This window comes from Vibrio sp. CyArs1, from assembly GCF_022432925.1.
Lineage (GTDB): Bacteria > Pseudomonadota > Gammaproteobacteria > Enterobacterales > Vibrionaceae > Vibrio > Vibrio mediterranei.
Map to the genome: position 1 here is coordinate 1381913 of NZ_JAKRBO010000001.1, position 81934 is coordinate 1463846.

Annotated in this window: 59 protein-coding genes and 1 pseudogene (1 of these 60 only partly in view); 29 read left to right on the plus strand and 31 right to left on the minus strand. The window is 45.3% G+C overall.

Going from position 1 to position 81934, the window contains the following annotated elements; all coding sequences use genetic code 11:
• The 6 genes from MMA19_RS06455 to MMA19_RS06480 all read right to left on the minus strand — a co-directional run.
• Positions 1-5462, minus strand: partial view of a VCBS domain-containing protein gene (locus MMA19_RS06455; protein WP_240205801.1) — the beginning only. 11176 nt of this gene lie to the left of the window's left edge; the window shows 5462 of its 16638 coding nt (coding positions 1-5462); it begins with the start codon at positions 5460-5462; its stop codon lies beyond the left edge, outside the window.
• A gap of 297 nt (positions 5463-5759) precedes the next feature.
• Entirely contained in the window at positions 5760-6251 is a 492-nt protein-coding gene (locus MMA19_RS06460; RefSeq protein WP_006070243.1) for an Lrp/AsnC ligand binding domain-containing protein, read from the minus strand.
• Between the two features lie 122 nt (positions 6252-6373).
• Positions 6374-6613 (minus strand): hypothetical protein, encoded by a 240-nt coding sequence (locus tag MMA19_RS06465; RefSeq protein ID WP_231892911.1) that lies wholly within the window; start codon positions 6611-6613, stop codon positions 6374-6376.
• 312 nt (positions 6614-6925) lie between these two features.
• Positions 6926-9982: an efflux RND transporter permease subunit gene (locus MMA19_RS06470; RefSeq protein ID WP_062462905.1), complete on the minus strand. Its 3057-nt coding sequence runs from the start codon at positions 9980-9982 to the stop codon at positions 6926-6928.
• Between the two features lie 2 nt (positions 9983-9984).
• Entirely contained in the window at positions 9985-11040 is a 1056-nt protein-coding gene (locus tag MMA19_RS06475) for an efflux RND transporter periplasmic adaptor subunit (RefSeq protein WP_038230868.1), read from the minus strand.
• On the minus strand, positions 11040-12113 hold the full coding sequence (locus MMA19_RS06480) for an efflux RND transporter periplasmic adaptor subunit (protein WP_240205802.1): 1074 nt from the start codon (positions 12111-12113) through the stop codon (positions 11040-11042). The genes MMA19_RS06475 and MMA19_RS06480 overlap by 1 nt, the downstream gene beginning before the upstream one ends.
• 270 nt (positions 12114-12383) lie before the next feature.
• Between MMA19_RS06480 and MMA19_RS06485 the strand changes: the two genes are divergently transcribed.
• Positions 12384-13103, plus strand: a complete 720-nt coding sequence (locus MMA19_RS06485; RefSeq protein ID WP_006070248.1) for a TetR/AcrR family transcriptional regulator — start codon at positions 12384-12386, stop codon at positions 13101-13103.
• Between the two features lie 42 nt (positions 13104-13145).
• Here MMA19_RS06485 and MMA19_RS06490 read toward each other — a convergent pair whose 3' ends face one another.
• Complete coding sequence (locus tag MMA19_RS06490; RefSeq protein ID WP_240205803.1) at positions 13146-14087, minus strand: hypothetical protein; 942 nt, start codon at positions 14085-14087, stop codon at positions 13146-13148.
• Between the two features lie 385 nt (positions 14088-14472).
• Between MMA19_RS06490 and gatZ the strand changes: the two genes are divergently transcribed.
• Positions 14473-15735, plus strand: coding sequence for a tagatose-bisphosphate aldolase subunit GatZ (gatZ, locus tag MMA19_RS06495; RefSeq protein WP_240205804.1), 1263 nt, complete (start codon positions 14473-14475; stop codon positions 15733-15735).
• 44 nt (positions 15736-15779) lie between these two features.
• On the opposite strand, the gene MMA19_RS06500 is transcribed toward gatZ, so the two are convergent.
• From MMA19_RS06500 to MMA19_RS06520, 5 genes are all read right to left on the minus strand, one after another.
• On the minus strand, positions 15780-16562 hold the full coding sequence (locus tag MMA19_RS06500; protein ID WP_240205805.1) for a DeoR/GlpR family DNA-binding transcription regulator: 783 nt from the start codon (positions 16560-16562) through the stop codon (positions 15780-15782).
• Positions 16563-16666: 104 nt separating this feature from the next.
• Positions 16667-17692, minus strand: coding sequence for an aldo/keto reductase (locus MMA19_RS06505; RefSeq protein ID WP_006070252.1), 1026 nt, complete (start codon positions 17690-17692; stop codon positions 16667-16669).
• A 99-nt stretch (positions 17693-17791) separates the two neighbouring features.
• Entirely contained in the window at positions 17792-18214 is a 423-nt protein-coding gene (fucU, locus tag MMA19_RS06510; protein WP_006070253.1) for an L-fucose mutarotase, read from the minus strand.
• Between the two features lie 16 nt (positions 18215-18230).
• Positions 18231-19085 (minus strand): tagatose-bisphosphate aldolase subunit GatY, encoded by an 855-nt coding sequence (gatY, locus tag MMA19_RS06515; RefSeq protein ID WP_240205806.1) that lies wholly within the window; start codon positions 19083-19085, stop codon positions 18231-18233.
• Positions 19086-19089: 4 nt separating this feature from the next.
• Positions 19090-20130 carry an alcohol dehydrogenase catalytic domain-containing protein gene (locus MMA19_RS06520; protein ID WP_171389312.1) on the minus strand — a complete coding sequence of 347 codons (1041 nt, stop codon included), beginning with the start codon at positions 20128-20130 and terminating at the stop codon, positions 19090-19092.
• A gap of 171 nt (positions 20131-20301) precedes the next feature.
• Here MMA19_RS06520 and xylB point away from each other — a divergent pair, with 171 nt between their 5' ends.
• The 11 genes from xylB to cydX all read left to right on the plus strand — a co-directional run bounded on the left by xylB (position 20302) and on the right by cydX (position 32240).
• Positions 20302-21780 (plus strand): xylulokinase, encoded by a 1479-nt coding sequence (gene xylB, locus MMA19_RS06525; protein ID WP_240205807.1) that lies wholly within the window; start codon positions 20302-20304, stop codon positions 21778-21780.
• Between the two features lie 360 nt (positions 21781-22140).
• Positions 22141-23664, plus strand: coding sequence for a sugar ABC transporter ATP-binding protein (locus MMA19_RS06530; protein WP_038227666.1), 1524 nt, complete (start codon positions 22141-22143; stop codon positions 23662-23664).
• Complete coding sequence (locus MMA19_RS06535; protein WP_216613793.1) at positions 23664-25652, plus strand: substrate-binding domain-containing protein; 1989 nt, start codon at positions 23664-23666, stop codon at positions 25650-25652. Before MMA19_RS06530 ends, MMA19_RS06535 begins: the two co-directional genes overlap by 1 nt.
• Before the next feature lie 261 nt (positions 25653-25913).
• Positions 25914-26870: an MBL fold metallo-hydrolase gene (locus tag MMA19_RS06540; RefSeq protein ID WP_240205808.1), complete on the plus strand. Its 957-nt coding sequence runs from the start codon at positions 25914-25916 to the stop codon at positions 26868-26870.
• The gene (locus tag MMA19_RS06545; protein WP_240205809.1) at positions 26860-27174 is read left to right on the plus strand and encodes a hypothetical protein; all 315 of its coding nucleotides are present in this window, start codon (positions 26860-26862) and stop codon (positions 27172-27174) included. Before MMA19_RS06540 ends, MMA19_RS06545 begins: the two co-directional genes overlap by 11 nt.
• Complete coding sequence (locus tag MMA19_RS06550; protein ID WP_240205810.1) at positions 27162-28028, plus strand: DUF692 domain-containing protein; 867 nt, start codon at positions 27162-27164, stop codon at positions 28026-28028. The genes MMA19_RS06545 and MMA19_RS06550 overlap by 13 nt, the downstream gene beginning before the upstream one ends.
• Complete coding sequence (locus tag MMA19_RS06555; RefSeq protein ID WP_240205811.1) at positions 28021-28728, plus strand: putative DNA-binding domain-containing protein; 708 nt, start codon at positions 28021-28023, stop codon at positions 28726-28728. The genes MMA19_RS06550 and MMA19_RS06555 overlap by 8 nt, the downstream gene beginning before the upstream one ends.
• A gap of 1 nt (position 28729) precedes the next feature.
• Positions 28730-29329 (plus strand): DoxX family protein, encoded by a 600-nt coding sequence (locus MMA19_RS06560; protein ID WP_088877767.1) that lies wholly within the window; start codon positions 28730-28732, stop codon positions 29327-29329.
• Between the two features lie 66 nt (positions 29330-29395).
• Positions 29396-30976, plus strand: coding sequence for a cytochrome ubiquinol oxidase subunit I (locus tag MMA19_RS06565; protein ID WP_240205812.1), 1581 nt, complete (start codon positions 29396-29398; stop codon positions 30974-30976).
• A 9-nt stretch (positions 30977-30985) separates the two neighbouring features.
• Entirely contained in the window at positions 30986-32122 is a 1137-nt protein-coding gene (gene cydB / locus MMA19_RS06570; protein ID WP_240205813.1) for a cytochrome d ubiquinol oxidase subunit II, read from the plus strand.
• A gap of 13 nt (positions 32123-32135) precedes the next feature.
• Positions 32136-32240, plus strand: a complete 105-nt coding sequence (gene cydX / locus MMA19_RS06575) for a cytochrome bd-I oxidase subunit CydX (RefSeq protein WP_006069674.1) — start codon at positions 32136-32138, stop codon at positions 32238-32240.
• 69 nt (positions 32241-32309) lie between these two features.
• Here the strand turns inward: cydX and MMA19_RS06580 are convergent, their stop codons facing one another.
• From MMA19_RS06580 to MMA19_RS06600, 5 genes are all read right to left on the minus strand, one after another.
• On the minus strand, positions 32310-34319 hold the full coding sequence (locus tag MMA19_RS06580; protein WP_240205814.1) for an alkyl sulfatase dimerization domain-containing protein: 2010 nt from the start codon (positions 34317-34319) through the stop codon (positions 32310-32312).
• A 240-nt stretch (positions 34320-34559) separates the two neighbouring features.
• On the minus strand, positions 34560-36053 hold the full coding sequence (putP, locus tag MMA19_RS06585) for a sodium/proline symporter PutP (RefSeq protein WP_062462949.1): 1494 nt from the start codon (positions 36051-36053) through the stop codon (positions 34560-34562).
• Positions 36054-36133: 80 nt separating this feature from the next.
• On the minus strand, positions 36134-36823 hold the full coding sequence (locus MMA19_RS06590; RefSeq protein ID WP_038227657.1) for a 1-pyrroline-5-carboxylate dehydrogenase: 690 nt from the start codon (positions 36821-36823) through the stop codon (positions 36134-36136).
• A gap of 11 nt (positions 36824-36834) precedes the next feature.
• Positions 36835-39975 (minus strand): bifunctional proline dehydrogenase/L-glutamate gamma-semialdehyde dehydrogenase PutA, encoded by a 3141-nt coding sequence (putA, locus tag MMA19_RS06595; RefSeq protein ID WP_240205815.1) that lies wholly within the window; start codon positions 39973-39975, stop codon positions 36835-36837.
• A 294-nt stretch (positions 39976-40269) separates the two neighbouring features.
• On the minus strand, positions 40270-41694 hold the full coding sequence (locus tag MMA19_RS06600) for a 6-phospho-beta-glucosidase (protein WP_240205816.1): 1425 nt from the start codon (positions 41692-41694) through the stop codon (positions 40270-40272).
• Between the two features lie 247 nt (positions 41695-41941).
• Here MMA19_RS06600 and MMA19_RS06605 point away from each other — a divergent pair, with 247 nt between their 5' ends.
• Both MMA19_RS06605 and edd read left to right on the plus strand, forming a co-directional pair.
• Positions 41942-42454, plus strand: a complete 513-nt coding sequence (locus MMA19_RS06605) for a gluconokinase (RefSeq protein ID WP_240205851.1) — start codon at positions 41942-41944, stop codon at positions 42452-42454.
• On the plus strand, positions 42451-44265 hold the full coding sequence (edd, locus tag MMA19_RS06610; protein ID WP_240205817.1) for a phosphogluconate dehydratase: 1815 nt from the start codon (positions 42451-42453) through the stop codon (positions 44263-44265). The genes MMA19_RS06605 and edd overlap by 4 nt, the downstream gene beginning before the upstream one ends.
• Positions 44266-44320: 55 nt before the next feature.
• On the opposite strand, the gene MMA19_RS06615 is transcribed toward edd, so the two are convergent.
• The 3 genes from MMA19_RS06615 to MMA19_RS06625 all read right to left on the minus strand — a co-directional run bounded on the left by MMA19_RS06615 (position 44321) and on the right by MMA19_RS06625 (position 48318).
• Positions 44321-45328: a substrate-binding domain-containing protein gene (locus tag MMA19_RS06615; RefSeq protein ID WP_006069682.1), complete on the minus strand. Its 1008-nt coding sequence runs from the start codon at positions 45326-45328 to the stop codon at positions 44321-44323.
• Between the two features lie 203 nt (positions 45329-45531).
• Positions 45532-46959: a glycoside hydrolase family 1 protein gene (locus MMA19_RS06620; RefSeq protein ID WP_006069683.1), complete on the minus strand. Its 1428-nt coding sequence runs from the start codon at positions 46957-46959 to the stop codon at positions 45532-45534.
• Between the two features lie 9 nt (positions 46960-46968).
• Complete coding sequence (locus tag MMA19_RS06625) at positions 46969-48318, minus strand: PTS transporter subunit EIIC (RefSeq protein WP_038227650.1); 1350 nt, start codon at positions 48316-48318, stop codon at positions 46969-46971.
• Between the two features lie 242 nt (positions 48319-48560).
• Here MMA19_RS06625 and MMA19_RS06630 point away from each other — a divergent pair, with 242 nt between their 5' ends.
• Together MMA19_RS06630 and MMA19_RS06635 are read left to right on the plus strand one after the other, a co-directional pair.
• Positions 48561-48872, plus strand: coding sequence for a PTS sugar transporter subunit IIB (locus tag MMA19_RS06630; protein WP_006069685.1), 312 nt, complete (start codon positions 48561-48563; stop codon positions 48870-48872).
• Positions 48873-48887: 15 nt separating this feature from the next.
• Entirely contained in the window at positions 48888-49232 is a 345-nt protein-coding gene (locus MMA19_RS06635; protein ID WP_006069686.1) for a PTS lactose/cellobiose transporter subunit IIA, read from the plus strand.
• Positions 49233-49282: 50 nt separating this feature from the next.
• On the opposite strand, the gene MMA19_RS06640 is transcribed toward MMA19_RS06635, so the two are convergent.
• A complete protein-coding gene (locus tag MMA19_RS06640; protein ID WP_171389326.1) occupies positions 49283-50149 on the minus strand; it encodes a LysR family transcriptional regulator in 867 nt (288 codons plus the stop codon).
• Between the two features lie 100 nt (positions 50150-50249).
• Between MMA19_RS06640 and MMA19_RS06645 the strand changes: the two genes are divergently transcribed.
• From MMA19_RS06645 to MMA19_RS06655, 3 genes are all read left to right on the plus strand, one after another.
• Complete coding sequence (locus tag MMA19_RS06645; protein ID WP_240205818.1) at positions 50250-51155, plus strand: haloalkane dehalogenase; 906 nt, start codon at positions 50250-50252, stop codon at positions 51153-51155.
• 80 nt (positions 51156-51235) lie between these two features.
• Positions 51236-51838: a short chain dehydrogenase gene (locus MMA19_RS06650; RefSeq protein ID WP_240205819.1), complete on the plus strand. Its 603-nt coding sequence runs from the start codon at positions 51236-51238 to the stop codon at positions 51836-51838.
• 229 nt (positions 51839-52067) lie between these two features.
• The gene (locus MMA19_RS06655) at positions 52068-52517 is read left to right on the plus strand and encodes a hypothetical protein (protein WP_050798577.1); all 450 of its coding nucleotides are present in this window, start codon (positions 52068-52070) and stop codon (positions 52515-52517) included.
• Here the strand turns inward: MMA19_RS06655 and MMA19_RS06660 are convergent.
• On the minus strand, positions 52514-52687 hold the full coding sequence (locus MMA19_RS06660; protein ID WP_006069688.1) for a hypothetical protein: 174 nt from the start codon (positions 52685-52687) through the stop codon (positions 52514-52516). The two genes, MMA19_RS06655 and MMA19_RS06660, sit on opposite strands and share 4 nt — an antisense overlap.
• On the opposite strand from MMA19_RS06660, the gene secD reads away from it, so the two are divergent.
• The 4 genes from secD to MMA19_RS06680 are packed head-to-tail and all read left to right on the plus strand — an operon-like array spanning position 52686 to position 57154.
• Entirely contained in the window at positions 52686-54476 is a 1791-nt protein-coding gene (secD, locus tag MMA19_RS06665) for a protein translocase subunit SecD (protein ID WP_240205852.1), read from the plus strand. The genes MMA19_RS06660 and secD overlap by 2 nt on opposite strands.
• A 2-nt stretch (positions 54477-54478) precedes the next feature.
• On the plus strand, positions 54479-55381 hold the full coding sequence (gene secF / locus MMA19_RS06670) for a protein translocase subunit SecF (RefSeq protein ID WP_240205820.1): 903 nt from the start codon (positions 54479-54481) through the stop codon (positions 55379-55381).
• On the plus strand, positions 55378-56469 hold the full coding sequence (locus MMA19_RS06675) for a calcium:proton antiporter (RefSeq protein ID WP_240205821.1): 1092 nt from the start codon (positions 55378-55380) through the stop codon (positions 56467-56469). Before secF ends, MMA19_RS06675 begins: the two co-directional genes overlap by 4 nt.
• A gap of 31 nt (positions 56470-56500) precedes the next feature.
• Positions 56501-57154 (plus strand): DedA family protein, encoded by a 654-nt coding sequence (locus MMA19_RS06680; protein ID WP_006069692.1) that lies wholly within the window; start codon positions 56501-56503, stop codon positions 57152-57154.
• 71 nt (positions 57155-57225) lie between these two features.
• Here the strand turns inward: MMA19_RS06680 and MMA19_RS06685 are convergent, their stop codons facing one another.
• From MMA19_RS06685 to MMA19_RS06710, 6 genes are read right to left on the minus strand one after another with little or no spacing between them, the layout of a single operon-like run.
• A complete protein-coding gene (locus MMA19_RS06685) occupies positions 57226-57888 on the minus strand; it encodes an HAD family hydrolase (protein WP_031494703.1) in 663 nt (220 codons plus the stop codon).
• The gene (locus tag MMA19_RS06690) at positions 57881-58909 is read right to left on the minus strand and encodes an ABC transporter ATP-binding protein (protein WP_239914370.1); all 1029 of its coding nucleotides are present in this window, start codon (positions 58907-58909) and stop codon (positions 57881-57883) included. The genes MMA19_RS06685 and MMA19_RS06690 overlap by 8 nt, the downstream gene beginning before the upstream one ends.
• Positions 58906-59712, minus strand: coding sequence for an ABC transporter permease (locus MMA19_RS06695; RefSeq protein ID WP_006069695.1), 807 nt, complete (start codon positions 59710-59712; stop codon positions 58906-58908). Before MMA19_RS06695 ends, MMA19_RS06690 begins: the two co-directional genes overlap by 4 nt.
• Complete coding sequence (locus MMA19_RS06700) at positions 59699-60592, minus strand: ABC transporter permease subunit (RefSeq protein WP_240205822.1); 894 nt, start codon at positions 60590-60592, stop codon at positions 59699-59701. The genes MMA19_RS06695 and MMA19_RS06700 overlap by 14 nt, the downstream gene beginning before the upstream one ends.
• A complete protein-coding gene (locus MMA19_RS06705) occupies positions 60589-61395 on the minus strand; it encodes an alkaline phosphatase family protein (RefSeq protein ID WP_096443740.1) in 807 nt (268 codons plus the stop codon). The genes MMA19_RS06700 and MMA19_RS06705 overlap by 4 nt, the downstream gene beginning before the upstream one ends.
• 26 nt (positions 61396-61421) lie before the next feature.
• Positions 61422-62498 (minus strand): ABC transporter substrate-binding protein, encoded by a 1077-nt coding sequence (locus tag MMA19_RS06710; protein ID WP_006069698.1) that lies wholly within the window; start codon positions 62496-62498, stop codon positions 61422-61424.
• Between the two features lie 223 nt (positions 62499-62721).
• On the opposite strand from MMA19_RS06710, the gene MMA19_RS06715 reads away from it, so the two are divergent.
• The gene (locus tag MMA19_RS06715; RefSeq protein ID WP_038221820.1) at positions 62722-63438 is read left to right on the plus strand and encodes a UTRA domain-containing protein; all 717 of its coding nucleotides are present in this window, start codon (positions 62722-62724) and stop codon (positions 63436-63438) included.
• Here MMA19_RS06715 and MMA19_RS06720 read toward each other — a convergent pair whose 3' ends face one another.
• On the minus strand, positions 63439-64239 hold the full coding sequence (locus MMA19_RS06720) for an AraC family transcriptional regulator (protein ID WP_006069700.1): 801 nt from the start codon (positions 64237-64239) through the stop codon (positions 63439-63441).
• Between the two features lie 280 nt (positions 64240-64519).
• Positions 64520-65158, minus strand: coding sequence for a pyridoxamine 5'-phosphate oxidase (gene pdxH, locus MMA19_RS06725; protein ID WP_006069701.1), 639 nt, complete (start codon positions 65156-65158; stop codon positions 64520-64522).
• A gap of 357 nt (positions 65159-65515) precedes the next feature.
• Between pdxH and MMA19_RS06730 the strand changes: the two genes are divergently transcribed.
• From MMA19_RS06730 to MMA19_RS06745, 4 genes and pseudogenes are all read left to right on the plus strand, one after another.
• Positions 65516-66907, plus strand: coding sequence for an HlyD family type I secretion periplasmic adaptor subunit (locus tag MMA19_RS06730; RefSeq protein WP_006069702.1), 1392 nt, complete (start codon positions 65516-65518; stop codon positions 66905-66907).
• Between the two features lie 120 nt (positions 66908-67027).
• A pseudogene (locus MMA19_RS06735) lies at positions 67028-67627 on the plus strand (transglutaminase-like cysteine peptidase); the annotation flags it as partial.
• A gap of 6 nt (positions 67628-67633) precedes the next feature.
• Entirely contained in the window at positions 67634-69544 is a 1911-nt protein-coding gene (locus MMA19_RS06740) for an EAL domain-containing protein (RefSeq protein WP_240205823.1), read from the plus strand.
• Between the two features lie 14 nt (positions 69545-69558).
• Entirely contained in the window at positions 69559-71673 is a 2115-nt protein-coding gene (locus tag MMA19_RS06745; protein ID WP_006069705.1) for a type I secretion system permease/ATPase, read from the plus strand.
• Between the two features lie 112 nt (positions 71674-71785).
• Here the strand turns inward: MMA19_RS06745 and MMA19_RS06750 are convergent.
• The coding region (locus tag MMA19_RS06750) for a VCBS domain-containing protein (protein WP_261359876.1) at positions 71786-81934 on the minus strand (10149 nt) is incomplete at its 5' end.

Genomic DNA, 81934 nt, shown 5'->3' on the forward strand with positions numbered 1-81934 from the left:
CCGTCATCTTCATGGCCCGCTTCTTTCACCGCTCCCGCCGTTACGCTGTTGCCATCAATAGTCGCGGCGTCATTAGTGCCGGTAATAGTGATGGTCACCGTTTCAGTGTTCACCGCACCAAACTCATCGGTCACTTTGACTGTAAAGCTGACGTCTTTGGTTTCGCCTTCTTTAAGTGCTTGCGTCTCAGTCGTGGTGTTGTCTAGCGTAAAGGTCCATTGGCCACCTTCTTGCACCACAAGTTTGCCGTAAGGACTGTCGCCATTGTCCACAGCAAACTTCAACTGTGCATCAGCATCTACATCGTCCGCAGTCAAGGTACCGGTAGCCGTTGGCGTACCTGATATAACATTGCCATCGTCATCATGGCCCGCTTCAGTCACAGCACCTACAAGCTTACTGCTGGCATTAAATGTTGGCTGGTCGTTAGTACCCGTAATGGTGATGGTCACGGCTTGCTCAGTCACCGCCCCTTTATCGTCGGTCACTTTCACCGTGAAAATGACGTCTTCCGATTGACCTTCTTTGAGAGATTGAGTCTCAGTTGACGTGTTATCCAACGTAAACGTCCATTGACCCGTCACTGGATCGATAGCGAAGCTACCGTAGTTGCTGCTGCCTTCAGCACTGAACGCCAGAACGGAGTCGGCATCCACGTCAGTGGCTTCAATAGTACCCGTTGCGCTTGGCGTGCCAGATACTACGGTACCATCATCTTCATGGCCCGCTTCTTTCACCGCTCCCGCCGTTACGCTGTTGCCATCAATGGTCGCAGCATCGTTGGTACCAGTAATAGTGATGGTCACCGTTTCAGTGTTCACCGCACCAAACTCATCGGTCACTTTGACTGTAAAGCTGACGTCTTTAGTTTCGCCTTCTTTAAGTGCTTGCGTCTCAGTCGTGGTGTTATCTAGCGTAAAGGTCCATTGACCGCCTTCTTGCACCACTAGTTTGCCGTAAGGGCTGTCGCCATTATCCACTGAGAATTTATGCGTTGCACCGGCATCTACATCATCCGCAACTAATGTACCGGTAGCGGTAGATATGCCCGCTTGAGGGTTACCCGCATCATCGTGACCCGCTTCGGTCACGGCGCCCACTAGCTTACTGCTGGCATTAAATGTTGGCTGGTCGTTAGTACCCGTAATGGTGATGGTCACGACTTGCTCAGTCACCGCCCCTTTATCGTCGGTCACTTTCACCGTGAAAATGACGTCTTCCGATTGGCCTTCTTTCAGCCCTTGGGTAGCGTCTGAGTTGTTATCTAAAGTGAACGTCCATTTGCCCGTCACCGGATCGATAGCGAAGCTACCGTAGTTGCTGCTGCCTTCAGCACTGAACGCCAGAACGGAGTCGGCATCCACGTCAGTGGCTTCAATAGTACCCGTTGCGCTTGGCGTGCCAGATACTACGGTGCCATCATCTTCATGACCCGCTTCTTTCACCGCACCCGCCGTTACGCTATTACCATCAATAGTCGCAGCATCGTTGGTACCAGTAATAGTGATGGTCACGATTTCAGTGTTCACCGCACCAAACTCATCGGTCACTTTGACCGTAAAGTTAACGTCTTTAGTTTCGCCTTCTTTGAGTGCTTGCGTCTCAGTCGTGGTGTTATCAAGCGTAAAGGTCCATTGACCACCTTCTTGCACCACAAGTTTGCCGTAAGGACTGTCGCCATTGTCCACTGAGAATTTATGCGTTGCACCGGCATCGACATCATCCGCAACTAATGTACCGGTAGCGGTAGATGTGCCTGCTTGAGGGTTACCCGCATCATCGTGACCCGCTTCGGTCACGACGCCCACTAGCTTACTGCTGGCATTAAATGTTGGCTGGTCGTTGGTACCCGTAATGGTGATGGTCACGGCTTGCTCTGTCACCGCCCCTTTATCGTCGGTCACTTTCACCGTGAAAATGACGTCTTCCGATTGGCCTTCTTTGAGAGATTGAGTCTCAGTTGACGTGTTATCCAACGTAAACGTCCATTGACCCGTCACTGGATCGATAGCGAAGCTACCGTAGTTGCTGCTGCCTTCGGCGTTAAACGCCAGAACGGAGTCGGCATCCACGTCAGTGGCTTCAATAGTACCCGTTGCGCTTGGCGTGCCAGATACCACGGTGCCGTCATCTTCATGGCCCGCTTCTTTCACCGCTCCCGCCGTTACGCTATTACCATCAATAGTCGCAGCATCATTAGTGCCGGTAATAGTGATGGTCACCGTTTCAGTGTTTACCGCACCAAACTCATCGGTCACTTTGACCGTAAAGCTAACGTCTTTGGTTTCGCCTTCTTTGAGTGCTTGTGCCTCGGTTGTAGTGTTGTCTAGCGTAAAGGTCCATTGACCGCCTTCTTGCACCACAAGTTTGCCGTAAGGGCTGTCGCCATTGTCCACTGAGAATTTATGCGTTGCACTGGCATCTACATCATCCGCAACTAATGTACCGGTAGCGGTAGATGTGCCTGCTTGAGGGTTACCCGCATCATCGTGACCCGCTTCGGTCACGACGCCCACTAGCTTACTGCTGGCATTAAATGTTGGCTGGTCGTTGGTACCCGTAATGGTGATGGTCACGGCTTGCTCTGTCACCGTCCCTTTATCGTCGGTCACTTTCACCGTGAAAATGACGTCTTCCGATTGGCCTTCTTTGAGAGATTGAGTCTCAGTTGACGTGTTATCCAACGTAAACGTCCATTGACCCGTCACCGGATCGATAGCGAAGCTACCGTAGTTGCTGCTGCCTTCGGCGCTAAACGCCAGAACGGAGTCGGCATCCACGTCAGTGGCTTCAATAGTACCCGTTGCGCTTGGCGTGCCAGATACCACGGTGCCGTCATCTTCATGGCCCGCTTCTTTCACCGCTCCCGCCGTTACGCTATTACCATCAATAATCGCAGCATCGTTGGTACCGGTAATAGTGATGGTCACCGTTTCAGTGTTCACCGCACCAAACTCATCGATCACTTTGACCGTAAAGCTAACGTCTTTAGTTTCGCCTTCTTTAAGTGCTTGCGTCTCAGTCGTGGTGTTATCTAACGTAAAGGTCCATTGACCACCTTCTTGCACCAGAAGTTTGCCGTAAGGACTGTCGCCATTGTCCACAGCAAACTTCAACTGTGCATCAGCGTCTACATCATCCGCAGTCAACGTACCGGTAGCCGTTGGTGTACCTGATATAACATTGCCATCGTCATCATGGCCAGCTTCAGTCACAGCACCAACAAACTTACTGCTGGCATTAAATGTTGGCTGGTCGTTAGTACCCGTAATGGTGATGGTCACCGCTTGCTCAGTCACCGCCCCTTTGTCGTCGGTCACTTTCACCGTGAAAATGACGTCTTCCGATTGACCTTCTTTGAGAGATTGAGTCTCAGTTGACGTGTTATCCAACGTAAACGTCCATTGACCCGTCACTGGATCGATAGCGAAGCTACCGTAGTTGCTGCTGCCTTCGGCACTGAACGCCAGAACGGAGTCGACATCCACGTCAGTGACTTCAATAGTACCCGTTGCGCTTGGCGTGCCAGATACCACGGTGCCGTCATCTTCATGACCCGCTTCTTTCACCGCTCCCGCCGTTACGCTATTACCATCAATAGTCGCAGCATCGTTGGTACCGGTAATAGTGATGGTCACCGTTTCAGTGTTTACCGCACCAAACTCATCGGTCACTTTGACCGTAAAGCTAACGTCTTTGGTTTCGCCTTCTTTGAGTGCTTGCGTCTCAGTCGTGGTGTTATCTAGCGTAAAGGTCCATTGACCGCCTTCTTGCACCACAAGTTTGCCGTAAGGGCTGTCGCCATTGTCCACTGAGAATTTGTGGGTTGCACCGGCATCGACATCATCCGCAGTCAACGTACCGGTAGCCTTTGGTGTACCTGAAATCACATTACCATCGTCATCATGACCCGCTTCAGTCACAGCGCCAACAAGCTGACTGTTGGCATTAAACGTTGGCTGATCATTCGTACCAGTAATTGTGATCGTAACAACTTCCGAGGTCACTGCGCCTTTGTCGTCAGTAACGTTGACGGTAAATTGAATCTCTTGCGTTTGACCTTCTTTAAGTGCCTGTGTTTGTGGGGAATTATTATCGAGATTAAAGACCCACAAACCACTAGGTTGTACTTGTAAGCTGCCGAAGTCGCTACTTCCATCTTCCACAGCAAAAGTTAAGTTTGAGCCTTGGTCCACATCACTCGCAACAAGCGTACCTGACACTATTGATTGACCAGCCACCTCTGTTCCATCGTCAAGACTCCCAGCCTCAATAACTTGTCCAGAAAAACTACTAGAAGTCGAGAACTCTGGCTTGTCATTCGTCCCAGTAATAGTGATTACAATTGTGTCTGTCACCACCGCACCTTTATCATCGGTAACCAAAACCGTGAATTCAGATGTAGCTGTTTGACCTTCTGCTAGAGCTTGTGTGGCGGTAGAAGTGTTGTTTAGGGTATAGGTCCATTCACCAGTCTTGCTATCAATAGAGATAGAGCCGTATTGGTCAGATTGGTTAGCGACCGAATAAGCAAGAACCGAGTCGGTATCGTTATCTGTGGCAACAACTTGGCCAGTTGCAGTGTCATTTCCTGCGTCAATATCGCCGTTATCGAAGTAACCAGATTCGGTTACGCTCCCTTCCCCAGGTTCGACTATCACAGGAATATCATTGATAGGATTGATGGTGATGGCTACACCACCCGACTGGACAGAGTTTATTTCCCCACGACCATCGTCAACTGTGTAGGTAAATTGGCCAGCATCTTCACCTGCGGTATATTCCATTGGTGCATCAAATTGTAAACCTTCAAACTCAGCTTGCGTTAACTGCTGACCTAACGTAACCGGAGTGCCATCAGCGAGTGTTAGGGTACCTAATTTAGGAAGCTCTGTGACAGTGAGCGTCAGCACATCACCATTCGGATCGATGGGAAAGTCGAGGTTTAACTCACCATCTTGCGACTCTTCATCATAATTGCGTAAATCAAATACAGTAACAGGGGCAGCATTAGAGAAAATATCTAGGAGTGCATTAGTCTGGGTATCGTTAAGACTGCGAGGGTCAAGTCCTGTAGTTTCGAAGAAAGTCGCTGCTTGAACTTGCGGGTTTATCGCTTCAACGGTTGCCGCATCGGATATACTGGAGCTTAGGCCATCACCGGCCGCCGTCGCTTGATCTTCATTTTGGGTCGGGTCTTCACCGGATTCAATTTGAGCAATGATGTCTAGTGCATCTTGATCACCTTGCAGCAGGCTTGAGCCAAAATCATCACTTGGAACGTCGACTTGAGCTAGCTTAATGCCCTCTAATTCATTACTAGGCTGCTCGGCAACCTGTTCAAGCACCACGTCTCCAGGTCGGGGGGCAACCCCTTCTGGTAATACGACCAATTTTCCTTGTGAATCAAGAACTAGGGTTCCTGTGACATTCACAAGCCCCATTAATGCAGCGATACTCATGGCGAGCTCCTTTTAAAACCGACTTCACTCTGGTTAAAAGTTCAAAAAACAGTTACTTCGATACCCAAACACTACTTACTTGATATGCACTCTCGCACATTTAAGCATTATAGGTTTGTTAATCTTCATTTCTAATTTATATGCGTAATGTAAATATCAGATATTTATCGTTATATAAAATGAAATTAGAATTAAATAAGGAGTAGTCTCAAAAACGAAATACCAAAAGGAAGCTGTATAGAAAACAAACAGTCATTTCGTTTAAAACAAGAGGATAAATGTAATGATTTGTATGGTTTAGGTGGTGAGAGTGTCTAAAAGTTCAGGGTTAACCCCGAAGCCAGTTTTATGCTCCTCAATGACCACTTCACTGCGAGTTTGAATCACCCCCGGCAAAGTACCCAACTTGGTGGACATAAATGCCTGATAGGACTTCATATCTTTGGTGCGAACTTTGATCATTGTGTCGAAGTCACCCGACAGAGAATAACACTCTTCAATTTCAGGCATCAGTTCTACCGCTTTGGCAAACTTTTCGAAGATGGAAAAACTGGTTTGATCGAGTCGAATATGAATGAAGACTTGGACATCCAAATTCAGTTTTTCTGGATTGAGCTCCGCATGATACCCAAGAATGAAGCCTTCTTTTTCTAGTCGCTTAACCCGATCAGAACAGGGAGACGTTGTTAGATTGACCTGTTTAGCCAACTCAACAATCGGCATGCGACCTTTAAGACTGAGTATTCTTAGGATTTCTAAATCGATTTTATCTAATGCGAGCGAAGCCATTGATTTATCTCGAGCGAATGGACATTCTCTCGATTGTAAATCAATCGTTATGCATGTAAATAGACGTCAGATCACAAACTCACAACAAAACCAAAAGGTTAAACGTAGGGAGCCTGAAAAAGTTACGCTAAATTTGCTTGCTGACTCATGACAGGTTTTGCCGCTTCTTGGTTTTGCTTATTACAAACTCGGCAATACAGCTGACGCTCTAGTTTGTAATAACCACTACCTGTGACAAGTTGAGACATTAATTGCTGGAAGCTCTGGAGCATGGAAGTACTATCATTTGGACTGCGTCGCATCACGGCTTTGTGGGCTGTATCTTTCTTGCATGCTGCGCAGTAGTTAGTTGGCATTGTCATTGTCTCCAGCTGGTCTGATCATTTCGTGACCATATTGTGTAAAAGGTCGATAGAATTACAAAACGATCATTGCAAAAAATGTGGCGGCTATTCCAAATTCTTGGTCATTATTTTGCGAATTTTTGATCAAGATTTCGAAATTAACTTACAAACCCCTCTAAAAAACCGAAAGTGTAACAAGATGCGAGCAAATTATGTCATCTTGCTGCGAAAATCACGTATCACTACTAATAATCAACAAAGTGCGCATTTAACTGGTACAAAAAAGCCCACTCCTAAGAGTGGGCTCGACGCTTTAATTTCGTTAGATAGTTACTTAGCTGGTTTGATATTGAAGAAAATAGCAAACAATACTGGCACCACGATCAAAGTCAGTACCGTCGCAAATCCAAGTCCAGCCATGATCGTCACCGCCATAGAGCCAAAGAACGCATCAAACACTAGCGGGATCATCCCCAAAATAGTTGTCAAAGCAGCCATACTCACTGGACGCACACGACTCACAGCACTATCAACAATCGCTAAATACGGATCTTTGCCACTTTCCAACTCAAGATTGATCTGATCCATCAGCACAATGCCGTTTTTCAGAATCATACCGCTCAGGCTTAACAGACCAAGTAACGCCGTAAAGCTGAATGGCATATTGGATAGTAAGAGACCAAATGCGACACCAATGATCGACAGTGGAACAGTAAGCCATATCACCAAAGGCTTTTTCAATGAGTTGAATAGCAACATGGTAATAATGAACATCAACAAATACCCCATAGGCAAGGATTTGAACATCGCTTCTTGCGCATCCTTCGATGACTCATATTCGCCACCCCATTCGATCGTGTAGCCATCAGGCAGAGGCAGTGATTCTACCTGTGGCTTAACACGAGCGAATAAACTTGCTGCGGTCTCATCTCCAAGCACATCGTGGTCTGCAAGTACGGTTAATGTGCGTTTTCTATCACGACGTTGAATAATAGGTTCTTGCCAATCCAATGTAACATTGTCAATGACTTGCTCGACCGGAACATAGGTCTGAAGCATTGGGCTCCATATGGAAATATTCTGCAAAGATGCATAGTCCACACGCTCATCTTCAATTAAGCGAGTCACGATGGGTAGCATCTGAGTTCCGTCACGGAATACGCCAATGGTATTGCCACCAAATGCCAGCTGAAGTGTGTTCGATAAGTCCTCTTTAGAGATACCCAAACGACGCGCTTTCGACTCGTTGAATTGAGGGACGAGCTCTTTGGTTCTTTCACGCCAATCATGTCGAATGTTTCGCGCCCCAGGATCAGCAATCAGTACATCTTCAACTTGTACCGCAATATCACGTAGTACCTGAGGATCTGGACCTATAATACGAGCCTCGATCTTTGAAGCAGGAGACGGACCGAACTCCATTAAACGTAGCTGGAACGTTGGTGCGGCAAATTCGCTCGCTAAGTTATCATCTAACTTATGTAATAGCTCAAACATATTGTCGCGACTAGTTGCTCGAACTTGTAGCTGAGCATAGCCTTCGTAGCTCTTCTCTGGTTGATAGGTCAACATGAAGCGTTGCAGTCCTTGGCCAACCGACGTAGAGACGAACTCAACGTTATCCTGCGCTTGAATGTATTGCTCCACTTTTTCTGTTTGCTTAAGTGTCTGACGAATATCCGTTCCTTCAGGCATCCACATATCGACAAAGAACATTGGCGTATTAGATGGTGGGAAAAATGACTGTTTCACCAAACCAAACGCCATCACCGCGGCAATGAGCATTGCTACCATGCCTGCGACGGTTAACCAACGTAGCTTTAGAGCAAGTTTTAATGACCAACGGAAGACCGTGAACAAAACACCTTTATATGGGTCAGAGTCATCTGCGCTCTCGTTTTTGTCTGATTCCTTCAGCAGTAAGTCAGCCAAGAACGGAGTCAACGTTAATGCGGTAATCCAACTTAGGAACAGTGAATAACACAGAACCCAAAATAGAGACCCCATGAATTCACCCGTTGCATCCTGAGACAAACCAATAGGCGCAAATGCTGTGATCGCAATTACGGTTGCACCGAGCAGTGGCCATTGGGTTTGCTTAGCGATACCCATTGCGGCTTGCTTCTTGGTTTGGCCTTGTTTTAGCCCCACTAAAATGCCTTCTACAATCACGATGGCATTATCCACCAGCATACCCAGAGCAATAATCAACGCGCCCAGAGAAATACGATGTAGCTCGATATTATTGATACTCATCATAATGAAAGTACCAAACACCGTTAGCAGCAAAACCGCACCAATGATGATGCCGCTACGCATTCCCATGGTAAACAGCAGCACTAAAATGACGATTCCAACCGCTTGAGCAAGGCTGACTACAAAGTCTTGAACTGACTTATCTACTTCCGCCGATTGATTGTAGAAGTAATCAAGATGAATACCCGCAGGTTTGATGCTTTCTAGTGATTTCAGCTGTACATCTAACGCCTTACCAACTTCCACTACGTTAACCCCAGACGAAAATGAAATCGCCAGGTTAATAGCCGGTTTACCGTTAAACGTAATCACATTCGACGGTTTCTCTTGAATACCTTTTGAAATATCCGCGACATCTTTAAGACGAATCAAGTTTCCGGTATCACGACCATGGATAATCAGATTTTCCAATGACTCAACGGAATCTAAGCTACCATTTGGACGAATCGCTAAGCTTTCGCCATTAATCATAATCTCGCCAGAGGAAAGCACGCTGTTTTGCTGATTAAGCAATCCCATAACCGCATTCATATCCAGGTTCAGTGCTGACAACCTTTCTAGAGACAACTCAACAAACAACATCTCTTGCTGGTCGCCTGCAATGGCCACTTTGCCTACGCCATCGACTAACTCAAGCTCTCTGCTTAAATAATCCGCATAGCGCTTAAGCTCAACATAATCATAGCCATCACCCGTGAGCATGATCATTACGCCAAACACATCACCAAAATCGTCAATGATTTGTACCGAGCTCACACCATTTGGGAGCTGCGGTTGTAGATCATTGATTTTTCGGCGCATCTCATCCCAAATCTGTGGCAACTCATCAGGACCATAGTCCATTTTCATACTAACCATGATTTGAGAAAGACCCGAAGATGATGTCGATTTGATGTTATCGATATAAGGGAGTTTGCGGATTTCTTTCTCTAATGGATACGTCAGTTCTTCTTCGACTTCCGTGGATGTTGCCCCCGGATAGGTAGAAATAATCATTGCATCTTTAATGGTAAATGCAGGGTCTTCCAAACGACCTAGATCCATAAAAGATTGCACGCCGCCGATAGCTAAAATGACTAGAAACAACCAGCTGATGACGCGGTTCTTAATTGAATATTCCGTTAAACTCATTGTTATTTATTCCCCTTGAGAGCCACTTCTTCACCATCTCTCAGTTTTCTCAAGTTAGAGCTCACCAACACGTCACCTTGGGTAACACCAGTATCAACAATCACGCCGAAACTGTTCACTTGGTCCACATGAACAGGTGTCTTAGTGACGACTCCTTCAGCATGTTTCCATACAAAGAACTCGCCTGGCTTAGTACCAGCCTCAAGCACGGTCATCGGTAGTTGATAGCCTTGGATTGAACTTAGCCCTGCTGCCACCATGTCCACGTTCACGGCAACACTCGTACCAGGAAGGATTTTCTCAGCTGGTTGAGGCATCTGTAGCCACAACTCATAAGCACGGCTTTGTGAATCTGGTTCGCTAGAGTGCTCCAAATAGGTCATGCTGTAGCTTTGATCTACACCAGAAAAATAGGCTCTTGGCTGATAGGCATTTTTCTGAGCCTGTGGAGTAATCGATGCAAGAATGTAGTCCGACAAACTGATTTTCACGTACACTTTGTCGTCTTGATAGATAGACACTACGGTCTCACCCGCTCCAACATTCTCAAAACGCTCTTTATCCACACTCGCGACCACGCCTGCAAAAGGAGCCTTCAAGTTGGTATATTGAATCTGATGTTGAATGTTCTGATACTGCGCTTTCGCAAGCTGCTTGTTGGACGTTAATTCATCTAGCTCAGAGCTAGAGATCATGTCTCTTGAAAATAATTCCGCACCACGACGCAATTGCTTGGTCGCTAGCTCGTATTGTGCTTGTGCATCACGGTACTGCTGCTGAAGTTTTTGGTCATCAAGCTTTGCGACAACTTGACCTTTCTTCACCGATTGACCGGACTTCACGAGTAAGTGTGAGATTTCTCCTTGAATACGGAACGCCAGATTGGTCTGTTCTGCTGTGACCACTTGGCCACGAAATTCGCGATATTGCTGTTCAACAGGCTTTTTGACTTCAATCGTCTCCACCTGCAAAGGTGCTCGCTCACGTACTGTGATATCTGAATAGCAGCCTTGCAATGCAAGCGCAGCTAAGCCTAATGCTAATATTGACTTTTTCACTAGATACCACCCTCACGAGTCCATAATTTGACTTGCTGTCCTTCGGCTAAGTTTGCCGCACCAGCCACAACAATTTGGTCGCCTTGTTGTAAACCAGCCGTCACATCACCTTTTTCATTAAGCGAAAGCTGAATTTGATGAACTTGACGGGTCGCAGGGTCAAAGCGCCAAACCTTACCGCTGGTTTCGTTCTGGTTAATCCAAGCGGCAACAGGCAAAGAAAACGCACGTTCTGTGGTTTCACTTTGTATATGTACTTGGCCCGACATGCCTGCGAGTACATTGATATTTTCTGGCTTAGTGATTTTTACTGACGCCGCATAGCTATTGGTATCAAGATCAGGCTGCATCGCAATCTCTCTAAAGGATGCTTCAATACGTTGATTACGGTGGCTATCTAACGTGACGAAAAAGTGCTGATGCTTAAGCTCATCAAGCGTCATATTCTTCACTTCAGTGACAGGAATGGCGAACGTCACGTCTAAATCTTGGCTACTAATTAGATTCAGAATGGGTTGCTTGGCACCGACCACTTCGTATGGTTTTTGGTGAGTAACGGACACCACACCATCAAACGGAGCGATAATTTGTGTGTAGCCTAAATCCGCCTTAGCTTGCTCAAGTGACGCCTGTGCAGCCTTAAACTGTGTTTCATTGCGATCAAAGGCATCGGCACTGATAAGCTTCTTAGCAAATAACTGCTGGGCACGTTTTAGTTGCGACTGTGCGAGATCAAACTCAGCTTGACGAGCATCCAGGGCCACTTGATAGTCCGTTGGGTCAAGTGTCGCTAGAATTTCACCCGCTCTCACCGCTTCACCCATCTTCACATCTATCGAAGATATTTGTCCTGCTACCTGAAACGATAGCTGTGCTCGGTCTGTGGCATCCACTTGCGCTAAGTAACTGCTCACCGGCGAGAAATTCAACTCTGGAACTTCGACCACTTTAACCGGCTTGATCACGGGTTCATTGATTTCCGACTGTGCTTGATTACAACCGGTCAGTCCGATGGCCGCCAATAAAGGCAACACAATCAAACCACTAGTTTTGAATAGACGATGGGTTTTCATAATAATTATCCCAAATTATATTTTACACTTGTGCAGTTAATTACTTTACAAGTGTGCAGTATAAGTATAATTTGAAAGAGATCAATAGATATTGCACACGTGTGCAGTATAATATTTAAGACTAACTTTATCGCTTTTGGTTATATGAAGAAGTCGTGACATTAACTCAGTAAATTTACTGCTCTTGATGACAGGATTGATGCGAATCTTGTCGTCGAGCACACTATTGCAGTACTCTGTATAGGATTGATTGAATTTAGAAGGTATCGAGTGGAAAAGAAAAAAGGTCGTCGCAGCGCAACGGCAGCGGAAGAAACGAAAAACCTGATCATGACGGTCGCAGCAGAAATGTTTTGTGAGCTAGGCTATGAGCGTGTATCCATACGCAATATTAGTGAGCGCGCAGGCGTCTCTCATAGTTTAATTCGTCACCACTTCGGTAGCAAAGAACAAATCTGGTATGGCATCAGCGACCACCTTCACGCGTATATGCAAAAGTACATTCGTTATCTTCTCGATCAGCTTCCAGAAGACACCCCCGCGAATGTAAAAGTCTACCGTTTTGCTGTAGGTATGTTGGCGCACTGCATTGTCATTCCTCAACCGATCCAACTTATCGCAGACGCAATGCGTCAAGAAAATGAATTCTTCGACTACTTTATTGATAGCACCGGAGAAATTGAGAGCATCGTGTTCAAGTTGGTTGATGACTACAACGCAAATTCCCCACAAACGCCACTCATTATGCATGAACTGAAGTGGAAACTGATGATGTTCGCCCACGGTTCTGCTTGTATGCTTCCAATGCTCAAAGAAACATGGTCACAGGAAACCACAGATCTGGATGAATGTTTGGTCAAACACTGGTCGCTGTTCGAAGCACAAGTTGCAAATGAATTGTCTATAGGTGAACAAGACCGTTTGAAGCCGACAAAGGTCGATGAGCTTGTTTATCAGGTTGAATGTGATTGGGGTGAGTGTCCAAGATAATTGTGCATGTATGCTGTGGATTGAGGGTTAAACTACGATCTCTCATCCACTCCAGGAAACTAAGAAATAAAACGTGCCTACAACAAGTGACATAAAGTATGTCACGATCCAACATGTATTCGCCACCGCCGTGTTCAAACCATACAACCTAGCAGGTAATACCCCGATAAAGCCGCAAGGCATGCAGGCTAGCATGATACAAAGCGGCAGCAAGACTCCGCTAGCTGCACTCCAGAGATCCAAAGACCAAAAAGCAAATAAGACAAATAGAACACCAAACGCAATCCTTGTCATAGACGCAGTTATCGCAATTCTAGCCCACTTTCTCGAACCAGTAAGATGAAAAGTTAGTCCAGCGGCAAATACAAGTAACAAGCTACCAAGTGGTATAAGCCATTGACTAACATCTGACAAAATGGAAGGTCGACGTACATCGGTAACAGACAAGAGTAATCCCGTACATAAAGCACTGACAGACACCACGAAAACAGGATTACGCCAAAAATGATGAGCTTTGTCACCCATTGTTTTTCCCTGCGCGCGACAGTAAGGAAATATCAAGCCGAAATAGATCGCTTCTTCAAATAACTTGAATAGCGCAAGCAAGGCCACACCATCTTCACCAAAAAACACAAAGGCAAACAACGCACCTAAAGCACCAATATTGTAGAAACTGGTAGTGGGGAGTAAGGAGGCAAAATCAAGCCGCGATAAAGAGAAAATACGAGAAATGAAGATAGCTGTTACTGCACCAGAGCCAATAACTCCAACTCCCAGCAACGGCACAATCAGTAACTCAGTATCTACACCACTCAACTGCCACAAAGAGTTAATGACGGCAAAAGGAATAATGAGTAGTAGCGATGATTGACTCGCCAATGACCTTAAAGCCTCTGAGCGTGTCGGCGCATAGTGCTGAATAAGCATTCCCACAAAAAAGCTGACACCTATAAGAACCAGCATAATTATTAGTTGCTGAACCACAAAATCTCCTCGACAAAATCCGTATCGCCTACAAACCCTTGAACTATGGCAACAACTCCAGTTAACAAGCAAAGGCTATATTATCACTCTGTAAACTCTGGAAGTGCGCAATATTGTTAGCTGATGTGCTCACCGCAAACTATTTTTCACTTCCCTTAATAACACAAAATCGAAACCATAAGAAACATAACGGAATCAAAAAGACAGAGAAAAATGGTATCTAACTTAGTAAAAACCCTATAACACTACTAACATCACATAAACTTTCGAACTCGTAAATAATCGAAGACATTCGATTGATTTTAAATTATCATTACTAGAGATATCAATCAGCGATATAGCGTCGCTGAAAGACGGAATAGATAATTTTAACTGGAGATTAGCTGTGAAAGAACTCGTAAGATCACACAAGGAAGACAATCAGAAGTTGGGCATTTACTCCGTATGTTCAGCTCACCCATTAGTCATTGAAGCTGCACTAAAATACGAACTTACGTCGGGAAAGCAAGTATTGATCGAAGCAACATCAAACCAGGTGAATCAATTTGGTGGTTATACGGGAATGCACCCGAAAGACTTCGTAAACTACGTTCATGATATTGCAATTAAAGTCGGTTTCCCCATCGAGCGAATCATTCTCGGCGGTGACCACTTAGGTCCAAACTGTTGGCAGCAGGAGAGTGCAAGCTCTGCTATGGCAAAATCCCTAGAGCTAATCAAAGCTTATGTGGAAGCTGGATTTACAAAAATACACCTAGATGCCTCAATGTCTTGTGCTGACGATGATATCCCACTCGACCCTATGATTGTCGCACAACGGTCGGCGGAAATGTGTAAAGTAGCAGAAACACATATTGCTCCTGAGCTAAAATCAAAACTCACCTACGTCATTGGTACAGAGGTCCCTGTTCCTGGAGGAGAAGCTACTGAAATCGAAGCAGTACATGTAAGTAAGCTCACTGATATCCGAAATACCATTGACACTCATGTCACAGCTTTCGAAGCGCTGGGAATTAGCGAAGCATTGAGTAGAGTAATAGCGGTCGTAGTTCAGCCGGGGGTAGAATTTGACCACAGCAAAGTCATTCGATTTAAAAAAGACAAAGCTTCTGAGATTTCCCGCTTTATAGAAGACACTCCATGGCTTTATGAAGCACATTCTACCGACTATCAAACCCAAGAACACCTTAGTGATTTAGTAGAAAACCATTTCGCTATCCTAAAAGTAGGACCAGCTCTTACGTTTGCTTTACGTGAAGCACTATTTGCTCTAGCCGAAATGGAAACAGAAATAGTCTCAATAGAACAGAGCAGTCGCTTCAAAAAAGTGGTTGATGATGTTCTCCTAGATGAACCTAAATACTGGAAGTCATACTATGGTGATAAGCACTCGACAATCATTAATAACCTCCACTACAGCTTCTCAGATCGTATTCGCTACTACTGGTCTGAGCCACGGATTCAAAACGCATTTAACCTGTTAATTAGCAACCTAAGAGCAAACCCAATTCCGTTGTCTATGCTCAGTCAATATATGCCGAAACAGTATCAAAAAGTTAGCGAAGGAATCATTGACCTAGAACCAACAACGTTGGTGATCGACAAAATTCAAGAAGTAGTAGAGATGTACTCCCAAGCGTGTGAGTAAAACTAAAAAGGCCAGCAATGCTGGCCTTTTTAAGAACATAAGCATTAATCAACAACGATTACTTCCAACCCAATATTTTCAAACTTTCTTTTAGTTTCAGCTGGAATACCGCTATCAGTCACTAAGGTGTCTATCTGAGAAGCATCTAGGACCTTGTTGAAACCAATACGCCCTAATTTAGCAGAATCAACGACCGCAACGACCTTTTGAACACAAGATGCCATTACACCAGTAATAGCGTATCCCTCATTAAAAGTCGTGATACCCTTCTCGGGGTCAATACCATCAGCTCCCACAAAAAGTACATCTGCCTGAACACCATTTAAGCACTGTTCCGCTTGGTATCCATGAAGGGATTTCGTTTTACTGCGATACGTTCCGCCAACAATAACTAGAGTGGTATCTGGTGCTTCCAATAATTCTGATGAAGCCGCCAGATTATTCGTGATAATAGTATACCCACCTTCCTTAGCGAGGTATTTGGCAACAAGATGCGTGGTACTGCCACTATCAATGATAATGGAGTCACCTTTTCTAACGAGACCAGCGGCCACACAAGCAATTCTCTCTTTGGAGTCTGAATTTAATTGATATCGATTGTCGATTTGTACTTCATCTTCATACTCTTGTTGAGTGAGAGGGAGGGATTCAATCGACTGTGCTCCGCCAAAGAAACGTTTTAATTTGCCCTGATTTTCCAAAAACTTCAGATCTGAGCGAAGTGTAACTTCAGAAGTATCAAATAATACTGATAACTCTTTAACAGCAACCTGGCCATCTTTTTTAAGGAGCTCGAGTATCTTTTCTCTACGGTTTAACGGGTTCATGCGTTCCTCACTCTACAACTTCGAAACAACGTGGCGGCTCACATTGCGAAAAACATCAATGGTATTTGAAAGATTCCGCAATGTAAATGATATATAAATACAAACTATGCGGAAATATTACCATCTAAATCCCACAATTGTTCCCAGCTATCAGCGCCTTCCCATAAAAAAACTTGGCCTTTAATCAAACGGTTATTAGCATCAATTCTTGATATTGCTTCCAATTCTTCCGCCGTTAATGGATTTTCAGTTACACATTTCAGGTTTGAGACATACTGATCTTCGGCAACAGAGAAAGGTATTGGTACATGACCTCGCTGCACTGCCCATTTGATACAGACAATTGCAGGATGAACCCCCAAGCGCTCAGCTGCAGCAACAATAACTGGATTCTCTATATCCACGAGGTCTTCCGCCGTTTTATCACGCTCAGGTCTTGTTGGAGATCCAATCGGACAAAATCCAACCGGCACTACATCGTTATTAATCATGTAGTTATATAACTCTTCTTGCTGAAATAATGGGTGACATTCCATCTCATTAACTGCAGGTTTTATTCTTGCATCCCTGATTAACAACGCCATTTTTGCTATGGTCATATTCGACGTACCAATCGCCTTAACCAGTCCCATTTCAACAAGTTGCTCCATTTGACGCCATGTTTTCATAAAGTCTTCATGGATATATGGCTTAGCATCTGGACTACGAGAGTCTCCGTCACAACCAATAGGGTGGAAATTTGGAAACGGCCAATGAACCATATAAAGATCGAGATAATCTACTTGAAGGTCTTTCAAAGTCTTCTTACATGCATTTATGACATCATCATGTTGGTCATTCCAAACTTTCGAGTTTATGAAAAATTCCTCACGCTCAATACCGAAGTCATTCATTGCGCGCTTAAGAACATCACCAATCTGATCCTCATTCCCATAGATAGAGGCACAATCCAAGAATCGATACCCTGCCTTTATGGCACCATAAACTGCCTGCGATACTTCTTCAGGCCCAAAACGATCTGAACCAAAAGTTCCGAGTCCAACCGCCGGCATTTTTTGACCCGTATACAGTGTTTTAGTTGGTACTTTATCTATATCAACTGTCGGCTGGTATGAATATGCTACTGTCATTGCTATGTTCTCCATGCTCAATCTGAGCTCAATATCAATTTTGTAAAGGCATTGCCGATTGGTCTTTGTTGACTGTCGACCTGCGATTAAGGTTTGCGTCTAAAGAATAGGGGTTACACCTTTCTTCAATATAATATTGCCGTACTTTCGAGTGGTTCCGGTTACTACAATACACTTTGCTGACTTCGCTCTCTCATAGAAAGCAAATCTATCAATAAATGAGATCTCGGTATTATTCGGAAGCTTCGAAGTATATTCTTCAATTAACCCTGGTGGGTGAACATCATCTCCAACTGTCGCCATCATTACGACTTTGTCCGGTACATATTGGTCGAGCTCAATCAAAGGGATAACCGCCTCAACAAGGTCTGACACTTCACACCCTCTAGCCTGCAATACATAGTCTCCACATGAATAGGCTGGAAAATGAATGTCTGAGAAAACAATTTCGTCACCATGTCCCATTTTAGCGAGAATAAAAAGTAGCTCTGGTTCAACGATAGGATTGATATTTTTCAACATTTTTGACTCCTTATCTTTAGATTCGACCTGCACTTCCACAAATATCAATTTTCTGGCGAATAACTCGTGCCATCGCCTTTTTCGCTTCAATGTTATATACCCTAGGGTCATTAACAGTAGGATCGTCCTCAAAAACAGCTTTTAGAGTATCGGCATAGGCAATTTTAAGTTCCGTTGCTACGTTGACTTTACATATCCCCATAGACACGCAACGCGAAACATCATCTGAAGGCACTCCTGATGCTCCATGCAACACTAAAGGAATGGAAACTCGGCTGGCTATATCTCTGAGTCGTTCAAAATCTAGCTTCGGTGTTTCCTTATAAAGGCCATGTGCAGTACCAATAGCAATAGCTAAAGAATCAATGCCAGTGCGATTCGCAAAATCAAATGCTTGTACGGGGTCAGTGTAGGGTTCATCCACGGAGTCAATGATAAGGTCATCCTCTTGTCCCACTAATTGACCAAGTTCAGCCTCCACTGATGCTCCATAGCGATGACAAAGAGCGACAACTTTTCGAGTAATTTCGATGTTTTCTTCGAATGGAGCATGGGAGCCATCTACCATCGCCGAACGTATGCCGGCTTTTACCTTGTATTCGATATCTTCAAAAGAAGTATGGTGGTCTAGGTGCAAAGCTACTTGCATACCTCGGTCTTTTGCTGCAGCTTCTACCAAAGCCACTAATTCAGGTGTACCCGCGTACTGATACGTAGATGGCGTTCCTGCAAGAATAACCGGAGAGTCCATCTCTTTAGCAGTGTCTAAAACGCAATGAACAGACTCTAAGTTATGTATATTAAAAGCTGGGATTGCAAAGCCTGATTTTTGAGCTTGCTCAAGCAAGTATTTGGTATGAATTAGAGTCATTATCTTAGCTCCACTTTAAAAGTATTTTGCCATCTGGGCTTTTGCCGTTCAGCGCTTCGACGCGTTTAACGAACTCTGAAGGTTCATACACGCCATCTAATAGTGATTGGGTATCAATAAGATTTTTAGAGAAAAGCTCACGAGCCACTTCCCACTCTTTTCCAGGATAGGGAGCGGAATAATTCATCCAACTTCCAAAAAGTGTCAGTTCTTTTCTGAGAATTTGTCCAAACTGCTGGTGAGTAAGAGTTAAGTCCTGATGGAGAGTGCCAATTAAAGCAACAGTCGCTCTCGGGCTCGCGATGCTTAAACACTGTTTTACAGAAGCTGGACTACCTGCAGTTTCCAAAATCAGTTGATGCTCTCCAGCAAAAGGAAGCGATTGCATTTGTTCGCGAATATCTTTGTCCAGTGAATTGAAACAATAATCCGCACCCAGTGATTTAGCTTTTGAAAGTTTCTCATCTGCTATATCGATCGCCGTAACAGTGGCAGCTCCCATTGCTTTTACGGCCTGCACCGCCAGTAAACCAATAGTACCAACACCTACCACCACCACATCTTTACCCTCAACACCACCAGCCATCAGGATAGGGTGAAGGCTAACTGTTAATGGTTCGAAGAAAGCACCTTGAATTGATGACACAGACTCATCAAGCAAGAAACAACATTGCTCGGGAACCTCTACAAACTCGGCGTTTCCGCCTTGTGCCCGCGATCCTATAAAGCTGTAATCACTACACAAGCTATATCGGCCATTCATACACTGTGGGCAACTGCCACATGGGACTAAAGGAGCACATGAAATTCTATCTCCGTTTTTTAGTTGACTGACCTCTTCTCCAACTTCTACGACTTCCCCAGAAAATTCGTGTCCCAGTACAATCGGATAGAAATGGGCCCCATCATCGAAAATTCTTGGCAAATCAGAACCACACAACCCAGAGACGTGCACCTTCACAAGAACCGAACTTTTTTTCAAAGTAGGTTTTGAAATTTGGGCTATCTCAAGTTTATTGTTCGATTTAACAGCAATACTAAGCATCTCAATACCTTTTCATTAAATTAGTTTCAGAATCTTACATGTGTCTTTCGAATGCTTATGATTTTATGTATTATGTGTTACGGATTTCAATTGAAAGTTTCGATTTTCGTCTACTTTACATGTATTGTTTGTGTTAGATCACAAATCGAACAACTTAGAAAGGATTAGAAAATGTTTATTGGTATCGATTGTGGCACTCAAGGAACGAAGGCGATCATTTGGCAAGATGGTGGCATTTTGGGGCAGGGCTACACTCCACATTCAACAATAATGGAGCAATTGGGACAAAGAGAGCAAAGACCAGAAGAATGGTTTGATGCCCTCATAGCTTCTATCGACAAAGCATTTAAAGGGATCGAGCAACATAAAAAAGCGATAAAGGGAATTGGGATTTCAGGTCAACAACATGGTTTGGTGTTATTAGACCAAAACGATCAAGTGATTAGAGACGCTTTGCTCTGGTGTGATACAAGACCTCAAGCTGCTCTCAGCGCATTTACACAAACCCATGACCTTAACTTAGTAGAGAAATTAGGCATTCAAGTTCCCGTGGCATTTTCGTTAGGTAAGCTATTGTGGGTAAAGGAGAATGACCCAATTAGCTTTCGCAGGATCCACAAAATGATGCTACCGCATGACTACCTTAATTGGTGCCTAACCGGTCGTTTTACTGTAGAGCCGGGCGATGCTTCTGGAACAGGCTGGTTTGACACTGTTTCGAAGTCGATAAGTGAAGATCTACTTTCCCTTATCAAATTCGAAAATGAATTAGCGCAACCTGACATCTTGCAGTCTCAAGAAATAGTGGGAACACTGCACCCTTCTATAGCTGAGAGACTTGGGCTAAATACCAATGTCATCGTTTCCTCAGGAGGCGGAGATAATATGATGGCGGCCATAGGGACGGGTAATGTTGGAAGTGGGCAGCTAACTATTAGTTTAGGCACATCTGGTACCCTTTTTTCACACAGTTCTGAGCAAGTAGATAGTCGTGAGCATAAAGATTTAAACGCATTTTGCTCTTCGACAAATGGTTATTTGCCGCTCGCTAGCACCATGAACGTCACCACTGCGAACAACCAGATGCTTAACCTTGTTAACGGTGATATCAGTGAGTTCGATACCCTGCTCGAATCAAGTCCTATTGGCGCTGACGGCCTAATCTGTTTGCCATTTTTTAACGGAGCTCGCCTACCAAATGTGCCTAATGCAAATGGCGCTCTTCTTGGAATCACGGCCACTAACCTCACACCAGGAAACCTGCTCAAAGCCACTGTCGAGGCTGTTACTTTTAACCTAGGACTAGGAGCTAATGTGCTAGAAAGTGCGGGCGTGAAATTTGATAAAACTTGTGTGATAGGTGGAGGGGCAAAGAGTAAAATGTGGCGGCAACTGATATCGGACGTAACCAACTTACCACTTTGGTGTCCAGTTTCGACCGAAGCAGCAGCTGTAGGTGCTGCCATTCAAGCATGTTGGGCTCACGAAAACCTTTATCAACCCACTCAGATAGCGGACATATGTTCGAATACGCTTAAGGTAGATGAAGAAAAGTCTGTCACACCAATTGCGAAAAACGTTCAAACCTACCGGACAATAGCAGAATCATACCAATACCACCTGAACCGTCATATGGCTCAATTTGTCTAATTCCTTATGTCACGTTACGGGTGGCACTCGCCACTCGTAATTATTTGAAAGCAAAAAAGCCTAACTCACTTTCATCTCTCTCTTAGTCCTAAAAATACACCTACTATCTAGCCATTGCTAATAATAGATAATTTATATTATAAATCATAATCTTAAATTAAAATTTTACATCCAAAAACCTAGTGGCATCCCAGTTTACTTTGTTGAGACAGTCATCAATTATGTGATCGACCCCTTATAATCGTAAGACTTCGTTACCATTCGAAATGTTTCGAGTATATTATTTGTTCATAAGGAAATCGTCAGCAGAGAAGGTACACCTGCTGAGAAGAATAACTTTCCAATTTGCAAGGAACCAATATGAGCAGTCCATTACTCACGATGAGTGGCATATCGAAAGCTTTCACCGGCGTTCAAGCTCTGCAAAACGTGAACATTCAATTGCGGGCAGGCGAAGTGCACGCCCTAATGGGTGAAAACGGAGCAGGGAAGTCAACATTAATGAAAGTGTTGATAGGCGTGCATAAAGCTGACGAAGGGTATATTCAGTATAAAGGGCAAACGGTCGCATTTGATTCTGTTCTGGAAGCCCAAAAAGCCGGCATATCCATGATTTTCCAAGAGCTGAACCTTATTCCTCATCTGTCCGTGGCAGAGAACATTTTCTTCGCTCGAGAACCACTTAAAAACGGCTTAATTGACTATAAAACCATGAGGTCAGAAGCCAAGAAGCTACTTGAGATGTTCGACATAGACGTAGAGCCGACAGACATTGTAAATACTTTGTCTGTGGCAAAACAACAAATGGTCGAGATTGCTAAGTCTCTTAGCTTTGATGTTGAAATTCTCATTATGGATGAACCGACATCAGCTCTAACGGATAAAGAAATCGATGCGCTTTTTGAGTTGGTCGATAAGCTTAAGGCCAAAGGTGTCGCCATCGTCTACATTTCGCATCGAATGAATGAACTACGTCGGATATGTGACCATATAACTATCTTCCGAGATGGTCAGTATGTGTCAAACCATCGTTTTTGTGAAATTTCGATGGATGAGATCATTGCCAAAATGGTTGGCAGAACTCTGGATAATCACTTCCCACCAAAGCAAGCCGTTATTCAAGACGACCTCATTTTCTCCGTAATGAATGTAGCTCGGGAAGGGGTCTTCCAACCATTGAACTTCGACCTTCGTAAAGGCGAGATCTTAGCAATTACAGGCTTAGTCGGTGCGAAACGTACAGAGCTTGCTAGAGCGCTGTTTGGTGCCGATAAACTCACTGACGGCGAACTCTTCGTCCACGGACAAAAGAAGGTCATTCGTACTCCTTCTGACGCAATCAAGGCCGGCGTCGCCTACCTCTCCGAAGACCGAAAACTAAACGGCATTGCCGTCAAAATGTCCATAAGAGAGAACACAACTATGGCCTCAATGGACAAAGTGAGTTCGAATCTCGGAATAATATCCAATCAAGCTGAGGTAGACGCAGCGAATCAATACATCGACAAGATGCAAATAAAGACCCCCACCGTCGAACAGTTGGTTGGAAACCTCTCTGGTGGTAACCAGCAAAAAGTAGTGATTGGTAAGTGGTTGTTTAGAGATGCGAAAGTCATGATTTTCGATGAGCCTACTCGAGGTATCGATGTTGGTGCCAAATACGCCATCTACGAACTTTTAGATGAGCTAGCAACACATGGGATTGGAGTCATCATGATTTCATCTGAGTTGCCGGAAGTATTAGGTATGTCTGATCGAGTCATTGTCATGAAAGAGGGAGTGATGACCGCAATGCTTGAAACCGCAGCCACGACTCAAGAAGAAATTATGCAATACGCAACAGGAGTTAAAAACATGTTCCCACTATATGAGGAGGCAGTGTGATGAACGAAAAACACAAGGATATGCTACAGAAGTTAGCATCGCTAGGCGGATTATTCGCACTAATTATTGCTTTCTCCATCACTAGTCCACACTTTTTTAGTATGGACAATGCCATGACCGTAGGCCTTCAAACATCAACGATCACCATTATAGGTATCGGTGTAATGTTGACGATACTAACAGGTGGCATTGACTTATCCATAGGCTCAGTTATGGCGCTCTCAGGGGTTACCGCAGCCATGGCAGTAAATGCTGGAATGCCAGTTCCCGTGGGTATGGCTGTAGGAGTGTTGACAGGGGCCTTCTGTGGTCTTATTAGCGGACTATGTGTATCTAAACTGCGCCTCCCACCATTTATCGCAACATTAGGTATGATGATGATGGCTCGTGGTGTAGCACTCTACATCACTAATGCAGCCCCAGTTTCAGGGATGCCTGAGTCCTTCTCTTACTTGGGTAATGGCGCACTATTCCGCATGGTTGAGATTGGTGAGAATGGTTTCCCAATCATTAAATTTGCAGGCATACCTTATCCCGTGCTCGTCATGTTGCTGGTAGTTGCAGCATTCTCTTTCCTATTAACGAAAATGCGCCTTGGCCGCTACCTATACGCAATAGGATCAAACGAAGAAGCCGCTCGTCTTTCCGGGATCGATACTCAAAAAGTCAAAACCGCTGCCTATGTCGCCTCTGGTTTCTTAGCAGGACTTGCTGGCGTCATTATTGCGAGTCGACTTGTTACTGCACAGCCAAATGGGTCGGTCATGGCAGAGCTTGATGCCATTGCTTCTGCCGTGGTCGGTGGAACCTCTTTGATGGGTGGAGTCGGAACTGTATTTGGTGCGGTTGTCGGGTCATTTATTATCGGTGTCCTGCGAAACGGCCTAAATATGAATGGCGTTAGCTTCTTCGTTCAACAAATCGTAATTGGTGGCGTCATCATCGCTACCGTGGCGTACGACCAATACCGTATGCAACAAACCACAAAAGTGAAAAACCCTACTACAAAATCCAAAAAGGATGTTAAAGATATGAAAGTTAATAAGATTGCTACTGTCGCTGCGATGGGACTCGCATTTGCCTTTGCTGGCTACTCCACTGATGCTACTGCTGCTCAGAAAGAGATTGCGGTTGTTGTCAAAACGGAAAACTCCAACTTTTGGCAAAATGTTAAAGGCGGTGCAGTTGATGCCTCTAAAGAGCTTCCTGCATACAACATCACTTTCCAAGGACCAGCAGCAGAAACTGCGGTTGATGAGCAGGTCAACATGATACAAAACGCACTAAACCGCGGAGTATCTGGGCTTGTAGTTGCACCTACTGACCCTAATGCATTAGTACCTGCACTTAAGGCAGCATGGGAGAAAGGAATTCCTGTTGCTCTTATCGACTCAGGCCTTAATGACGACGGTAAGTATCACCAAGCTTTCCTATCTACTGATAACCGTGCAGCAGGGAAACTTGCCGCAGAAAAAATGATCAAGTCACTCAATGGCAAGAAAGGCAAAGTGGCCATGATGAGCTTTACTGCTGGATCTGGCTCTGCTATGGAGCGTGACGGTGGCTTTAAAGAAACCATTGAAGCGGCAGGTTACGAAGTTATCGGTCCTTACTACTCCAATGCGGATATGGTTACCGCTCTAAACCAAACTATTGACGTCTTAGCTTCGAATAATGACTTAGTAGGCATTTTCGGTTCTAACGAACCAACAGCGGTAGGTATGGCACGTGCTATTCAACAACGCGGCTACACTGGAAAAATTGTTGCGGTCGCCTTTGATGGTAACTCAGATATCCAACAATTTATTCGTGATGGTGTGTTAGACGGTGCCGTTGTCCAGTCTTCTTACGGCATGGGTAACATGGGTGTAGAAACGGTTTCTCAAATCCTGAGCGGAAAGAAAGTCGCATCTTATATTGATACTGGTGTTGTTTATGTAACCAAAGACAATATTGACTCAGACAAAGCGAAAGCCGTTCTCTACTAAAATTGTTGAAAAACAATTGAATTTGACTCAACAAAACAACCTCTAAGCACAACGGACCTTACAGGATAACTGGAGGTCCGTTGCTATTTTTCGTTCATATTAACTAAACATAACATTAAATATATTCATACATACTTAACCCTGATTTTTCCTTATCGTATCGGCGTGCTTTGACAGAGATCAACAAACTTAATGATTACCTGTCTGCACTTTCACACTTTGACCAAAAGTAGTCGATGACAAAAACGATAGGAAATGGTTATGAAATGGCCGATAAAAGCGCTGGCAGTCGCGCTAAGTTGCTCACTTGGGGCGACACAATCTTTTGCAATCAATCTCGAACCCCTAGATAAAGACTTTACCCTACAAATCCTTGGTTCTGGAGGTCCCATCTCTGATGATATGCGCGCCTCATCGGGAGAATTGATTTGGTGGAAAGGCAAATCAAGAATCATGATTGACGCGGGTGGTGGTAACTACCTACGATTTGGCCAAGCAGGAGGCAAACTCGAAGACCTCGATCTTTTAGCCATCACTCACTTCCACACCGATCACGTTGCCGATCTTCCTGCCCTGCTTAAAGGTGCTTACTTTTTCGAACGTGAAGACGCACTAGATATCACCGGTCCAGAAGCTGGTTCTGCATTCCCGAGTTTAACAGGCTATATGGATGCGATGTTCAATCAGGAACACGGAGCTTACGCTTACCTTAATGGACTTTATGATGGCTCAGATGGCTTGTTCCCTATCACCCTCACCGATGTTTCTTATAAAGAAACCACACCACAAAAAATCTACGAATTAGATGGGCTTACTGTTTATGCACTCGGCATCCCTCATGGAGATGTACCTACTTTGGCCTACCGAATTGAAAGTGAGGACGGCGTCATTGTTATTTCTGCAGACCAAAATGGCAGTAATCCCGCCTTCATTCCTTTTGCCAAAGGCGCTGACATTCTAGTAATGCCTATGGCCATTCACGAAGAAGCCGATGCTATCTCATCGTTTATGCATGCGAAACCTTCGACCGTGGGGGAAATTGCCGCTGAAATTAATCCTAAGCTACTGATTTTAAATCACTGGATGGGGCTAGGCCTCAAGCGTAAAGCACAGTCAGTGGAGATCGTGAAAAAGTACTACAAAGGAAAAATATTCTCTGCTCGTGATCTGTCGAGCTTCCCAATGGCGTCTTTCAAGGAGACTTCAAATGAACAATAAAATGGCTATATCAATCGCACTCAGCTCACTGGTATCAATGAACGCGGCACTCGCTGCCATCAGTGAATCTGTTGAAGCTCCTGTTACCGCTCAGCCAACAGAACAGCATGGCGGTAAATGTGCCGCAGGCAAATGTGGAACCGAAAAACGCTTTGAAAAACAAGAGCTCGATAGCGATCCACAAGATAAGTTAGTGCGCGCGCGTGACGGGAAGTGCGGCTTCTCTGGTCAAGGTATCAATGCGCCTGCGGACGCAGTGACATCAGCAAACAGTAAGGTAACAGGTGGAGTATGCGGACAATAACCAACACCAGCAAGGGATTAGGTCTGCGTATGGAGCATGTGGATATGCTGAGTGACATGCCTAAGCATCCCGATATCGACTTTCTCGAGCTCGCACCTGAAAACTGGATGAATATTGGTGGTGCAAAACGGGAGCGTTTGGAGCAAATCGCTGACAAATACCCCTTGGTCGCTCACGGTCTCAGTCTATCCATTGGTGATTGCGTGCCGTTAAACGAAAGCTACCTGAAAGATATCGCCCGTTTTCTTAATGAGTTTGATATCGAGATTTACAGCGACCATTTGAGTTTTTCTCGGGACAGTCAGGGCTATCTTTATGACCTACTACCGATCCCAAGAAGCAGAGAGAATATCGACTATCTAGCCTCTCGAATCCGACGCGTGCAAGACGTGGTCGCTAGGCCTTTGGTGCTCGAAAACATCTCGTTTTATCACAATTATGACAACGACATTCCTGAAGGCGAGTTCTTTGCGGAGCTTATAGAGAAATCTGGCTGTCAGATGCTGCTGGATATCAATAATGTCTACGTCAACAGCATCAACCACGGTTTTAATGCTTATGAGATGCTGCAAAGCTTGCCGAGCGACGCGATTCGCTATTACCACATTGCAGGACATCTGCAGCAGAGCGATCAGTCATTACTCGATACTCATGGCAAACCCGTCCCTGACTCAGTAATTGAACTGGCTCATTATGTGTTTAACCTCCACGGCAACAAACCACTGCTGTTAGAGAGAGACCACAACGTGCCACCGCTTGTCGTCCTTACTGAAGAACTACGAGACATCCATGCAGTTGTCAAAGCTGCAGAACGACAAGTCCAGCTTTCTGAAAGTGGGGTCCTCTATGCTTAGCCCTCCAGGATTGATGCTTCAGCAAGCAGAAGCACTTGCGCAGAAGATACGATTAGGTCGCACTGAAGGATGCCAATACGGTGAGTTTATTCGCGACAACGTTTTTGGTGTCGTATGCAACACCTTTCCTTTTTTCGTTGAGCGAGTCGGTCATCAAGACTTGGCTCAGTTAGTGGATGGCTTTCTGTTGCAGCACTGTGCAATGGAACCTGAGTTTCATCACATCGCGACAGAGTTCGTGCAGTTCATTCAGCATGGTACTTGGGTCAACCAACTTGATCTTATGGTACTTGAGTACGAGTGGACCGCCTTCAGCGCAGAAATTGACCAAGCTCGCATCAATATCGAGCTTTGCAGTGACATTGTGTATCAGAACCCTGAGCAATTCACCTTGAACTGCAATCCCACTCTGCGCTTGGTGGAGTTGCCTTTTGAGGTGTCTAGTCAATCGATACAAATAACCGATAGTACTCCATCAAACTACTACGCAGTATTTCGAAACGCTCAACATCACGTTGTCTCACAAAAACTTCGGCCTATCGATGTGGCGCTGATTCAGATCCTTCAGCCCTCATATTGTTCGAACTTACAGACATTCCAACAACAAACTGAAGCTCAACTCGCCGATTTCGATGTACGTCTTTGGTTACAACATTTCACCCATCTCGGGCTGTTATATATCAACACCCTAGGAGAATAAAATGATTAAGTCAGTCTTAACTTGGTATGACAACCTTATCGACAAGTGCCGAAAAATCGACTTTTTGGTTCTACTGTCTATTCGTCTTTTCTTGGTTCCGGTTATCTATGTCGGAGCGCGCTCTAAAGTACTGGGATTCGCAGGCACGGTTGCCTGGTTTGGCGCCCCCGTAGCAGACGGTGGACTTAACCTCCCGTTTCCAGAACTTCTTGCGTTCCTCGCAGCTGCAACTGAAGTCGTCGGGTGTATCTGTATTGCCTTAGGCTTGTTTACTCGCATTATCGCGATTCCAATGATTTTTATGATGAGTGTGGCCAGTGCCATGGTGCATTGGAAACATGGCTGGGATGCGATTGCGACAGGGAGTATGGAATCAACCATTCGTCTAAACGGCTTTATCACTTGGTTGGCGGAGAACTTTCCGGGCCGCTACAACTACATTACCGAACTTGGTGACCCGGTTATGCTCAATAACGGTATGGAATTCGCTGCCACCTACTTCGTGATGTTAATGGTGCTTTTTGTCTACGGCGGTGGTCGTTATCTAAGCCTCGATTACTGGCTAAAAAAGCCCTTTTTAAACAAGCGTGCAAACGCTTAATCACCCAATAAAAACCTATCTTTCTACTATTTCTGCCCGCTACGCTCGTAGCGGGAAGGGGATGCTATGTTAACAGATGTCGTTGATCTGTCGCGTCTGCAATTTGCTAGTACCGCGCTGTATCATTTTATATTCGTGCCTCTTACCATAGGGCTATCATTCTTGCTAGCCATTATGGAATCGGTCTATGTGATGACGGGCAAAACCATTTACAAGGATATGACCAAGTTCTGGGGCAAGCTCTTTGGAATCAACTTTGCCGTCGGGGTTGCAACCGGCTTAACCATGGAGTTTCAATTTGGTACTAACTGGTCCTATTACTCTCACTACGTTGGTGACATCTTTGGGGCCCCGCTTGCGATTGAAGCACTAGTCGCCTTTTTTCTTGAATCGACATTGGTCGGGATGTTCTTTTTTGGTTGGGATCGGTTAAGTAAGCGTCAACACCTCACTGTTACTTGGCTTACTGCACTGGGTTCAAATTTCTCTGGGCTTTGGATTTTGATGGCTAATGGCTGGATGCAAAACCCTGTCGGTGCCGAGTTCAATTTTGAAACAATGCGTATGGAAATGACCAGTTTCACCGACGTGATTTTCAACCCAGTAACACAAGTGAAATTCGTTCATACCGTCGCCGCAGGTTACACCACTGGTGCACTATTTATCATGGGTATCAGCGCTTACTACTTGCTGAAAAATCGGGACGTGGCATTTGCAAAACGTTCATTTGCTATCGCCTGTTCGTTCGGCATGGCTGCCATCTTTTCCACACTTATACTCGGCGATGAATCTGGCTATGAACTTGGCGATGTTCAAAAGGTTAAGCTCGCAGCGATTGAAGCGGAATGGCACACCGAAGCAGCACCAGCTTCATTTACCGTCTTCGGACTTCCCAATCAAGAAACCATGGAAACCGATTATGCGCTTAAGATCCCTTATCTCATGGGCATTATCGCAACACGCTCTTTGGATAAACCTGTGTTGGGTATTAGGGACCTCATGGCAATCAACGAACAACGAATCCGCAACGGAATGATCGCCTATGGTTTACTCCAGCGTTTAAGAAGTGGTGATAAAACCGCTGAGAACATCGCTCAGTTCAATGACGTTAAGTCTGACCTTGGTTACGGTCTTCTGCTGAAGAAATACGCGCCCAATGTCTCTGATGCCAGCGAACAACAAATAAAAATGGCTACACAAGACACTATTCCGCAAGTCGCACCACTGTTCTGGAGCTTCAGAATTATGGTGGTGTGTGGCGTCTTGATGTTCGCGCTGATTGGCTTTTCGTTTATTCAAGTTTGCCGCCAGAAAATCGGCAGCCAACGATGGCTACTTAAATCAGTACTTTGGGCGATTCCATTGCCATGGATAGCTTGTGAAGCTGGATGGTTTGTCGCTGAGTATGGCCGACAACCGTGGGCCATTGGTGAAGTTCTGCCTGTCAGTATGGCCACTTCAGACTTGGCTGCCAGTGATATTTGGATTTCGCTAGGAGCCGTTTACGTGCTCTATACCCTGTTCCTTATCGCTGAGATGTATTTGATGGTGAAATTCTCCCGCCGCGGGCCAAGTGTACTGAAAACCGGGCGTTACTATCACGAACAAAACCGTTCACTCGACAATGTTATAGACAACTACAAATAAGGAGATCATATGTTTGACTATGAAACACTCCGCCTCTTCACATGGGCGATCGTCGGCATACTGATCATCGGCTTTGCTATCGCGGACGGCTTCGATATGGGCGTCGCCGCACTACTGCCTATTGCCGGAAGAAGTAATGTTGAACGTAGGATTATGATCAATAGCATCGCGCCACATTGGGACGGTAACCAAGTTTGGCTGATCACTGCGGGGGGAGCGATTTTCGCCATCTGGCCTGCCGTCTATGCTACGGCTTTCTCTGGTTTTTACTTGGCGCTGGTTCTGGTTCTTGCCGCGCTATGGTTACGCCCTATTGGCATGGATTATCGAAACAAAATTGACGACCCTAGATGGCGACGCGCTTGTGATATTGCTTTAACGGTCAGTGGTCTCGTACCACCTTTAGTATTTGGTATTGGCTTTGGTAATTTATTTGTAGGTCTGCCATTCGAGCTCAATGAATTGCTGATGATCAGTTATAAGGGCGGATTTTGGAGCTTGTTTACTCCACTCCCCTTAGTGTGCGGTGTCGTCGCGATGGCCATGACTCTGCTTCAAGGAGCTACCTTCCTGCAACTAAAAACGGTGGGAGAGCTTAATGAAAGAGCGCGATCCATCGCAGTGTGGACCGCGTGTACCGCGCTGATTATGTTCGTTGTCGGTGGCGTCATCGCCAATGGCCAAGATGGCTATATCATCCAAAGCCTTATCGATACCAATGGCGTTTCAAACCCAGTAGGCAAAGAGGTCTCGGTTGTCAGCCATAATATGCTGCATAACTTTGTTCGATATCCTACGTTATTTATCGTACCCTTTGGGGCATGCGCTTTGCTACTTTTCTCGGCGCTGCTGTCCATGGCGAAGCGCGGTGGCTGGGCATTTTTGTGCTCGAGTCTGGCAATTCTAACCATCATATTGACCGCAGGCATTGCGCTGTTTCCAATGATTATTCCATCAAGTTTAGAACCTTCTCACAGCTTGACGTTGTGGGATGCCACATCAAGCTACAAAACGCTCAGCATCATCTCAGTGGTCGCCGTTGTGGTTGTCCCTGTAATCCTTGGATACACGACTTGGTGTTATTACAAGATGTTCGGCCGAATCGACAAGCAATTCATTGAAGACAACAGCACATCGCTGTACTAGGGAGATAAAACGTATGTGGTATATCTGTTGGGTTCTAGGTGTGTTGCTCGCATGCTCCTTCGGGGTCATCAATGCGATGTGGTTAGAGCAACGCAATAAAGAAGATATGGATGGTTAATCCATTGTCTGAAAAGACAAAAGCCCACGTTGTCGTGGGCTTTCTCGTTTGTCTACTTATTTTGTACGATTAGTTCATACGCGGTTGAATCAAGTTGAAGTTTGCTGGGATATTGCTATCTAGAACGCCCATAAACTTGTTCAGTACCGATTGGTCTCCGGTTACTTTTAACGCACCAGTAGCAAGGGCATCTTTTACTGTCAGTTTGTGGCTGATGATACCAAACAGCGTCATGTTATCGGCTTTGATCGTACCCATTGAATCTTGAGGGTGATAATCCAGCGCTGAGTTCATTACACCATTCTCGACTTCTACACCAAATGATTCTCCGTTTAATTCAAAATCAAAGGCAATTCGGCCTGCATCTAATGACTTCTGAGGAACGATACGTGTTGCGAACACATCCATCATCAAATCAGAAGGAATGGCTTTAATCACATCTGGACCTGCTGAGTTCACAACTTGTGGTAACAAGTTATCGTTACGAAGCTCTTTTGCAGCCGTCAAATACCAGTTGCGATTAAGCGCGGTTTCCTCTTGGAAGCCTAGTTGTTCAAACGCATCAGCCATCAAGTAATTGGCTTTCTTGTTGTCTTTGTTATACGACTCAATGTTGTTTAGCAGCTGAACAGTAAATGCATAATCACCTTGTTGGTAGTAATCCAGCGCTTTCTCAATCACAACATCCTCGCCACCAAAGCTCTCAACATAACGCTTACCGGTATCTGCATCAGTGTGACGAGCTATTTCCACTGGGTTACCGTCGAACCAACCTAGGTTGTTAACGTAGGTAGCAATGACATTGTTTTCGAAGTTGCCGTAGTAATCTCGGTTGTTCCACTGTTTCATGATCGGGTCAGCGATTTCGATCTTCTTAGCAATATCTCTTGGACGATAACCGTAGTTAGCTAATCGAGTGGTTTGGTCGTTAATCGCTTTGTACAAATCACGCTGACCTTTCATGTAGTTAATGACTTCTTCGTTACCCCAAGTTGGCCATGTATGAGGGCCAAATAGCACTTTCGCACTGTCGTGCCATTCAACAATCGCATTATTGATGTATTTCGCCCATTTACCAGCGTCACGCGTTTTAGCGCCGCGCATCGTGTAAATGTTGTGTTGAAGATGATTAACGTCTTCAGCCATAGAAACCGCACCCCAAGCTGGGATTTCGAAGACCATTTCCGATGGCGCTTCTGATTCAGGAACCAAACGGAAGTCGAATTGCAAACCATCAATGGTAACCGATTCTTTTTGCTTAGTGATTTCGTGAACCGTAGTTGGCAAGCCATTAGCACCCGCAGCCACCAGCGGACCTAGCGCTGCTGTGGTAATACCTTTTTCATTTTTCGGTAGCAGGAAGCCATATTGGTACACAGCACGACGACTCATAATGTTACCAAACAGTACGTTTTCACCTACGGCATGCTCAACAAAACCTTGTGGTACATATACTGGAATCTTGCCACTCGCAATATCTTGCTCAGATGCAAGACCTGACTTAATAACACCTTCAATGCCACCATAATGGTCGGTGTGAGAGTGTGAAATGATGATAGCTTTTAACGGACGGTTGCCTCGATGCTTCGCGTAAAGCTCATAAGCCGCTTTCATGGTTTCTGGTGAATATTCGATATCATAAAGAATGATGCCGTTGTCCGTTTCGATGATGGTTAAGTTAGACACATCATTACCGCGTACCTGATAGATTTTGTTTGGTAGCACTTCGTACAAACCGCCACGGTTTACCAACTGAGAGTGACGCCATAAGCTTGGGTTCACCGCATCTGGTGCTTGTTTACCTTGCACAAACTGCATTGCTGGCACATCAGCAATACCTTTGATGAGTCCACCATTATCTAGGGGAGCAATAAAGCCGCGATCTACTTCTTCAAACGCTTTTTTATTGTTGAAGTCTAACTGTTTGTAAACCTCTTGGTTGGCCTTTGCCGTGTATGACGTTGCACCCTTTGAGTTCGCAGTGAAGTCATAACTATCTAATGGCGCGGCATTGAGTGCCTGGGCCATAACCATAGTAAGCGGAAGGAGTGTGAAGAGCGTTTTAGTTGACTGTTTCATGGATACCTCGTTCAAAATTATTTTGCTTTGTTAAGCTGACGAGATGCATGTTAATCAAACCGATTCGCTTGAACGATAGTGCAGAATTTAGAAGTCGATTAAATATGATTCAGTTATTGAGATTTATCTTCAATTGTCTGAGTGGCATACACTTTTTTGTATTAATAGAACTAAAAAAATGGCCCTCAGTAACTGAGGGCCATTTGATGTATTAACTATGCTAAATCACAAAGATGGTGATTAGTCTAACTCGACTAGGTTCTTCTCAAATGCTTCATGCTGAGCTTGAACCGCTTTGTCTGGGCCACCAGTCATTGAGCTAACTACCATAATCGCAATCCAAGATAGGATAAACCCAGGAACGATTTCGTAGATATCGAAGATGCCGCCAGTTAGCTGTTTCCAAACTACGATAGTCACACCACCAACTAAAATACCCGCGATAGCGCCATTACGGTTCATACCAGACCAGTATAGGCTTAGTAGGATTGCAGGACCAAAGGCAGCACCGAACCCAGCCCACGCATAAGACACTAGTCCAAGTACCGAGCTGTCTGGAGTCATCGCAAGAACCAGTGCGATAATTGACAATAAGATAACACCGACACGACCTACCATCACTACTTGCTCAGATGTCGCATCTTTGTTGATGATTTGCTTGTAGAAATCTTCTGCCAACGCCGACGAAGACACCAATAGCTGAGAATCCGCTGTACTCATAATAGCCGCGAGAATTGCAGCCAAAAGGATACCAGCGACTACTGGGTGGAATAGCGCATTAACTAGTAACATGAAGATTTTCTCACCATCTGCCAGTACATCGCCACCAGTGCCTGTAGTGTAAACCAGACCTACAACACCCACTAGCATTGCACCAAGCATAGACAACGCAGACCAAACGACAGCAATACGACGAGCAGTCGTTAAGTCTTTGTTTGAACGAGATGCTTTAAAACGCGCGAGGATGTGTGGCTGACCAAAGTAACCTAGACCCCATGCCACTAGAGAGATGATAGCGATTGCAGATAGCGGCTGGCCTTTCGTGTCATTCCATAGAGTAAGAAGCTCTGGGTTAATGGCTTCAAGATCAGACGTTAGCTGACCGAACCCACCTTGCATACCAATCACAGGAACAATCATCAGTGCCGCTGCCATCAATAGGCCCTGAACTAAGTCAGTCCAAGATACTGCTAGGAAGCCACCGAATAACGTGTACGAGACAACACATACCGTACCGATGATGACGGCAATGGTGTAATCCAAGCCAAATACTGTTTCAAACAGTTTACCACCTGCCACTAGACCAGAACTGGTATAGAAAAGGAAGAAAAGCAAAATGAAGAACGCAGATACAACCTGAATCACTTTTGAATTGTCGTTAAAACGACGAGACAAATATTCAGGCAGGGTCAGTGCGTCAGTAGTAATACTGTAAGTACGTAGTCGTTTTGCACAGATTAGCCAGTTTAGCCATGTACCTACCAGCAAGCCGCCAGCAAGCCAGAAAGCTTCAATACCTGCTGCATACGCATAGCCAGGAAGACCTAGCAGTAACCAGCCACTCATATCCGATGCACCTGCAGACAAAGCCGCTGGCCATGGTCCTAATGAACGACCACCTAGAAAGTAGTCGCTAGAATTGGCCGTGCGCTTGTAAGCAATCACACCGATAGCGAGCATCAACGCCAAATAAGCGATGAAAGTAGTTGTAATAGCGAAGCTATTTTGAATCATTATTATTTCCTCATCCTAGAATACAGCCTCCAACATAACGGTGATATTGGAGGCTGGTAGGGGTCCGTAACCTTATGTCACTAGCTACCAAGCTCAAGCAAAGTAGCGTTGCCCCCCACTGCTGTAATATTGATGGTTCTTGTTCTTTCTGTTATGAACCTCAACACGAGATTCGGATCGTGCGCCACAGGCAGCAGCGCCAAATCCGTCTCAGACACCAAAAGACCTATCGCTCCATCGCGATTAGCCAGTTGATGGTTAACCTGCCATTCAGTGTCTTTAGAGCCAACAAGACCAACCACTCGTACATCGAACTCGATAAAGGTGGAAGCTTCTTCTAAAGCCACAAATTGAACTAGGTTAGTAGGCAGTTGAGAACGCTCGACTGCCGATTTTAAAATTTGATTAAACTTGTCGTTACCAGAACAAACAATGACACCATTACCAGCGATAAGTGCTGCGGTAATTTGCGCCATTGCCGCGATCTTAGCTTGTGCTTCTTCGCTCTCTAGAACCACTAAAACCACACCACGCCCCGCCGCATAAAGCTCATTGGTTTCACCCGTTGGCCCTGGCATCACATGCGGGTTAGCTAATAACACGTTAGCTTGTTGAATATGGAATGCCATCACGCTAGCGAGCGTAGCGTTCAGTTCATTCATATTACGCTGAGCCGAAAGTAAGCACTCACGTTGCTCAGCAAAATCACTAAGATTCCAACCTTCCCATGCTGTCAAAACATCGGAGAAAATAGTTGCGTTATTGACCATGATTTTTCTCCTTATTTCGCCGCTTGATTAGCGTTGGCGTTAATGACATCAGTAAAGCGATATAGGTAGTGTGGGCCACCTGCTTTTGGTCCAGTTCCGGAGAGACCCTGTCCTCCAAATGGTTGAACCCCTACCACCGCACCGACTTGATCACGGTTGATGTAGCAGTTCCCCACTCGAGCGTGTTTTTCCACCCACTCGTACGTCGATTCATTACGGCTGTGGACACCTAGCGTCAAGCCAAAACCTGTGGCGTTGATGCTATCAACCACTTTTGGTAGTTCAGATGCTTTGAAGCGGACGATATGGAGAATAGGACCGAAATGTTCTTCCGTTAGCACAGAGATATCAGAAATTTCAAACGCACAAGGCGGTACAAAATCCCCTTCTTGGCACTCAGCATCAAGCGACAGTTGCGCCACTTTGTTGCCTTGTTTTGCCATCGCATCAATATGTGCCAGTAGTTTTTGCTTCGCATTGGCATCAATTACTGGGCCCACATCGGTAGCATGCAGATATGGCAAGCCCACTTTAAGCTCATCCATTGCGCCTTGAATCAGGTTAATAACACGCTCCGCAATGTCCTCTTGAATAAACAGAACACGCAATGCAGAACAGCGCTGTCCGGCAGAAGCGAAGGCAGAGCGAACAACATCGCGAACGACTTGCTCAGGCAGTGCGGTCGAGTCAACAATCATCGCATTTTGACCGCCGGTCTCTGCAATAAATGGTACTGGCGCAACTTGACGTGCTGCAAGCGTGCTATTGATGCGCTGAGCCGTTGGCGTAGAGCCAGTAAAGGCAACACCAGCAATCGCCGAGTGAGAGGTTAACGCCTGACCTACATCAGCGCCGCGTCCTGTAATAAGTTGAATCGCATCAGCAGGGAAGCCTGCTTCAAGCATTAACTCAACAGCACGTACAGCGATAAGAGAAGTTTGCTCCGCAGGTTTAGCCACAACGGTGTTCCCCGCAACCAATGCTGCCGTAACCTGACCTAGGAAAATCGCCAGAGGGAAGTTCCACGGACTAATGCAAACAAACACACCTCGTCCGCCGCGTGTCAATGTTTTTGACTGACCGTCAAAGCCCAGTACCGATTGCGTTTCAAAAATATGTGGTTGTTTCGCATAGTAGCGACAGAAATCGACCGCTTCGCGCACTTCATCAATACTGTCGTGAATGGTCTTACCCGCTTCCTGATGGCAAATCGCCACCAACTCATGAAGATTTTCTTCTAGCTTGTCTGCCAGTGTTAGTAAGCACTGACCACGCTCAACATATGGCGTCTGCGACCAACTAGTGAAACCCTGCTCTGCTACTCGGATAGCTTCGGAAACATGATCAAGGTTAGCCATAGCCACTTGCCCCACGACAAGACGGCGATCATAAGGCGCAGTGATCGTATCAACGTTAGCACCTTCCTTGATCATGCTTTCGTATTGCGATTGACCATTAATGATCGGAGCACCTTGCCACTGCTTAGCTCGGAACACTTCAACTTTGTGCTCGTAGTCTTTCACTTCGCTCTCAATATCAACGTTCACACCCACGGAGTTTTTACGATCGGCAAAAATAGCGGGAGGTAGGTCAATATTAGCGTTGTGTAGGGTGTCATTGGCAAGCAATGCGTCTACCGGATGAACAGTTAAGCTGTCAACAGGACAACGCGCATCAACAAGGCGGTGGACGAAGCTGCTGTTTGCACCGTTTTCCAACAGACGACGCACTAGGTATGGCAGCAAGTCTTTGTGACTACCCACTGGTGCGTAGATTCGTACTGGCTGTTTATGCGTATCCATCACATGGTCATAAAGTGAATCACCCATACCATGTAAACGCTGGAATTCGTAATCGGTGTGCTGAGCCATTGTCGCAATGGCCGTCACTGTGTGAGCATTGTGACTCGCAAACTGCGGGAAAATATTGCCACGCACGTTTTCACTCAATAGGAATCGAGCACACGCTAGGTATGCAACATCGGTCGCTTCTTTACGGGTATAGACAGGGTACGCATCATAGCCCGCTTGCTGAGACCATTTGATTTCGCTGTCCCAATACGCACCTTTCACTAAGCGGAGTGGAATCAGGTCGCCTTGCTGCTTCGCTAAAGCGTTAACCCAAACCAAAACAGGAAGTGCACGCTTAGAATAAGCCTGGATCACCAGACCAAACTTGCCCCACCCTTTTGCCACGTCGCTACGATACACTTTCTCAAATAATTTAAGTGATAGCTCAAGACGGTCAGCTTCTTCCGCATCAATCGTAATCGCCACATCCAGCTCTCGTGCTCGAGTGAGAAGCTGAGTTAACGTATCGCAAAGCTCAGTCAGCACGCGCTCTTCGTTAGCGACTTCGTAGCGAGGGTGAAGTGCCGACAACTTGATTGAAACTGATGGTGCTGGACTAGTATCTAAGCCGTATTTATCACTGCCTACTGCTTCGATCGCCATCAGGTAGTCTTTGAAATACTTGTCAGCATCAGATTTAGTGAGCGCCGCTTCACCTAGCATGTCATAAGAGTAGGTAAAACCGCGATCACGCATCTTTTTGCCATTCTTCTGAGCTTCACCAATGCTGCGGCCCAAAACAAACTGATGACCCATGATCTTCATGGCCTGATACATGGCTTTACGAATCACAGGCTCTGAGAACTTGTTGACTAAACGGTTCACTGCTTTTGCTGGGCTTTGTGATTCAGACTCAGCAAGCCCGACAACTTTGCCCGTCAGCATAAGACCCCATGTTGACGCATTGACAAACACAGAGTCAGAATTTTTCAGGTGAGATTTCCAATCAGCGACACTCAGTTTGTCGCGAATAAGCGCATCAGCCGTTGCAGAATCAGGAATGCGCATTAACGCTTCTGCTAAACACATCAACAAAATGCCTTCTTGAGTATCTAAACTGTACTCAAGCAGCAAAGCATCAATCATTTGAATGGCATTTTTATCGGCACGGATGGCTTCGATAAGCTCGGTGGTTTTCTGTGGGATTTGCTGGGCTTCATCGCCTTGCGGCGTCGCCAGAGGTAAAAGCTGTTTCAACCATTGAGACTCATCCACCATGTAAAGTGGAGAGATCAGTGACCAGAGCTGTTCAAGCGGCTGCTCGACAAACTCCGTTTTTAGCACATCTGTTGCTGTAAACATGTGTGTTCCTCAATCTCTACTCAGTCGAAAAAGACGACTGGACTACTACAATGGCAGGCAGTGTATTTTGAGTGTTAAGGAATTACTTGTCAAAAACTCCGAGCTTTTTGCTGTTTTCTACGCTTATTAACAAAATTAATACAAGGTCACATCGAGTTAGACAAAATGAGCCGTTACAATCTGCAACCAAATTAACATATTGTTTCGTTCTCGCTAAACATTCCCCTCAGTTTTAAAACACAAAAAAGGGATGCACATAGGCACCCCTTCATAATCACCAATGAGAAACGGAGGTTATGACAAATCTTCACCGTTGGATTCAATCACTTTTTTGTACCAGAAGAACGACTTCTTACGAGAACGGTTCAACGTACCATTACCTTTGTTGTCACGGTCAACGTAGATAAAGCCATAGCGTTTACTCATTTCTCCAGTGGATGCGGCGACCAAATCAATGCATCCCCAAGGCGTATAGCCCATCAAAGGCACACCATCTTCAATGGCTTCTCCCATCGCTTTGATATGAGCGCGCAGATAGTCGATGCGATAGTCATCGTTAATCTCACCGTTCGCTTCCACCACATCTTTGGCTCCAAGGCCATTTTCTACTAAAAACAACGGCTTCTGGTAACGATCATAAAGGGTATTCATGGCGATACGCAAACCGAGAGGGTCAATAACCCAGCCCCAATCGCTGGCTTCAAGGTGTGGATTGCGAACCGACTTCACGACATTGGCTTCACTGGTGTTGCCTTTATTCATATCAGCGGAAGCGCAACGAGAGGCGTAGTAACTAAAAGAAATAAAGTCCACAGTGTGCTTTAGAATCTCCAAGTCGCCGTCATGAATCTCAAGTTCTACACCTTTATCGCAGAACGTTCTTTGAGCATAAGATGGGTAATAGCCTCTGGCTTGGACATCAATAAAGAATAGATTCTCTCGATCTTTATCAAGCGCCATTTTGACATCTTCAGGTTTGCAGGAGTACGGATAGAAGTTGCCACCCGCTAACATGCAACCCACTTGGTTATCAGGGTTAATCTCATGGGCGATTTTGGTCACTAGAGCACTTGCCACAAGCTCATGGTGCGCCGCTTGATATTTCACCTGCTCTTTGTTCTCACCTTCTTTAAATAGCAGGCCAGCACCAGAGAATGGACTTGCTAGCAAGATGTTGATTTCATTAAATGTGAGCCAGTACTTAACCAAACCATCAAATGCTTCAAAACAAGTGCGAGCATAACGCTCAAAAAAACCAATCATTTCACGACTGCGCCACGAACCATATGTGTTTACCAAGTGCATTGGCACGTCGAAATGGCATAAGGTAACAAGAGGTTCAATACCATGCTTCTGACATTCACGGAACAGATCTTGGTAGTAAGCAATCCCTTCTTGGTTAGGTTCTAGCTCATCGCCTTTAGGGAAAATTCTTGCCCAAGCAATAGAAGTCCGGAACACTTTGAAGCCCATTTCCGCTAATAGCGCGACGTCTTCTTTATAGCGATGATAGAAATCGATAGCTCCATGACTTGGATAAAACTCCGATTCATCGAGCGCTACTTGCTCACGTAGACCCAGCTTAATAGGCATACGATTGTCACCGTACGGAATCATATCGACCGTAGTTAGGCCTTTACCGCCCTCTAGGTGCCCACCCTCAGCTTGGTTAGCAGCGATAGCTCCGCCCCATAAAAAGTTCTCTGGAAATACCGACATTGTTACCCCTCAAATAGTACATCGTGAACCGATGAGCTAGCATTTTATCAACACTATGCCAGCCTCATTTCGGCTGTAATTAAGTTTTTTAACTGGATGTGCTCTTGTTCACAACATTAAAAGTTACCGGTATCATGTTACCAGTAACATCGATAATATGAAGTCCAGTTTGTGAATTAATTGAATTGTGCGGATTGGATCAAATTTTGATTCGTGAGGAGGGAACTTGGGGAAGTGCATTATTGTTATGGGAGTTTCTGGCTCAGGTAAGAGCACAGTAGGCAAAGGGATTGCCGATGTATTAGGCGCAAAGTTTATCGATGGCGATGATCTTCACCCGAGAAGCAATATCGACAAAATGGCCGCAGGCATACCGCTGAGTGATGATGACAGAGCGCCATGGTTGACGCGTATTAACGATGCCGCGTACAGCCTAGGATGCAAGAATGAGCATGGTGTTATTGTTTGCTCTGCACTTAAAAAAGGGTACCGCGACACATTAAGACTTGGCAACAATAACCTTATCTTTGTGTTCCTAGATGGAGAGTTTGAACTCATTCGACAACGTGTCGAACAACGAGGAGGGCATTTTATGAAAGGCTCCCTCCTGCGAAGTCAGTTTGAAGCTCTAGAACGCCCTGATTGTGAACTGGATGTCGTGACTGTACCTATCGACATGCCACTAGAACGTGTGATTCATACCGCCGTTCGTGATATCCGCAGCCAATTATCTAATGCCACGCTTGAGGTTGTATCATGACTCATACAACCTTACTGGCCGTTACGCAGCGTATCGAGCAGCGCAGTGAAAAATTAAGACAACAATATTTAGCGAATATTGCGAAGCAAAAACTGGCAGGCAAAGGGCGCTCGCAACTCTCGTGCGGCAACCTTGCACACGCCGTAGCTGCGGCGTGCGATGCGGACAAACAGTCCTTACTCAATAACACTAGCGCCAATTTGGCTATCATCTCGTCATACAACGACATGTTGAGCGCTCATAAGCCCTATGAGAGTTATCCGGAACTCATCCAACAAGCGTTAAGTCCGTTAGGCCATACCTCGCAAGTCGCGGGCTGTGTTCCCGCAATGTGCGACGGAGTCACACAAGGACAGCCGGGTATGGATATGTCGCTGTTTTCACGCGATCTTATCGCCCAAAGCACCGCCTTCTCACTCAGCCACAATATGTTTGATGGTAACTTACTGCTTGGTATTTGCGACAAGATAGCGCCCGGTCAATTAATGGGCGCGCTGGCGTATGGCCATCTTCCCACTGCGTTTATTCCCGCAGGTCCAATGGCAACAGGAATCTCTAATGAAGAGAAGGTCACTATTCGCCAAAAGCACGCCGCTGGAGAGCTTGGTAAAGATTCGCTGCTAGAGATGGAATGTCGTGCTTACCACAGCAGTGGTACCTGTACCTTCTTTGGCACCGCCAATACCAATCAATTAGTGTTTGAAGCCATGGGGTTAATGCTACCCGGCAGCGCGTTTGTACCACCAGATTCCCCGCTGCGAACAGCATTAACACAAGATGCCGCGAAGCGAATCGCCAGTAGCATTGCAGGTTCAGCAAACTATCGCCCATTGTGTGACGTAGTCTCAGCAAAAAACTTGATTAACGGTGTGGTAGCCCTACTCGCTTCTGGTGGTAGCACGAATCACAGCATTCATATGATTGCCGTCGCCCGAGCTGCAGGCTTGCTACTAACTTGGCAAGACATCAACGATCTTTCCGACATCGTGCCTCTGGTCGTCAATATTTACCCGAATGGCACCAGTGATATCAATGCATTTCATGCAGCGGGCGGTGTCCCTGCTCTATTAACCAGACTCAACCAGCAAGGGTTACTGCATCGCGATACCGTGACGGCATTTGGCCATTTTGAAGATCAGCTTTGCTACCCAGAGTTAGACACTCAATCTGATGATCAGGTCCTCACTTGGTTACGCTCTAATGGGACGAAAAACCCTGAGGTCATCGCTAATGACAAGCAGTATTACCAAAAAACGGGCGGGTTAAAGCAAGTATCAGGTAACTTAGGGCAAGCTATCGTTAAAGTGTCGGCGGTAAAACCAGAGCACCAGATTATCGAAGCACCAGCCAAAGTATTTAACGATCAGAGTCAAGTGGAAGCAGCCTATCAGCGAGGCGAACTCGAGTGCGACTGCGTGGTCGTCGTGCGTTTTAATGGCCCAGCAGCTAACGGCATGCCTGAGCTGCATAAATTGATGCCATTGCTTGGCAATATCCAAAATAAAGGTTTTAACGTCGCCTTGGTGACCGATGGTCGGCTGTCTGGCGCGTCAGGGAAAATCCCCGCAGCGATTCATGTATCGCCAGAAGCCCTGCGAGGTGGAAACATTGCACGTATACAAGATGGCGATAGGGTTCGATTAGATTGCCACCGTGGAGAACTCAAAGTGTTCGAAGGTATCGAGAGTCGCCCTCTAGAGGCTCATGATGCCGAAATCCATCAACAGACTTGGGGCAGAGATCTGTTTGCAACTTGTCGCCAGAACGTCTCAGCAGCAGACCGAGGAGCGAGTTTCCTCTTTGCCGACTAAACCATGTTGACCCCGCGAGCCTACCCCCGAGTTTTCATTAAGGCGAGATTTTGAGTTAGAGACTCTCTCCCTCAGTAATCGTAAAGCCCATATCAAAAACTTTTTGCTCGCTTGGGGCTCCTGATAGCGCCGATAGTAATAACTCGGCGCTCTTTTTTCCAATCTCAAATCGTGGTGTATCAATACTTGCCAAGGTTGGGCTAATCACTTTACCCATATCCAGAGCGTTAAAACCAACGACGCTAATATCCTCAGGAACTCGTTGTTGCTTAGCACGACACGCCATAATAGTACCAATCGCAATATCATCGTTGGTGCAGAATACGCCATCAAGCTCTGGTTGAATCAGCAGAGCTTTGTCGAGCAAAGTACTACCCAAAGCAAAACTAGAGTGCTCTTTGGTTAATACGTGTAGAGGTTCCAGCCCTGCCTCAGTGACCGCTTTATCATAGCCGTGCATACGTAGCTGAGTTCGGGTATCTAGGCGAGCACCAAAATAAGCGATATTGCGCTTACCTTTGGCTATCATTTGCGTCACCACTTCATAAGCCGCCTGCATATGGTCCAAACCGACCGCCATATCAATAGGATTAACCGGTAAATCCATGGCTTCTACCACAGGAATACCTGCGGTTTTTATCATTTGCAGCGTGCGCTCGGTATGATTGGTGTCCGTCAAAATTAGGCCATCTACTTGATAAGAAAGAAAAGATTCGATTTTCTTTTCTTCCACATCACGATCGTAGCTGTAGTGAGCGATCAAGGTATCGTAACCATTGAGGTTAGTCACATGCTCAACACCTTGCGCGAAACTAGAAAACACTTGGTTAGACAATGAAGGCAGTAGTATACCAATCGCTTTGCTCGACGACTTGGACAGCATCGCGGGTGTTCTATTATGGATATATCCAAGTTCTTCAACCACTTGAGCGATTTTATCGCGAGTCGCTTGGGCGACCGAATCTGGATTGCGCATATAGCGACTTACCGTCATTTTAGTGATACCCACTCTATCAGCAATATCTTGCAAAGTTGGGCGTGAACGTTTTGCTTCCATAGTCATTCAACGAATTCTCAAGTAGTAGTGAATGTTACTGTAACATTTTTGCTGTTAATGAACTAACGGTTATCCAAATCTCTAGGTAGGGACGGTTGAAGAATAACGATTTTTATATCAGATTCAAATAGATAGCTAGTAATATTAGGCAGGGCAAACAAAATTGGGAGAAAAGAACGGCGAGTATGTAAACTCGCCGATATTAGGGTTTAGCGGTACTCATCATCCAGATCGATATCTAGACATCGAGTCTCAGACAAGGTTTTATACCATTGGCCGGATTTTTTCACCCGACGGTTGCGATTGTCTTCCAGATCAATCTCTACCAAGCCATAGCGGTTCTTGAAAGCATTCATAGGTGAGACATTGTCCGTGAACGCCCAAAGCATGTAGCCTCTACAGTTTGCGCCGTCTTCGATCGCTCTTAGCAAATGGAACAAGTGCCTTGAGATAAAATCAATACGGTAGTCATCTTGAATCTGGCCTTGTTCATCTTTGAACTCAGCTTCATTTTCAATGCCCATACCGTTTTCACTCAAGATCCACTCGATATTGCCGTACTCATTTTTAATGCGCATCGCCATATCATAAACAATAGCCGGATCGATCTCCCAACCTCGTGAGAAGTTCATTTCTCTACCCGGTAAGTCAAAGCCGCTAAAGTACTTTTTCGGATGAAACGGCACGTGCTTTGGCCATTCCGCTTCCGGCGCTTTCACTCTGTGTGGGTAATAGAGGTTGGCTCCAATAAAGTCCACAGTATTATGTTTGATGATCGCAAGGTCTTCTTCCGTTGGTGCGAAGTCAATGCCATTGCCTCTCAATAACGTTAACAACTCCGCCGGATATTCTCCTTTGATAGCCGGGTCCAAAAACACACGATTGTAGAACAAATCGTAGATTTCAGCCGCTCGCTTGTCATGCACCGCACTAGAACGTGGATAGGTCACTTCAGGGTTTAGCACCACGCCGATTTTTCCGTCGTAGCCTTGGTCACGATAAGCTTTAACGATTTTTGCCGTCGCTAAGTTTTTGGCATGATTCCACACCATCCACTTATTGGTATCTTGTTCGTACGGGTAACGAATCGCATCAAGATACACTCGGGTTTGCACCACGATAGGTTCATTGAAACTAAACCAATACTTCACCTTATGAGCGTAACGCTTGAACACTTCCTCCGCGTAGTGAACAAACATATCAACCACTTTAGGCGAGCTCCAGCCACCGTAATGTTCGAGCAAATAAGCGGGCAACTCATAATGCTCCAAACAGAACATCGGCTCGATACCCTTGGCAAGCATGGTATCAATGACCTTATCAACGTAGCCTGCATACTCTTCATCTACAATCCCTTGCTCATAATCAAGCATAAAACGAGACCAGTTGATGGAGCTGCGGTAGTGGGTTAACCCCACCACCTGCATGAGGTCAATATCTTCAACATAACGGTTGTAGAAATCAGTCGCGACAGCTGGCCCATAGCCGTTATGCCAGACTTTTCGGTCATTCTTGTACCAAGCATCAATATAAGAATCTTGGCTATCTTTCTTACCACTCCAACCTTCGGTTTGCCATGCAGACGCTGCTGCACCAAGAATAAAACCTTCAGGAAACTTCATAGAGTATTGAGTCATTATGCGTCCTTAAGCTACCGCTTCTTTCGCTTCCGTTTTTTGCTCGCTTTCTAGATTATCGAGCTGCTCTTTGAACTGGTTCTCACACACTTTCACAAATGGTAGGTAGATGAGAATCGAGGTAACAATACAAGCGATCTGAGTCACCACTGCACCAAGTGAACCACCCGTCGCCAGCCATGAGCTCAGAATCGGTGGACAGGTCCAAGGAATCATCACCACAGCCTTACCTGCAAAACCAATCGCTGTTGCGTAGTAACCAATCATACCGGTAATTAGCGGTGTAATAATGAATGGAATCGCTAGAATCGGGTTTAGCATGATAGGCATACCAAACACCACTGGCTCGTTGATGTTGAATGCACCTGGACCGACAGAAAGCTTGGCAATCTCGCGCATATCTTTACGTTTCTTACATACTAAGAAGACTGCGACAAGTAGGCCAATCGTGACACCTGAACCACCGATACTCATGTAGATGTCCCAGAAAGGCATCGTAATGATGTTCGGAATTTCTTCCCCGTTTTCATAAGCTGTCATATTTGCGGCAATCGCACCAAGCAGCAGCGGCTCACGTAGTGGCTTGATCATTTGGTTTCCGTGAATACCCACTACCCAGAAAACCTGAGCTAGGAACATCAGTAGAAGCACACCAGGTAGACTTTGGATAGCCCCTTCAAGCGGACGTTGAATCGCTGCGTACGTTGCATCATAAAGCGTCATTCCCGAAATCTCGTAGAATGCGAAACCAAACGTAGCAATCGCAGTAACGGTGATGATCGATGGCAGCAATGCCGAGAATGAGTTCGCCACATTTGGCGGCACAGAATCAGGCATCTTGATTTGTAAAGCGTTAACTTTCAGAAGCTTGCTGTATACCTCAACCGATAGGATTGCGATAAACATACCCAAGAATAAGCCTTTAGTGTCGGTATATTGGCGAGCAATAACGTTGCTCACTTCAAACGCTTCACCCGCTACAACCACTTCATAGGTAGTCGGAATGACCGCCACGAAACAGATAACAGCAAGCAAACCTGAGTAAGCGTTAACTTGACCATTAAGCTTGCCAAGCTCAAGACCAATCATAAAGATGGCCCCGATGGTCAAGAAGTTCAGTGTCGCATAGTTTATTTGTCCCATGATTGGACGGTATTCAGCCAAAAAGGCAAATGTTTCAAAGGCAGCAAGACCTGACTGAGTACCCATAACCATGTTAGAAATCAGTACGCCAAACGCACCAACGATAATGACTGGCATCAGCATGACAAATGCTTGCTTGATAGCCATCACGTATTTCAAGCTGGTAAACCAGCCCGCCCAGTAATTGAGCTTTTCTGTAAACGCATTATTAAGCACGAGGTATCCCCTTCCATTCGTGTCGTTCATATTTGTTACGGGTAACATTACGGGTAACAAAACTAGAAAACAAAGAAAAATCCGGATAATTGTTAGCTTGAGCACGAAAAAAAGCCTAATTACTCATCAAATTTGAGCTAGATAACACTTTTGATAGATAACGTATTGCCGAACTGATAGTTACCCGTAACACTAGGAACAACAAAAAGCACAAATAAGTGTCAATAACAGGAGAAACAACGATGAAAATTCTATTGCTATGTTCGGCGGGAATGTCGACCTCTATCCTAGTAAGAAAAATGGAAGAAGCTGCTAAAAACCAATCTATTGACGCTGAAATATTGGCTGTGCCAATTGCTGAATTCGAAACTAAGCTAGCCGACTGGGATGTGTTCTTACTTGGTCCACAAGTGAAATTCCGCCAACAAGAATTTGCAGCCTTGGCGGCAGAGCAAGGCAAGAAAGTCCTAGCGATCAATCCTATGGATTACGGTGCAATGCGCGGTGAGAAAGTTCTGGCAACAGCCATTGAAGCACTCAGTGAAACAGCTTAAATAGGGGTATCAAATATGGATCTTGAGATCACCATCATGGGCTTAATCTGCAATGCAGGAGAAGCGAGAAGTCTATCCATGGAATCTATTAAAAGTGCCCGTAACGGACAGTTTGAACAAGCACAAAGCTACCTAGATCAAGCAGATGAAGCAATTCGTCAAGCTCATGTAGTTCAAACGGAATTAATAGGCGCCGATGAAGGTGAAGGTAAAATCCCGGTCACACTAGTGATGGTTCATGCTCAAGACCATTTGATGACCACCATACAAGCAATAGAAAGTGCTCGCGAAACAGTGCATCTGTATCAACGTCTCAACAAACTCGAACAGAGCGTTTTTAACAACGTCAGTATGGCTTAAAATAAGAAAAACGATGCAAATCCGTCAGGTTTGCATCGTTTCATCGCAAATTATGTCTTCGATATTTCATCAAAGTAGTGCCAAATCATCTTAGCCACAGGCCCCAACGCTTTATTTTTAGCACACGCCATATAAATAGGCACTTCAAGCTTATCAATGCAGTTGAGTTCTATTAAATTATCGAGCCCTTCAGCTTGCACTTCATCACTTGATAATCGTCCCCAGCCAAGTCCGCTTCGAATAATAGATTTTTTAGTCTGGTGATCAGAGACGTACCAGTGAACAGCATCCGCTAAAATGCCTGAATCAGGGCTAGTCTTATACGACGACTTAACTACAACTTGAGGTATGCCCAGCAAGTCTTGGACGGTCATATCAGCCTGAAGAGTGAGTGAAGATTGATTGGAAATATAAGCGGGCAAACGGATCTGATCGATATGTCGATACCTAACTCGTTGAGTGTCTTGTGTGAGACCCGCATAAATACCAATGTCCACTAACCCATCCAGTAACATACGTTCACCAGATGCCGTTTCGATATTAAGGTGCAATATTGTCTCTGGAAAATGCAGCTTAAGCTGCGTCAAGAGTCCCGTCACCTTTTCTATTGGGAAAATCGCGCCGACGCTAAGTCGTAATTCTGGCTCAATTTCCCCCGTCATTTGCTTGGCAAACACATCGAACTCGTCCGCTGCATTCAATAACTGTTGAATTTTTGGCATGAGCAGTTGCCCATCACGAGTCAGTTCTGGTCTATAGGTATCGCGGTTAAAAATGGAGACTTGATAATACTCTTCCACTTGTTTCACCGAATAGGAAACCGCAGAACGAGCTTTAAAGAGTTTCTCACTTGCTTTGCGAAAACTCCCTTCTTGATGAATCACGTAGATAACGTGTAAATGTTCGAGGGCAATCATGGTCTAATTTTATGACCAAGTTGATATAAAAGCTATGCTTTTTTAGTCCATAAAACTCCTCTAAAGTCTGTAAGTCGAACAGGGACACAGGAGATTCATCATGCCATCAACATTTCTAAGAACACCAGATTCAGCGTTCGACAACCTAGCAGACTATCCATTCTCGGCTAATTACATAGAGATAGATGGTTATCGCATGCATTACGTTGATGAAGGGACACAGAACTCAAACACTGTTTTCCTTCTTCATGGACAACCTTCGTGGAGCTACCTATATCGTCATATGATTCCGATTTTGGTCGATGCGGGCTACCGAGTAATAGCACCCGACCTTATCGGGTTTGGGAAATCGGATAAACCCGTCAGTACCGATACTCATACCTATGCCAACCATGTCAAATGGATGACGATGTTCGTTAATAAACTCAACCTCCACCACTCAGCCGCATTTATGCAAGATTGGGGAGGTATGATTGGGCTTAGAGCTTTGGCAAATCAACCCAAATGGTTAGATCGCTTAATTGTTTCTAACACCGCACTCGCCGAGATGAAAGGTTTAGAGAAGTTGCTGGTTCCTAGTGTACTAAAGCTAATGGCTGCCTCAGCTGGTCAAACCGACTTGAGCCAACTCACAAACAAAATCAACTACGGAAATTGGGCCGGCTACTTTCGAACCGCTAGTCATTTGGATATAGGAGAAGTCATCCAGGCGCTAACCACAAAACCATTAACTAAGAGCGAAATTCACGCCTATAACGCGCCATTTCCCGACGAGCGATACTACGCTGGCCCTAGAAAAATGCCGGAAATCGTGGCTTCAGACCTCAATCAAGTCAATGAAGACTGGCAGAAGCTCAAACAGTGGCAAAAGCCTGTTTTGACTCTATTTAGCGACAAAGACCCTTTCTTGGCAGGACGCGGCTACGACAAAAAGTTCCAAGCAAATTTTGCAGGTGCCGCACATCAGCCTCACCGCACAATTACTGATGCTTCGCACTTTCTCTAAGAAGACCAACATCTTGAAATTACGAGCCAAGTTATTGATTGGCTTGACCACACTCATTTCAATCTAGCAGGACAATCAGCATGAAAAAAATACTCGCCATAGGGGCAAATGGGATCATTGGACAAGCAGTAATAGAACTTTTAGACGATACGTATACCGTCATCCCTGTAGGGTACTCGAAAGGTGAACGTCGAGTAGACATTGAAGATAACGACTCCATCAAAGCCATGTACGAAAGCGTCGGTGCTGTTGACGCTATCATCAGCATGGCTGGAAATGGAATGATGGCTAACTTCGATGACGCATCTGACCAAGCGTATCAGGTAGCGCTCAATAATAAAGTGATGGGACAAGTGAACGTCGCGCGACTAGGAATAAACTACCTAACTCCGGGAGGCTCGATAACGCTAACCTCTGGGCAGGCAAGCAACGCTCCAACCCAAAGAACAGCAGCCATTGCGATGGGTGTGGCCGCCATTAATGCGTTTGTCACAACCGCATCTCTTGAGCTCAAAAGAAATCACCGCATCAATGCGGTAAGCCCTTCATTCGTCAAAGAAACGATGGAACGAATGGGAATGGACAGTACTAATGGAATTTCAGCAGCGGATGTTGCTTTGTGCTATCAAAGCGCTTTAGAGGGGGTCGCAAACGGAAAGATTTTTGATGCCGTTACTACTTAATTAACCTGTTGTATATTTGGGTTACCAATCAGCTGATGTGCTTATGAGTATTGCTGGTATGTCAATTCCCCTTCTCTAATATCTGCTCACTGTTATTCATTATGGTGAGCAGGCCTATGCAGACACAAATACTAACACTTATCTCGCTAACCTTTGCCCATTTTGTGACCAGTATCCGGTATACTGCCCGCGAACCAGAAAGTCATCGCTTACACGTAAAGGTTATTCATTGGTTAAACGTTGGTATCGTCTATTTCTAGCGCTTATGATTGCAGTTTGCACACATACTGTAAGCGCGGACGAGTATCTCACGCCCAATACTTCCAATCTCGCTAATACTGTTATCACCGTCGATCTTTCGACGACGCCATCTGATGATTTTAATGCCCCAGCAGATGATAGTGGGTCGATTCTTAATGATTACATGGGTCCACTGTTTCTTTCTTCATCCAGACGTGTCATTAGTGATAGTTGGGATGCCGACCAAAAAGCAGCGCCTGATTACCACCTATTAATTGCCTTCTTAGCACCTCCATTACTGGCGATCGCCACAAGAAGCACCTCACTTATTCCACCGCAACGTCATTGGACGAGTCGCACACAAAGCGCTCCCTCAAGAGTGGCAGGCTGGAAAGAAGCCAACACTTTGTACGCTCACAGACAGCCTCACTCAAACTAACTCTCAAGATCAAGTTCAGGACTACCTGAACGCTTCAACACGCGCAGCACATTAAGAGTAGCGACTTGCTGATGACTGAAATAAATGTCTTCACAGACTGATTTGGTTACGGCTTTCATCTCTTTCATGATGACCATGCGCTCATTTTGATCCGTTTTAGAGAGTTTCATTGTGAAAAAACCATCACGTCAACCAATCAACCGCTACGCCAAGTGGAAGTACGTGGTACTTATATTCAGCTTGCTCGTCATGCTGTTAAGTGCTCTACCTTCTTTGTATGGTGAAAATGCCGCCCTTCATATCAACCATCGAGGGCAAATTTCTGATGCGAGTCAAATCGCTCAATACCTTGAACATGCCAACATCACCCCCACTAGCATTGAACAAGATGGTGATAAAACCATCGTGATTCTAAAAAGCCCCAAACAACAAGCTGCAGCGCAAACACTGCTAAAACAGCACTTAGATGAATCCACAACCGTCGCACTAGCGATGGAGCCAGCAGCTCCTCAATGGTTACTAAAATCAGGTTTTTCGCCTATCGCTCTGGGCCTTGATTTGAGAGGCGGCGTCCAATTTTTATTGGAAGTCGATATGGAGCCCGTCTATCAAGCACACCGACAAATGGTTATCGATGAGTTCTCTTCGGAGTTTCGGACTAGCCGAGGTCGAATCACGGGCGATAGCGTTCAGCTCAATTTGTTTGGTGGAACTTCTAGCGCAGAAGCACGAGCCTTTTTACGTCAGCAGTTTCCTAACTGGCACACGTCAATCCAAGACAACACGATTCGCCTCTTATTGACAGATGAAGAGAAAAGCACTCTGCGCAACCTGACGGTTCAGCAAAACTTGCAGATCATGCGAGAGCGTATTGCCGAGCTTGGCATTACCGAAGCCTCGGTACAACGACAAGGTGAGAATCGCATTCGCATAGAATTACCCGGAGTTCAGGATCCTGCAGCGGCTAAAGACGTTATCGGTGCAACAGCTTCGTTAGCCTTTCATGCAGTCACAGATGGTCGAGGAAACCGCACCCAAGTTCTACCAGACAATGACGGAACCCCAGTTAATTTGGAGCGCCGCGCCATTCTTGGCGGAGAGCATATTATCGATGCGCGCGCGGGTGTCGGTGATATGGGAACCGCTGAAGTTAACATTTCGCTCGATACATCGGGTGGCCGAAAAATGTCTCAGTTTACCCGAAGCAATATTGGTAACCCGATGGCGACGGTCTACAGCGAGTACAGCCGCAATGCTGTGGGCGATAGCGAACAGCTCAGTAAGGTGATCAGTGTTGCCATCATTCAGTCACAGTTGGGTAGCCGTTTTCGTATTACCGGTGTTGGCACCATGCAAGACGCACAAGAGCTAGCACTTTTACTAAGGGCTGGTTCACTCACAGCCCCAGTTACCATTATTGAGGAACGAACCATCGGTCCTTCACTGGGTGCTGAAAACGTCAAAAATGGCTTTGCTGCATTAGCGCTAGGATTAGGCCTAACACTAACTTTCATTGCACTTTGGTATCGACGCTTAGGCTGGGTCGCAAATGTTGCCTTGCTCGCCAACATGATGAGCTTATTTGGGTTAATTGCGCTGCTTCCCGGAGCTGTACTTACCTTACCTGGTATTGCAGGTATGGTGCTTACCGTCGGTATGGCAGTGGATGCCAATGTACTCATTTTTGAACGCATCAAAGATAAAATGCGCGAAGGGCGAACGCTAGCTCAGAGCATTGAAAAAGGGTTTAGCAGTGCCTTTCGTTCTATTTTCGACGCCAACCTCACCACCATGATTGTCGCCATTGCACTGTATGCCATTGGTAATGGTCCCGTTCAGGGCTTTGCCATCACACTAGGGCTTGGTCTATTAACCAGTATGTTTACCGGCGTGTTCTTATCGCGCGCCATCATCAATCTTGTTTGGGGGCGTGATCAGCGCCGAGAAGTGAGGATTTAGATATGACTCTTTCACAACATTCTCTTAGCCGAGTTCGCTTTAGCATGTCGGCAATTTCTGCGCTGCTTTTTGCTTTAGCCGTCGCTTTTATCAGTTTTAAAGGTTTTAACTGGGGGTTGGATTTTACTGGCGGTCTCGTGGCTGAAGTACGCTTAGACGCATCGATTGTCGCAACGGAGCTCAAAGCGTCACTTGATAACGCCTTGATGCAAGATGTCCAAGTGGTGAGCTCGACAGAGCCCGGCCGTTGGATCTTACGCTATAACCAACTCGATGATGTGGTGTTGTCCTTAACTCCAGCATTAGAGTCCATCAGCACATCCGTAGAGATCCTAAACAGCAGCATGGTAGGCCCTCAAGTCGGCCAAGATATGGTTGAGCAAGGTGGCGTGGCAATACTAGCTTGTTTTGTGTTGACCATGCTTTATCTAAGCTACCGCTTTGAATGGCGGCTCGCTCTAGGCGCATTAGTGGCACTGGTTCACGACATTGTTATCGTACTCGGTCTGTTTGCCGTCACCCAGATGGAGTTCAATCTCACCATACTCGCCGCTGTACTTGCAGTGCTTGGTTACTCTTTGAATGACTCCATTATTATCGCTGATAGAGCCCGCGAGCTATTCAAAGCAAAGCCAAACGAGTTAGCGGATACACTTATCAATAACTCGGTACGTGCCACTTTCTCGAGAACTCTTATTACCTCAGGCACCACATTGGTAACCGTTTCTAGTTTGTGGTTGCTAGGAGGACCTGCGTTAGAAGGCTTCGCGATTGCATTGTGTGTGGGTATTGCCTGTGGTACATGGTCGTCAATTTCACTTGGTGTCACGTTACCTCAAATGATGGGTGTCCGACCTGAACACTACAGAATGGCAACACCGAAGCCAGAGGAGGCAATGCCATGACACAGTTCTTGAAGCAGGAATTCGTACTACTACTTGGCATCATTACCGTTGTATTGTTTAAATTTGCTGGTGACACTATCTTGCAGGCTCAAATGAGCTCAACCATCGGTATGGTACTTACCATGGCTCTGTTCGCAGTGGTCATGGCTTCAATATTTGCCGTGGTTCGCCATTCTGATGCTTTAGCCATCAAGTTAGGTGACCCTTATGGAACATTAATTCTGACCCTCTCAGTCATCCTCTTGGAAGTAGTGATGATTTCTTCTGTCATGTTGACGGGAGAAGCCAACTCCGTTTTGGCAAGAGATACTATGTTTGCAGTTGTGATGGCCGTCCTCAATGGTTTAGTCGGTATCACATTACTCATCGGCGGGCTGAAATACCACACACAGAAGTACAACCTTGATGGTCTGAAGTCTTATCTCGTCGCCATCATTCCTTTATCGTTGCTGTGTTTGGTGTTACCTAATTTCACCAGCGTCACGGAATCAGGAGCAATGTCTAAGGCGCTCACCATCACGCTAGTCTTGGCTTCAGTGGTGTTATACAGCGTATTTCTGTTTATTCAGACTCGCAGCCACACCCATTTTTTCATGGATGAGGACCACCAGGATAACCACGATTTTCATGGCCCTCTAGAGAGTAACTTTTACCACTCTCTGTTACTTATAGGTTATTTAATCGTGGTGATTCTGCTAGCTAAGAGCCTGGCTATCCCTATCGAAGGCACCGTCAGCTTACTTGGTGCACCACCAGCACTGGGTGGTCTGATCGTCGCTATCTTGATTCTTGCGCCTGAAGCAGTCGGGGCTGTAAAAGCCGCTTTAAACAATCAACTGCAGCGCGCGATGAACTTGTTCTTTGGCTCCGTACTTGCAACTATCGCACTCACCGTACCGGCTGTCCTTCTAATATCTGAGGTCATAAAACAACCTGTTCAACTGGGCTTGGCACCCGCTGAAATGGTCTTGCTCGCGACCACACTTATGATGACCGCCGTCAGCTTTAGTAGTGGCAGAACCAACTCCTTAAACGGGATGGCCCACCTCATTTTGTTCTTTGCTTACATCATCTTGATGTTTGAGTGATGTACTTAGCTGACCAATAAGGATTTTTATCATGCAAGAAATATTCGTTGCTATTTGGCACCATGATTTCGACACTCTGGCTCAAGTAAGCTCACTCAATAGCTTTCTCTTGTTGCTTGCGTTTATTTTATTACTTGAATCCAGCTTCGTTTTCTTACCACTGCCGGGAGACAGTTTAGTACTGTTTGTCGGCGGATTAGTTGGAGTAGGAATTTTGGAGTTTTATCCCGCAGCTGGAGCACTCTGTTTAGCCGCGTCATTGGGAAGTATTAATGCCTATATTCAAGGACGAGTTTTAAACCAAACTCGGCTTGTGCCTTTTTTGCACCGCGTGTTACCGAATGATTCACTCCCTAAGGCCAAACACTTACTGAGCCGCTATGGATTCTTATCTTTATTCATCTCCAGATTTGTCCCATTTGTGAGAGTCTTGACACCGATGCTTATGGGATTATCGAAGCTGAATTTCATGCGAACTCTATTTATCAGCATGAGCAGTTCTGTTATTTGGTGCTTGATCCTTATGCTCTCTGGTAAATGGTTGATGATTCATCCAAGACTTAATGACTACCAAGAACTACTTTCTAAATCGTTGGTGATAGTCAGTTTATGCCTAATGGCGGGAGCGATTGTTGGTTTGTTGTACCGCTACTTACGCTCTAGCAAAAACAATATCGCCACTTAAGAATAGCGCCATGATGCCGCCGCTATTGGCTTAGATAGCAGCGGCGGATTTCTAGTATCAAGGCAGGGGCACTATAGTGACCACTTGAGTTGCTTCCACCCTTGCTTTTCACCTAATGCTTTTAGTGCTGGACATGGATTGACCAAATAAGCGTAATCAGCAAACTCGCACAAAGGTCGATCGTTAATGGAGTCGGTATAAAAATGAATCTCGGTATAGCTGTTATCTTGCGCAGATAACCATTGCGCGAGTTTTGCCACTTTGCCCTCTCGATAGGTCGCAATGCCTTTTATCTTGGAGGTGAAACTGTTCTGCTTGAGTTCTAAATCAATACCCATCGCTACATCAATCCCAAGACGCTTAGCTATCGCTTCAACTAAAAAGCTAACTGAGGCCGAAATAATAATAGTTTGGATATCGTCACGCTTTAGATCTGCAAGCAAAGTCTGCGCTTGTGGAAAGAGGCGGGACAGGATTTTTTCATCGATGCACTGTTCTACCCATTGCTGTACTCTCTCAGTAGGAACGTGGGTCAACGGTGCAATAGAAAACTCGAGGTAATCTTCCATATCCATCTTCCCTTCCGCATACAACGCCATTAGCCGTTTATCTTGGTCAAGGAAATCAGGTTGCATGGCAATGCCTTGCTCTACCAAAAACTCATTCCACAGCACGGCGCAGTCAGCATCAAACAAGGTTTCATCCATGTCGAATACGTATAGAGGTTTAGACATTTTCGGCTCTCACAGGTTGAATTTCGTTAAGGTTAAATAGCAGTTCTAATTGGCTGCCTGTTGCGAGTAATCGCTCCGAAGAACGGTTAAGAAGATCCACCGTCAACTCACAGTCATCAATGTCGACTTGATAGCGAATAACATTACCAAGTAACTGATGGTTTTTAATCACGCCCGTTCGCGGCGCAGAGATATGGCTAGCGTACTCGCGTCCTTGTTCTTTGACATAAATCGACTCCGGACGAATTGCGACTTTCGAGTTCACGTCCATATCAAATAATGATTTTGCTTTATCTGCTGCCACCAAATTGTAATGCCCCATAAAGCCTGCCACGAACTCATTTACCGGATGGGTATAGATGGCTTCGGGTGCACCTTGCTGAACAATCTCGCCCTTATTCATCAAGAAAATCCGGTCTGACATAATCATCGCTTCCTCTTGATCATGAGTGACAAAGATAGTGGTCAGATTAAGCTCTTTTTGAATAGAACGAATTTGTTGCCTAAGGCTCTTACGAATTTTAGCGTCCAGCGCAGACAGAGGTTCATCCAACAAGAGAATTCTTGGTTTGACGACCAGCGCACGAGCCAATGCCACGCGCTGTCTTTGACCGCCTGAAAGCTGATGTGGATAGTGGTTTTCTTTACCCTGCAGTTCCACCAGCTCGACGACGTTTGCAACTTCACGCTGTATTTCGGCTTTACCCAAACTTTGCATCTTAAGTCCAAAAGCGATATTGCCCGCCACCGTCATATTCGGAAACAGGGCATAGGACTGAAACACCATGCCGATACCACGTTGCTGAGGCGCGGCATAGGTAATATCTACTCCATCGACAATGATCTGTCCACCTTCGACTGGATTCAGACCTGCTAGACTGCGTAGCAATGTCGACTTACCACAACCGCTGGGGCCAAGTAAGGTAATGAACTCACCTTTCTGGATGGTAAATTCGATGTCTTCAAACACCGTGTTGCTGCCAAATCGTTTGGTAAGATGATTGACGGATACGTAACTCATGATTTGCCCTTCTGTTGATTACTGCTAAAACGGCTGGCAAGCCATGTCAGTAGGAAGATAAAGAAAAAGTAAGTCATCACTAACGCCGAGGTGAAGTGACCACTGGTTTGACGCATGTTGTAAAGATAGATTTGTAGTGTTTCGTAGCGAGTTCCCACCAAAATATTGGCGAACACAAACTCACCGAGTAAAAACGAGAACGATAGAAATAACGACGCCAGCAATCCTTTCTTCAAATTCGGAACGATGATCAAGAGAAATGCTTTTGTGGTGCTCGCTCCTAGCAGGTGCGCCGCGTCCATCAAATCGTTGAGGTTAATGGCCTCAAAGCTGTTCGAGATTGCTCGATACATAAAAGGCAGCGCGATGGTGAAATAGGTTCCGATAAGGATCCATGGAGTCCCAACCAAAGGAATGGCGCTATCGGCGTAGATTTGAAGCAAACCTACCGATGACACCACAGGAGGTACCGCAAATGGCAGCAAAATCAGTACATTCATTAGCTTGTCGAGCTTTGGAAAGTAGTAAAACACCACAAAGATCGCTGGAAGGATTAATACCACGCTAAGTGCAAGTGCCGCAAAGCATACCAGTAATGAACGCCCAAAGGCGGCGAGAAAGCGAGAATCCGTCAGTAGTTGAACATACCAATTTAAGGTAAATCCATCTGGTAATATGGTCGCCCCCCAACTTGACGACAACGAGTAAACCAAAGTAGCGACGATTGGAATCAGCATGATACCAACAATTCCGTAGACAACGGTTTTGTGATAGTAAATGCTCACATTGCTATTTCGATGCATGATAACTCCTCGACAATAGCCACTGATTGATGATGGTGATAAAGGCTAGAATGGCCATGAGAATCACCGAGATTGCTGCAGCAAGGTTCGGTTCTAAGAACAAATCTCCAGACACCAAACTCGCAATTCGTACCGTAATCACGTTGTAGTTACCGGTTGTTAGTGCGTAGACGCTCGCATACGCGCCCATGGCATTGGCGATGAGAATAATGAAGGTGCCAAGTAGAGCTGGTGATAACACCGGAAGTGCTATTTGAGTCCAATATTGATGCGTTTTGGCACCGAGCAACGCAGATGCCGACTGCCAATCATCTTGCAGCGCATCAAAAGCAGGATAGAGCAACAACACGCCAAGCGGGATCTGGAAATAGATATAAATAACCAGTAATCCCCACTTGCCATACAAGTTGAAACCTTCAATCAACCCATACTGCTTCAGCAGTAGCGTGACTGCACCGTTAACCCCTAAAATAATAATGAACGCAAATGCCAACGGCACACCGGCGAAGTTGCTGCTCATATTGGTAAAAGCAATCACACCATCACGAAGCTTGCTGTCCACTCGGCGCAGTGATGACACCAACAATGCTGCGATAGCCAACCCAATGACACTCGACCAAATCGATAGCCAAATACTGTTGCTAAAGGCCTGCATCATAAAACTCGAATCGAAGACCTCTGAATAGTTCTCAAACGAAAACACGCCATCATATTGAAAACTATTGAAGAAGACCCAAACCATAGGAGCAAGCTGAAACAGGTAGAAAAACAGCACAAATGGTGCAAGCCAAAGTACAGGCTTGAACTTATTCCACAGTGATTGTTTTTTGCTTATTCGCTGCTCATCTGGACAAGCAGGTGTTAGTGCTGCGCCACTCATAATGCAATCAATTCCGGTGAGTAAGGCTTGCGATGTTCCAGCCCAAGCAACTGACAACAGACGCCACAAAGCTCCGTTTGCTTCACATCTGTTGCGGCATGGGTAAATTGCTCACCAATAACAAACAACGGCACTTCGCGCTCTTCAGGCAAAATACCACCATGCGACAAGTCATTATTCATACCGTGGTCACTGGTGATCATCACTTGATAGCCCGCTTCCACCCACGTCGTAAGGTAGTTAGATAGGAAAATATCGGCGGCTCTCGCACTGTTTCGATACTGCCTAGAGTCGAGACCATGCTTATGCCCAGTATTGTCGATATTCATAGGATGTATCAGCAAAAAGTCGGGGTGATATTTCTGCCTCAAGGATTCGGCATCAAGGAACAGGGCTTCATCAGGATAATGATCCCAATGATAGAAACGACCATATTGAATGTTCAAGGATTCATCGTCAGTGAATCTATCGCGCACTGCATCATAAGGCGCACGGTTGTATAGTTCACTAACCCAATGATAAGCCGCGGCCGCAGTCACTTTACCCTGAGATTTCGCCAAGCTGAATACCGATTCTTGATTCGACAAGCGAACGATTTCATTGTTTACGATGCCACTTATGACAGGAGGAACTCCGGTCAAAATGCACTCATAAAGTGGTCTGGACATAGAAGGGAGTTCGCATTGAATGGGATACAACGTCGCTTTTTGTTGCTCGATTAAGCCATTCAAGTAGCCCATGCAATCACGGGCTACTTGATAATTGAGACCATCGAGGACAACAAGGATAACCTTATTGCTCATACTTACCTCTGTATAAAAGTCTCAAATTACTGTTGGTGAATCAGTACGTTTTCTTGCCACTGGCGAGGCAGGCGACGCGCTGACTTTTCCCAAGCTTTAAAGTCTGTGACAGGATGAACGTTACCGTATTGGTCGTTAGCAATCAGTTTAGCTTGTACCGATTCAGGCAACTTAACGTTGGAACGAATTGGACGCGCATAACCTTCAGCTAGGTTGATCTGCCCTCGGTCACTAAAGATGTGTTCACGAGCTAATTTTGCAGCGTTAGGGTTTTTCGCATACTTGTTGATAATCGTGGTGTAACCGGAGATCACCGAGCCATCTTGCGGGATATTGACGCTAAAGCGTGAGCGGTCAATTTGGTCACGATAATTAAGCGCATTGAAATCCCAAAGGATTGCCACTTCTACTTCACCTTTCTCAAGGTTGGCAATACTAGGGTCAGTGAATGATAGACGCCCTTGCTTGGCAAGCTTAGAGAAAAACTCAATCGCTGGGCCAAGGTTAGACTCATCGCCACCGTTAGCGAAAGCTGCCGCCAAAACGGCATTATTAGCCTGCGCTGCCACACCCACATCGCCGACCGTCACTTTGTAGTCGCCCTCAAGAAGGTCTTGCCACGTTTTTGGGGCATCTTTGACCAAGTTGTTGTTTGAGATAAACGCGATAGTCCCTGTATACGCCAGTGCCCAGTGGCCGTCTTTATCTTTGGCCCAATCAGGAATCTCGTCCCATGTGGTAGGCTTATACGGTTGCGTTACGCCCTTTTGAACCGCCACTCGAGCGAATGCAAAGCCGACATCACCAATATCTGCTGTCGCATTTTTCTTTTCAGCTTCAAACTTAGCAATTTCCTGTGCCGAGCTCATATCCGTATCTTGGTGCTTAAGTCCATAATCAGACTTAAGGTCATTCCAAGTATCTTTCCAGTTTGCCCAACTATCAGGCATACCCACACTGTAAACCGCACCTTCCTGCTTCGCCGCTTCTGTAAGAGCAGTGACGCTATCGTTAGCAAAAGCAGTGGAAGAAATCGCAGTGGCAATAAGTGTCACAGCACTGAGTTTTGCGGTGATACTTGCACGGTTAAGCAAAGTTTTCATTGTCTCTATCCCTCTGGACTAGGTCAGTAAGTTCACTTTTTATGCTATTTGGGGAATGTGACAATTTATGTGCCTGTATTTGACGTTTTTATTGAGGTTAGATGGCAGTTATACGTCAAATTTATTAAAGCCAGTGACTGATAAGTCAGTTTCTGTTGTCATGAAACTGTTACTCGCCTGTCGTATCTTGTTCATGCCGATGAATCATGGACTAGATCACTCAATGCCAATCCAAACAACACAGCTCAGTAAAATAAAGACGACTATTCGAGAACAAATCCAAAGTAATATCATGATTGCAGGCCAGAAACTGCCATCCGAACGAGACCTTAGCGACCTGTTTTCTACTACGCGTATTACCATTAAAGATGCGCTGACTTCACTAGAAACTGAAGGATTGATTTATCGAGAGGAACGTCGAGGTTGGTTTGTCTCTCCAGAACGTATTCGCTATAACCCATTGTCGCGCAGTCACTTTCATCAGATGATCCGCGAGCAGCACCGTATCGCCGAAACTAAGCTAGTCAGTGTAAGAAGTGAAATGGCGAGCGGAATGTACGCCAAGGCATTGGCCGTAGATACCATTACACCGATCCATATTATTGAACGCTTAAGGTATATCGATGGTCGGGTCGTGCTGTTTGTAGAGAACTGCCTGATCGCTGCCCTGTTCCCAAAGATACTGGAAGAGAACCTGACACTATCGCTCACTAAGTGCTACCAAGAGAAATACCAGTTCCATACCCAACGTTCACACTTCGACGTCATCCCTACGTCCGCTCCAAGTCATGTGGCACAAGCCCTTAACTTGGTGGAGGGACAACCCGTTGTCAAAATTTGCCGCGTGAACTTTAACCAATATGGGGTATTAATGGATTGTGAGTTTGAGTATTGGCGACCAGATGCCATGATGATTTGTATTGATAGCGAGTCGCAATGATCAAGAGAAGCGCTTTCGATATTGCGAAGGAGAAACACCTTGTAAACGTGAAAAGGCATGCGTAAAAGTGCTTTGTCCTGAAAAGCCTGTTAACTCAGCGACTTGACCAAGGTTTAAGTTGCCTTGCTCAATTAAGCGTTTTGCGGCATCGACACGTTTGTTCAATACATATTGATGAGGAGTAATACCGATTTGCTCTTTAAAAAGCATATGAAATTGGCTTTCGCCTAAAAATACGCTTCCAGCTAATTGAGCCACAGAGATCTTATGACACAGGTGCTGTTCAATGTAACGATCGATCTGTTCAAGATCGAATCGTGAGTCACGAAGTGATGTTTTAAGATCTGAGATATGGCGTTGTAATAATGCTACGACCGTGTCATTGCATGCACGACTTAACAGCAAATCATCAGGGCTGCTTTTCATTTCCGCCACTAACATTTGTATCAGCTTTTGAATTTGGATATCCAACTGAAAATAAGTCTTGGATTGAGATAACTCGTTGATTCGTTGAAGAAGTACCGGATCGTCATTGTTAGGGAGAGGCATATTCAACACGAGAATATCTGGCTGATCAATCACACCTCCGAAAGCATGATCAAGGCCTGACGTTACCACGCACCCTTGTCCCGGGCCGACGAGGTTACCCACACCGCCTACATCAAACTCAGATTTCCCCTTCAACCCAATCACAACTTGGGTGTATTGGTGCTCGTGTGAGTCCATATGAGAGGGTAACCGAACGATTTCTGCTGGTTTTGGGGAAGCATGATCAAGGATGTCATTGTTTCGTGTCACCATGTTTCCGGCCATCTTGTAAAATGAGATTCGATCCGCCGAGTATACCCATTTCAATAGCAATTGGAAAAAGTAATCGCCACCAAGCTTGTGATAACGGGCACGGAGTGATGATTTTGTATCCCGCTTAGAACTGCGAAAAAGGATCCTTACTTGATCAAGCTTCCGGAACCATGATCATGAAGCGATAAGTTACGGTGGTTGTAATTTGTGCGATATAGATGATAGAGACATAAAAAAAGCTGCGAAAACCGCAGCTTAGAAACAATATTTGCACTAATGGTTACGGAGCGAGTCGCTCTGCATCCCATTGACCTTGACCGTCTTTACTAAATAAGAAGCGATCATGAAGTCGGTGTTCACCACCTTGCCAGAATTCAATCGATTCAGGGCGAATGCGATAACCACCCCAGAATGAAGGTACAGGAATTTCACCTTTAGCAAATTTCTGCTTTAACTCTAGGAACTTACCTTCAAGTACGCCACGAGTTGAAATACGACTACTTTGCTTACTTGCGATAGCAGCAAGTTGGCTTTCTTTGGGGCGAGAGGTGAAATACTTCATGTTTTCCATTGCCGTCAATTTCTCAGCGACACCCGTAATATGCACTTGTCGTTCTAATGGATGCCAAGGAAAGTGTAAGCTTACTTTACTGTTGTGCTCTATATGTTGAGCTTTACGACTACCCAAGTTGGTGTAAAAAACGAAGCCTTCACTATCCACATTTTTCAATAACACGATGCGTTGAAACGGCATTCCGCGTTCATCAACCGTCGCCACTGTCATTGCCGTAGGATCGGTCAATTTAGCGTCGACAGCTTGTTGCAACCAAAGATTAAATTGAACAATAGGATCGCTATTCAAGTCCTTTCGACGTAACCCCCCTTGAGAATACTCTCGGCGGATATCTTCAATTCCCATAACCACTCCTCACGTTTTTCTTGAATTCTGCGCTCTAAACTACTAGAAAACAACCCGCTAACGGTATCTTATTATCGATTTTTAAATCCAATCTCCTAGTTTGTATTCGAGCTTATGACACACGCAGCCATAACAGACAAATTTTCGATAATTCATTACTTTATAAACAAGAATCCACTGCTAAACTTCTAAATACGTTGAAAACATACCGATAGATGCAATTCTTGAAATATTAGATTGTTGATAAATATGCAGGATAGATCGACTCTTTGTTGTTGAAAAGGTTACATTTCATTAACGATGGTAATAAAATCATATTATTAGATAAATCCTAGCCATCTGGATTCCGAGTTGAACATGGATAAAAAAGAATACAAAAAGGTCTCTGACGCTGAACTCGACTACATCGATGACAAAACCGCGGCCTTACTCCTTAATACCCCCACCAGTGCTCGGATTATGCTGTGGGTTATGGTGCTCTTTTTTATTAGTGCGGCAGTGTGGGCATCTTGGGCTGAAATAGACAAAGTGACGGTCGGGCAAGGCAAAGTCATTCCTTCATCACAAGTACAAGTGATCCAGAACCTCGAAGGTGGCCTTGTTAAAGAAATTTTGGTGAAAGAAGGTGACACGGTCAAGAAAGGTCAGCAACTTCTGCTTATTGACGATACGCGTTTCCGCTCAGATTACCGCGAACGAGAGCAACAAGTTCTCAATTTGACCGCCAACGTCCTACAACTCTCAGCCTCCTTAACCAGTGTGGTCATCAATGAAGATGTCAAAGATAAAGAATGGCAAAAGTCGGTGACCCTGGATTTCAACAAACTCGCGTTCCCACCTACTTTTGAAGAAGAGAACAAAGCGCTGGTTGCCAGACAACGCGCTGAATACCGTCAGGACCTCAACAAGCTACGCAATGAGCTTTCCGTTATTGATCAACAAGTTCGTCAAAAACAACAAGATCTGATAGAAATCCAAGCGCGAGTCCATAACCTCAGAGAAGGCTATAACCTTGCACGTGATGAACTGAATATCACCAAGCCTCTTGCCGATGAGGGAGTTGTTCCTAAAGTCGAATTATTAAAGCTTCAGCGTCAGGTCAATGACACTCGACGTGAGTTAACCTCCACAGAACTGAAAGTCCCAGCTTTAAAATCTGCTATTCAAGAGTCCATGCTAAGCCGCATTGATATTGCACAGAAGTTCCGTTCAGAACAGCAAGAAAAGCTCAATCAAGCTCAAGATAAGCTCTCTTCTATGACTGAGTCAGCCGTAGGGTTGGAAGATCGTGTAAACCGTACTGTTGTGGTCTCTCCTGTTAACGGCACCGTTAAGACACTGAACGTCAATACTGTAGGCGGCGTTATTCAACCTGGAATGGATATCGTAGAGATAGTGCCAACGGAAGACACTTTGTTAGTGGAAGCCAAAATAGCACCACAGGATATTGCTTTCCTAAGACCCGATCTTCATGCCATCGTCAAATTCAGTGCGTATGACTTCACCAAATACGGCGGATTAGATGGCACCTTGGAGCATATCAGTGCCGATACGACTCAAGACGAAGAAGGAAATAGCTTCTATATCGTAAGAGTAAGAACTGACAAAACCAATTTTGGACACGATGAGCAGTTACCGATCATTCCAGGTATGACAGCGTCCGTGGACATTATTACAGGCAAGAGAACGGTTCTGGATTATCTACTCAAGCCAATACTAAGTGCGCAAAACAACGCACTGAAAGAATAAAGGAATGTAGTGTTACGGATTGAGCGGACAGGAAGTCTGCAAACTAAGTTCAAAACCGCACTGTTGGTATGCGGGGTAATCACAGCTATTTCTTTGGCTGGATATAGTGACGCCTATACCAAGCAAGAGCAGCGTTGGATAAGCACCGTAGCAAAAACGTATGGACCTCGAGCCGGTAAACGAGTCGAAACTTGGCGCACTGTTATCGAAGATTTACAGGGTAAATCAGAGAAAGAGCAACTTGCTGGAGTGAATCAGTTTTTCAATCAACTCAACTTTGTCGACGACATACATTTATGGGGTAAGAAAGACTACTGGGCCACACCACTAGAATTTTTGGGCAGTAATGCAGGGGATTGTGAAGACTTTACTATTGCTAAGTACTTCTCACTGCTTGAGCTCGGTATTCCCGACAAAAAACTGAGGCTTGTGTACGTCAAAGCCATCGAATTGAACCAATTTCACATGGTACTCGCCTACTACGAGACACCGCGTTCACAGCCGCTGATTTTGGATAACCTGATTGGTGAGATCAAACCCGCTTCTAAGCGAGGCGATTTGCTACCGATCTACAGCTTTAATGGTCGCAACTTGTGGACCATGAAAACAACCCAGGGCAAATTAGCCGGAAAGTCGTCGAGACTGAAATTATGGAATGATTTGCGAAGCCGAGAGCGTTCATTGACGTTAAGGAAACCTAAGGTAAATTACGACGAGTAAACAATTATGACACTATACAGACAGCTAGTGGTCGGCATGATAGCAGTATTCATTATGCTATTGACGTCGGTGTTTATCATCGAGTTCAACACGACTAAAAACTTCCTAGAGCAGCAACAACGCTCAGAGGTAAACAACACGATTAACACCGTGGGGTTGGCCTTAGCACCTTACTTGAAGACACAAGACAAGGTTGCGGTTGAATCTGTGATTAATGCGCTATTTGATGGCAGTACTTATTCCACAGTAAAACTCGTTTTCCTAGAGACCGATGAAGAGATTGTCCGCAGCTATCCTATCAAACCCAACGGAGTACCAGATTGGTTTACCAACCTAAACCTATTTACGCCCATTCATGATTCCCGCGTGGTTACTAGCGGTTGGCTGCAATTGGCTGAAGTAGAAATCATCAGTCATCCCGGTGAAGCTTACGCTCAGCTTTGGCAAGCGTTTGAGCGCCTTGCTGGAGCATTCGTTGTTATCTTTACCTTAGGTTTGTTATCTATAGCCTTTATCCTGAGACGAGCTCTCACGCCACTTAGAGCTATCGTAAACAAAATGGAACAGGTAGCGAATAAGCAGTTTGGTGAACCTTTGCTTCGTCCCAATACGAAAGACTTGATCGCCGTCGTTGATGGTATAAACAGCATGTCCGCGCATGTTGAAGAGTCGTTCAAACAACAAGCGAAAGAAGCACAGAAGCTCCGTGAACGCGCTTATATGGATCCAGTCTCTCAACTTGGTAACCGCGCCTTCTTTATGGGCCAGTTAAATCAATGGCTTTCAGAGTCTTCGCTAGGCGGTGTGGCTATCTTACACGCTGAGTTCATTAAACAAACCTACAAAGCTGATGGCTACGAGGCTGGCGATGGATTAGTGAGAGAGCTGTCTGATCTCTTATCGATGACCATCAATATTCCCAACACCGTCATTGCCCGTATATCAACCGATGAGTTCGGTTTTGTATTCCCGAACATTGACGAAAGCGAATTGAAGTTTGCGGCAAATAGCATCATTACTTGTATTCAAGATCTAAACGCCGATCCTACAGGTCTGAGCAAAGCTAACGCATCGCTAGGTGTTGTCTTTAATGAAGAGCGCAAAAACTCAACACAAATGCTCTCCGTGCTCGATAACGCACTGACTAAAGCGAAATCTAATCCGGAAATCGATTATGGTTATATCTCTAGTGAGCATACTGGCGTCATCATGGGTAAACAGCAATGGCGTTCACTGGTAGAAGAAGCGATCAGCGACGATGCAGTGACCTTTAGATTCCAATCGGCAAACAGCAGTGGTGGTGAGACGTATCACCGAGAGGTGTTCTCTGCCATCGAAATGAATGGCGAACGCTATACAGCCAATCAATACCTACTTGCTCTAGAGCAGCTTGATGCCAGCCATATCTTTGATGAGCACGTTATCATGTCGGTGATTAACAAGCTTGAGCGAGAAGAAATGTCTGATTCAATGGCGATTAACATCACCCCAACTAGTATCGCTCAACCAAGCTTCATTCGCTGGATTAGCCAAGTGCTCGCCAAACATCGTGACATTAACGACAAACTACACTTTGAGATCCCAGAAAGCTGCTTTATCAATAATCCGCACCATACTGCGCTCTTCTGTAACGCTATTCGCAATGAAGGTGCCAAGTTCGGTGTGGATAACTATGGTCGGAACTTCCAATCACTGGAGTATCTCAACGAGTTCAGACCAGATTATGTGAAACTGGATTATCTCTATACCCACCAGCTTGACGATGAAAAACAGAAATTTACGCTAACATCGATTTCGCGAACGGCGCACAATTTGGGTATTAAAACTATTGCCTCACGAGTGGAAACACAAACTCAGCTCGACTTCTTGTCTGAGCACTTTGTGGATGTATTCCAAGGCTTTATCGTGGACAAATAATAGGTGCAGAATCCATGAAGGATCCGTTACTAAACTCGCTTATCTATATCAGCCGATACTACGGCTTAGCCAATTCCCCAGAAGCATTGGTGAACGGCTTACCCCTATCGGAAGGTAAGCTAACACCATTCTTACTTCCTCGTTCAGCCGAGCGCGCTGGATTGGTAGCGAAGGAGAATCGCTCTGATATAGATAAAATCCCAAGCATCGTATTTCCTGTGATACTGCTGTTGAAAGGTGGCGATGCTTGCGTACTAAACAGTATTGATTCCGATGCCAATGAAGCAGAAGTGATTACGCTTGAGTCCGGCATGGTCCCCATTTCCGTCCCGCTCGAGGATTTGAAAGAACAATTCACTGGCCGCTACTTCTTGGTCAAGAAGCAGTTTCGCTATGACGAGCGCTCACCGGAAGTCCTAAAAACTCGTGATGGCCACTGGTTCTGGGGCACTCTGTGGGAATCGAAACGCATCTACCGTGATGTGCTCATTGCCTCGCTATTGATCAATATATTTGCTGTAGCCGCACCACTGTTCACTCGTCTTGTTTATGACAAAGTGGTGCCTAACCTAGCATTTGAAACACTATGGGTACTGGCGGCAGGGATATTTATTGTCTTCGGATTCGATTTAGTACTTAAGCTTATGCGTAGCTACTTTATTGATGTTGCAGGGAAAAAATCGGACATCCTGATTTCCTCTAAGCTATTTAGCAAGGTTATGGGCATCAGAATGGAATCACGTCCTCCTTCTGTCGGTGCCTTTGCGCGTCACTTACAAGAATTTGAATCAATTCGTGAATTCTTTACCTCTGCAACGATTGCTTCGTTAATCGACTTGCCGTTTGCATTGCTATTTTTGGTGCTTATCTGGCTCATGGCGGGCAATCTGGTCATTATCCCAATCATCGGTGTGTTGATATTAATCATCTACTCGATGTTGATACAAGGACCGCTGCGTAAAACGATTGAAGAAGGTTCACGCCTAGCTTCTCAAAAGTACGCCAACCTTATTGAAAGTTTAGCTGGCCTAGAAACCGTAAAAATCTTCGGTGCACAGAGCCAATATCAGTATCGTTGGGAAGAAGCTGTGGCCCACATGGCGAACTGGAACATCAAAAGTAAGCGCATTACGGATGGGATTCAAAACACCGCAGGATTTGTTCAGCAATCTTCCAATATCGGAATGATCATTCTTGGTGTGTATCTTATTGCAGAGGGTGAGCTCACGATGGGTGGCCTGATTGCTGCAACCATGCTAAGTAGCCGTGCTATTGGCCCTTTGGTGCAGCTTTCATTGCTTTCTACACGATACAATCAAGCAAAGTCGTCGATGACCATCATTGAACAAGTAATGGCAATGCCCGACGAGCAAGAGGAAGGAAAGCGCTATATTCATCGCCCAATCATCCACGGCAAAATCGAATTGGATCGCGTGACCTTTCATTACCCTGATTCTCCAATGGCGTCCATTCGAGATCTGAGCCTTACTATTGAACCTGGTGAAAAGGTCGCGATTATTGGACGTATTGGCTCAGGTAAAACTACGCTAGAGCGCCTCATAATGGGCCTGTATCAGCCTACAGAGGGTCACGTGCGTATTGATGAGACAGACATCGCTCAATTGCATCACGTGGATGTACGACGCAATATAGGCTGTGTGCCGCAAGATTGTGCTCTGTTCTATGGCTCTATTCGCGACAACATTACGCTAGGGCGACCATTGGTCGACGACCGTGATGTTATGGATGCAGCAAACCGTGCAGGGGTGACCGTATTCACTCAGCAAGATCCTGCTGGTCTTGAGCGTCAGGTTGGTGAAGGTGGTCTGCTGTTATCCGGTGGTCAACGTCAAGCCGTTGCTATTGCACGAGCATTTTTAGCGCGTCCACCTATTTTGATTATGGATGAACCGACAAGTTCAATGGATAACCGTTCCGAACTGCATATCAAGACACAGTTAAAACAACTTAAGGAATCCGAGACCCTGATTTTAATTACTCATAAAACATCGATGCTAGATGTGGTAGACAGAGTCATCGTCATGGAGAAAGGGGCAATTATTGCTGATGGTCCTAAAGTGCAGGTGTTGAGTGATTTGAGACAAGGTAAAGTTCGCGCTGCAAGTTAAAGCCAAACTATGTCTCCTCGTCCTCAATGTGTAAAATCATTTCAGACGACACAACAGAAACACAAAGGCCGCAACGATTAAGCTGCGGCCTTTTTGTCGCTATGCACTTAGATTAAGTGTCATGAATAATGATGATATTGCTCAACTGTTGAACATCCAATTCAGACAATCCAGTTACACCCTCAAGTTCAATGGTGACACTCTTATCGCCCTTGGTGACATTAACCAAGGTGCTCGTATTATCATCGTTTTCAGTGAGTGTAATCTTGTCTCCGCCGACGGCGACATTATCTAACAAAGCTTCTAATGATGTATTACTATCTTCAAATACCTCTGACAAGTCGATAACGTCGCGGTTTCCTTCCACTTGAGAGAAGTCAGTAATCACATCATGACTGCCGTCTAAGTCACCTTCGCTCCATTTGAAGGTGTCATCTCCAAGACCACCAGTTAATACATCATTACCAAGTCCACCGGATAGAACATCGTCACCATCCGTACCATGGATAACTGTGACGCCACTGCCTCCCTGGACTGCATAATCGACTTCTTCAGACTCGTCCACATTACCATTTGGCATGATATTGACGTTAACCGTCGCAGTCTCATCACTTGAAAGGCCATCAGAATCTACAGCTCGATAATCGAATTGGTCTGCCACTTCACCATCAGTAACTTTCACGCTTTGTAAAACAAAACCTACGTCACTGTCATCAGCACTAAATGGCATAATACGCATTTCATCAAATGGTATCTCTGATAGCACCTCAATAACGGCTTGCTGCTCTGCAATGGCATCGTTATTCATTACTATTGGAGTCTCATCAAGCAAAACACCACCAGCATAGAGGTAGACGAAAATCTGTGCGTTACTATTCGCAGCAGCACTAAATGGTGCTGTAAGACCTCCGACTCCAACTAATGCTCTCGTCATCAAGCCAGCAGTAAATTTAACAGACATAAACTCATTTTGTTTCGCTTCCGTCCCTCTGTTACCACCATCTTGGTCACTCTTGGTGTAAAAACCAGCTTGGTCATCGAATGCGATATCTTCGACCTGAGCACCAATATGTGGCTTATCACCGGAATACGTTCCTCCGGTTACTTCGATACCGTTTCCAAATGGCTCCTCCCCTTCATGGTTGTACCCAAGGGCAATAGCATCAAAACCAACCTCTAAGTCATAGAAAATATCAGTACCATCTTCTACTGCATCTCCTACATCTAAGTCAAAACGTTCACCAGAACCACTGAGGAAATACAGCTGCCCATATTCTGGTTCATCCACTATTTCAACTAACGTATCTTTATAATCAATCGCATCATCTCCACTATCGGTTGCGAAATCTTCAAAGTTGAGTGGAATGGTGTCATCCGGAGCAAAAAACTCGAAGTCTGTAACTTCAGGTGGAGTATTAGTACTTAGAAGCGATACCTCTGGATTTGTCAGAGCAATAATGTCAAAAGTCTGCGACGCTATTTTATCTATCGGTGAGTAAGTACCATCCTGCTCGGATGCCGTCGCTTTGATTGTGATGGTATAAGTTCCCGTATCAAATACCTTGATCTGGAGATCATTTAGGTCATCCCAGCCAGAAATATCAACCTCTCCAGCGGCATCGGCAATTGATGTCAGAGTACCATTGGAAACTATTGCTCCCGTTGGTAGTCCTTGTATAAGTAGATTTAGGACTTCTGAACCATCAGTATCATTTAGATTGACAGACTTAATATCACTAACATCAATAAAGGTATCTTCGTACCCTACATTACTTCTAGTAGAGAGCGTAATATTATCTAAAAGAGCGCCATAGCTGTCCGCTTGACTTGATTCAAACAATACTCGATATGTACCGTTTGACGGTACTTGGAAAAACTCTTGAACATTATTCCAGTTACGATTAACCGCATCATTAAACTCATATATCTCTACAACATTAGATGAATCATTCACGTCTACCAGAGAGACTTTCAAAGGAGAACTATTAAGTGCTCTAGCCGCGACATCAAAATTTAGTTCATAGAACTTACCCGCTTCACCCACAAATTCAGTGTACAGAGAGTCATCGTTGTTACGTCGCCCTTCAATTTCAAACAACTGATTATCCGAACTTCCTCCTAGATAAACATTTTCGTTACCTACTTCACTAACATTACCGGTGTTATTTGTCCCCCAAACACCTCGTGAACCGTCCTGATTTAGCTCGTTATCACTCACATTTCCACGCCAAGAACTGCTGCCAAGATTAACGTTTTCAAAATCAATAGATGAGATTAATTGCTCACCCGTGATTGTAAGTGTTGGCTCATCTGTAACAGGTTTAACGGTAACGGTTAAGCTATGAGCCTCTACTACATTGTCTTGACTATCACGTCCCGACACCGACAAGGTGAAATCTACATCACTATCTAGCGGAGGCTTGATAAATAAGCCTGCTAGCTGTGATGGCAACACAGTTGCGCTGTTATTGGTCACTGATAACGTGGAATCATCCGAGTATAATGTAGCGCCGTCAGGTATATCGCTAATGACTACTGAAGTCGCATCACTGTTCGCTGGCAATTGTATATCCAACGCAATCTTGTTGTCTTCGTCACCTATCGCGGCGGCAACAACTAGGTCAGCTATCGCAGTAAAGTTAATGGTTGAAACTGCGGTATTTGATGGTTGCATTTCATCATCAAATGTCGTGATTTCAATGACTCTGTCCTCATCACCCGGAGATTGTGAGGAGTTGGAGAATTCAATTAGCTGAATAGCAGCCTCATAATCGGCAGGTGTTGCTTCTCCGCTCAGAGTGATTTTAATTGCACCAGAATCGAGTACTTCTGTTGTATAACTAATCCCGCTAAGCAGTGGGTTAGTCGCACCATCAATCCCAAAATTGTCACCCGCTTTTGGATTGGTAAAGACAATTTCGGCCTCATGGATGACATTCTTCTCGTCAAAAATGGTGATGTCACTATCGACAACCTCAATAGCACTATCACCTTCTTGGTAATTCGTATCGAAGCCTGTACCGTCAGCACTTAAGTCAAGATCGAGCGTTGGTGGCATATTATTTTCACGCTCATCAACGATGGTAACGACGGACTCAAGGCTTTCACCTTCATCGGAGTCAACCGCTTTGTATTTAAAGCTGTCGTTCAGTGCGGTTTCTAGATAGCGTAATTCCCAGTTACCCCGGCCATCGGTACCAACACTCACTCCAGCAATGAGAGTCCCTTCTTCAACATCACCTAAATCATCAACAGAGAAGCTCAGTTCATGGAATAATACGTCATTACCTGACGTATCTTTTTGTACATCAGGTGTGTAATCAACGGTATCGCCATTGCTGAGTGTAACCTTAATCGTGACAGCAGATTCGTTTCGACCACCTAAATCACTATAGAAATAGCCTCCCATGCCATCCAATCCAAGGTTAACATGTGTAGCAAGACGATCTGCAAAGTTTATAGATAACCACTCACCTTCATTAATACCTTGGCCGCCACCAATACCTAAGCCATGACCAACATGATTATCTTGAACATCACCTCGGTACTGAGTGAGATTACCTTTGTTACTGTTAATGGTGATACTGTCTGTGCTGCCGTCAGTGTTAGGTAGCTCTAATACTCTATTCCTACCATCGACTTCAGTTCCCCAGTTGTAAAACTCATCTTGAGTACTTTCCATATCACTCGATGTTGGCACCACTTTAGTACCAAGAATGAAGCCTTGAGCGTCTGAATCAGGCTCATAGGTTATCTTAGTTGGATCAAACGTATCACCGTTGGCGACATTTGTCTGAGTGATTTCCTCACCATCATGGTAGAGCGTACCACCAATCGGAAGCTCCGTGATCGCAACTAGAACCTGTTCAGAATTTATGTCATCTTCAATATCCGAAATATGGTCATCGCCGTCTCCAGAATCTACACCATCAACGGCAGCTCTCGTAGTATCAAATACGACAGCTGTAACATCATTATCAGTAATGCTGAAACTAAAGCTTTCTGATTCTGGTCCGTCATTGATAGGAGCGACATTAATCGTTGAAATTGCAGTGTTTGATTCGATATTTTGGTCATCGAACACCTTGATTTCTATCTGTCTCGGAATCGCACTTGGATCTTCACTATCATTACTAAACTCAACCCACTTCAGTGCAGCCTCATAATCTGAAGCACTGCCCGTGCCACTTATCACAATAGTATCGGAGCCTAATGCATGAGTGATTGTCAAACCTGAAGCAAGTACCGCCGCAGCTGCGAGTGCAATTGAGTCACCAGACTGAGCGTTGGTAAGGGTAATTTCAGCTCTAGTTATCACATCGATATCATCTGTGACAGTGACGTCTTGGTCAACAATGACAACAGGATCATCACCTTCACTAAAGGTTGTAGTGTAACCCGTACCATCACTTGCATTAGTCGGACGCAGGGTGACGACTAGATCATTAAAGTCTTTATCACTTTCATCGTACGCAATATCTTCAACACGGATTTCCAGTGCACCATCATCAACTCCAGAAACCGTAAATTGATACTGAACACTATCTTCTGTTGATAAGTAGACAGGCTTACTTGGTATCTGGCCGTTTACCAACAAGTCGCCTTGAGCATTAAAACTGAGTACTGCATCATCTGGGGTTTGATTTGCACCATTGGCAATAAGGAAAAATTCCAGCCCTTCCTTAGAATCCAGTTCAGCTAATAACTGATCATTGGCAAGTCCCGCATTAGTATCATGTATTAACACTACAGGGTCGGTTGGATTACCTTGTGAGTCGGTGTAAAAATAACCAAACACATTAGAGTAACCCGCTCTTTCACTCTCAAAAACAATCTCGTAATCTTCGCCATTTAAGTCAATGGCAGGGGCTAAATTATCATTATCACCACCAGACTGCCCGCCTAGTTGCCCATCATCAGAAATAGTGGCACCAGCAGACACGCCTACGTTACCGTTAACTGTCAGACCAGCTGGCTCAGTCACTTTTAACGTAAAGTTCTCATCTTGCTCATAGACATCGTTATCTTGGATACCTACTTGGATATTGACGGAGGTAACACCAGCTGGAATGGTAATCTCGCCATTAACAATCTGTAGTGGAACATTGGTCGTCCCATCGTTATAGCTCGCCGTCGTAGTAGTAAAGTCATCATCATCGGTATCAACATCGAGTCGATCGAGCGCTACCGTGAGGTCGACATCAGAAGGATTACTTAAAGACAGAGTGAACGGAACACTTCCCGCATCTTCGCTCACTTCCCCACCACCACTCAATGAGAGTGTGATTGGATCGTTATCTTGAATATCTCCAGTCACAGTTTGACCGTCGACTACCAGAGTAAAGCCTTCGTCACCCTCATAACGATTATCATCGATTGTCGGCAACGTAATTGTAAAGTCAGAAACGTTAGCAGGAACTTCAAGCTCTCCAGTCACCTCGTTGTAAGTGACCCCATTGCTGAAGGTCATAGTCGATGGGTCAACATCATTAGCTGAAGCCTCATCGCCATTAGCGCCAAACTCAATGTCAAAGAAAGTCTTCACATTGGTAGAACCGTCCAGAGTCACGTTATAGGAGAAGCTCTCCCCTTCTTCAACACTAGCCGTACCTATCTCAAACCCGCTGACTGAAATCGGTCCAGGGTTGACCAGAACATTCACTGTTGCAGTGTCAAAGCCACCTTTATCGTCGGTAATTTGGTACTGGAACTCAGTGCGACCCGCAAAGCCTTCAGGCAAATCGAAAATGACATTACCACCTTCAATACGCGCATCACCTTGCGTCTCACCGAACACGTAAGTGATACGAATATCATCACCATCCACGGCATCGTCGTTAGATAAAAGCTCTGAAAGCGGAATGACGACAGGTTCATCATGGTCAAAGACATAAGCGCCCGCACCGACCACTTCAATGCCCTGAAGGAAATAATCAGAAGAGTCAGTGCCACGTGCAGGGCCACCTGTAAAATCAACAGACTCAAATACCAATTTGTCGTAGGCAAAACCGCCCGTTTCAATATCAAACGTGCCTTTATTACCTGACTCATTATGGAAATAATCACTGGCAACCAGAGTATCGCCCAAATAAGCACTCCACTTACCTTGTTCATGACTGCCTGCCCCGCCCTCATTGGCGAACAAGTTGGTTACAGAAAAAGCCCCATCTACAGCTGGCTCTTTGAGCGTAATAATGAGCTGCTCAGACTCTTCTTCATTTCGGTTATATTGAATTTGAGATTCAGGGCCACCGTTGGTAGTGCCATCAGGAATACCAATACGGTCAGTACCGTCGATATTGTAGTTAACAGTTTGGCCATCATATTTCGCCTGAATGCTGTCAACCATATCCCAACCTTGATCGCCCGCTCCCATATCACCTTGAACAAGGCTATAAGACTCTGGGTCATCAATCGCATCTGGTGCTAGGTTGGTACGTTGGTCATCGATAGTCACTGTTGATTCATCACTATATGCGCCATCAGAATCAAGTGCTTTATAATCAAAGGAGTCTTCTAAACTCGTCTCTAGGTATCTTAGTTCCCAGTTTCCATTACCTTCAGTTCCAACCGTGACACCATATATTTGTAACCCTTCAGCGCCAGAAAGATCATCGATTGATATCGTAATGTCTAAATCAAGATCGCTATTACCAGACGTCGTCTTTTGAATCGGATCTAGAACTCTCGTTGAACCATCGCTTAAGGTAACGGTAACTAGTACTGATGACTCGTTGGCATTGTTGAGATTTTCATCAAAATAGCCACCTAGACCATCTAGCCCTAATGTCACTGAAGTGGCTGGTCTCTCGGAGAAATCAATCGAAATAGTCTCTCCCTCATTGATGCCTTGTCCACCACCGACACCAAGACCAAATCCAACGTGGTTAGCGTCTCCCCGGTACTGAGTGAGATCCCCACCAATTGAGGTAATCCTGATCGAGTCATCACCCAAAGTTAAAATGCGCTCTCCAGGATTATTACCGGGAGACCCCCAGTTTAAGAAATCGGTTTGCGAACTGGCTTCGCTGTCCAACCCTTGCGAATCTTTAACACCTAAAACAAAGCCTTGAGCACTTTCATCAGGTAGATAGGAAATATTATCTGGATTAAACGGTGTGCCGTTAGCCCCTCCTTCGACATGGAGGTCAGCTTCAACAATCGCTCGAGTTTCACCGTTTTCAGTGTAGAGAAGTGTACCGCCTAAAGGCAGCTCAGTGATTACAACTGACAGTGACTTTCCATCCGTGGTACTACGATCATCTTCATAGTCGGAGATATGGTCGGTTCCATCACCCTCAATAGAACCTTCTCCAGTATCAAAAATAACTGGAATCGCATCATCTCCGGAGAGTGTAATTGAGAAGTCTTCGGAGTCAGGTCTATCATTGGTACCGTTGATAGTAATTGTTACCACTTCAGTGTCAGTTGCTCCCCACTCATCTTCAACGATGACGTCAAAGGTAATTGGCAATGTCTCACCTTGAGCTAGCTTCTGAACGGCGTCTGATTCGTTATCTAAAACAAATTTCCACTCCCCCGTTTTTGGGTCAGTGATAACGAACTGACCGTACTGTGAGGTACCATCAGCAACTGAGAAAGTGAGGTCGTGCCCAGTATCTACATCATTAGCCACTATGGTCCCCGTTGCTTCAGGTGACCCTACATTGATGCCACCAGACTCAGTAACTACACCCGTAAGGTCGCTTTCGTCTTCGTCAATTACTGGTGCATCATTGCTGCCTTTGACAACAATTCGAATCGTCTGCTCAACACTAGCACCATGTTCATCTTCCACGACTACCGTGTATTCAAGACGTTTCTTCTCACCTTCTGCCAACGCATCGGTCGCAGGCAGGTCATCCTTCAGCTCATAACGCCAGTCACCGGTTTCTTCATCAACAGTGAATGTACCGTAAGTGGTGTCTGCTGGCTCTTTGAGTGTGAAACTCAGCTCCGCTCCGTTATCGACATCCGACGCATCAATAAAACCTGTTGTGACAGCTTTACCGTTGTCATCATCACCGGCTTCACGTACTCGACCTTTACTGTCAACATCGTCTATGACTGGTGCATCATTGCTACCTTTAACAACAATTCGAATCGTCTGCTCAACACTGGCACCATGTTCATCTTCCACGACTACCGTGTATTCAAGACGTTTCTTCTCACCTTCTGCCAACGCATCGGTCGCTGGTAGATCATCCTTCAGCTCGTAACGCCAGTCACCGGTTTCTTCATCAACAGTGAATGTGCCGTAAGTGGTGTCTGCTGGCTCTTTGAGTGTGAAACTCAGCTCCGCTCCGTTATCGACATCCGACGCATCAATGAAACCCGTTGTGACAGCTTTACCGTTGTCATCATCACCGGCTTCACGTACTCGACCTTTACTGTCAGCATCTTCAATTACTGGTGCATCATTGCTGCCTTTGACAACAATTCGAATCGTCTGCTCAACACTAGCACCATGTTCATCTTCCACGACTACCGTGTATTCAAGACGTTTCTTCTCACCTTCTGCCAACGCATCGGTCGCAGGCAGATCATCCTTCAGCTCATAACGCCAGTCACCGGTTTCTTCATCAACAGTGAATGTACCGTAAGTGGTGTCTGCTGGCTCTTTGAGTGTGAAACTCAGCTCCGCTCCGTTATCGACATCCGACGCATCAATAAAACCTGTTGTGACAGCTTTACCGTTGTCATCATCACCGGCTTCACGTACTCGACCTTTACTGTCAACATCGTCTATGACTGGTGCATCATTGCTACCTTTAACAACAATTCGAATCGTCTGTTCAACACTGACACCATGTTCATCTTCCACGACTACCGTGTATTCAAGACGTTTCTTCTCACCTTCTGCCAACGCATCGGTCGCTGGTAGATCATCCTTCAGCTCGTAACGCCAGTCACCGGTTTCTTCATCAACAGTGAATGTACCGTAAGTGGTGTCTGCTGGCTCTTTGAGTGTGAAACTCAGCTCGGCTCCATTGTCGACATCCGACGCATCAATGAAACCCGTTGTGACAGCTTTACCGTTGTCATCATCACCGGCTTCACGCACTCGACCTTTACTGTCAACATCGTCTATGACTGGTGCATCATTGCTGCCTTTAACAACAATTCGAATCGTCTGCTCAACACTAGCACCATGTTCATCTTCCACGACTACCGTGTATTCAAGACGTTTCTTCTCACCTTCTGCCAACGCATCGGTCGCAGGCAGATCATCCTTCAGCTCATAACGCCAGTCACCGGTTTCTTCATCAACAGTGAATGTGCCGTAAGTGGTGTCTGCTGGCTCTTTGAGTGTGAAACTCAGCTCCGCTCCATTATCGACATCCGACGCATCAATGAAACCCGTTGTGACAGCTTTGCCGTTGTCATCATCACCGGCTTCACGTACTCGACCTTTACTGTCAACATCGTCTATGACTGGTGCATCATTGCTGCCTTTGACAACAATTTGAATCGTCTGCTCAACACTGGCACCATGTTCATCTTCCACGACTACCGTGTATTCAAGACGTTTCTTCTCACCTTCTGCCAACGCATCGGTCGCTGGTAGTTCATCCTTCAGCTCGTAACGCCAATCACCGGTTTCTTCATCAACAGTGAATGTACCGTAAGTGGTGTCTGCTGGCTCTTTGAGTGTAAAGCTCAGCTCGGCTCCATTGTCGACATCCGACGCATCAATAAAACCTGTTGTGACAGCTTTACCGTTGTCATCATCACCAGCTTCACGCACTCGACCTTTACTGTCAGCATCTTCAATTACTGGTGCATCATTAGTCCCTTTAACAGTTACAGAAATGGTTTGAGTAACCACAGCACCCTGTTCGTCTTCAACTTGAACGGTAAAGCTCAAAGGAACTTCATCACCTTCAGCTAATGCTTCAACTGCATCCGCTTCATTATCAATTACAAAGCTCCACAAGCCATCACTTGTGATATTAAATGTACCGTACTGACTGCTAACATCACCTACTGGACTCCACGTTAAGTTTGAGGAATCCACATCCGTCGCTGAAAGTTGACCACCTGTACTTGGTGCTCCGACATCCTCAGTACCATTGTCAAAATGTCCGGACTCCCTTACTTCACCTTCTGTAACGAGCTCAGAGTCCAATACTGGCTTATCATTGGTGCCTTTTACTGTGACAGAAATGGTTTGAGTAACCACAGCACCCTGTTCGTCTTCAACTTGAACGGTAAAGCTCAAAGGAACTTCATCACCTTCAGCTAATGCTTCAACTGCATC

Bases quoted from the DNA above. Each gene is read 5' to 3' on its own strand.
- xylB (WP_240205807.1), top strand. From the start codon at position 20,302: ATGTTTATTGGTATCGATTGTGGCACTCAAGGAACGAAGGCGATCATT.
- MMA19_RS06720 (WP_006069700.1), bottom strand. From the start codon at position 64,239: ATGGTGACACGAAACAATGACATCCTTGATCATGCTTCCCCAAAACCA.
- MMA19_RS06465 (WP_231892911.1), bottom strand. From the start codon at position 6,613: ATGACAATGCCAACTAACTACTGCGCAGCATGCAAGAAAGATACAGCC.
- MMA19_RS06535 (WP_216613793.1), top strand. From the start codon at position 23,664: ATGAACGAAAAACACAAGGATATGCTACAGAAGTTAGCATCGCTAGGC.
- MMA19_RS06500 (WP_240205805.1), bottom strand. From the start codon at position 16,562: ATGAACCCGTTAAACCGTAGAGAAAAGATACTCGAGCTCCTTAAAAAA.
- MMA19_RS06700 (WP_240205822.1), bottom strand. From the start codon at position 60,592: ATGAGTGGCGCAGCACTAACACCTGCTTGTCCAGATGAGCAGCGAATA.
- MMA19_RS06650 (WP_240205819.1), top strand. From the start codon at position 51,236: ATGAAAAAAATACTCGCCATAGGGGCAAATGGGATCATTGGACAAGCA.
- MMA19_RS06555 (WP_240205811.1), top strand. From the start codon at position 28,021: ATGCTTAGCCCTCCAGGATTGATGCTTCAGCAAGCAGAAGCACTTGCG.
- MMA19_RS06680 (WP_006069692.1), top strand. From the start codon at position 56,501: ATGCAAGAAATATTCGTTGCTATTTGGCACCATGATTTCGACACTCTG.
- MMA19_RS06660 (WP_006069688.1), bottom strand. From the start codon at position 52,687: ATGAAACTCTCTAAAACGGATCAAAATGAGCGCATGGTCATCATGAAA.
- cydB (WP_240205813.1), top strand. From the start codon at position 30,986: ATGTTTGACTATGAAACACTCCGCCTCTTCACATGGGCGATCGTCGGC.
- MMA19_RS06630 (WP_006069685.1), top strand. From the start codon at position 48,561: ATGAAAATTCTATTGCTATGTTCGGCGGGAATGTCGACCTCTATCCTA.
- MMA19_RS06605 (WP_240205851.1), top strand. From the start codon at position 41,942: ATGGGAGTTTCTGGCTCAGGTAAGAGCACAGTAGGCAAAGGGATTGCC.
- MMA19_RS06550 (WP_240205810.1), top strand. From the start codon at position 27,162: ATGCGGACAATAACCAACACCAGCAAGGGATTAGGTCTGCGTATGGAG.
- MMA19_RS06505 (WP_006070252.1), bottom strand. From the start codon at position 17,692: ATGACAGTAGCATATTCATACCAGCCGACAGTTGATATAGATAAAGTA.
- MMA19_RS06560 (WP_088877767.1), top strand. From the start codon at position 28,730: ATGATTAAGTCAGTCTTAACTTGGTATGACAACCTTATCGACAAGTGC.
- MMA19_RS06545 (WP_240205809.1), top strand. From the start codon at position 26,860: ATGAACAATAAAATGGCTATATCAATCGCACTCAGCTCACTGGTATCA.
- MMA19_RS06740 (WP_240205823.1), top strand. From the start codon at position 67,634: ATGACACTATACAGACAGCTAGTGGTCGGCATGATAGCAGTATTCATT.
- MMA19_RS06600 (WP_240205816.1), bottom strand. From the start codon at position 41,694: ATGTCGGTATTTCCAGAGAACTTTTTATGGGGCGGAGCTATCGCTGCT.
- MMA19_RS06640 (WP_171389326.1), bottom strand. From the start codon at position 50,149: ATGATTGCCCTCGAACATTTACACGTTATCTACGTGATTCATCAAGAA.
- edd (WP_240205817.1), top strand. From the start codon at position 42,451: ATGACTCATACAACCTTACTGGCCGTTACGCAGCGTATCGAGCAGCGC.
- MMA19_RS06695 (WP_006069695.1), bottom strand. From the start codon at position 59,712: ATGCATCGAAATAGCAATGTGAGCATTTACTATCACAAAACCGTTGTC.
- MMA19_RS06530 (WP_038227666.1), top strand. From the start codon at position 22,141: ATGAGCAGTCCATTACTCACGATGAGTGGCATATCGAAAGCTTTCACC.
- MMA19_RS06590 (WP_038227657.1), bottom strand. From the start codon at position 36,823: ATGGTCAATAACGCAACTATTTTCTCCGATGTTTTGACAGCATGGGAA.
- MMA19_RS06645 (WP_240205818.1), top strand. From the start codon at position 50,250: ATGCCATCAACATTTCTAAGAACACCAGATTCAGCGTTCGACAACCTA.
- MMA19_RS06480 (WP_240205802.1), bottom strand. From the start codon at position 12,113: ATGAAAACCCATCGTCTATTCAAAACTAGTGGTTTGATTGTGTTGCCT.
- MMA19_RS06690 (WP_239914370.1), bottom strand. From the start codon at position 58,909: ATGAGTTACGTATCCGTCAATCATCTTACCAAACGATTTGGCAGCAAC.
- MMA19_RS06710 (WP_006069698.1), bottom strand. From the start codon at position 62,498: ATGAAAACTTTGCTTAACCGTGCAAGTATCACCGCAAAACTCAGTGCT.
- MMA19_RS06580 (WP_240205814.1), bottom strand. From the start codon at position 34,319: ATGAAACAGTCAACTAAAACGCTCTTCACACTCCTTCCGCTTACTATG.
- putA (WP_240205815.1), bottom strand. From the start codon at position 39,975: ATGTTTACAGCAACAGATGTGCTAAAAACGGAGTTTGTCGAGCAGCCG.
- MMA19_RS06715 (WP_038221820.1), top strand. From the start codon at position 62,722: ATGCCAATCCAAACAACACAGCTCAGTAAAATAAAGACGACTATTCGA.
- pdxH (WP_006069701.1), bottom strand. From the start codon at position 65,158: ATGGGAATTGAAGATATCCGCCGAGAGTATTCTCAAGGGGGGTTACGT.
- MMA19_RS06540 (WP_240205808.1), top strand. From the start codon at position 25,914: ATGAAATGGCCGATAAAAGCGCTGGCAGTCGCGCTAAGTTGCTCACTT.
- fucU (WP_006070253.1), bottom strand. From the start codon at position 18,214: ATGTTGAAAAATATCAATCCTATCGTTGAACCAGAGCTACTTTTTATT.
- secF (WP_240205820.1), top strand. From the start codon at position 54,479: ATGACTCTTTCACAACATTCTCTTAGCCGAGTTCGCTTTAGCATGTCG.
- MMA19_RS06565 (WP_240205812.1), top strand. From the start codon at position 29,396: ATGTTAACAGATGTCGTTGATCTGTCGCGTCTGCAATTTGCTAGTACC.
- MMA19_RS06705 (WP_096443740.1), bottom strand. From the start codon at position 61,395: ATGAGCAATAAGGTTATCCTTGTTGTCCTCGATGGTCTCAATTATCAA.
- MMA19_RS06620 (WP_006069683.1), bottom strand. From the start codon at position 46,959: ATGACTCAATACTCTATGAAGTTTCCTGAAGGTTTTATTCTTGGTGCA.
- MMA19_RS06635 (WP_006069686.1), top strand. From the start codon at position 48,888: ATGGATCTTGAGATCACCATCATGGGCTTAATCTGCAATGCAGGAGAA.
- MMA19_RS06615 (WP_006069682.1), bottom strand. From the start codon at position 45,328: ATGACTATGGAAGCAAAACGTTCACGCCCAACTTTGCAAGATATTGCT.
- MMA19_RS06745 (WP_006069705.1), top strand. From the start codon at position 69,559: ATGAAGGATCCGTTACTAAACTCGCTTATCTATATCAGCCGATACTAC.
- gatY (WP_240205806.1), bottom strand. From the start codon at position 19,085: ATGACTCTAATTCATACCAAATACTTGCTTGAGCAAGCTCAAAAATCA.
- MMA19_RS06470 (WP_062462905.1), bottom strand. From the start codon at position 9,982: ATGAGTTTAACGGAATATTCAATTAAGAACCGCGTCATCAGCTGGTTG.
- cydX (WP_006069674.1), top strand. From the start codon at position 32,136: ATGTGGTATATCTGTTGGGTTCTAGGTGTGTTGCTCGCATGCTCCTTC.
- MMA19_RS06675 (WP_240205821.1), top strand. From the start codon at position 55,378: ATGACACAGTTCTTGAAGCAGGAATTCGTACTACTACTTGGCATCATT.
- MMA19_RS06730 (WP_006069702.1), top strand. From the start codon at position 65,516: ATGGATAAAAAAGAATACAAAAAGGTCTCTGACGCTGAACTCGACTAC.
- MMA19_RS06685 (WP_031494703.1), bottom strand. From the start codon at position 57,888: ATGTCTAAACCTCTATACGTATTCGACATGGATGAAACCTTGTTTGAT.
- MMA19_RS06520 (WP_171389312.1), bottom strand. From the start codon at position 20,130: ATGCTTAGTATTGCTGTTAAATCGAACAATAAACTTGAGATAGCCCAA.
- putP (WP_062462949.1), bottom strand. From the start codon at position 36,053: ATGATTCAAAATAGCTTCGCTATTACAACTACTTTCATCGCTTATTTG.
- MMA19_RS06460 (WP_006070243.1), bottom strand. From the start codon at position 6,251: ATGGCTTCGCTCGCATTAGATAAAATCGATTTAGAAATCCTAAGAATA.